The organism is Streptosporangium sp. NBC_01639, assembly GCF_045209755.1.
GTDB lineage: Bacteria > Actinomycetota > Actinomycetes > Streptosporangiales > Streptosporangiaceae > Streptosporangium.
The window spans coordinates 1,310,796-1,426,138 of the sequence record NZ_CP109272.1 but is presented as its reverse complement, the minus strand read 5'-3'; the positions used below and the strand labels follow the sequence as shown (position 1 = coordinate 1,426,138).

The window sequence follows — 115,343 nt, the reverse complement described above, 5'->3', positions numbered from 1 at the left end:
GCTGCGAGCGGCCTTGGGTGTCGAGGACCTCGCGGGGCGCACCTTCCTGGATGTGGGCTGTGGCAGTGGTCTGTTCTCCCTCGCCGCGCACCGCCTGGGAGCGCGGGTGCGTTCCTTCGACTTCGACGCCGAAGCGGTGGAGTCCGCTCTGCGGCTGCGGCGCGCCTTCGCTCCCGAGGCGTCATGGACGATCGAGCAGGGATCGATCCTGGACGGCGGTTACCTCGCCCGGCTGGGGACCTTCGACGTGGTCTACGCCTGGGGGGTCCTGCACCACACCGGTGCCATGTGGGACGCCTTCGACGCCGCCGTCGGACTCGTCGCCCCCGATGGGCTGCTGTTCGTCTCGCTCTACAACGACCAAGGCCGGGAAAGCCGGATCTGGACGGCCGTGAAGCGGCGCTACAACCGGTCGGGACCGGTGGTCCGCGGCGCCCTGATCGCCGGTAGTTCGGCGTACATCTACCGGGCGTGGCCCCTGATCAAGGTCATGGGGTTGCTCCCCGGCCGGAACCGTTCCGCGCCTGCCCGGCCCCGGGGCATGTCGCGCCGGCACGACATGCTCGACTGGGTGGGCGGCTACCCGTTCGAGGTCTCCAAGCCCGAGCAGGTCCTCGCCCGGGCACGCAGGCACGACCTCGGTCTGCTGTATCTCCAGACGTGCGGAGGCGGACTCGGTTGCAACCAGTACGTGCTCCGCAGGCCGGGCGGGTCAGCCGGCGCGCAGGAGCCCGCGGAGCCGGCAGATGATCTCGCGCACCTCGGCGGCGCCCGGGCGGAGCCGGCGCACGGGCACTCCCGTTGAGTGCACGAACCAGCCCACCTGGGCTGCCGCGAGCGCCGTATAGGCGACCGTGGACGCCAGAGCACACCCCGCGACACCCGAACACGGCCCTGCACGGGATGGAGGAAGTCGCAGGGGTCCGCTAATACTGGCCGTCTGCAGTCGGTTGTTCGGTTGGTTGCAGGGGCAGGTGGGTTCGGTGCCAGAGCTCGAACTGCATCAGGGCCCAGATGCGGTTGGCGTGGTCTCGGCCGCCGGCGTGTTCGGTGAGCAGACGGGCGACGATCCGGGGATCGAAGATTCCCCGTTCCCGGGCGGTGGCGTCGGTGAGCAGGTCATGGGCCAGGGGGCGCAGCCCGGTCCTGAGCCAGGAGGCCAGCGGCACCCCGAAGCCCATTTTCGGGCGGTGGAGCAGGTGGGCGGGCAGCCAGCCGGCCAGGGCGTGTTTGAGGAGGTATTTCGTCGTCTGGCCGCGGATTTTCAGGTCGCCGGGCAGGCCCGCGGCCCATTCCATCAGCACGTGGTCCAGGAAGGGGGAGCGGGCTTCGAGTGAGTAGGCCATCGTGCTGATGTCGGCTTTCACCAGCAGGTCGCCGGGCAGGTAGGTGTTGACGTCGACGTCCATGACCCGGGTGAGGTCGCAGCCGGCCGATGACGTCGTGAAGGCCCGCTCGATGATGGTCGCGCTGTGGATGCCCTCCACCCGGGTGCGCTGCTCTGGGGTGTAGAGCTCTCTTTTTTGTTTTTCGGTGAAGTAGGACATCAGGCGTGTGTATCGGTCGGGTGTCGCTAACCCGGCCAGTTCCATCGCCCATCCTGCTTTGCGTAGCAGGGTTCCCTGACGTGAGCGGGCCAGCAGGTTCCTGCCTGCGGCGCCCAGCAGCGGGCAGACCATCGGCGGGACCCGTAGCCGGGAGGCCTGCTGCATCAGCGCGTAGCGGCGGTAGCCGCCAAAGGACTCATCCCCGCCGTCTCCGTTGAGTGCCACCGTCACTTTCTGGCTGCTCATTTGGGCGAGCAGGAGGGTGGGGATCGCTGAGGAGTCGGCGAATGGTTCGTCGAAGTGCCAGGCCAGGGTGGGCAGTACGTCCAGCGGGGTGGCGGGGAGGAGGAGTTCGCAGTGGTCGGTGCCGTAGAGGGCGGCCACTTCTTTGGCGTGTTCTCGCTCGTCGAAGGCGGCTTCTTCGAAGCCGACGCAGAAGGTGCGGACGGGTTGGGAGGATTGCCGGGCCATCGCCGCGACGACCGCGGAGGAGTCGATTCCTCCTGACAGGAAGGCGCCGATGGGGCGTTCGCCGGTCATGCGTAGCCGGGTGGTCTCCAGTAGCAGTTCGCGTAGTCGTTCGGCTTCCTGTTCGGTGGTGGCGGCGGGGCGGGGGGTGGCGTCCAGTCGCCAGTAGCGGTCGATGCGCACCTGGCCGTGCTGCCATACCAGGGTCGAGGCCGGTGGGAGTTTGGCGATGCCCTCGAAGATCGACCAGGGGGCGGGTACGTATTGGAATGTCAGGTAGTGGTGCAGGGCCACCGGGTCGATCTCGCCGCGCCAGCGCGGGTCGCTGATCAGTGCCTTCAGTTCGGAGGCGAAGCGCAGTGAGCCGGAGCGTATCCCCCAGTAGAGCGGTTTTTTGCCGACCCGGTCGCGGGCCAGCAGTAGTCTGCGTTTGCGGCCGTCCCATAGGGCGAAGGCGAACATGCCGCGCAGGCGGTGGACGAGGTCGTCGCCGTGTTCTTCGTAGAGGTGGACCAGGCATTCGGAGTCGCCGTTGGTGCTCAGGCGGTGCCCTTTGGCCAGCAGGTCGGCGCGTAGTTCGGCGAAGTTGTAGATCTCGCCGTTGAACACTGCGACGATCATGCCGTCTTCGCTGTAGACGGGCTGGTCGCCGCCGGGCACATCGATGATGGCCAAGCGGCGTGTGCCGAGTACGGCTGAGGGTTCCACGTGCAGGCCGTCGCCGTCGGGGCCACGGTGGGCGATCGTGTCGCACATGTCGCGGACGGTTTGGGGATCGACTCCGGTCGAGCAGACGGCGCCGGCTATCGCGCACATCGCTCCTCCAGCAGTCGCCGGTACAGGTCCAGGTGCCGGTCGATCATGGAGTCGTGGGTGAGGTTGTCCAGTGCCCAGGTTCGTGCGGCGTTGCCGAGGAAGGCGCTCAGGTGGGGGTCGTGCAGTACGTGTTCCAGGGCGTCGGCCAGCGCTTGCGGGTTTTCCGGTGGGACCAGCAGGCCGCGTCCGTTCAGCAGCTCGCTGGTTCCGCCCACCGCGGTGGCGACGATCGGTTTGCCTGCCGCCATCGCCTCCATGATCGCATTGCTCATCCCTTCGTGGAGGGAGGCGAGGACGGTTACCGATGCCCGGTGCAGCAGGGCTTCGATGTCTCGGCGAAGGCCCAGGAGGCGTAGGTCTACGCCCAGGTTCGCCGCTTGGCGTGTCAGGGCGTCGCGTTCGGGTCCTTCGCCGGCGAGTACCAGGGTGCAGGGGGTGCCTCGGGTGGCCAGCAGGGCGATGGCCTCGATGAGGCAGCGGTGTCCTTTGTGTGTCTTCAGGTTGGCCACCGAGCACACGATCGGTAGGTCGGTGGCGATGGGGGCCGGGGTGGTGGGCAGGAACGCCGATTCGGGCAGCGCGTTGTAGATCACGCTGATTTTCTCTGGGGGGAGGTCTTCCACTCTTTTGGCGTCTTGGGCTACGGCTGCGGCGTTGGCCACGATGTGCCGGGTCAGCCGGGTGGAGAGGCGTTCCAGTGTGTAGCTGCCGTATCGGACCCGTTTGAAGACGCTCAGGCTGCGTCGTCCTGCTATGACGACGGGTACGCGGGCGAGCCAGGCGATCGGTGCGCCGACGACGTAGGCGTGGTAAAGGAAGGCGTGCAGGACGTCTGGTCTGAGGTGTCGTATGAGTCGTGTGAGGCGGGCGGCTGCGAGGAGGTTGCGGGGAAGGGCCAGTGGTCCTGTCGACAGGCCGGTGAATCTGGCGTTGTGGACGGGGATGCCGGCGAGTTCCAGGGCGTCGCGGTAGGGGCCGTCGGAGTGCAGGGTTACGACGTTGACGGTTACGCCGTTGCGGGCCAGGCCGGTGGCCAGGAGGAAGACCTGTTTTTCGGTGCCGCCTACTTTGAGTTGCCCGATCAGGAGCACGACGCGGCGGGGTCCGATAGGTGCCGGTTCAGTAGACAAGATCACCCTGCGACTACTCTTCACGTACGCGATCTTACTTTGGGTGATCAGTGCTGGCGTGGGAGGTATCGCCATGACCGGCAAGCGTGTCGCAAAAGGAATCCCACCCGCTCCACCCCAACCCACAGACGCACAGCCGCAGACGACGATGAGGTGCTCAACGACTCCCGACTGTCGGGAAGTCGTCAAGCACCTCATCGGTTCCGCCCAGCGTCGGCACGACCGCGACCTGACCTTCCTCATTTTGAAACGACCTGTTAGAGGGAACAGCGATGGGACAATAGTCAGAGATACCCCAGCCAGGTCGAACCGAGGTGGTGTCCATGCTGATCGGGAGAATTCTGCAAGGCAAGGGAACGGATGTGGCGACCGTCCGCCCCGACGCGACGGTGACCGAACTCCTGGCGATCCTGGCCGAGCGCAACATCGGTGCCGTGGTGGTCTCCGAGGACGGCGCGTCGATCGCGGGCATCGTCTCCGAACGCGACGTGGTGCGGCGGCTGAACGACCAGGGCGCCGACGTGTTGGCCGCCCCGGTGTCCTCCATCATGACGACCGAGGTCCGCACCTGCCCGCCCACTGCCGAAGTCGAACACCTGCGCCAGACCATGACCACCCACCGCATCCGGCACGTCCCCGTCATGGACGGTGAGCGGCTGGCCGGGATCGTGAGCATCGGCGACGTGGTCAAGAGCTCCATCGAGTCGCTGGAGAACGAGAAGGCCTACCTGGTCGACTACCTGCAGCGCTGAGACCCGCGTCGGGGCCGGCACTCCGGTGCCGGGCCCCGACGGGCCCGCTACTGCACCGTTATCTTGTCGACCTCGATCGTGATGCCCTTCACCTGGGGTGTCGACGTGCCCGTCGTCACCGTTCCGGTGCCCGAGCCGACTCCCTTGACCTTCAGCGTGTAGGTCAGGGTGCCACCGGGGGCTCCGGGGGTGCTGGCCACCCGCAGGTCCTGGGTCGGCGGGCCGGTGATCTGGCCGCCGGCCGTACCCTCGTCGTTCTCGGCGCCGACGGTCAGCCCGTAGCTCGCCGGCGGTGCGCCGGGCAGGTTGTCCGGGTCGTAGGTGTAAGTGATGTCCTCGGTCCCGTTCAGCCCGATCCACTGCTGGAAGACCTTGGTGTCGGTCGTGCCGAAGAGGTTGACCCGCCATTCCACCACGAGCCAGTCGCTCACGCCGTCGGTCAGGGTCCCGACATAGACGCCTGGCGCGCCGGTGCCGTCCAGGTCGGTCCAGTAGGAGGCGAGCACGTTGTTCGGGGTGGCCGGATCGGGCAGGGTCTGCGGGGCGAATTCGATGTCACCGGAGCCCGAGCTGCCTCCGGCGACCGTGTAGCCGTTGGAGACGATGCCGAGCCGGGTGTAGGTCTTCCCGGCGTAGGTGAACGCCGGGACGGTGAAGTTCAGCGCCTGCTCGTCACCGATCGGCGTCGGGGCGATGCCGAAGGCGTCGAGCGGCAGGTAGGGTGCCGGGCCGGTGCCCGGGGCGATGCCCGGCCGGTCGGGCTGCCTGGCGGTGAGGGTGGTCTTCGCCGTGGCGATCTGGGAACCGACCTTGGTGGCGCCGGTCACCGAGTTCAGCCGCAGCTTGCCGTTCAGCGTGCTGACCGCCGTCACCTCGGCGTCCTCCAGGGTGCCGTTCTGCACGCTCACCGTGCAGGTGGACTCGCCGGTGTCCCTGGCGATGGTGGCCGGCACACAGGTCTGGTCGACCGGGACGGCGCCCTCCTTGCGGACGAACGCGACAGGCAGGTGCAGGTCACGGCTGCCGCCCACCTGCTTGAGGTTCACCTGGCCGAAGTACTGCCCCTCGGGCAGGTCCGGAGCGGTGACCACCACGGTGATCTTGGCGCTCTTGCCCGGCTTGACGGTGAACAGGGGCGGCAGCACCGTGATGTTCGCCCCGCTCACGGTCGTGCCGGTGGCGGTGTAGGTGAGCGTCTTGTCGGTGACGTTGGTGACCGTCCGCTTGGCGGTGATGAGACCCGGCATGGTCGGGGCGTTCACCGACGGCAGGTTGAGGTCGATGCGGTTCAGTTCGTCGTTCGCGGAGGCGGCGAAGTTCTCCGCCGTCTCGTCGAGGGTCAGGCCGGGGTCGCCGGCCTTGGTCAGGTCGACACGGCCGCCGCCGAAGTCGAACGGGTCGGCGGGGGTGACCCGGTCCTGCTTGGTGACCGAGGTCTTGGCCGTCGTCTCCAGCGCGGACTTCACCTGGCCCGGGGTCCAGTCGGGGTGCAGCGCGAACACCAGCGCCGAGGCGCCCGCGACGTGCGGCGACGACATCGAGGTGCCCGCGATGACCTGGTACAGGTTGCCCTGCGGGCCGCCCTCCGGCCCCTCCAGCGTCGGGGTCTGCCCGGCCAGGATGTGCAGGCCGGGCGCGGTGACGTCCGGCTTGAGGAAGTCCCCACCCGGTCCACGGGAGGAGAACGTGGTCATCGCGTCGCCCTGCCAGGTGGCCTTGGTCCCCTGGGTGAACGTCGCGGTCGCCCCGGCGTTGGCCGACAGGAAGGCCCGCACGCTGTCGCCCTCGGGTTTGTCGAGGTGGACCGTCGGGATCCAGTGGTTGTCGGTCATCACGTCGAGAGGTGTGGCGTTGTAGAGGATCAGGCCGGCCGCGCCGCCCTGCAGGACGTTGTAGCTCTTCATGATCCGGCCGGGGCCGCGCTCACAGACGACGATCTTGCCGGTGAACAGGCCCGGCGGGGCGGGAGCCGTACACAGCGCGTTGGAGTACGGCGGCGCGGAGGCGAGCACCACCGGCAGCGGCGAGGTGATGCCGGCCGTGATGGAGGCGCCCTTGACCGTGGCCGTCGCACCGCCCGAGCCGGTCAGGGTGAGCGTGGACTGGAAGGTCCTGCTCTGCGTGGAGGCCGCCACGGTGGTCACCCATGGGCCGAGGTGGTCGGTGGTCGCCGCCTCGGGGCCGGAGTTGCCCGCCGAGGCGGAGACGAGCACGCCCGCCGCATAGGCGTCGAGGAAGGCCAGCTCCACCGGGTCGCTGTAGGGGGAGCTGCCGCCGGAGATCGAGAAGTTGATCACGCGGACGCCGTCGAGGATGGCCCGGCCCACCGCCTGCGCCGAGTCGGAGGGGAAGCAGCCCTCCACGCCGCAGACCTTGTAGACCGACACGTGCGCCGCCGGGGCGATGCCGTGGATCGGCCCGCGGCTGATGCCGAGCGGGTTGGCGTCCGCCACCGGGCCGCCGGCCGAGGTGGTCGCGGTGTGGGTGCCGTGACCGTTGGAGTCACGGGCGCTGTCGGGGTAGACCTCGCCGCCGAACACCTCGTTGTAGGTGTCGAGGAACGGCGCTCCGCCGATCAGTTTCCGGTTGCAGGCGAACGGGTCGGCGGCCGGCGTCAGCGGGTTGTCCCCGAAGTCGCAGACGCGCGGAGCGCCGTCCTTGGTCGCCGGTACGGCGGGCAGCGTGCCGGGGTCGGCGAACTGGGGGTGCTCCGGCCAGGCGCCGGAGTCGAGGATGCCGACGACGACGCCCTTGCCGGACGAGGAGCTGCCGCCCAGCTTGTTGTAGATCGTGGGAGCGCCCATGAAGGAGGCGCTGGAGTCGGTCAGCAGGTGCTCGGGCTTGTCCTCCTGGACGGCCGCCACCCCGGGCAGCTTCAGCAGTTCGGCCGCCTTGTTGGCGGGGACCCGCAGTGCGATGCCGCCGTAGACGGTGCGCAGCTTCTGCCCCGCCTTGGCGCCGGGCACGGCCTTGGTCAGGCCGGCGAGGAAGGCGTTCTCGACGTCCTCGATGTGCTTTCCGTATTTCTTGGCCTCGGCGCTTCTGACGTCGAGTGCTTTGCCGGTCCTGGCGGGACTTGTCGCAGGGAGTCCTTCGAGTCCGCCCTGGTAGGCGGCGTACGAGTCATAGTCGAGTTTGACCATCACGTTGACCGTGGCGCCCGAGGTGGACTTCAGGAGGGCCTGGTCGCTCTGGGCGAGCTTTCCTGTCGTGGACTTGGCGCCCTGAACCGGCTCGCCTCCGGTCAGCGGGGTCGCCGTCCACTTCCTGGCGCTCGGGGTGGGGGTCGGATCCGCGCTCGCCGGCGGCGTCATCGCCGCGACGAGTCCGACGCCGGCGGCGAGCACCGCCACGCGCCTGGTCCGTGATAACTGGGACTTCCTGGGCAACGAGACCTCCCTGTGGGGACCATGACAACGTCACGCCGCCAGGAGGTGTCAGGTCACCCGGGCACGCCTGTATCAGGGCATGGCTGAGGAGGACTCGACCCTCCCCGATGGGTGACGAGAGCGGCCACCGGTAAAGGCGGCCGATCATGACAGGGAGCCTAACTAGAGGCCATTTATTTGCCTAGATCCGGAATTTGCCACAATTGCCGTGCCGATTGGTCAAGTTTGCTTACAAGGTCGGCCCAGCGGCCCGTTGAGGCGGCATCGTGGCCGGTCGGCGGCCTGGTCGTGCCGGCCGTCATTGACGACGGATCCGTCCCGGATTTCCCTCGGACCTCATCCGCTAGTGGCCATATTTCGCGATATACATGATTTGATACTTCTTGTCTGGTTCGTTCCAACGAGGGTGGGCACACCCGGCGGCGCCGGAGGATGAGAGGCTTGGTCGCGTGAAGCTGAAGCTGGATCTGCACCCGATCTTCAACCGCGGCGGCGAGATCGACAAGGCGCTGCGGGGCATCATCGACGAGGCCATCAGGAAGAAGGCCACCGAGGTCGAGATCATCCCCGGGAAGGGGTCGGGTCAGCTCAAGAAGAAGGTGCTGCGCTTCCTGGAGCAGAAGGAGATCAAGGCCCTCTATCACCGCATCGACAAGGACTCCAAGAATCACGGCCGTCTTTTCGTCTACTTCCGCTACAAGTAGGGCGGCCGGGAAGGGTCACCGGGTCGCCGCTCGCGGTGGGAAGGCCGGGGCCGGTGCCGACCTGCATGGCGGACGTCCTCGTCAGGTCCCCTCCGGCCGCCAGGTCAGCCGGGTGATGCCAGGTTTGGCGGGAAGGGCGCTGCTCTTGCCCACGGGGCGGCCGAATTCGTAGACGACCCGGTGCATCCTCCAGGTGTCCTTGCCGGTCTCCAGAATCTCCGAGTAAACGGGCAGCCGGGTCTCGGGGTCGATGTAGCGGACGATGTCCAGAGCGGACCCGCCGTTGGCCAGCAAGGCGTACGGGTGGGTGAGCGAGTCGAGTTCGGTGTACTTGAACGCGTCGTGGTACAGGCCCGCGCCGACCGCCAACCCGCCACCCAACTGCAGCGGTTTCACGCTGATCTCAAGGCGCACGTACGGCTTGCCGTTCCGCTTGACGACGCTCATCCCACGGCCGTTGATCAACCCCTGGTAGCTGCCGAGCTGCCCGACGAAGATGTCGGCCTGCTCCTTGGTCAGCCCGCCGACGCCGAGACCGTCGTTGAGCCACACCTGGGAGGGGAGGCTCGGGCACCGGGTGGAGGACCTCTTCTCCCAGTCGCCCTCACCGGTCCAGAACCATTCCTCCTTACCGCGGCACCAGGTCGTCCACGCCGTCCAGGTCTTTCCACCTGCCACGGTCACCTGTGAATTCTCCATGCGCACGTTCTTGGTCCGGTAGTCGACCCCCGAGACCACGACGCTACGACTCCCGCCGGGATAGAACTTCTCCTGCCGGTAGTACTCCTGCACCAGGTTGACCGTGGGTTGCAGCGCCTGCTGCCGCAGCGACTCCAGGTAGAGATCGCGCGGGTTGGCGGGCTGCCGGGTGGGCTGCTGGGCCTCCTTCGGAGAGGGTGTGGCCACGGTGGTGCTCTCGGCCGCCGGTGGGCGCTCGCCCCAACCGGTCACCGCGCAACCGCACACCGTCGCCAGCAGAGCCAGCGCCAGCCCTCCTCGAAAAACCCGCACCGCGCACCTCTCAGATCTCGCCTCTGTCCGACCAGAGACTCTACGCCCAGGCGTCCGACCCGCTACGGCGCCCCATCTCCTGCACACGTGTCCTTCATCACGCCGCGAGCCCTGTGCTCGACTGCATACGTTCTCTGCACCGCGCAGCGAGCCCTGCGCTCGACTGCACGCGCTCTCTGCACCGTGCCACGAGCCCCGTGCTCGGCCGTTCTCGACTCCGGCGATACAGCGCGGGAAGCTGAAGGAGTCGATCCGCCTTGCGACGCCCGGCGGACGAGCGGCAGTCGTACAAAAGCTGAGAAAACAGCCACAGGATGCGAGCGCCATCCGCGACTCGGTGAACGGGCAGCCACGCGGGCGCCCAGCGAAGGCGTGCCGGTCTCTGATGAAAAGATGGCCATCACCCGGGTCGGCTGGGTGGTGGTTCCTTTTTGGAGGTCCTTGTGCTCGTGCTGGCGGTTGCTCAGCCGGACTGCGTGCCGTACGACGTAGAAAAGAACGCGGTACGGCACGCGGAGATGGTGCGAAGAGCGGAGGCCAGGGTGGTGATATTTCCGGAACTGTCACTCACGGGGTACCACCTGGACGCTCCGGCGATCACCGTGGAAGATCCGAGGCTGGGGCCGATCGTGGAGGCCTGCGCGGAGGCGGGGGCGGTGGCCCTGGTGGGGGCACCGGTCAAGGAAGAGGGGCGTGAGTACATCGCGACGCTGGCGGTGGACGGCGACGGGGCCGAAGTGGCCTATCGCAAGGTCCACGTGCATGCCAGCGAGCGACGGTTCGCCGACGGAGAGCGGTCCGAGGTGATCGAGGTGAACGGCCTGCGGCTGGGGCTGGCGATCTGCCGGGACATGGCGATCGCGCAGCATGCTGAAGACACCGCCGGGCTGGGGATCGACGTCTACGCGGCTGGGGTGGTCCATCAAGCGGCAGAGGTGGCGGTCCAGGAAGAGAGAGCGCGACGAATCGCCACCGATCACGGTGTCTGGGTGGCGGTGGCGAGCTTCGCGGGACCGACCGGCGGTGGCTTCGAGCACACGGCCGGGCGCTCGGGGTTCTGGAGGCCGGGTGGCGACCTGGTCGCTCAGGCAGGACCGGAGCCGGGGGAGGTCGTCCGGCTGATGATCGGCTAGCCTCGGGCTTTCACGGCGAATACCGCCAGCCTTGATCGTTTATATGAGAAAAGTGCCTCTGGCCGGGAATGATCGGACTTATCTAAGATCCCGTGTCATGCTCGCATCTTTGATACGGGACACGGTGACGCGGGACACCCCGATGATGACAACCGCAATGGTCAGAGGCGCACCCATCTGACCGGTGAAGACCAGCGCGAAAATGGCGATGAAGCACATCCACGACGCGGTCTTTGCGGCGATTTCTATGGTGTCGATGTGCTCTTCGAGCAGCGACATTCGCTACCTCGGCGTCGTCGGGTGAAGTAGTCGTGCTGGCGAGAGATGGAATAACCGAAATATCAGACCTGTCCGCTCGCATGGCTATGCCTTCGACGGCGGGAATGCGATACCGGTGGCGTCCGGGGCTTGTCGATGTGGACGATCTATACCTACTGTGGTATTAATTTTTCTCTTTCATCGCGGGGTCCTGGAGGGGGCGGGGGTGGCGTGGCCGAGCCGATGGTGCCCAATCCCCGGCACGCGGAGCTGAAACGCCTCCTCGCGGAGGCTGAGGAACGGGCTCAGGAGGTACGGCAGGCCTACCAGCGGGCCTCCTCGGCGATGCGGTCGGGGAAGGTCTGGACGGGGCCGACGGCCGCCACCTGGACCACCGAGCTGGAAGACCGTCATCAGCGGCTGGGACGGCTCGCGCAGCGCGTGGTGGACGCGATCGAGGAGGAGTTGCGCCGTCATCCCGCCATGGTGACCGAGTCCCAGGCGAACGCCGCGCGCCGGGAGATGGCCGGGCGCACCTGACCGTCGTGACCGCGAAGGGGGATGTTTCATGGCACCCACCGCCGAGTTCTGCGGCATCGATCCCGAGGAGATGGGCCGGCTCGCCACCTCCCTGAGCGGTGCGGCCGACCGACTGACCGCGTTCAGCAAGGAGTTCGAGGGGAAGCTCGGCCGGTATGGGGTCAGCACTTCCGCGCTGCGGGAGATTGCCGACATCGCCGACTGGGGCGGCACGCAGGTCTCCATGCTGCACGGCCGGATCGACCTGATCAACGCCCTGGGCAACGGTGCCCCCGAGCTGGGCGGCGGAGGCGACGGGCCGTCGCTCGTCCGGCTGCCCGACGAGTTGGCGGGCTTCGAGGCGGCCCAAGGGCTGGCGACCATGTACGGCAAGGACGTCTTCGTCAACTTCGAGGGGGAGTTCCAGGCCGCGCTCGTCCACGAGCACGCCGACGAGGTCGCCAAACTGGCGGAGAACCCCCAGGCCGCCGCAGCCTTCTTCGCCCTGCTGCCCGCGAAGATCCGCGACAGCCTGGCAACCCGCATAGCGCGCACCGGCAGCAAGACCGCCAAGCAGGACCTGGCCGCCTTCAGCGCGGCCCTCGGCGCGGCGCTGCGTGCCCCCGCCCTCGTCCCGGCGTTCGTCAAGGTCAGAAACGACCTGGTGAAGCCGGCCGACAAGGCCACCGCCTGGAACCGGCTCGCCCTGCTCAAGGATGCGAACGCCCCCTCTGACGTCCGCAGCGCGGCGGCCCGCTCCCTGGCCCTGAACGACTTCGCCAAAGACCCTCGCCAGGACCGCCGTGCCGCCGGACCCAGCGAGACGGAGACGTACGGATACTCCTCCGACCTGGTCGCCATGGGGCTGGAGGTGCTCGCCGGGGACGGCGCGGCCGTACGGGACGCGTTCGCCAAGATGGGCGGTACGGACGTCAAGCTGAGCCAGGTCGACAAGATGAAGCAGTTCCTCGACTACGCCAAGGTGGTCGACACCGGCGACGCGGTCGCCGACGCCTTCGGCCGGGCCATGGAGGCGGGCACCGAGGCCACGACCGAGAAGGCCGGGCAGCACAGCCCGGCCGCTGCCGCCTTCACACTGGACGCGATCAGGGCGGCGGGTTCTTTCGGTGATGATCTGCCCGATCCCGCCCGGAGCTCCATGGCCATCATCGCGAAGTCCTACATCCATGAGCTGACCTCGGGAGCCCGCTTCGATAAGGCCGTGGACCGGACCTCCGGAATGGGGGTTCCGGACAACTGGATCACCCTTCCCGGAGTGGCCCCGGCGTTCTATCTCAGCCCGGGGGATACGCATCGCTTCTTCAAGACCTTCGTTGGGGACAAGCGGCTCACCGACGACTTCGACGCGACCGCCGCGCAATTCCGCCATGACACGCTGACAGCGGCGGCCCGCCTGGATGCCCAGGGCGAGACCCGGCACTTCGAGAGAGCGGCGAGGGCGTTTGGCGACTTCGCCGGTCTGGAGTTCAAGGCGACGCTAGATGTGCGCGGCGAGCGGGACGCCACCGACGACCTGATCCGTGACATCACCAAGAACACCCTTGCCCTCGGGATCGACCAGATTCCCCTCGTGGGCCCCCTCGCGGACGAAGGTGTGAAAGCGGGATGGGAACTGGCCAAGGCGTATGGAATCAGCACCGCCCTCGACGGCTGGGCTGACAGCTTCGAGACACGGGTTGAGGAGGTCACCGGCGCTCGGTCGGACTTCGTCCTGCGCCAAAAATACGACATGGCTCACATCCTTCACGAGGCTGGATATCCCGCGAGCGAGACGCCTGCCGAGCTCATCAGCAAGAGCACCGGCGATCTCAAGACCTATGACGAGCTTTTGACCGAGGCGAAGCGAGAAGCCAGTGACGGCAAGAAATGGGAGCAGGTGCTGGGGGAGAAGCTGACACCCTACGAACGCTGGATGGACAGCAATGGAAAGTTTGACGACAAGGTCGAGGATGCCTCCAATTTCCAGACCAGCGAGCAAGCCAAGGAGCAGATAAGACTTTGGGGCTGAATCGACTTCCTCACCGTGGCAGGCAGGCGGTTACCGCATGCAGCCGCCAGGTAGGAGCCTCAGGTGTCACATATACGGTTACCTTTATCATTGGGTCACTTTTCGTGCCGTAAATGAATCGCCCTTCTTCGGCATCCATTTGGCTGAAGTCGAACTCCAGCTTATATCCGAGCGCTTGGGCGAGAGTGTTCTCCATCAGCGTTTGAGCTTGATCCAGATGGGCGTCTAATGGTTCGTTGACACGTGCATAATCGGCCGTAGCTCGCAGTACCCGTTTGAATTTTTCCTTGTCGCAGCGGATGTCCTTGTCTGGACGTTGCAGGATGCGCAGTTTCTTGAGCGGGTTCTTGAAGACGTCGTTGGCCTCCAGTCGCTGTGCATCCTTCTGCAATTCCGCCGCCGCATCCTTCAGTGAGGGTTCGGAAGCGCATCCTGATGCCACCATCACCAGGGCTGAACCGATGGCCAGTAGGCGGGTGGCGCGCATTCAGTACCTCCGGAGCAGCTGACGCTGAGACGTACCAATCTTCACCTACTCGGCCCGTATCCGCCACACCCTTCCCATGCTGTCTGTCAGCATCGGCCGTTTTCGCATCGATCGGCATGTCCTGTCTGCCGTCAGCAGTTGCAGGCCGGGTATGTCATCGTCGGCCAGAGCAGCGATCTGAACGGTCTGCGGCTTGCCTGTCGCCATAACCCACCTTTTTGAACGCTTTCCTATGTCCGCAACTAGAGTGTGTAAGACCTCTGTTGCATTCATGTGTGACCTGGCCTGTTTCTGGTGAAGGCAGTAATGAACTGCTTTCTTTCTCGTACTGTTGCGGGGAGAACTTCTGTGCCTAGAATGCCTTGTCAGTGGTTGATCGGCCACTGGATCCGCAATCCAGGGTAGGGCAGACAATGACACTCTCTGGTCTACCCGCGGATGGGTTCGGTATCGTCGGTCGGGCGATAGATCCGTTTTTTCTAATTCGGGAGGAAATGCGATGGATATGATTCCATCTCTCGACCCTGGATCCCCTCGCATTCGGTTCGGCGTGGAGATGCGCCGTCTGCGGGAAGCCGCGGAGCTCTCGCAGGTCGCCGTCGCCTCGCGCCTCGGCTGCACCCAGACCCAGGTCAGCCGCTTGGAGAAAGCCACCCGAACCCCGTCGAGATCCGACGCCGAGCGGCTGGACCGCCTCTTCAAGACCCCGAGCAACTCATTCTTCACCCGGCTCCATGAGAGCATCGTCTCGCAGTCTCGTAGCCCGGCCTGGTTCCGGGACTGGGCCGAGGAGATCGAACCCACCGCCCTCGTTCTGCGCTCTTGGGATCCCCTTTTGGTCCCCGGTCTTCTCCAGACAGAGGCTTACGCCCGCTATGTCCTCAGTCAGGAACCTCGAATGACCCCTCAAGATGTAGAGGAACACATTGAGGCCCGAATACAGCGGCGGCAAATCCTCGACCGGGAGGACCCGCCACTGGTCCTTGCCCTCATCGACGCCCACGTGCTACGTCGTCCAGTAGGGGAATCCGAAGTCATGCTCGGTCAGCTTGACAGCCTGCTGGAAGTTGCTCAGCGTCCCATGATCTCGATTCAGCTCGTCGACCCACGATGCATGCCAGGGCTTCTGGGAGCGTTCATGATCGCTGAGCTACCGCATGGTCAACCGCATGCTATCCACGCCGACTCCTCGGCAGAAGGAGAGATATCGACCGATTCCAGCCTTGTGGCATCAATATGGAATCGATATGAGGCGATACGTCGATGGGCTTATCCTGATCACATGTCACTCAAGATGATCGAGGATGCGAGGAAGGAATGGACCTGAGTACCGCTGTGTGGCGGAAGTCATCACGTTCCGGGTCGAACGGTGGCCAGTGCGTTGAGGTCGCTGCCAACCTGCCCGGCGTTGTTGCGGTCCGTGACAGCAAGGACCCCAACGGCCCCAAACTGCTCTTCACCCCTGCCGAATGGGGATCTTTCATCGGCAGCATCAAGATCGGCCAGTTCGACCGCTGACCTGTCCCGGTCTGGCCGGCCATCCTGGTCTGGATGGCCGGCCAGACCGGGCTCAGGAAAATGCCGTATCCTTCGCTGATATCGGCCGGTCGGAACAGAGCTCCGTCCGCGCGGGCAGCTTGTTCGATCGTGCCGGGCTCGATGTCGATGGCCCACGAGATGAGTTGATCGGCAGTAGCCGCCACTGGCGTTGCCGTCCTCGTCACGGTGTGATGGCCGGTGCCCCGCTTTGGGGCAGGGCACCCCGGCGCACCCAGCGTTCACGAAACGGCTTGTCAGACGATTATGCGGCCAGGTCTGAAGTCAAGCCGTCTCAACCAGCGTGGCTGGTCATCCCCTCAGTCAATGGCCTCAAAAAGCTGGAGTTGATCAGAGGAGTGTCGGTGCATCCTGAGAGTCAGCCGTGGGAGGTTTCCGTACGGCAGGTGCGATTGGGAAAACTCGACCCTGCTCCAAGTCGGTCACGGTGACGAGCGGCCCGTCACAGATACGATCGAGGAGATCGGCCTGGTCGGGCTCCAGTTCGACGCAGAAGGTGAGCACGTGGAGGAGTTCGAGGAGCTCAGTGGTGAACTCCGCCGTCCACTTCTCGGTGTTGACATAGTCGAGCGGTGAGGACTTGCGACCGGCCGGGTTCTTCTTGCGGTAACCGAACCACTTCTTGATGACCTTCATCCCGGACACCTCGTAGGCCCATACCTCAGGGCGGACCGGTGAGATCTGCCCTGCGCCGACATGCAGCGTGGCCGTGGCCGGGTCGTAGGTGATGTCGTCCGGCATGTCATCGACCGTACCGGGGATGGCAACCTGAGCCTTGGCCCGTTGGGCGGCGGGGGGTTTGGGTGGCCCGGCCGGGCGGCCATCGGTGGCATCGACGAAGCGTTCACCGTAGGTGTGCAGCCACAGCACGCGCTTACCCAGTTGCACGGCTTGTGCCCACAGCTCAGGGTCGGCGGTGAGTGGCACCCTCACTCCAGGAGTGTGCAACTCCTCCGCGAAGCGGACGGTGTAGCCACTGTGGGCGGTCGCGGCGGCGAGGTAAGCCAGCAGGTCGGCGGCGGTGACGGACTGGCCGAGTCGCTCGGTGAGCAGGCGGAGCAGGCCGGGGGCAAGGTTGGCCGCTCCGGCGGCACGGTCCCGGTAGAGCGGCAGCACCCGCCCGCCACGCCCGTTGAAATGATGCATATCAGGCACGAACGCGGTGAAGACCAGACCAGGGCCCGTCTCGATGGGGTGGGCGTGCTGTTCGACGGCGAACACCTGCGAGTCACCCGCCACTTGCCAGAGTTCGGGGCGGGGACGTTCCTGAACTCGGGTGTCGGGGATGACCCATTGCCGGTCGAAGGATCGGTAGGCCACCCGCACCGGGGGCGGGCACTGCCCTGCCTCGTCCTGGATCACTCCGTCATGATGGACGAAACCGGTGATGGGCTGAACGACGCTGTCGAGTTTCCGGGCATCGCTCTCCTTGAACAGGTTCGCCTTGTCATCGCGTGGGGCTTTGATCAGCCGCTCCCAACGGGTGCGAAGCACCCCTGGCGACGGGTCGTACACCCAGGTCCGGTTGGGTTTGACGCCCGGTGCCTGCCAGGGCATCAGGTCACCCACGAGGGGATAGCCGAGCCAGGCGTCCCCGCCGACGGGCTGGAGCCGGTCCTGCCAGCCGGTCGCGCAATCGGTCCACGCCGTCTCGTCGAGAGTGACCTCGCCGAGCTGGGTGAACTTCTCGGTACGACGTCCCGACACGCTGAGGTGATGGATCCGTGCGGGTGTTTCCCGGTTGCCTTCGCCGTACCGAGCGAAGATGCCGATACACAACGGCTGTTGCACACCGGGAAAGACCCGCGTCGACACATCAGGCTGGTGGCCCTCGGGAGACAGATCGATGATCCAGCCCTCGTCGGCGGTACGGCGGAGGTATTCGCGCATCCCGGCAAACCCGGGACCGGTGGTGTAGCCCGACGTGGTCACGAACGCGACGATGCCCGCGGGCTGCCCGGGATGGGCGTCGAAGACCTTCCAGGTGGCCCAGCGCCAGAAATACACGTACAGATTGGACAGCACGTATTCATACCGGCCGAGTCCATCGGCCTTGAAGTCGAGGATCGGTGTGGTGTGCCCGGAGTTCTCGGCGCCCTGTTCGATCCACCCACCCATGCCTTTGGCACGCTCGCGGTATGGCGGGTTGCCGATCACGACCTGGACTGGAGTCTCCCGCTTGAGCTTGTTGGCCTCCCGGCGGGAGCGCACGATCGGCTCATACATCGACCCAAGGTCAAGCTGGGTGCGCTCAAACGGGTTGCCGAGGGTGTCGGCGACGTAAAGCTTCTGATCTTTCTCAGCGATCTCGGCGCCATGCTCAGCCTTGAGTGCCTGGTTCAACCGCAGCTCAGCCACGGCGAACGGCCCGGCCTGCCGTTCCAGACCGATCAGACGGCCGAACAGTTTTTTGAGCCGGCCGGGGACAGCCCCCTTGCCCTCTTCCTCTTCCACGGTCTGAGCAACGCGATTGACGATGTTGAGCAGGTATGTGCCGGTGCCCATCGCCGGATCGACCACCATCACGTCGTCGGTGGCGAAGCCGTATTCCCGCCCGAACCGGGTGCGCAGGATGTCCTCGGTGAAGCGGACCATGAACGAGACGACTTCGTTCGGCGTGTAGTACGAGCCGCTCTGCTTGCGCAGGTCGGAGTCGTACACCTCCAGGAACCGCTCATACAAGTGGAGGTAGGAGTCAGCCGATCCGTCGCTGATCTTGTCCCAGTCGACGGCGCCGATGACCCGTTTGAGGGTCTCCACGACCACGCTGCGGCCTTCCACGGTGTCGTGGGTGAGGACAGCCAGTGCCTTACCCATCAAGGAATGGTTCTTGCCGAGTTGGGAGGCGATCTGGCCGAGCGTGCGGCCGTCGAAGGCGATGCCGTCGACGCGGGCCAGCAGCAGGGCGAAGGTGACCGTCTGGGCGTAGGAGTCGGCGAACTCCTCATGCGTCAGACCGGGAAACAGCAGCTTGCGCCAGTCGGCGGCGAGATCAGTGAAGACCTTCGTCTTCTCTTCACCGCGCCGTTCGCGGTCGATGGCCTCGATTACCTCGCTGCGCAGTAGCTTGCACAGCCCAGCGATAGCCCGCACGAGTTGGAGGATGCTGCGTGGCGGTGTCGGGCTCCACAGCAGGAAATCAGAGACAACTCGTACAAATTCCCCGTCGGCGGGTGTCAGCTTGGCGCCGACCTTGCGGATGTCACCGTCCAGGTGGGCGACCTGCCCGATCAGTTCGCCGTTGCGGTACAACGCCCACTGGCAGCCGTCGGTGTAGAGCACATTCGGCAGCAGTTGCAGTTTCTCCCACTGCTTCTTCTCATGCTTGTTCGGCGTCCAGGTGCTCGGCACACCGCGGCCCGGAGCCTTCAGCTCGATGTAACCCACCCGGGCGCCGGCCACGTCCACACCGTAGTCCGGGCGTACACCGAGCGTGGCCAGCGATGTCTCCCCGATCATCTCGACGGAGACGCCCAAGGCGGCGGCGATGTCCTCCCTGAATAAAGATTCAAGCGGGGAACGGAGCTGGTCCTCGGGCTGGCCGTCGCCACGGAGTTTGGCCGTGGCGGTTTTCCCGAAGCGGGAGATCGCTATGGCGGTCTGTTCCAACAACGACGGAGGGGGGTACGTCGCGGGCATCTGCACCTATCACATGGTGAGCTGTTCAGTGGTCCGGTCACCGATGTATCGCGATTTCCAATCTTCGTGTTTCACACGTTCCACAAGCCCGTAATAGATTTTTCTTGCTGTTTTCCCGTCAAAGCTAGGCTTATAGGGGCAAAGCGTCCCGACATGAAGCCGTAGACGATGCCGGTGGTCGGCAGATCCGCCGTCCGGTGCCCCCGTGATCCGGTCGGGCCGCCGTGCTCAGGCTAAACGCGGACAGCCCCATCGGGCTGCTGCGTATCGATAAGGCCACGTGCAATACGACGTATCGACGGGCTGCTCAATTGGCCGGTACTTGATGCAGTATCGATAAGGCCATGTGCAATACGACGTTTCGACGGGTTGCTCAATTGATCTGTACTTGATGTAAAGGTGTGTACCTCCAGGGAGGAGCGGTGGCGTTGGCCGCAGTGCGGGATGTCGTACGGGACGTGGTGGCGGAGCTTGCCCCCGAGGAGCTACCGCTGGTGGACGGGTTGGCGGCGTACGACGACTCCGTCGTCGTACCGAAACTGCGCCGTTCCGGGCGACGACGTGAGCCGCTCGGTTTCGGCTGGGGCGAGGTCGTCGGTCTGATGACGCCGGTAGTCTGGCTGGTGCTTGACCAGATGGCGGAACGGTTGGCGGACACCGCGGTCGACGGTGCCGTCAGGAAAGCCAGAGGGCTGCGCCGCTGGCTCCGGCGCGGCCGCCGACCGGCCGCCGCGACCATCCCGCCGCTGACCGAGGGTCAGCTCGCCACGCTCCGCCAAGACCTGCTTGACCAGCTGAAACAGCGGGGGCTGGAGGAACAGGCCGCGGAGCAGATCGTCGATGCGATCGTCCGCAGGCTGGCCCGAGGAGCTGATCCAGGCCCCGCCGGCGGCCCGGACGGGCCGAGTCCGGCGAGCTAGCCGATGGAGGGCACCTCGCCCCGTATCGACGAGCGGGCGTTGGGAGCGGGCACGACGGTGCGATTCGCGCTCCTGGTCGCCCTGCTGATGGCGAGCAGCAGCCTGATGGTGATCTACGTGGCCATCGCGCTGTCCTCGTACGACGGATTCGGCTGTTCGCTGGCGGCCGGGGTGGCCCCGGACAACGATCCGGCGTCGGCAGTGATGGCGAAACGCGCGCTTCAGTGGGAGGCATACTTCGCCTGCACCAAGCACTACGCCCCGCCACCGCCGTGGTGGGTGCCGGCCGGCTGGTGGGCGATCTTGGCTCTGTTCACGGCCGCGCTGTTCTGGGCGCTGCCGGCGTGGAAGGCCCGCCGTAGTCGGGTGGTGCCGCTGGCCACGATGGACTCCGACTGCGAGATCGCGGGCATGGTGGCCGAACTGTCCACGGTCGCGGGCCTGGCCCGTCCGCCCCGGGTGGTGGTCGATCCGGCCTCGGCGTCGGACGGGGCGGTCGTGTTCGGCCGATCCGGGCGGGCAACGGTGCGCCTGGACGGTGGCCTGATCGCCACGCGGAGGGCTGATCCGCACCGGTTCCGGGCGGTCCTGTTGCACGAATTCGCCCACATCGCCAACCGGGACGTGACCATCACCTACCTGACTGTGGCCATGTGGCGGGTGTACACCGTGGTCGCCCTTCCACTCTTCCTGGCCTGGTGCGCCTGGATGTTCTGGGGCGCCTCGGACTCGGTGGTGTGGTCCAGCGAGGCACCGATCGTCACTCGCGGCCTGTTGCTCACCGGTCTGCTCACCGGTCTGGTCTATCTGGCCCGGTGGGACGTGCTACGCAGCCGGGAAATCTACGCCGACCTCGCCGCCGTACGCTGGGGTGCCGATCCGGCGGGCTGGTCTGCGGGCAGCCCCGCGCCGGTCATCGGCCCCGGGCGGCGCGCTCTACGCTCGTTCGTCGAACTGTGGCGGCCGCACCCGCGATGGGACACCCGGCAGATCGCGCTGACCAACCCCGCCGTGCTGTTCGGCGTACGCGCGCTTCCGCTGCTGCTGACCGGCATGACCGCGGCGATCACGCACACCCACATGATGTACGCCATCACTCAGTACATCCTGTTGACCCTGTGGATGCAGCACTTGGCGGCGCTGGTCTCGGCCGGTCTGGTCGCGGGCGTGGTGGGCATCGCGCTGTGGCGCGCCGTGGTGTATGCGGCGCTGACCGGTCAGCCGACTCCGTCCAGCGCACGAGCGGGTCTGTGGCTCGGGCTCGGCATGGCGGCGGGCGGGGTGGCCGCAGGCCAGGGGACAGTCAATGATTGGCTGCCCGCCAGACCGTGGCTGCTGGTGCTCGTCGTGCTGGCCGGGATGGCGTTCACCTGGTGGCTGACCCGGTGCGCACAGTTGTGGGTGGCCGCCTGGCACGGCCGGTCGCTGCGACCGGTGGCGCTGTTGAACGCGTCCACCGCGGCCCTGGCACTGTCACTCTGGTTGCTCTGGTGGCAGACCCAGGGGGTCGCGTTCGCGGCGGGGTGGTCGATCGACATCGCCGATGTCCGGGACTACCTGGCGTCCTCCATGGTGGGCCGGGAATCGGACCCTCCGCCCGTGTCGTGGCTCGACGTCCTCCTCGTCGCAATCATGACCGTGATGAGCACCGTGACCACCGCACCGCTCGCCCTGGTGGCGGTCGCCGCCCTATGGGTCGTGCCGTTGCTGGCGTGGTTGCCGCGCCCGGGCACCGGCCCACCCCGCTGGCTGCGCGACGCGGCGTCCGGCGACGGCCACGCCCCGCTCGGCCCACCGCCCCCGGGCCTGCGCCGAGTGCTCGTCCCGGTGCTGATCGGCGGCGCGTCCGGTGGCGCTGCGGCGGTGGCGCTGTTCGCCTGGCTGCACGCTCGCAAGCAGGTCGAGTCCTCGCCCACCGCCTTCCTGGTGGCGACCCTGGCCGGGATGCTCCTGGTCTTGCTGGCCTCGGCTGCGCTGGCGGCGTACGCCAGTCGGACAGTGGTGCCCGCGCACCGACTGCCGGCCGCTCTGATCGGCGCGGGCGGCGCCACCCTGCTCAGCTTCGCGGCCATTGTCGCGTTGCGCGCCGCCGATGGATGTGTGCCCGCGCTGGCCATCGACGCGGGGCCATGCTCCTGGAACCTCGCCGTGGCGAAGCAACTGTTCGCCGACATCCTCCTTCCCGCCTCCCCGATCACGGTGTTGGTGGCGGGCGTGGTCGCCCTCCCCAAGGCGCGTACTGCGAGGCGGCCCGGACCGACGCAATCGACAGGACCGACGCGGCCGGGATCGCCGGTATCGACGGTGCTTGGCCGGGCCTGCGCGCTGGTCCTGGTCGCTGCCGCGCTGGCGGTGGCCACCGTGGCCGCCGTCCAGCGGTCGCCACAGGCCTCCCGCCTACCCGCACCTGCAGAGGTCCAGCAGGCTGCCCGCAATGGGGGAGCCATGGTGGACGAGGATGCCCCGGTGTCAGCCCAGTCGAGAGCGTTGCAAGTGGAGGCGTGGCGCGATCGTGGTGGTGGCCGGCTGATGGACAGCTTCTACCACCATCGCCGCGAACTGTTCGCGATGGGCACGGCCGAGATCAACGCCGGGAAGAGCATCGCCGGCCTGGACAGCGTCCGACCGCTGTGCCTCGACATCGCGAACGATGCCCGCGCCGCGTACCGCTTTTTCCGGGTCCCCGACCCCAAGGCCCAAGAACTGTGGGAAAGCTTCTACGAGGACGCCGTGCTGGGCGGGACGTACTGCCAGCGGTCCCTCGACGCGGACGACGCCGACAGGTTCAACGCCGCCATGCGCCGGCTAACCACCGCCCAGGACACCAGCCATGCCATCGATAACCGTATCGACGCTTTGATCCGTGCGGGCAGGCTGTGAGCCCCGACAACGTGATCTGTGTCTACCCGCACCAAGGGCCGGTCGCCGGAGGCGCGGAGTGTCACCGGAGCGACAGGTGGCGGGTGGCCCAGGTGGCGAGGGCCTGTGCACAGTCGGCCACCGACTCGCGCCAGCTTTTCGCCGCGCCTTCGCCCGCGTCGTCGCTGACGTGCTTGACGATGCGGAGCGGGACACCGGCTCGGGCCGCTGCCGTCGCCAGGGCATAGCCTTCCATGTCGACCAGGTGGGCCTGGATCGCGAGGCGCTCGCGTGCGGCCTCGTTGGCGATGAAAGCGTCGCCGGTCGCCAGGACCGGGCCGTCCTCCGCGTCCAGTGTCAGCGCCGCTCCGTAGGCCTCGCCGGTGAGGGTGCGCAGCAGGTCGGTGTCCAGGTCGTGCTGGATCACAGTGCCGACGACATGGGTGCCCGTCCACCCCGGGCGCAGCGCCCCAGCGGTGCCGAGGTTGACGATGTGGGCCGGACGGGGCCCGTGCGCGAGGGCAGTGGCCAGCGCGACCGCGGCGTTGACCTTGCCCATGCCGGTGAGCAGCACCGGCAGGTCCGTGTCGAGGAACTGCGCTTCCTCCTTGACCGCGAGCACGAGCAGCGGGCGGTCGGCGGTGATTTTCCCGACGAGTTCCATGGTCATACGGTAGGTCCTCGGTTCGAGTTCGCGAGCCTCACTGCTTGTGCTCCGGAGTCGGTTCGGCTCGGGGCTGGTCGATGAGCTCCGCCATGGCGGTGATCCGCTGGTGCATCGGGCGGCGGTGCAGGGCGTCGAGTGCCTCGTTGATGAGCCGGCTCAGGGGGTACGACAGTTCGGCCTCGAATTCGGTGGCCGCAGCGGTGGTGGCGGCCCATTCGATCTCCAGCACCGGTAGGAGGGACTCGGCCTTCGGTGTCAGGCTGACGATCCGCTGGCGCGCGTCGTCGCCCGGGGCGACGGTGACCAGTCCGTCTCGGGTCATCTGGGCCACGGTCTGGCTCGCCGCCGAGTGGGTCACGCCGAGCGCGCTTGCCAGGTCGCGGATGGAGCGGGGGCCGGAGGCGGCCAGGGTCCGGATGACCGGGGTGAACCGTGGCCGGAAGCCGTCCAGCCCGAGGCCCGGGTAGAGGCCGACGATGCCGGCGTCCAGCAGGTCGAGCAGATGGCGCAGGCGGGTGCCGAGCAGCTCCGGCCCAGGCGCGGAGGAATCCATTCGTCTAATGTAACAGCGCTGTCGTATTCTCGTCGCTTCTACCCGCGATCCCGAAGGGAACCACGCATGGCCACGTCCTACCCTCCGATCGAGCCGTACGACCACGGCATGCTCGACACCGGCGACGGCAACCTCGTCTACTGGGAGGTCTGCGGCAACCCGGACGGCAAGCCCGCCCTCGTCGTCCACGGCGGGCCCGGGTCGGGGTGCTCCACCAATGTCCGCCGGACCTTCGACCCCGCGCGTTACCGGATCGTCCTGTTCGACCAGCGTGGCTGCGGGCGGAGCACACCGCACGCGAGCGACCCTGCGACCGACATGAGCCTCAACACCACCGAGCACCTGCTGGCCGACATGGAGCGGCTCCGCGAGCACCTCGGCATCGACCGCTGGCTGCTGTACGGCGGTTCGTGGGGTTCCACGTTGATCCTCGCCTATGCCGAGCGCCACCCCGAGCGCGTCTCGGAGATCGTCATCCCCGCCGTCACCACGACCCGGCGATCGGAGGTCGACTGGCTCTACCGGGGGGTGGGCCGGTTCTTCCCCGAGGAATGGGACCGGTTCCGAGCCGGTGTCCCCGAGGCCGACCGCGACGGCGATCTGGTCGCGGCCTACGCCCGGCTCATGGAGGATCCCGATCCGGACGTGCGAGCGAACGCCGCGAACGCCTGGATGACCTGGGAGGACGCGGTGATCTCCCTGGAGCCGAACGGCAAGCCCAACGCCTACAGCGACCGTCCGCCCGCCGCGACGCTGGCGTTCGTCCGCATCTGCACGCACTACTTCTCCCATGGCGCGTGGCTGGAGGAGGGCGCTCTGCTCCGTGACGCGGACCGTCTGGCCGGGATCCCGGGTGTCCTGATCCATGGCCGCCTCGACATGGGCAGCCCGCCCCACACCGCCTGGCAGCTCTCCCGCGCCTGGCCCGACGCGCAACTGCACGTCATCACCGACTCCGGGCACACCGGCAGCGACACGATGCGTGACCGGATCCTCGACGCGATCGACCGGTTCGCCCAGCAGTGAGCCGACGCCGCCGCCCGCCCGCCGCCGGCTGCCGGTCGCCGGTCAGGCCTCGCCGAGTTCGTCGGCTCTCAGCGCGAGGATCACGTCGGGACGGAGCAACTGGGATGCGTCGTCCAACTCCAGGAGCTCCAGGATGCGGCGCAGGCGGTAACTGACGGTGTTCTCGTGGACCGACAGGTGGCGCGCGGTCAGCCGTACGGACAGTCCACAGGAGAGGTAGGCCCGCAGGGTCTCTATCAGGACGAGGTTCGGCCGCAGCGGAGTCAGCACTGTGTCCGCCAGGCGGCGGGCGTCGAGGGGATTGGAGATCAGGAGCACCTCGGGAATGACCCGCCTGAAGTGGACGACGGTGCGGTCGGTCCCCATCCGTAGCCCCGCCTCCAGCGCGGCCAGTGCCTCACGGCACGAGGCGCCCGCCTCTCCCAGCCTGGGTCGCGGCTCGCCGAGGCCCACGACGAGACCATGGGGGATGCCGGGCCGGCGGGTGGCGCGGGCCAGCGCCTCGTCGAGTCCCACGTCGTCGGCGAGGACGAGCAGCATCGTGGAACCCCTGCTCCCGGCGAGGATCCGGCTGCGCAGCCTGGGGCGCAACGAGTCGAGGACCGTTTTCTGCGCCTTGGCGAGCGCGAGCGGCCTGACCTCGCCGGCTACGCCGATGGCGGCGGCGCGGTGCGGCACCTGGGCGGGTACGCCGACGAGCCTGGCGCGCTCCTCGACGTCGGCGGGGTCGAGCGGTTCCCCTCCGGAGAGCCGGGACACCAGGTCGGTGGCGATCTGGTCAAGGTGGGCGGCGGCCTCGCTGCGAGTCTGGCGGTAGGCCTCGGTCGAGGCATCGATCATGGAGTCGGTCACCGCGGCGAGCCGCTGCACGATCTCGGCGAGGTCCTGTCCCTTCGGGGGAGGCCCCGCGACGACCAGCCGTTCGACCAGGGCGCGTTCGGCGGCGTGCCACGAGGCGACCAGGCTCTCGATGGGTACGCCCTGGATGGCCCGCCGCCGGCCGAGTTCCACGGCGGGCAGCAGCTCGCCCTCGGCGAGCCCCCGCCGCTGCGCCACCGCCGAGATCATGGCGGTGAGGTTGGGCGTCACCGTCTCGACGAGGTCCTCGACCTCCATCCGGGCCTGGTCGTATCCGGGCAGGCGTTCCCAGACCGTGTCGACCAGGACGGCCGCGATCTCCTCGATCTCCGCCAGAAGGACCTGCGCCTTTTGTGTCATGTCCACAAAAGCGATCTCCTCATCTTCCTTCGGGGCCACGTAGTTGGGCATACGCCACTTAATGGACTATTGACTATCACAAGGCGCAGTCCAGCCCAAGGAGGATGCATGACCACAGAAGTGGAGCCGGAGTCGCACCCCAGCGACCTCGATGACCACGCGCTGGAGGCTGTGCCCTCAAATCGGCGCCAATCCCTCACCCAGATGATCGTCGTCCAGATCGGCTGGAACATCAGCGTCAGCAGCTTCCTCGTCGGCGGAGTCGTCGGCGGCGGGACCTCCTTCGGCGAGGGCATGGCCGCGATCGTTGTCGGCAACCTGGTCCTGGTCGCGGTGGCCGCGCTGATCGGGCTGGTCGGCTACCGGACCGGTCTGTCGAGCTACCTCACCGCCAGGGTCGTCTTCGGCCGGCAGGGCGCGGTCGTGGTCTCGCTGCTGCTCGGCGTGGTGGCCATGGGGTTCATCGGGGTGCTGATGGACACCTGGAGCGGGGCGGTGCACAAGCTGATCCCCGCGGTCCCGCCATGGGCGTTCATCCTGGTGTTCGGCGCCGCCATCACCACGACGGCGATATTCGGCTTCAAGGGCATGGCGAAGTTCTCCGCGATCGCGGTGCCCATCGAGATCGCGATCGCGCTCCTCGCGCTCTTCAAGATCGGCGCGAGCGGCGGCGGGTTCGCCGAGGTGGTCACCCAGCAGCCCGTGGTGCCCATCGGGTTCGCGGCCGCGGTCGGAGCCGTCATCTCGACCTGGATCACCGGTGCCGCGCTCGTCGGGGACGTGACCCGCTTCGCGATCCGCGGCCGTGATGTGATCATCTCCTGTTTCGCCGGGTTCGTCGTGGGCGCGGGCATCTTCGAGACGATCGCCACCGTTTCGGCCATGTCCGTGGGCAACAGCAACTTCGTACTGGTCATGCAGGGACTCGGACTCCTGGCACCGGCCGCGGTGATGCTGGTGCTGGCTCTGTGGAACACCGCCGACAACAACCTGTACTCGGCCTCGCTGGCCTTCACCAACGCCTCCAACACGCTCAACGTGCGTATCGGGAAGCCGGTCTGGACCCTGGTCGCGATCGTCATCGCCGTGCTGGTCGCCTTCGCCGGCCTGGCCGCCCAGTTCCTGGTCTTCCTGAACATCATCGCGCTGATCGCGCCGCCGTTCGCCGGTGTGATCATCGCCCACTTCTGGATCCTGACGCGCGGCTCGATGCACGCCCGGCTGCTGGAGTCGGCACCGGCCGTGCGGGTCGAGGCGCTGGTGGCCTGGGTGGTGGCCGCGGTGCTGTCCAAGTACACCGACCTCCTGCTGACCGACGCGATCGAGGGCCTGGTCTACGGGATCGTCTGCTACGCCGTGCTCGGCTGGGTCGTGGCCGCCGTGAAACGCGGCACCCCGGCCACCGCGGCCGCAACAAGGGAAGGAGAGGCGTGATGAGGTTTGGGCTCGGAGTGCCCACCGGGACCGAGGGACTGATGTACCCGGTCCCCTACGCCGACATCGACGACGCGGTCGAACTCGCCGTCCAGGCCGAGAGCCTGGGCTTCGACTCGATCTGGGGCAACGACCACGTGACCACCCAGGGTTACGTCCGGCAGGAGTTCGACACCCCGCCCCGCTACTACGACCCGTTCTCCTACCTGAGCTACGTCGCCGCCATCACCAGCCGGATCCGGCTGGCCACGGCCATCATGGTGCTGCCGTTCCGCAACCCGGTCGTCGCCGCCAAGCAGGCCGCGACCCTGGACCGGCTGTCCGGCGGCAGAGCCGTACTCGGCGTGGGCATCGGCGCCTACCGCGAGGAGTACGAGGCGATGAACCCCGGCCACCGGATTCACCGGGGCGAGCACGCGGCCGAGGCGATCCAGGCACTCAACGCGCTGTTCACCGAGCGCCGGGCGTCCTTCAAGGGCGACTGGGTCGCGTTCGAGGACGTGGAGTCCTACCCCAAGCCGGTCCAGCCCATGCTGCCGATCCTGTCCGGCGGCAACGCGCCGGGTTCCCGCACCCGCGCGGCGCTCTACGCCGGGGGATGGCTGCCCGCCTGCCTCACCCCCGAGGAGGTAGCGAAGGGCATCGGCGACATCAAGGCGCAGGCCGCCGCGGCCGGTCGCGAACTGCCGGACCGGTTCGAGGTGGCACTGCAGCTGGCGGTGTGCGTCGCGCCCACCCACGAGGAGGCCTGGCGCAAATTCCGCTCCTCCCAGCTCTACAACCACATGGTCTCCCTGTCCGGGACGACGCTGAAGGACCAGGGAGTGTCCGACCTGGCCGCCCGCAACCTCATCGGCACCCCGGACAGCGTGGCCGAACAGGTGGCCGCCTACCAGGAGGCCGGTGTCGACACCCTCGCGGGGCTGCTGTTCGCGGCCAACACCGTCGAGGAGACGCTCGTGGGCATGCACGAGTTCAGCGAGACCGTCATCGCCAGGAACGGAGGAGCACAGCAGTGACCGGGATCCCCCCCGCGCCGGCGGTCGACCTGACGAAGCTGACCGCGGATCGGACCGCCCGGCTGCGCGACGCGCTGGCCGAGGCGCCGTTCGACGCCGTCGTGCTGACCACCCCCGAGAGCATCCTGTACGCCACGGGCTACCGGAGCGTCGCCGGAGCCCTCTTCCGCGCCCACCGGATGGCGGCCGTGGTGACCGCCGGAGACTGCTGGCTGGTGTGCCCCGCCGCCGACACCGCGCCCGCGGTGGACGGTGGCCTGCCCGCCGACCGGATGGTGCCGTTCGGCCGGTTCTACTTCGAGTCCGCCGAGCCCACCCCCCTCACCAGCGCCGCCGACCGCCACCCCGACCTGTACGCGGCGCTCGAAACCGCGATCAAGGCCGCGGGGACGGGCCTGCGCTACGGCGTCGAAGGGCTCGCGGCCGAGCCTGCGCTCGCCGCCGCCGCGGCCGGCGCAACCGTGGTCGACGCCACCGGCTGGTCCGGTCAGGTGCGCGGCGTGAAGCTCCCCGGCGAGGTGGAACTGCTGCGCTACGCCGCCGTGCTCGCCGAGGCCGGGGTCCGGGCCGCTCTGGAGATCGCGGAGGAGGGGGTGACCGAGCAGGCCCTCGCCGAGGCCGTGGCCGCGACGATGGTCGCCGGCGGAGGGGAGCCGCGCTTCGTGGTGGCGACCACCGGCCCGCGCTCGGCCCTGGCCGACGCCCACCCCACCGGCCGCAGCTGGAAGCCGGGGGAACTGGCCCGCTTCGACGTGGGCTGCCTGTACGCCGGCTACTGGTCCGACATCGGGCGCACCGCCGTTCTCGGCGACCCCGACGCACGCCAGGCCGGTCACTACGCCGCGATCCTCGCGGGCCTGGACGAGCAGCTCGCCATGACCCGCCCCGGGGTGGCCGCCGCCGAGGTCTTCGACGTCGCGGTGCGCACCGTGGAACGGGAGGGCATCGTGCCCTACCGGCGCCAGCACTGCGGGCACGGCATCGGGCTGGCCGTCTACGAGCCGCCGATCGTCTCCCCCGGGGTGGTGACGGCGCTGGAACCGGGCATGACATTCTGCTTCGAAACGCCGTACTACAACCTCGGATGGGGCGGGATGATGGTGGAGGACACCCTGGTGGTGACCGGCGAGGGTGTCGACCTGTTCACCCGTTCGCCCCGTGAGCTGCCGGTGGTCGCCGTATGACCGAGACCTCCCGCTACCTCGGGCGGCTGAGCTGCCCGCGCTGCTCGGCCACCTACCGGGACCCCGCGACGGAGCTGCTCGGACGCGGCTGCCCGGCCTGTGAGAAGGACGGCGCCCCCGCCAACGTGCTGCCCGACTACGACCTCGCCGGGGCGTCCCGGCTGCCCGACGACCCGGACCAGCCGGGGCTGTTCCGCCATCGCGCGCTCCTGCCGCTGCGGCAGGCCACACCCGCGGTGAGCCTGGGGGAGGGGGGCACACCGCTGGTGTCGCTCCCGCGCACCGCCGAACGGCTCGGGCTCGGCGCGCTCCTCGTCAAGGACGAGACCCGCAACCCCACCTGGTCCTACAAGGACAGGCTCGCGGCCGTGGCGATGACCAAGGCCGTGGAGCTGGGGGTCGAGGCGGTGGTCGTGGCGAGCACCGGCAACCACGGCGCGGCGGTCGCGGCCTACGCGGCCCGCGCGGACCTGCCCTGCGTGGTGCTGACCGTGGCGTCGGTGCCGTCCACCATGAAGACCCTCATGCAGGTGTACGGCGCACGGGTCGTCGCCCTGGAGCACGCGCCCGATCGGTGGCGCCTGATGCGGGAGCTGGTCGAGGACCGGGGCTGGCTGCCGATGTCGGGGCACGCCGCCCCTCCGGTGGGATCCATCTCCTACGGCGTCGACGGCTACAAGACGATCGCGTACGAGCTCCTTGCCGACCTCGGCCGGGTGCCGGACTACGTGGTCGTTCCGACGGCCTACGCCGACGGGCTGACCGGAATCTGGCGCGGCTTCGCGGACCTGGTGGCGCTCGGTCTGGCCGACCGCATGCCGGTCCTCGTGGCGGCCGAACCGTTCGGCCCGCACGGCACCGCCCTGGCGGCCGGCACGGACACCGTCGGACCGGTGCCGGCCGGCCCGTCGGTGGCGTTCTCCATCGCCTCGCCGTACGGCACCTTCCAGGGCCTGGCCGCGCTGCGGGCGACCGGCGGCAAGGCCGTACCCGTCCCCGACGACACGCGCATCCTCGACGCGCAGGGCCGGATCGGCCGGGAAGCCGGCCTGTACCTGGAGGCGTCCTCCGCCATCACGCTGGTCGCCGTGGAGGAACTGGCCGCGGCGGGCGGCCTGCCCGCCGATGCCACGGTGGTCATCATCGGCACCTCCACCGGCCTGAAGGACGTCGGAGCCACCGCGGCCACGCTCCCGCCGGTACCCGTCGTGGAACCGACGCTCGCCGCGCTCGACCGGGAGCTCGGCCGGTGAGGCTCGGCTTCTCCATCTCGGGCCACCGCGACGCCGCCTCCGCCGTCGCGGTGGCCAGGCTCGCCGAGGACGCCGGGTTCGACACCGTGTGGATCACCGAGGACTACTGTGAGCGCGGCGCGTTCGCACTGGCCGGTGCGATCGCCGCGGTCACCCGGCGGATCCGCGTCGGCATCGGGGTGGTCAATCCCTGGACCCGCCATCCGGCGCTGATCGCCATGGAGCTGGCGTCCCTGGAGGAGATCAGCGGCGGGCGCGCGGTTCTCGGCCTCGGGGCCAGCAACGCACGCTGGATGACCGATCAGCTGGGGCTGCCGTTCGATCGGCCGATCGGCCGGCTGGCCGAGGCCCTCGACGTGATCAGGGCGATGATGACCGGCGAGCACCTGGATTTCCAGGGTGAGCACTTCCGCGTGTCGGCGGGGCTGGCCTTCTCCCCGCCGCGCCGTACCCCGCCGATCGTGCTGGGGGTCAAGGGCCCCCGGGCGCTCACCCTGGCCGCCGAGCGGGCGGACGGCCTGCTGCTGTCGATCCTCTCCTCCGCGCCCTACATCGCCTCGGTCCGCGGGCGCGTCGGGCCCGAGGCGGAGCTGGCCGCCTACGTCGCGCTGTCGGTGGACCAGGACGCGCGCGCGGCCCGTGACCGGCTCCGGCCGATGGTGGCCACCTACCTCGGCGTCCACGGTGACCACGAGATCACCCGGACGGCGGGCCTCGACGCGGAGCTCTGCGCCGCGTTCCGCCAGGGGTGGCTCGACGACGCCCCGCGCACCGACCTTGTCGACGACACGCTGCTCGACCTCTTCACGGCGGCCGGCACGACGGCCGAGGCGGCCGCGTCGCTGAGCCGCCTGGCGGACTCCGGTCTCGACGTGGCGGTCATCCGCGACGATCCGGACGTCGATCCGGAACAGCTGATGAGCGTGGCCACACTCCTGCAGAAGGCGCCTCCGGTCTCGCCCCCGGATGATCGGCGTGGGGACCGCTGAGCGCCCCGTGCAGACCGGATGACCGGTGTGGGGACCGCTGAGCGCCCCCATGCGGACCGGACGACCGGCGCGGGGACCGCTGAGAACCTGCACGGACCGGATGACCGGCGGGGAGACCGCTGAGAATCCGGTGGGGATCGGATGACCGTGGGCGGGACGGTTGAGAACCCCGTACGGAGCCGCTTTCGGAAGGGGGTGCGCTGCGGTGCCCCCTTCCGAAAGCTTCCGGTGCCTTGACGTAGGACAGACCTCGAAGAGAGATGGGAACGCGTAGTTTTATGGCATAAAGGCGGTTCTGCGAGGTGGGAAGGCTGACATGACGGCAGCGGAGTCCGCTGATCGTCCGGGGACGGCGGGCGGCCTTCGATACCTGCCGATCGCCGACCACGGGTTGATCGGTGACATGCGGACCGTGGCGCTCGTGGACACCCGCGGCACGATCGGCTGGTACTGCTGTCCGTGTTTCGACGCGCCCAGCGTGTTCGCCTCGATTCTGGACGCCGACAGGGGCGGGTCGTTCGAGCTGACCGCCGACGTGCCGGCCAGGACCAAGCAGTTCTACTTTCCCGACACCAACGTGCTGATCACCCGGTTCTTCGCCCCGGACGGGGTGGGGGAGATCCAGGACTTCATGCCGATCGCCGGGGAGGACACGGACGAGGCCGACCGGCACCGGCTGATCCGGCGGGTGCTGTGCGTCCGCGGAGCACTGCCGTTCCGGGCGCGGATCGCGCCGCGCTTCGACTACGGAAGGCAGTCGCACCGCCTGACCATGCGGGACGGCCGGGCGGTCTTCGAATCGCCGTCGCTGTCCCTGGCGCTGACCGCCAGCATGCCCCTTGAGGCCGACGGCCCGGACGTGTGGTCGGAGTTCAAGCTCAGCGAGGGCGAGGTCGCGGTGTTCGCGCTCGACGTGCTCGGCGACGGCGTGCTGCCGAGGTCGTGCCCGATCGCCGAGGCCGAGAGGGAGTTCGCCGCGACGGTCGCGTTCTGGCGGCGCTGGCTGTCCGCGTCGCGCTATCGCGGCCGGTGGCGGGAGATGGTGCACCGTTCCGCGCTGACCCTGAAGCTGCTCACCTACGCGCCGACCGGCGGGATCGTGGCCGCCGCGACGACCAGCCTGCCCGAGCAGGTCGGCGGGGAGCGCAACTGGGACTACCGCTACGTCTGGATCCGCGACTCGGCGTTCTGCGTGTACGCGCTGCTCCGGCTGGGCTTCAGCGAGGAGGCGGCGGCGTTCATGGACTTTCTGTCCAAACATGTCAGCCGCCGGGGCGACGGCCCGTCGGGGCCGTTGCAGATCATGTACGGCATCGACGGGCGCACCGAACTACCCGAGATCGAACTGCCCCATCTTGAGGGCCACCGGGGCTCCTCGCCGGTGCGCATCGGGAACGCGGCCGCCCACCAACTCCAGCTGGACATCTACGGGGCGCTCATCGACTCCGTCTATCTCTACGACAAGATGGGCCGGCCCATCTCCAGCGACCACTGGGAGGAGATCCACACCCTGGTGGACTGGGTCTGCGACAACTGGGACCAGCCCGACGAGGGCGTCTGGGAGACGCGCGGCGGGCGCAAGGACTTCGTCTACTCGCGGCTGATGTGCTGGGTGGCGATCGAACGGGCCATGCGGATGGCCGCCCACCGCGGGCTGCCCGCCAACACGCCGCGCTGGCAGCGGGCCCGCGACGCGATCTACCGGCAGATCATGCGTCGCGGCTGGTCGGTCTCGCTGCAGGCGTTCGTCCAGCACTTCGACGACGACGTCCTCGACGCCTCCGTGCTGATGATGCCGCTGACCAAGTTCATCGCCCCCACCGATCCCAAGTGGCTGTCCACCCTCGACGCGCTCGGCAGGAACCTGGTGTCCGATTCGCTGGTCTACCGCTACGACCCCGCGGCCAGCCCGGACGGGGTGCTGGGACAGGACGGCACGTTCTCGATCTGCTCGTTCTGGTACGTCGAGGCGCTCACCAGAGCCGGGCGCCTCGACGAGGCGCGGCTCGCCTTCGAGAAGATGCTCACCTACGCCAACCACCTCGGCCTGTACGCCGAGGAGATCGGGCAGACCGGTGAGCAGCTCGGCAACTTCCCGCAGGCCTTCACCCATCTCGCACTGATCAGCGCCGCCTTCAACCTCGACCGTGCCCTCGGCTAGACGCCCGACCGGCCGCAGCGGGTCCCCTGACGGGCCGCCACCCGCCCTGGATGACCGCCATGCAAGCCCCCCGGCGACTGCCATGCAAGTGGCTCCTGTCGACGCCTTCGCCCGGGTGACCGCCATGCAAGCGCCCCGCCGCCGCCCCCACCCCCGGCGAGGGCGGGTTCGCTCCGCACTCGGTGGTCAGAGCTTGCGGAAGGTCCTCGACTCCTCGGCCGCCGCGAGCACGGCCTCCAGCGAGGCGCCCGAACCCGCCGTGACGACAGCTGAGATCGCGCCCTCCACGAAGGGCACGTCGGCGATGACCACCCCCGGCCCCTCCATCAGCCGGGCGGTCAGCACCGAACTGCCCAGGTCGGGGATGAGGATCACCCCGTCCCCCCGGTCGACCTCCTCGATCGCGGCCGCCACCAGGTCGGGGCTGGTGCCCAGGCCGCCCTCGTCGGTGCCCCCGGCCGCGGCCAGGGGGACGCCCGCTCCGCCGATCTGCGCGGCCAGGATCGCCACCTCGGCGGCCAGCGGCCCGCTGTGGGAGACGAGGACGATGCCTACCATCGGGAGGACCCCTTCCGCCTCACCCGGACACCGCCGTACGCAGGGCGCCGAGGACGAGCGCGGTGGACGCGGCGCCCGGATCCTCGTGGCCCACGCTGCGCGGGCCGAGATAGCTGGCCCGGCCCTTGCGGGCCTGCATCGGGACCGTGGCCTCCGCTCCGGCGGACGCCGCCGACGCCGCCGCGCCGATCGCCTCCCGAGGCGTCTTCCCCTCCTGTGCGGCCCGTGTCAGCGCCCGGACCGCCGGGGCGAGCGCGTCCACCATGGTCTTGTCGCCCTCGGCCGCGGAGCCCAGCTTCTGCACCCCGGCCAGGGCCGCCTCCAGAGCGGTGGACAGCTCCGCGACGGACACCTCGGAGGTGTCGCCCAGCGCCTTGCCCGCCTCCCGGAATGCCATGCCGTACAGCGGTCCGGAGGCTCCGCCGACCTTGCGGATCAACGTGCTTCCCACCAGGGCCAGCAGCGACCCGGGGGAGTCGTGCTCGATGCCGGCCAGTGCCTGGGTGACCGCGGTGAAGCCCCGGTCGAGGTTGGTCCCGTGGTCGGCGTCGCCGATCGCGGCGTCCAGCCGGGTCAGCCGGTCCTTCTCCGCCCGCACGGTCCGGGCGATCTCCTCGATCCACGCGGCGAAGAGCGCCGTGTCCAGTGCGGTGCCGGCCATGTCAGCGGCCCCAGCGCAGGGCGGGGGTCTCCACCGGAGCGTCCCAGAGGCGGGTGAACTCGTCGTTCAGCCGGCAGACCGTGACTGAGAAGCCCTGCATGTCGAGGCTGGTGACATAGTTGCCGACCAGGCTGCGCGTCACCCTCGCGCCCTTGCCCGTCAGGTAGTCCGCCACCTCGGCGAAGGCGATGTAGAGCTCGATCAGCGGCGTGCCGCCCATGCCGTTCACCATGACCAGGTTGTCGCCGGAGACGGGCATGTCCTCGTTGATCGCGTCCATCACGGCGCCGACCAGTTCGCGGGCCGCACGCATGGCCGAGCGGGCCCGGCCGGGCTCGCCGTGGATGCCGATGCCCAGCTCGATCTCGTCGTCGCCGAGGTCGAAGGTGGGCCTGCCCGCGGCCGGGGTGACGCAGGCGCTCAGTGCGACGCCGAAGGACCGGCTGGCGGAGTCGACCTCCCGGGCCACCCGTGCGACCTCCGCCAGCGGCGCGCCGGCCTCGGCGAGGGCTCCGGCGATCTTCTCCACGAAGAGCGTCGCGCCGGTCCCCCGGCGGCCCGCCGTGTAGAGGGAGTCCTGTACGGCCACGTCGTCGTCGACCAGCACGCTGGTCACCTCCACACCCTCCTCGGCGCAGAGCTCGGCGGCCATCTCGAAGTTCAGGACGTCGCCGGTGTAGTTCTTCACGATGTGCAGCACCCCCGCGCCGCCGTTCACCGCCTGACTCGCCGCGATCACCTGGTCGGGCACGGGGGAGGTGAAGATCTCCCCGGGACAGGCCGCGTCGAGCATGCCGTACCCGACGAAACCGGCGTGCAGCGGCTCGTGCCCGGAACCCCCGCCCGAGACCAGGCCGACCTTGCCCGGACGGGGTTCCGAGGCGCGCACCACGATCTGGTTCTCCGCGTCCACCCGCAGCCCCGGATGCGCCGCGGCGAGCCCGCGCAGCGCGTCGGTGACGACGGAGTCGACGCCGTTGATGAGTTTCTTCACGTTTCAAGGCTTTCCCTTCGACCGTGGCGGCAAGCGCGCTCGGGAAAACCTCTTCCCGGCCGTCATGAGACGCAGTCGAGGGCGACTTCGTACGGCGACCGCCTCTTCGCCGATACCCGGCCGTGCTGCCGCAGCCGGTGGGCGGGCAGGAGAGCCACCGCCTGACCGGACTTTCCGGCCGTGTGGTTGGGTTGCGGGTGTGATTTTCGCCGAAGCGCTGGGCCTGGCCGCGGTGGGAGCGCTGGCAGGCGTGGTCAGCACGGTGGTGAGCCTGGCGTCCGTCGTCTCCTACCCCGCGCTGCTCGCGTTCGGCCTGTCCCCGCTGAGCGCGAACGTCACGAACACGGTCGCGCTGCTGTTCACCGGCCTGGGGGCGGCGGCCGGGTCGCGGCCGGAGCTCGCCGGCCAGGGCAGGCGGGTCCTGCGGCTGGGATGGGTGACGGCGCTGGGCGGCGCCACGGGTGCGCTGCTGCTTCTGCTGACTCCGTCCCAGCTGTTCGAGGTCATCGCGCCGTGGCTGATCGCGGCCGCCTCGCTGCTGCTGATCCGCCCGCCGAGGCTGGGGGTGCTGGCCGGTGACCTGGAGGCCGAACGCGGCTGGCCGGTGCGTGCCGCGCTGTTCGCGGTCGCGATCTACATCGGATACTTCGGCGCGGCCGGCGGGGTCCTCATGTTCGCAGTGCTGACAGCCGTGCTGGACCAGTCGCCGGTCAGGGTCAACGCCGTCAAGAACGTCGTGTCCGCGCTGGCCAACGGGGTGGCCGCGGTCGGATTCGCGATCTTCGGACCGGTGCAGTGGTCGGCCGCGCTGCCGCTCGCGGCGGGATTCCTGGTGGGGGGCTGGCTCGGCCCGGCGATCGCACGGCGGCTTCCCGGGCAGTCGCTCCGCGTCGTCGCCGCCGTCTGCGGCCTGCTCGTCGCGCTCAAACTGGGCATCGACGCCTACCGGTGAAACCGCGTCCACCGGTGAGACCGCGTCCGGTGGCGGGTTCCGCCGCGGCGGGGGAGGGGTGACGGGGCGGTAAGGGTGTAGGAGGATCTGACCGGGTCTTTCTTCCGATGCTGGAGGCGTCATGTCGGTGTTGCGGAACCTGGTGGAGAGCATCCGGAACGGCGGGATCGAGGTGATCGACCTGACCGCGCCGCTGTCGTCGGAGACGCCGATCCTGCAGCTGCCCGAACCGTTCGGCAACACCGTCCCGTTCACACTGAAGGAGATCAGCCGCTACGACGACCGAGGGCCCGCCTGGTACTGGAACGACATCTCGACCGGCGAACACTCTGGGACGCACTTCGACGCGCCGGTGCACTGGGTCACCGGTAAGGACGGCGAGGACGTCTCGCAGGTGCCGGTGGACCGGCTGATCGCCCCGGCCGTGGTGCTCGACCTCACCGCCGAAGCGGGTGAGGACCCGGACTTCCTGCTGGAGATCGAGCACGTCAAAGCCTGGCAGGACGCCAACGGCCCGCTGCCCGAGGGCGGCTGGCTGCTCTACCGCACCGGCTGGGACACCCGCTCCCACGACCAGGAGCGCTTCCTCAACGCCGACGAGACCGGCCCGCACACCCCGGGCATCTCGGCGGAGTGCGCCAGATGGCTGGCCGAGGAGGCGCCGATCGCCGGACTCGGCGTGGAGACCGTGGGCACCGACGCGGGCGCCGCACACGGCTTCGACCCCGCCTTCCCCTGTCACTCGTTCCTGCTCGGTGCGGGAAAGTACGGCCTGACCCAGCTCCGCAACCTCGACCGGCTCCCGGCCACCGGCGCGGTCGTCGTCGCACCGCCGCTGCCCATCGTCGGCGGCTCGGGCAGCCCGGTGCGTGTCCTGGCCCTGGTCGAACGGTGAACGTCGCCGCAGCCGTGGGCCGCGCCCTCGCCTCGCTCGGCGTGGACACCGCCTTCGGGGTGGTCGGCAGCGGAAACTTCCACGTGACCAACGCGCTGGTCGAGCACGGCGTGCGGTTCGTCGCCGCGCGCCACGAGGGCGGCGCGGCGACCATGGCCGACGCCTACGCCCGCACCGGCGGCCGGGTCGGGGTGCTCAGCGTCCACCAGGGCCCCGGGCTCACCAACGCGATGACCGGCATCGCCGAGGCCGCCAAGAGCCGCACCCCACTCGTCGTGCTGGCAGCCGAGGCGACCGCGCCGCTGTCCAACTTCCACGTCGACCAGGCCGCCCTGGCCACGGCGGTCGGCGCCGTCCCCCTGCGGATCGACTCCGCCGGGACCGCCGTCGCGCGGACGGCCGAGGCGTTCCGGCTGGCCCGTGACGGGCGGCGCACGGTCTTGCTGAACCTCCCACTGGAGGTGCAGGACCAGGCCGTTCCGGCGGCTGCGGAACCCCCCGCGGCGCCGCCTCCGCTGCCGTCCGGACCGGAGGCGGGGCAGGCGGCGCGGCTGGCCGATCTCCTGTCGGCCGCGCGGCGGCCGGTGTTCGTGGCGGGGCGGGGAGCACGTACGGCCCGGCGGGAGCTGGAGGAGCTCGCCGAGCGGACGGGCGCGCTGCTGGCCACCTCCGCGGTGGCCAAGGGGCTGTTCCGGGGCAGTCCCTGGGATCTCGACGTGAGCGGTGGCTTCGCCTCGCCCCTCACCGCCGAACTCATCCGCGACGCGGACGTGATCGTCGGCTGGGGCTGCGCGCTCAACATGTGGACCACCCGCCACGGCACCCTCATCGGCCCGGACACCCGGGTCGTCCAGGTCGACCTGGACGCCGGGGCCCTCGGCGCCCACCGGCCGATCCACCTCGGGGTGACCGGTGACGTCGCCCTGACCGCGCGGGCGGTCACGGGCCTGCTCGGCGCCGGAGGAGACGGCCGGGAGGCGCCCGCCGTACCGGGTGGGGCGGATCCTTCGCCGGGTGCCGGCCCGCCCGGCGTGGCGGACGGGGACGGCCGCGGCGGGCGGGCCGGCGGGACCGGATACCGGTCGGCGGAGCTGGCCGGGCGGATCGCCGGAGAGGGTCGCTGGCGGGATGTCCCCTATGCCGACGCGGGGGGCGGCGGACGGATCGACCCGCGCACCCTCACGATCGGGCTGGACGACCTGCTCCCCGCCGGACGCGTCGTCTCCATCGACTCCGGGAATTTCATGGGATATCCCTCGATGTTCCTCGACGTCCCGGACGAGTGCGGCTTCGTCTTCACCCAGGCCTTCCAGTCCATCGGTCTCGGCCTGGCCACCGCGATCGGCGCCGCCCTGGCCCGGCCGGACAGACTGCCGGTGGCCGCGCTGGGCGACGGGGGCGCGCTGATGGGCATCGCCGAACTGGAGACGGTCGTACGGCTCGGCCTCCCGATGGTGATCGTGGTCTACGACGACGAGGCCTACGGCGCCGAGGTGCACCACTTCGGTCCGGACGGGCACCCCCTGGACACCGTCACCTTCCCTCCCGTCGACATCGCCGCCATCGGCCGGGGGTTCGGCTGCGAGGCGGTGACCGTACGGGACCGGGATGACCTCGCGGCGGTGGCCGGCTGGCTGGCCGGGCCGAGGAGCCGGCCGTTGCTGGTCCACGCCAAGGTCGGTGGCGCGCGGGGGGCGTGGTGGCTGGAGGAGGCGTTCCGAGGGCACTGAGCCGGCCGGAGGCGTGATCCGCCGCCCCGCCTCCACCCGGTTTCCACCGGGGTCGCGGCGGAGCCCCTCGGGCGGAACCGCCGTCTGCGCCATGGCCGGTCGAAGCCGGCAGGGCGGCTGAGGTACGGTTCAGCCATGGCTGAGATCGTGTACCCCCCGGTCATCGGGGCTGCGCGGACCCTGTTCCGCGCCCTGGACCTGAAGATCCGCGTTGAAGGCGCCGAGCGCATCCCGCGAACCGGTGGAGCGGTGCTGGTCAGTAATCACATCAGCTATCTGGACTTCATCTTCGCCGGCCTGACCGTGCTGCCGGCCAAGCGCCTTGTCCGTTTCATGGCCAAGAAGGAGGTCTTCGACCACAAGATCTCCGGCCCGTTGATGCGGGGCATGCACCACATCCCGGTGGATCGGGCGGCGGGCGCCGCGGCCTTCGGCGCGGCGCTGAAGTCGCTCAAGGCCGGCGAGATCGTGGGTGTGTTCGCCGAAGGCACGATCAGCCAGTCCTTCACCATCAAGGAGATCAAGAACGGTGCGGTCCGGATGGCCGTGGGCGCGAAGGTGCCGCTGATCCCGGTCGCCCTGTGGGGCACCCAGCGGCTGTGGACCAAGGGGCGCCCCAGAAGGCTCCTCCAGCGGCATGTGCCGATCACCATCCTGGTCGGCGAGCCGCTGTACGCCAAGCGGGGTGACGACTACGACGCCGTCAACGCCGACCTGCGCGAGCGCATGGCCGCGCTGCTCGACCGGGCCCAGCGGACCTACCCGGAGATCCCTCCGGGCGCCTGGTGGCAGCCCCACCACCTCGGAGGCACCGCCCCCACGCCGGAGCAGGCCGCCAAGCTGGACGCCGACGAGGCCGAGGCCCGGGCCGCCCGCCACGAGTCGTGAACGGCGGACAGGCCATCGGAGGTCCCGCCCGTCAGGGAATCAGGGTGGGAATGACGCCGCCGTCGACGCGCAGGGCGGCTCCGCTGGTCGCGGACGCCTGCTCGGAGCTGACGTAGAGCACGAGGTTGGCGATCTCTTCGGGGAGGATGAGCCGGCCGAGGAGGGATGTCGGGCGCTCCTGCGCGATGAACCGCTGCTCTGCCTCCTCGAAGGGCATGTCCCCACCGATCAGGTCGGTGATGAACTGCTCGACGCCCGGAGTGCGGGTCGGGCCGGGAAGTACGGAGTTGACGGTGACGCCGCTGCCCGCCACGGACTGGGCCATCCCCCGGGAGACCGCCAGCTGAGCGGTCTTGGTCATCCCGTAGTGCACCATCTCGGTCGGGGGCAGCACGGCGGAGTCGCTGCTGATGAAGATCACGCGCCCCCAGCCGCGGCCGACCATGCGCGGGATGTAGTGGCGGGCGAGGCGCACACCGCTGAGGACGTTCACCTCGAAGAAGCGCCGCCACTCGGAGTCGGGGATCTCGAACACCGGCGTCGCGGAGAAGACGCCGGTGTTGTTGATCAGGATGTCCACGTCCGGCTCCGCTGCGATGATCTTTTCCGCGCCCTCCGAGGTGGCGACGTCGGCGGCCACCGGGTGGACCTCGGTGCTGCCGGTCTCCTCGCGGATGCCGGCGGCGGCCTCCCGCGTACGTCTCTCGTCCCGCCCGTTGACCACCACCCGGGCACCCGCGCCGGCGAACGAGGCGGCGATGGCGTAGCCGATCCCCGAGGTGGATCCGGTGACGAGCGCGGTACGGCCGGTCAGGTCGATATGCATCTGAGCCCCCAGGCGTTGCTAGAACTTCGATGAAGCGTCGGCAGTGGTTGCCCGCGCGGTCCTGTCGTGGCGAACGCCGGTGTGCGGCGCTCGTCAGGTGAGGTGCGGAAAGACGCACGTCGCCATGGAGTCGGTCATACCCGGTCCCGTTCCGTGGTCACATCGCCTCGGGCTCCGGCGGCGGTGGCCGTCCGGCCGTCCGGGCTCCGCGCATCAACGCGCCGCGCCCGCCGGCATCGGGTAGCGCACGCCGGTGAGGTCCTCCGAGATCTCCCAGAGGCGGCGCGCGGTGGCCGTGTCGTGGAGGGCCCGGTGTCCGTGCCGGATCGCCGGCTCGCCGCGCAGCTCCAGGAGTCCGTCGGGGGCGACGTAGACGCCTCCCGGCAGGTCGGGGGCTGTCGCGGCGTACAGGGAGGTCTTGGCGCCCTCGGCGGTCGGTCGGAACAGGGACCGGACGAGTAGCGGCACGAGACTGCGGTACAGCGTGCCGCGGCCCGCGTTGGCGCCCCCGGTGAGGACGTTGGTGCGGGTGAGGCCGGGGGCCACGGCCATGCTCCGCAGCGGTGAGCCCGCGGCCCGGCGCTGCAGTTCGACGGCGAAGTAGAGGTTGGCCCTCTTGGAGCGGACGTAGGCGAAGGGGGCGCTGTAGCCACGTTCGGCGTTGAGATCGGCCAGGTCGAACCGGGCGAAGCGCTGGCCTTCGCTGCTGACGGTGACCACCCGGGGGGCCGGTGCGGCGAGCAGGTGGGGCAGAAGCCGTCCGGTGAGCGCGAACGTGCCCAGATGGTTCACGCCGAAGTGCGACTCGAACCCGTCGGCGGTCCTGGAGAAGGGGACCATCGCCACACCCGCGTTGTTGACCAGCAGGTCGAGCCGGTCGTGGCTCCATGCGGCGGCGAACTCGCGGACGGAGTCCAGGCTGGCGAGGTCGAGGCGGCGCAGTTCGGCTCGCGCGCCCGGCGTTTCGGTGAGAAGACGGTCGAGCGCGTCCTGCCCGCGTTCGGGGCTGCGGCAGGCCAGCACGACGTGGGCGCCGCGACGGGCGAGTTCGCGGGCCGTGATGTAGCCGATGCCGCTGTTGGCGCCGGTTACCACGGCCACTCGCCCGGACTGGTCGGGGATGGGGTGGAGTGTCGGCGCAGGGGTGATTCGCATGATGGTTCCTTCGTGGGGTACTTATCGCAACTCAAAGTTGCGTTACAATGATCGTGGCATCTGATCCCCGATAAAGCAACTTGGAGTTGCGATGAGTTCTGGTCCCCTGCGCCCCCAGCCGGTCGGACGCGGCGAGAAGGTGCGCGCCGCGGTCCACGCCGCGACGCTCGCCGAACTGGTCGACAGGGGCTACGCCGCGCTGACCGTCGACAACGTGGCGCAGCGGGCCGGGGTCCACAAGACGACGGTCTACCGGCGGTGGAAGGACCGCGAGAGCCTCGTCGTCGACGCGCTGGCCGACCGCGCCGCGATGGACGTCCCGATCCCCGACACCGGCGCGGTGGAGACCGACCTGCACGCGCTCGCGTGCTCACTCGTGCGGATGATGACCGGCTCGATCGGCCAGGCCATGCTGGCCGCGATGTTCTCCGGAGCCGCCCACGTGCCGGAGATCGCCGACGCCAGGCGCCACATCTTCGACGACCGGTTCCGGCGCGCGGAGCCGGTCGTCACCCGCGCCGTCGAACGGGGCGAACTGCCCGGCGGCACCGATCCGGCGGAGCTCCTCAGGGCGCTCGCCGCACCGATCTACTTCCGGCTGCTGATCACCGCCGAGCCGGTCGACGAGGTCGCGGCCGGACAGGCGGTGCGGATCGCGCTCGCCGCCGCGCGTGCCGGCGCGTTCCGTCCGCCCCTGGAACACGGCCGGACCGATGAGGTTGCGGAACAGCCCTTTTCCCTGTGAAAGTCTCCGTATCTGAAAAGTCCGGCAGCTCAGGAGCGAACACGTGTGGCGGCAGAGGCAACCCGAGAAGGCGGGGTTCGCGCCCGACCTGGCCGACCGGCTTGACGCCCTCATCCAGGAGGGGCGGGCACCGGGCCTGCACGGCGTCGTGGTGGCCCGCCACGGCGACCTGGTCCTGGAGCACTACGGCAGCGGCGCGGACTACATCTGGAGCACCCCCCTCGGCACGGTGGACTTCGGTCCGGATACGCCGCACGACGTCCGCTCGGTCACCAAGAGCGTCGTCGGGCTGCTGTACGGCATCGCGCTCGCCGACGATCTGGTGCCCGAGCCCGGCGAGCCGATCCTCCGGCACTTCCCCGAGTATCCCGACCTGGCCGCCGACCCCCGGCGGGCCCGGCTGACCGTCGAGCACGCGCTGACGATGACGCTCGGCCTGCAGTGGGACGAGAGCAAGCCGTACACCAGCCCGGAGAACGACGAGATCGGCATGGAGCTGGCCGCCGACCGCTACCGGTTCGTGCTGGAGCGCCCGGTGACCGAGGACCCGGGCCGGCGGTGGCACTACAGCGGGGGCGCCGCGGCCCTGATCGGCGGGCTCATAGCCCGGGGCACCGGGCGGCCGCTGGAGGACTTCGCGCGCACCGCGCTCTTCGAACCGCTCGGCATCGGCTCCTTCGAGTGGACGGCGGGTGACGACGGGGTGGCCGCGGCGGCCTCCGGGCTGCGGCTGGCCCCGCGTGACCTCGCCACGATCGGCCAGGCCGTGCTGGACCGCCGGGTGATCCCGGCGGGCTGGGTCGAGTCGACGCTGCGGCCGCGGGTGCCCCTCTGGAACGACCGCTCCTACGGTTACCTGTGGTACGTCACCCCGGACGGGCGGGCCACGGCCACGGGCAACGGCGGGCAGCGGCTCTTCCTCCTTCCCGGCCTCGACCTCGTCGTGGCCGTCACCGCGGGCAACTACAACGGATCCGACCAGGACGCCACGCCCAGGGCCGTCCTGGAGGACGTGGTCCTGCCGGCGCTGAGCTCCTGAGCCCGGAGTCCATGCCGACGGGGAGGAGGCCGCGCTGCGGGTGGTCACGGCTCTGGTCAGGATGGCGGCGGGCAAGCGGCGCCCGCCCATGACCGGGGTGGACGTCACCCACGCACTGGAACGTGCCGGGGTGCCGGTTTTTGCCCGGAGGGCGCGCAACCGCCTGCCCGCCGTACCCGAAGAACCTTGACCTGAGGGCCTGCTTGGTATGCGTGCTGAGTTTCCGGGCCTCAGCACGCAGGGGGCAGGCCTGCGTTGGCTTCTCGCCCGTTGGTTCAACGCAGCCCGGAGTGCGGTTGTTCAGGCTGGACCTGACGGTTCAGCACAGCCCGAGCGCCGCCCTTCGGTCGTCGGCAAGCCCGTCCTGGAGACGTCCTTCGACGACGGCGCGACCTGGCAGCCGATCAAGGTCAAGCACGGCAGCGCGAAGGTGAAAACCCCGCGCACGACCGGGTTCGTCTCGCTCCGGGTCACCGTGAGCGGCACCGCCGGCGACGCGGTACGGCAGACGATCATCCGCGCGTACGGCGTGCGGTCCTGAACCGGACCCGAGGGCTCGCCTCGATCACCCTCGGCAACTCCGCCACCCGGCTCGACGACGGCGATGAACCACCGTTTTGTACGACACCCGTCCGCTGACGTTGCCGTCAACCACTGCCGGCGGCTCCTCCCAGACGCCGCCGAGATCCTGCCGGAATGGATTCCGGTGGAGCCTCTGGGGGTGAGATAAAATCTCAGCGGAATGCAATTATGCGCGCGCTATTCAATTCTGGTCTTCGAACCAGAACCTTCGGACGCTTGCGCGTGTCGAACAAATTTGACCCTACCATTCAATGGTATTTAGATCATTTTCCGTGGGAATGTGTATTCCCATAATCTTATTCTCTTCGAATTCGATCACCCACATTTGATCTATATCATGCTTGCAATATTTGCAAGGCTCCTGATATCCCATGACTCCGAACTTTCCCTCACGAGGGGATCCGTGATCGTTCTTTCCCCACGTGATCGCGTCACCTATGCGATAGGACTTCATCACCAGGCTCCCATGGTGGAACTGGATCACAATGGAATCACCATCAGCGCAAGTGGCACAGGGGTGCTCGCGCGGGACAGCCAGGCGACTGTAGAGGCTCATCAGTAACCCTCCACGGGCAGGCCGAGCCGTGCGATGTTCTTTGCGAAGCGCTTGTCGTTCGTTATAAGGGATAGGTTGTCTTCAAGGGCGGAGTGTAATACAAGCGCATCGTCATCGTGCAGCACTGGCCTGAAGCCTCCCTTCCACATTTCATTTATCGACTCCTGCATGGACTGCGCCCCGTGTATGCTCCCCTCTGCGCCCATCCTGCCTCCACGCGCCGACATCCATTCGTTGATGCTCGTCGGCGAGTGGCCACCCTCAAGCAGTTCGTTATATGCGGTTGGCGATATGACGGGGGACCTCCCATTTAGCGCAGCATCAACATCCGCACTACGCCCGCCCGTCAAAGCATCGGAGATCGCATTCGTGTCCACAGCCACTTCATGGCAGTTATGGACCAAGATCGGCGTGGTGCCGGCGAGCACATAGTACGTGTGGTGGTCGGCGACGGTCAGGTCGTGGACGGTGGGGTGGTTCGGCTGGCGGGCGGTGGTGACGACGTCCAGGGTCTTGCCGTCGGGCGTCCGGAGGTTATCGGCGGAGGTCAGTTGGTCGGCGCGGACCCAGGTGCGGTCCTCGGTGTCCCAGAACAGATGGTGTTCGGTGGCGAGGATGACGCCGGTGGCGTCGCCCTTCCTGCCGTCGGTGTCGACCGTGATCTGGACGAGGCCGAGGTAGCCGACGCCGGAGAAGGCCGCGACGACCAGCTTCGGTTCCGTCTTGCCGGTAGCCGGGTCGGTGGCCAGGACCTTCTCGCCGGGCTTGATCTTCTCGATCGCCTTGTATGTGCCGTCGGCGAGCTTGACCTTGGTACCGGCGACGAAGCTGTTGCAGCCCGAGCGGGCTCCGGCAGACGCACGAGGCTTCCCTCCCGCCCTGGCCGCCGCGCCGCCTGCGGCTTCGGCCCCTTCGGTTGCCGCGCCGCCGCCACGTCCCAGGGCGGACTTGGCCTTGCCGGCCGCCTTGCCCACCGCGCCCGCGACGGCTCTGCCCGTCGCCGTGGTGGCGAGCTTGCCCAACGCCGCGCCCGCCGCCTTGCCCAGGCCGCCGCCTGCCGCGCCCGAAACGGCTCCGACGGCCATGGTTTTGAACGCGCCGCCGGCGCTCCACTCGTCGCGCGGTGTCGAGACCAGGTAGCCCGCCAGGTTGCCGGCGGCCCCGCCCGCGGCGGCGCAGCCGATGCTGCCGACGCCTCCCGTGGCCACCTCGCATCCGACGGTGACGACGATCGCGACGGTGACGTTGACGATGGTGGCCTTGTGCTCGTTCCAGAGGTTCTTCGCCTTGCAGCCGAAGCTCCAGCGGCCGCAGTGGGGCGGATTGCTCGGCGGGGGCGGTGGCGGGTACGCGATGCCTCCACCGCCTCCTCCACCACCGCTTCCTCCGCTGCAGGACCAACCGCAGGGCGGAGTGTCGAACATCAGGCCGGTGGGGTCCGAGCCGGTGATCGGGCGGTTGTCGGCGTAGGCGTAGCCGTTCCAGCTCTGGGGGTCGGTGGCGTCGAAGACCGGGTCGACGGAGATGAAGCGACCGGTCTCGGCGTCGTACTCGCGGGCGCCGAGGTGGGTGAGGGCCGTGGCCTCGTCGATGATGCCGCCGACGTAGCCTCTCTGGCCCGGCCAGTGCGGCGGAGGAGTGCCGCGCTGCTGCCCGAACGGGGTGAAGCGGCGGCGGGTCGCCGTCTGGGTGTCGGTGTCGTCGATTGAGGCGTCGGCGCTGCCGTGGTGGTCGGCGCCGAGCCAGGTGACGCCCTGGTTGGTACGGGTCGCGATGGCCTGACCGGCGTAGGTGTAGTAGCGGGTCGCGGTCTTGGCGCCGGACTTGACGTCGAGCCGGATCTCCATGTCCGCGACGTACAAGGTGGTGGAGGTGGGGTCGCGGCGGATGAGCCTGTCGCCGTTCGCGTCATAGAGGAACGTGCTGACGCCCGAGGGGTCGGTCGACTTCGCCAGGTGGCCTTCGACGTCCCACTCCAGGAGGCGGCCGGAGCCGCGTTCGGTGGTGTTGCCGGCCTTGTCGTAGGTGTAGGTGTCGATCTGGCCGTCGCGTGTGCCTCCCTTGTACTCGACGGAGGTCAGCGTGTGCGGCTGCGGCTTGCCCGGCCCGGCGTAGCCGAAGGTCTTGGTGACGTCACCCGCCGGGTCGTGGTCGATCTCCTTGGTGCGGTTGCCCACCGAGTCGTAGTCGAACGACTGCCAGTACGGAGCGGGACCGCCGATGATCGCCTGTGCCGGTCCGGCCGCGCAGCCGTCGGTGGCGGTCCAGGCTTCGGTCAGGCGCTGCAGGTAGTCCTGCTGGAAGCACTGCACGTCGGACGGCTGTCCGGACGGCGTGTCGGCGATCTTGGTGATGTTGCCGGCGGGGTCGTAGGTGTAGTTGGTGTCGGCCACCGAGATGGGGGCGGTCTCCCGCTCGTAGAGGGAGCGGGAGAGCCGGTTGGTGCCCTCCTCGTAGAAGTTGGTCCGCTTGACCCGTTTCAGACCGGTGCTCATCGTCAGGTCGAGGACCTGGCCGAGCTTGGAGTAGGTCGTCGAGGTGACGTAGTTGGTAAGGCCCCGCATCGTGGTCGGGTTGCCGAGAGCGTCGTAGCCGTACAGCAGCGTCTCGCCGAGCAGGCCTCCGGCGGCGGGCGACACGGTGCGGTGGACGGTGCCGTCGGAGTTGTAGTCGGTCGTGGTCTTGTACGTGCCTGCCAGGGCGCCCTCGGCGGCCGGGATGACGGTCCGCGTCCCGGTGGCCCGGTAGGCGTTGTCGTAGCCGGTCACCGCGCTGGTGTAGGCGTCCAGCGCGCCGCTGGTGGCGTTCTTGACGTACCGGGTCGAGGAGGTCGGCTGGCCCTTCACCACTGTGCCGTCGGCGAGCTTGTCGAACGTCCACTCGGCGAGCTTGGTGCCGCTCGCCGAGGTGCCCGCGTATTCGGCGGTCTTGCGGCCGAGGGCGTCGTAGGTGAAGAACAGGCTGGAGCCACGCGCGTCGGTCGCCGTCTTGAGCTGGTCGCTCTTGTCGTCGTAGGTGAGCTTCGCGGTGCCCTTGTCGGGATCGTCGACCTGGATCAGCCGGCCCCGCAGGTCGTAGTGGTAGAGCCAGGCGTTGCCCGCCGTGTCGGTGATGGTGGCGGGCTGCCCGGCGCGCGTGTAGGTGTACTTGGTGGCGTCGTAGTCGCCGGTCGGGCCGTCGCCCTTGTACTGCCGGACCTCAACGGTCTCGCCCTGCGCATTGACGATCTTGGTAGCCGGGGTGGCGCCGGCGGGCGGGTCGACGCTGATCCGGTCGCCGCCGTAGGTCGTGGTGGTGCGCCACTGCTCGGTGCCGCGCTTACGGAAGATCTGCGCGGTCGGCCACTCCATGCCGTTGAAGACCGTGACGTTCTGCCCTGGAACGTCGTCGTCGCTGGCCGGGACCCACAGCGTGCCACCCGGTGCGCCTTCGGTGTAGTAGTCCGCGTTGGTCTTGTAGACCAGGCCGCGGGTGTCGTAGAGCGTGTCGTTCACCAGCCGGCCGCCGCCGGGGGCGGGCTGCTGGGTCTGGCGGGCGCGCAGCAGACCGTCGTAGAGCGCGTAGCCGGTGGTGTAAGTGGTCCCGTCGTCGCGCAGTGTCGAGGTCGAGACGGTGGTCGGCCCGTCGGTGCGGATCTGGTAGCCGAACTTCATGTTCGGTGCGGACGGGTACGTCGCCTTGGCGTGGCCGGGCAGCCAGACACCGGTCAGCCTGCTGAGCGGGTCGTACGCCAGCTCGGCACGCTTTCCGTTGGTGTCGGTCGTCGCGCTGGGGAGCCCCCAGGCCGGCTCGATCTCGGTCTTGGTGACGTGGCCGAGCGCGTTGGTCTCCTGCTTGGCGGTGACGAGCCCGGTGGCCGGGGTGTAGGACGTCGTGGTCGTGGTGTCGTTGGGGTCGGTGACCACCAGCGGCCGGCCGTAGACGTCGTAGGTGGTGGAGCCGGCGGTGACGTACTGCGGGCCGCCGTTCCACGAGCCGAGCTTCTCGGTCCTGGTGACGTCGCCCTTGGACGGCGCCGCGCCGAACGCTTTGCCGTCGTAGTACTTGCGCACGTCGGAGACCACGTCGCCGGGACGGTCCGGCGTGGCGGTGCACGCCTTGGTGACCGTCTCCACCCGGGCGGCGTAGGAGACCATCCATCGAGCGGCGTCGCGGGCGTAGGTCGTGCGGACGCACTGGTCGTCGTCGGCGGTGGCGTTGTCACCGACGTCGCTGACCTGGGTGGGCAGGCCGTCGGCGTTGTAGTCGGTGTCGGTCGTGGTGTGCCGCCACCCGCCGGACGCCAGCGCGGTGCGGGTCCGTTCCTTGTCTCCCCGCACCATGGTCGCCGTGGTGGTTCCCCAGGCACGGACCCGCTCGGCGGTCTGCCTGGTCCAGTAGCCGCTGATCGTGCCCGTCATGGCGGCCCCGGTGGGGCCGTCGTAACGGATCTCCTCGCGAACCTGGCCCTGCAGGGGCTCGGCGTCGTCGACGGCCGTACCCTCGGAGTCGGTGACCTTGACATCGCGCTTGCCGCCGCCGGACAGCTCGTCGCCGTCCATCCCGCGGAAGTAGGTGAACTCGGCCTTGGAGCGCTGCTCCCCGGGAGCACCGCGGAGCACCCGCACCTTGCCATAGCCGCGCCACTGCGACCAGGTCTTGTACTTCTCCTTGGTCAGTCCGTCGTCGTCATCGTGGTGCCAGGCACCGCCGCCGAGGTACTCGTAGGTCTCCAGCACATCGGGAGCCCCGCCGGTGCGGTCGATCTGCTGGACCTGGGTGACCACGTACTTGTGGAACCAGTCGCGCTTGGGTGCGGTGGCGCCCTCCGGAGACCAGTACTGCGGGTAGCAGCGGCGGGTGTTGGAGTCCGGCTCGGGAGTGTCGCCGGCCTTGCAGTCCTCGTCCGAATAGGTGATGGACAGGGCACCGCCGGTCTCGTTGTCGATCGCGGAGATCCGCCATTTGGTGAGCGGGGGCCGCCCCTCCAGGGCGTCGACCCTGTTGGGCTTCTGCACTCCGGCGAACCTCACCTGCGGCAGGGACGCCGTCCCGCCGACCTTCCCGGTGTGCTGGATCCCGGCCAGCCACAGCGCCGCGGCCGTCCCGTCGCCTGGGGCGCGCATCTGCTGGTCGAGGGTCCAGGTGTCGACGTCCTTGTACGAGCTGCCCGACAGCACCTGCGTGGTGACGGCGGCGAGCCGCTTGCGCGTCCAGAAGGTCGGCGAGTACTTGTCGATGCACTTCTCGCCGGAGTCGCAGTTCTGGTCATAAGGGACATCTGGCCAGTACTTGGCGTTGTCCTTGGTGAACTTGCTCTCCGCGCAGTCGAAGCCCGAGGTCGGAATGCACCGCTCCTTGACGTCGAAGGCGACCCGGGCCGGGGCCGAGGAGGAGAAGATCGCGTCCGAGCGCTGCCCGTAGTCGATGCGCTTGAGGTAACCGCTTCGGTCGTACGCGGTGGGAGTGCCGTTCGGAACGCCGTCGGTCAGGGTGGTGACGTTCCGGCGGTAGTAGTTGGATTCCTGGCCGTACCAGAAGGTGCTCACCGTGCCGTGCGGGTCCACGACGTAGTCGAGATTCCACCGCCACGCCTGCTGACACCAGGAATCAGCGAAGGAATCCTGGTGACAGGGCTCCCCGTCGTCGTCGCCGAACACCGGGACCGTCCACGTCGACTGCGTCTCCGCCTTGCCGCTCACCCAGCCCGGCAGGCGGTTTCGGCCGAAGTAGTACTGCGTGCCATCGGGAGTGGTGACCCGCCAGTACTCGCCGTCGTCGTCACCGTTGTCGGCGCCGGAGAGCCTTTCGACCTTGGAGCCGTCGTCCTCCTTCGGCTGCCAGGTGTGGGTCGCGTCGTCCAGGACCAGTTCGGTCGCCTGGCCGTTCAGGGACAAGGTGGCGTTGAAGTTGCCCCAGCACTGGTCGCTGCGCTTGGGCGTGACGCCGTCGTCGGCGCACTGCTTGTACCTGCGTTCGATGAAACCGGGCCAGTAGTCGAAACCCTCGCCGATCCAGGACGCCTGGTTGTTGGTGGCGACGGTCCGGCCGTCGATGCTCCCCGAGGAGTAAGCGAACCCGATGTTGGGAGTCGGCCCGCCCGGAGTCGGCGGCAGGCGCAGCGGATAGGACCAGGAGAACGCGCCGCTCTGGTTGCTCACACTCCAGGTCGCCGACGGTGACAGGGACGTCGCCTCGTAGCTGCCCGCCGAACCGGACGGCGCGGCCTCGGCCGCCAAAGTGGTCGCGCCCGCCACGAGGTCGACGTCGGCGGCCAGGCGGCCCGTCTTGACGTCGTTGACCTGGGTGGGCAGCGGCGTCCGGGTCTGGCACTCGGCCCGCTCCGGCGTGGTGGCCGCGCACCCGGGCAGCCGGACCAGGCGCAACCGCGAGCCCCAGTCGCCGCCGAAAGCGTACCGGAAGCCCGAATAGTCCACCTCGACGGCCAGGCGAGCCGAGGCGGACGGCGGGGTCTGCGGCGTCAACCGGATGCCGAGCCCGTTGATCTGAGATCTGCCCGCGGTGCGCGCGTCCAGCGTCCGTACCTGGACCGCCGGGAGGGCGCCGGCCGGCCCCTCTGCGGCCGGCGCCCTGCCGTTCCCCCGGGAGGCGGTCGTCGCCGGTCCCAGTCGGATCGGCAGTTCCCCGGCCCGGACTTTCCCGGCGCCGCCCGGCCCGGTCACCGTCGCGTCCGGCGTCGCCCGCCGTGCGGCGTCCGGTGTCGTCTCGTTCGCGGCGCCCGAGGACATGCCGTCCGCCGGCGCCGGTAGCTTCACCACGGCCGTACCCGGTGCCGGCCAGGCGACCGAAGGCGCTCCCTTCAGGTCGTACGCGGCCCCCGGATCCGTCAAGGGCCCGCGGGCCTTGACGGCATGTCCGGGCACGGCATGCTGCTCCTGGGCCTTGTGCCACCCGGGGTCGTCGATCGCCTGGGCGGAGATCGGACTGATCAGCGTGGCGGGCACCACGATGGCCAGCATTCCGGCGATCTGGATCCAGCCTCGCCTTGAACCGAGCACGGCTTCCTCCGGGGGAGCGTAGGGAACGTCGGTGACCCGGGGGTCTAGCCGTCGATGGGGAGGTTCATCGCGATGTCGACGACCTGGCGGTCGGTCAGGGTGCCGGTGTAGGCGCGGACGTCGTCCACGTCGCCGCCGAAGTAGTCGACGGCGGCACCCCGGTACTTGGCCCGGCCGATCTGCAGCGCGCCGGCGGCCCAGCCGGTGAATGGACGCTGGTCGACGAGCTGGCCGTTGACGTACAGCCGGATCTCCTTGGCGGGCTCGTCGTACACCCCGGCGAGGTGCGTCCAGGTGTTGAGCACCGAGCAGTCGATCGGCTGGGCCGACGTGGCGTGCGTCATGGTCGAGGTGTCGGTGTCACCGCTGATCGTCGAGAACGCCCAGCGGGGCACCTTGGCGCCGTTCTCGGTGAAGATCCGGTAGCCGAGGTAGAAGCCGCTGTTCCTGGCGCCGTCCTGGCTGAGGGCGGTCATCACGTGGTCGGGCAGCGCGCAGGTGTCGTCGCCGGCCAGACGCGCCCACGCCGTCACGGCGTAGCTGCGGTCGGTCCGGATCGGCGCCGACGGAGTGGACGCGTAGCCGGTGGCGCCGTCGAGGCTCAGCACACCGCCGCCGTCGAAGCCGTCGTCGGACCAGGTGGCGGCGCCGCTGAGCGTCGCGGGCCAGCGTCCGTCGGAGGAGTCGGACGCGGCGCCGCCCGTGCCTTCCTCGAACTTCCACCAGCCGCGCTGCATGGGCGGCTGCTTGGCCAGTGCGGCGATCTCGTTGCCGAGAGCGGGGTCGTTGACCGTGCGCGGGTCGTCGGACAGCTCCCGGTTCCAGACCTTGAGCTCGTCGATGTCACCGGCGAAGTTCTCGATGAACGTGCCGCGCCACTTCATGCGTCCGAGCTGCAGCGGGCCGGTCGCGTCCCAGGGAGCGTAGGGGAAGGAGGCCGGGGCCGACTGGAGTATCCCGTTGACGTACAGACGGAGCTGCCGGTACGGCGCGTCCCATACGCCCACCAGGTGGGTCCATATGCCGGTCAGCGGTTCGGCGTCGCTCACCGTCCGGACGATGGTCTCGGTGTCGGTGTCGGCGTCGTACTTGTTGAAGATCCAGCGCTTGTAGCCGGAGGAGTAGTAGAGCTGGAAGCCCGACCCGTGGGTGGCGGACTGGCTGACCACGGTCGAGTTCTTGCTCTTGTCGGACAGCAGCACCCATGCGCCGACGGTCATGCTCCTGTCGGTGTGCACCACTGGGCCGTCCGTGCTTCCGTACCCGGTGCCGCCGTCCAGGCGGACCCCGCCGCCCACGCGGCCGCCGGCCCACGCGGTGCCTCCGGCGAGTGCCAGGGGGTGCGGCGTCGCCGCGGCGTCGGCCGCCACCGTTCCCGCGCTCTCGTCCAGCCGCCAGTGCCCCACCGGGTCGGATCCGGCCTTGACGTAGAAGCTGTAGACGGCAGGGACCTTGCCGACGTTGCCCGCCCGGTCGACCGGGTAGACGTACAGGGCGTTCAGCCAGTCGTGGCGGGGCGCGACCCGCACGTTGACGGAGGCCTGCCCTGCGGGGATCGTCACCTGGGTCGCGGGGGTGGCCGCGGCCGGGTCTTCGAGCGCGTACCTGAAGGCCGTCACGTCGGTCTCGCCGTCGCCGGGCGCCAGCGTGAAGCCGCCCGCCCGTCCCACGCCGCCCTGCCAGTCGTCGGGGGTGCCGGCCGGGTAGTCGGCCGAGGTCACCTTCGGCAGCTTCGCCGGATCCACGGTGTCGACCGTGAACTCGCACCACTTGCTCCACGCGCTGGAGTCGGTGCCGTCGTAGGCCTTCACCCGGTAGGAGTAGATCTGCCCGGTGGCGAGCTTGGCCAGCTTGACGGAGTGGTCGGTCGCCGAGGTGGTGTACTTGTAGGCGGTCTTCCCTCCGCCGGGCAGGGTCGAGGTGATGTCGTCCCACGCGCCGGTGGCCGTGTCGTAGTGGTGCATGACGAACTCGGCCCGCACTCCGTCGTTCGCCTTGTCCGGGTCGTAGATCCGGGCCTTCAGCTGGAGTGGGTTCTCCACGTCACCGGCGTTGACCGCCGGCCGGGCGGCTCCGGTGACGCAGGGCGTCGCCGGGTAGGTGCCGATGCCCGAGGGCGCCGACGGCGGGGTGTTGTAGTCGATGACGAGCTTCGGCGAGGCGCTGAAGCCCTTCCACCCCCACACGCTGCTGCCCGTGTCGTCGTAGTCCTTCAGGCCGAACGTCGTGTTCGACCAGCCCGACTTGGCGGCCTTGACGATCGCACCGGTCACGTCGAACTCGATGCCCTTGTCCGGGCAGGAGGAGCTGTAACCGGCATCGGCGGAGACGCTGTCCTGCCAGTCGATCCAGGACGGTTGATGGCTCCAGTTCGTCGACGTGGCGATGCCGCCGGTGAGCCAGAGCTGTACAGCCTGCGGGTCGGCGGTGCAGCCCCAGGACTTGGCCTGGGTGATGCGGAACGTCGCCTTGAGGATGTGCTTGCCGTTGACGTTGTCGGAGTCCATCCGGAAGAACGACCGTTTGACGCCGCCGCCGTAGTTGCCCGCCTCCGGCATGTGGCTGGAGTTCCAGTACTCCTGGGAGGGATAGGACTTGTCGACGTATGTCCAGGCCAGCTTTGATCCCGACCACTGCGGGTCGATGTACACCGGATAGGTGGTGTCGGGAGCGGTCAGCAGGTTCTTGTCCGGCGTGAGCGTGATGCGGTCCTGAGCCACCTCGACGCCCATGACCGCCTGTCTGCCCTCGCGTTGCGGCCCGGTCAGCAGAGACGACGACCCGAGCGCCACCCCTGAGGAGTCCCACATGCGTGGCGGGGGCGAGTGGAAGACCTCCGCTCCTCCTTCGGTCACGGCACTCAGGCCGCCGGTCGCCGTCTTGCGCACCGCCAGCCCGTTCGCGCGCATGCCGAAGGCGAGCCTGTCCAGCGCGGGGTCGGCGGCGGCGTCCCTGTTCTTGACCACGAGCACCTCGGAGAAGCCGAGCACCGACGCGGTCACTTTCAGGTCGACGCCCGGGAAGACCTCGCCGTATGTCGCGGTGTCTCCCTCCAGCACCGGCTTCGGCAGGCTCCCCGGCCAGGTCATCCCAATCGAACGCCCGCCCTCCCCGATGGCGGCCAGCGGAGCCGTCCCGCCGCCGGAGAAGGTCAGGTCCAGCGGGGTCGCCACGGTCCGCACGGTCCCGTCGGCCGCGAAGGCCAAGGTCGTGTCGACGTCGGCCCAGCCGCCGCCCCTCCGTACCCGCTCGGGCAGCGCCGAGGTCTCCGAGGTGAACGAGCCGTCGGGGTTGGCGAACACCTGGCGATTCTCCGTACGCAGCGACACCACCTCGATCTGCTGCTTCCTGCTCCGCGCCTGGTCCACGGCCTCCCGCTCGGTCTGTGCGGGCGTGTCCTCTGCCGCCGCCGCGGGAGTCCCGGGGTGCAGGACACCACCGGCGGCCAGGGAGCCGGCCAACAGCGACATGACCACGGCGAGGAGACCGCGGGGGGTGCGGCGGCGCATCAAGCCTCCAGAGATCCTGCGTGACTGCGTTTCCACGGATACTCAGCGGTTCCGACGCGCCGGAGGACGGATGCCGTCCCGATGCGTGCACGCCACATCCCGAGAGGGCCGACGCTCCGAACCGGAACCATTTATAGGAAAAATCGGAAATAAGAGCGTCAACCTGGCGGATGAAGATCGCTGAAACGTTCGCCGTACGGTTTCGCGGTCCTCGTTCCACTTTCGCGGTATACCGGACAGGCGAGGCTTCCCGGTCTTCCGGTGAGGTGCCGCGTACGTCCACGCCAGAGAGGTAAACCCCCGCGGTATGGTGCCGTGCGGATACCGCGGGGGTCGTAGCGGCGGTCAACCGCGCAGGTGATGAGGGACGGGCCCGATCGCGGCTACCATGCGCTGATGCGGCTAAAGGTGCTGTCGTCCCTCAGGCGGCTCGCCGTGATGAACCCTTTCATCGTCGACCTGGTCTTCAGCGTGGTGGTCGCCGGCACCACCGTGGCGTTCGGATTGGTGTTCTCCACGGGCGCCGGTGATCCGGGCTATGCGCAGCGCCCCCTGGACGTCGTCGGTGTGGCGTTGACGCTGCTGGTCAACCTCGTACTGGCCTGGCGGCGGCGCGCACCGCTCACCGTGCTGGCGATCTCCTGCACTGCGGAGGTCGTCTTCCACGCGGCCGGTTACGACTCCAGGCTCAACGCGGTGGCACCGCTGCTGGCGCTCTACACCGTGGCCGGCCGCCGCCCTGCGGCCGTGTCGCTCCCGTGCGCGCTGACCGTGGCGGTCTCCTGGTGGCACGCCGCGATCCTCGCCCCGGACGACTTCGCCTGGCTGAACATCATGCAGGTGAGCGTCATGGTCGCCGTCGCCTGGACGTTCGGCAACAGCACCCGGATGCTGGTGGAGCGCAACAGGCGGCTCGCCGACCTCACCGAACGGCTGCGCCAGGACCAGGAAGACAAGGCGCGGCGCGCCGTCACCGAGGAACGGGTGCGCATCGCCCGTGAGCTGCACGACGTGGTCGCCCACCACATGTCGGTCATCGTGATTCAGGCGGGGCTCGCGCGGTACGTCTTCGGCTCCGACCCTGCCACCGCGCGCGGCGCGCTCACCACCATCGCCGACACCGGCAGCGAGGTCATGGGCGAGATGAGACGGCTGCTGTCGGTCCTGCGCATCGACGTGGACGAGGACGCGGACAGCTACGACCCGGTGCCCGGTCTGCAACGGCTCGAACAGCTGGTGGAACGGGTGCGCTCGGCGGGTGCGCCGGTGGAAGTGGCGATCACCGGCTCGGCACGTCCGCTGGCCCCCGGAATCGACCTGTGCGCCTACCGGGTGGTTCAGGAATGCCTCACCAACGTGCTGAAACACGCGGGCCCGGCGACGGCGTGGGTCTCGCTCGACTACGGCGCCACCGAGCTGGAGCTTCGCGTCACCGACGACGGATGCGGGGTGGCGGTCACCCCCGAGGAGGACGGTCACGGCTTGATCGGTATGCGAGAACGCGTCAAGCTCTACAAGGGAACGGTCACGGCCGGATCGAAGCCGTCAGGCGGATTCGAGGTCGTGGTCACCCTGCCCCTGTCGTCCCCGGGCCCCGACGATCAGCCCCTCTAGCCACGCGGTGAGCCGAACGCATGATCAAGGTACTTGTCGTCGACGATCAGATCCTCATCCGGGCCGGCCTGGCGGCGCTGATCCGCGCCGTACCCGACCTCGACGTCGTCGGCGAGGCGGCGACCGGTGAGGAGGCCGTCGGCCTGGCGGCGGCCACCCGCCCCGACGTGATCCTGATGGACATCAGGATGCCGGGCATGAACGGCGTCACGGCGACCGAGCGCATCCTCGCCGCAGCGAACGACCACCGGCCCCGGGTGCTCATCCTGACCACCTTCGACCTCGACGAGTACGTCTACGACGCGCTACGCGTCGGCGCGTCGGGGTTCCTCCTCAAGGACACCCCGCCCGAACGGCTCATCGCCGCCATTCACACCATCGCGTCCGGCGACATGCTCTTCGCGCCCAGCATCACCCGGCGCCTGATCGAGGCCTACACCCGCCACCCCGGCCCGGCCGCCGCCCGGCCCTCTCCCGAGCTGGACGTCCTCACCGCCCGCGAGACCGAGGTGCTCAAGCTGGTCGGGCATGCGCTGTCCAATACCGAGATCGCCGCCCGCCTGTTCGTCAGCGAGGCCACCGTCAAGACCCATCTCAACCGTGCCATGACGAAACTCAACCTCGGAAGCCGTGCCCAGGTGGTGGCACTGGCGTACGAATTCGGCCTCGTCATCCCCGGCCAGGAGGCCCCGTCCCATGCGTGACCGCAACCGAGCCCCCACGGTGGCCGGCGAGGGGGCTCGATCGGCCGCCGCTCAGCTCTTCCGGCGGGCGTGCCAGTTGAGGTAGGCGACGCAGAGCAGCGTGGAGCCGTACTGCGCCTCGGCGGCGTGGTCGTCGTAGACCGCGCGGGCGTGGGTGAAGAGGGTCTCGTCCCACTGGGCCACCGGCATCCAGCGGGGAGCCTGGAGATACTGCCCGGCGGTGGCCAGGGCGCCGGTGCCGTCGACCCGGACGAGGGTGGTCGTCACGCCGTTGTCGGAGGTCGCGAGGTTCTTCGTGTAGGTGCGGGCGAAGCGCTCCATGTCGCGGCCCTGGTAGTGGATCTTCTGGCGGAAGGCCAGCGCGGCGAACTCGACGTCGATCGCGCCGTGGCTGAGGTCCTCGACCTGCTGGGCGCCCTTGCCCGGCGAGCCGTACGACGGGGTGTACTCGGAGACGTCGTCGGCCTTGGTGTAGCCGTTGTACATCTTGCCGAACGTCGGCCAGTACGGCCAGACGTAGGCGTCGTCCGCGTCGACCTTCAGGTCCCCGGCGAACGCGCGGGCCAGCCGGCGGGTGCGGTCCAGGTAGGTGGGGTCGCCGGTCGCCACGGCCAGCTCGGCGTAGGTCTGGCCCAGTCCGAGGCTCTGGTTGGTGGGCTGTTCCGTGCCGTCGTAGGGGACGGGCATCCCCTTGGGCCAGATGAAATGACCGAGCCCCGCGTCGTTCTGCACCCACTCGCGGTCGTGGACGGCCGCGGCGGCCCGGACGGCTGCGAGATACTCGTCGGCCTTGGCCTTGTAGCGCCGGTCCCGGCGCAGGTCCGGGGTGCGGTAGACGATCCGCACGAACGACGCCAGCGGATAGGTGATCATGCCGGTGTGCACGGAGAAGTGCGCCGACCCGGCGGCCAGCTTGGTCGCCCCCAGGGCGGGGATCGGCCCCGCGGCCGGCGAGTCCCTGAGGTCGCGGACGGTCACCATGGTCGCCGACGGGTAGGCGTCGAGGACGCGGCGCACCGCGTAGTCGGGGCTGGCCGGGTCCATGCTGAGGTCGGCGAAGGTGGACACCTTGGCCTTCGGGGTGTTGGCCACCTCAAGGGTGAACCGGTCCTCGCTCGTGCCCGCCCGGACGGTCGCGACGGCGTCGTCGACATTGGCCAGCGCGCTGCGCACCTCCAGCAGCGGCTGCCCGGCCGGATCGAGCAGGGTGCCGCCGCCGGCGGTGTAGCTCCGGTTGCGCCAGACGGGCAGCGAGAGGCCGCGGTAGTCGGTCACGCCCCGCTCCGAGTCGCGCATGCCCAGCATGAGGTCGGCGTTGTGGATGAGCCGGTCCAGGTAGGAGGTGTCCTTGTAGGCCTCGTACATCCGGATGAAGGCGGCGAGCGCGTAGGACTGCCCCCAGCCCAGGCCGCCCTGCTCGTTGTGGTCGGTCGGCTGGCCGACGGCGCCGCTCGCGTGGAAGACCTTGTCGAACAGGTCGAAGGTCTCCTTGGACGTGTAGTCGTAGCCCGCGGCGGCGCGAGCCGTACCTGTGGCGCCGAGAACTCCCAGAGCGAGGGCTCCCACTGTGAATTGCCTGCGTGACAGCATTGTTCAACCACCTCTCGCGCGACGTCAGCCCTTGACCGCGCCGCGCATGCCTTCGAGTACGTGACGTTGCATGATCATGAAGAAGATGACGACGGGCAGGATCGAGATGACGGTTCCGGCGGCGAGGCTGCGGACGTCGGTGCCGGTGACGCCCGCGAGGTAGGAGATCCCCAGCGCGATCGGGTACATCGCGGAGTCCTTCAGCACGACCATCGGCCAGATGAAGCTGTTCCAGACCGAGATGAAGCCGAAGATGCCGAGGATCGCCAGGGTGGGACGCGCGGCGGGCAGCATGACGTGCCAGAAGATCCTCAGCTCGTGACAGCCGTCGGTGCGGGCGGCGTCGATGACCTCGCGCGGCACGCCCGCGAAGGTCTGGCGGAGCAGGAAGATCCCGAAAGCGGACAGCAGTCCCGGCAGGATCACGCCCGCGTAGGTGTCGGCCATGCCGAGCTGCGAGACCACCAGGAAGCGGGGGAGGAGCATGACCTCGCCCGGCAGGAACATCGTCGACAGGATGGCGAAGAAGATGAGGTTCTTGCCGCGGAAGTTCGCCTGGGCGAGCGGGTAGGCGCACAGTGCGGAGACGATGATGTGCGCGGGCACCATCACGCCGACGTAGATGACCGAGTTGAGCAGGTAGCTCAGGTAGGGGATGGTCGTCCATGCCTCCTTCACCCAGGTCAGGACCGGGGGCCGGGGAATGATGTCGGGCGGGAAGGAGAACACGGCCTGACCGGCGGGTTTGAAGGCCGCCGAGAGCAGGATCAGGAACGGGCCGACGAAGACGAGGGCGATCGCGGTCAGCAGGACGTACATGCCCGCGCGCCGCAGCCAGAAGGCGAGCTTCGGCGTCATGGCGTGACCGTCCTTCCCTTGGTGATCCGGTAGTTGGCGAGCGCCATGAGGACCAGAAGGATCCATAGGACGAGGCCCATTGCGCTGGCGTAACCCATGTCGTACTTCTGGAAGGCCGCCGACCAGATGTAGTAGCCGAGCGTGAGGGTGGAGTCCTGGGGGCCGCCCTGGGTCATCACGTAGACGGACGTGAAGACCTGCATCGCCTCGAGCATCTCCATGGTCAGCGTGACCGCGATATAGGGGACGATCAGCGGGACCGTGATGTGGCGCAGCCGGTGCCAGGCCGAGGCGCCGTCGACCTTGGCGGCCTCGTAGAGGTTCGTGGGGATGGTCTGCAGCCCGGCGAGATAGACCATCATGAAGACGCCCATGCTCTTCCAGCCCTCGACGAGGACGAGGGCTGGAAGAGCCCACACGGGGTCGAGGAGATACTGGATCGGCTGGTCGAGGATGCCGAAGCCGGTGAGGATCCAGTTGAGCACGCCCTGCTGGTTGAAGACGTACTCCCAGGCGACGCCGACCGCGACCATCGAGGTAACGACGGGCAGGTAGTAGAGCATCCGGAACGTCTTGATGCCCGGCAGCTTCTGGTTGAGGAGTACGGCAAGCAGCAGCGGGATGACGACGAGCAGCGGGAACATCCCCACCAGGAACAGCAGCGAATTGCCCAGGCCGGTCCAGAACCTGTCGTCGCTCGCGAGCCGGGCGAAGTTGTCCAGGCCGACGAAGATCGGCTGGGAGATCGCATCCCACTTGAAGAACGACAGCTGGATCGCGGTGACCGCCGGCCATGCGAAGAAGACCCCGAACAGGATCAGAGCCGGCAGTGAGAACAGGTAAGGCGTATACCAGCGTTGCCCCGGCAGCCTGCCGGGCTGCGGCGCTCGGACATTGCGTTTGCGGCCACGCCGCATCGGGGCCGCCGAAGGCGCGTGGCTCTCTTGTACGTGTGTGGCCATCGGCGCTAACACCCTTCAGCGCGAATTTGTGAGGGCCGTAGATTAGATAACGGCAGGCCAGAATTCCGGGAGCGTATCTTTGCCGATTCCCGTTCGTCAAGGGTTGACGGGCTGACCGGATGAGTGATGAGGGAGCTGAAACCGGGGGCTTGACGGGTCCCGGTCGGACTGACATTGTGCCGAAAGAATGATTTAAGGACGGCCGCAATTCAGGAGGCTCGGAATGACTCCACCCAGGACGGCGTTAGCGGCAGGACTGCTGGCGCTGGCGGTGCTCACCACCGGTTGCGTGGCGGGCACCACCGAAGACACCCCCTCCTCCGCGGCCGACCAGCCGTTCGAGGGTGAGGTCGAATTCTGGACGATCAACCTGAAGAAGAACTTCAACGACTACGTCACCGGGCTGATCACCCAGTACCAGAAGGAACACCCCAAGGTCACCGTCAAGTGGGTGGACGTGCCCGGCCAGGACAGCGCGACCAAGCTGCTCGCGGCCATGGCCAGCGGCGACGTGCCTGACGCGGTCAACCTGGGCTCTCCCGACCTCGGCAGGTTCATCCCGTCGCTGGCGCCGATGGACGACTACTTCAAGCCGGCGGAGCTCGCCGACTTCCAGCCGAACCTGGTGGAGCCGCTGCGCCAGGACGGCAAGCTCTACGGAGTGCCCTGGTACAACGGCGGCGCCCCGGTGGCGATGTACCGCAAGTCGGTCGTGTCCAAGGCCGGCTTCGACGAGAAGGCGCCGCCGAAGACCTACGACGAGGCGCTGGCCCTGGCGGCCAAGGTCTACGACGACACCAAGGTCTACGGCATCAACGAGATCCCCGGGCCGTCCGTCGTCTCCGTGCTGCGCTACTACGGGGTCACGCTGCTGTCGGAGGACAAGAAGAAGGCGGCGTTCAACACCCCCGAGGTCGCCGAGATCATCGAGAAGTTCAAGAAGAGCTACGACGAGCACGGCATCGCGCCGGGCTCCGTCTCCAAGGACGTCCGCGCCCTCCCGCAGAGCCTCGACAACGGCCAGATCGCCTTCACGGCCAGCGCCAACGGCGCGACCCTGGTCAACATCCAGAAGAACGCCCCGGACATCTACAAGGACCTCGTCGTCACCGAGCCCGTCCAGACGGCCAGCGGCGGCTATCTGCTCAACGCCCAGCAGACGTTCACCATCCCCAAGGCCTCCAAGCACAAGAAGGCGGCGGCCGAGTTCATCAAGTTCTTCACCAACGGCGCCAACCAGCTCGCCTTCTGCAAGATCGTGCCGATCTACCCGTCGACGATCTCCTCGACGAAGGACGCCTTCTTCGCCGGCGCCGGTGGCACCGATCCGGTGGACGTCGCCCGCGAGGTGATCGTCAAGGGACTGCCGAAGCTGGAGTACACCCCGATGGGCACGGCCAAGGACACCGAGCTCGCCGAGTCCCTGGCGGAGGAGATCCGCGCCGTGTTCCAGGGACAGAAGAGCGTGAAGGACGCGCTCGACACAGCAGAGAAGAATTGGAATGACGCTCTTGTCTAAGCTGCGAGTCGGCATCGTAGGTGCCGGGATCATGGGTCGCGGGCATGCCGAGGTGCTGGCGGCCCATCCGCACGCCGAGATCACCGCCGTGGCCAGCCGTACCCGGGAGCACGCGGAGGAACTGGCCGGGCGGGTGGGAGCCGCCGTCTACCCCGACTACCAGGAGCTGCTGGCCTCGGGCACGGTCGACGCGGTGTCGATCACCACCCCCGACCACCTGCACGCCGATGTGATGGTGGCGGCGGCCGAGGCGGGCGTCCACATCCTGGTGGAGAAGCCGTTCACCACGACGGTGGCCGACGCCGACCGCGCGCTGGCCGCGATCCGGCGTGCGGGCGTGGTCGCGATGTGTCTGTTCAACCACCGCTGGGTGCCCGCCTACGCCCAGGCCAAGGACCAGATGTCCCTGCTGGGGGAGGCGGTCGTGGGCTACGCGAGGAAGAACGACACGATCTACGTGCCCACCGAGATGATCGGCTGGGCGGATCAGACGACCTGCGCCTGGTTCCTGTCCAGCCACGACATCGACCTGGTGACGTGGTTGTTCGACGACGAGGTGGTCGAGGTCTTCGCGACGGCCCGTTACGGCAAGCTCCGGGCGATGGGTGTCGACACCCCGGACGCCATGCAGATCCAGGCCCGGTTCAGCCGGGGCGCCACGGCCACGTTCGAGTCGGCCTGGATCTATCCCAACACCTTCCCGACCATGGTCGACAGCTACATCACGGTGGTCGGAGAGGACGGCGTGGTCCAGCTCGACCGGCAGCGGGAGAACATCCAGCTCGCCACCGACAAGGGCTACACCTACCCGCGGAACATGCTCCAGCGCGTCGTCCACGGCATCCCGGCCGGCGCCTACCGCGACGCCATCGAGCACTTCGTGCACTGCGCCCGGACGGGAAGCGAGCCGTTGATCACGGTGGAGAGCTCCCGCCACGTCACCGCGGTGCTCGCCGCCGCGCACGAGTCCGCGCGAACGGGCCTGCCGGTGAAGATCGTGGGGAGGGACTGACGTGCAGTCCGTGGAGAGACCGCCGCACATCGATCCCGTGCGGATGCGGCACATCACCGATGAGGACCTGCTCGCCGCGACCGGGACCGCGACAGTGGAGGAGCTGCGCCGCCATCTGTCCACCAGGACCGGGCCCCGGCCCGTGTTCGACGTCGTCCGCTGGGCCGCGGGCATGTCGGGGACGGAGACCGCCGCGCAGGCCGTCGCCGCCGCCGACGAGCTCCTCGGCACCGAGGTCGACTTCCTGGACAAGGGCCGCGGGCGGTCGAGGCTCTACGGGTTCCACTACCTGAGGTGGATGTCGCCCCTGGTCTCGGCCTACGCGCTGACCGGCGACCCGGCCTACGCCAAGGAGTGGGACCGGCTGTTCGGCCAGTGGTACGACAGCCGCGACCAGGTGGTCGGCGACTGGCCCGGTCTCGACGTCGTCTGGTACTCCCTCGGTGTCTGGTCGCGCTCCTCCCTGATCACCCAGGCCCTGGCGGTCTTCGGTGAGGAGCCCGCGCTCAGCCGCGAGGGCTGGCTGCGGATGGTGAAGACCGTCCTCGGCGGTGCCCGCTGGGCGGCCGAGGAGCACGACGAGTTCCGGCAGGGCAACTGGCAGTTCGCGTGCGCCTCCGAGCTCCTGCACGTCGCCGCGGTCTTCCCCGAGTTCGACGAGGCGAGCCGTTGGGCGGACATCGCCAAGGCGCGGATCCTCGACCACCTCGAACTCGACGTGCGGGCCGACGGCGGGCACCACGAGCGCTCTCCCGGCTATCACAGCATGTGCGTCGAGGCCGTCCAGCGGGCCGCCGTCATCGGCGAGCAGTACCTCGGCTGGGACCTCGCCGCCCACCCGCGCGTCCGGGCCATGCACGACTGGTACGTCGCGCTCGTCACCCCCGCCGGGTGGATTCCCCACCTGCAGGACAGCGGCCTGTACTGGCCCGCCTCGCACCTGCTGCGCGGCCACTACCTGCTCGGCGACCCCGGTTACGAGACGCTCGCCCGGCGCTGGCTCTCACCCGAGCAGGTGCGCAGTGAGCTGGCGTGGTTGCCGCCCCGCCCGGACGGCACGCCCGTGTCCGCGCCCGCGCCGGCGAGCGAGCCCGATGCCTCCTCCCGCACCCTGGACACCAGCCGATACGCGGTCTTCCGTACCGGCTGGGAGCCCGACGCGCTGCACACCGTGGTGAACTACGGGCCGTTCATCGGCCACGAGCTGGAGCCGCACAGCCACCACGCGGCGCTGGACTTCGTGCTGTCCGGCTGGGGCGTGCCGCTGGCCTGGGAGGCGGGCGGTCCTCCGTCCTACGACGATCCCGGCTACTACGACTGGTTCCAGGCGACCCGCGGGCACAACACGGTGCTTCTGCCGGGCGAGGAGTTCGTCGCCGACCGGGACGCCACCTGTGACACGTTCGCGGCCCTGCCGCACGTGGACGTGTTCGCCGGCCACCACCACGGCTACCCCAGGAGGCACGACCGGCGGATCGTCTTCGTCCGTGAATCCCCGTCGTACTGGCTGGTGACCGACGAGATCGAGGACGGCCCGGAGGCCGTCTGGCAGGTGCACGGCCGCTCGCCCTGGACGGAACACGCCGGGGGACACGCCAACGTTCAGGCACCCGGGCTCTACGTCGTGCCCGCCGATCCCGAGGCGGTCACCGGCGTCCTGCACGGCAGCGGGCCGAGCCGGATCCCCGACCCCGCGACCAGGACCGCCGAGTACGGCGAGATCCACACCCTCGGCCTGCGCCAGCGGGCCGGAACGTTCACGGTCGGCCTCTTCCCCTACGCCGAAGGCCCTCCGGTGGTCCGGCTGCACGGCGGCGAGATCTCCCTCGACGGCGTCGTCGACGCCTTCTCGGGTCACCAGTGGACGCGCTGCGACACCGAGGGCGTCCTGCTCGCCGCCGCCTGCTGGGGCCCCTCCCTCGTCCACGACGGGGTCGCCCTGGTCGAGGCCCGGGGACTGGTCGCGGCCGACGTCACCTACCGCGGGGGATTCGCCGCGGTGGTGGACACCGACCGGTGCACCGAGCTGACGGTCCACGCCCCCGGCGTGACCAGGCTGGCGCTCAACGGGGTACGGCTGCGCCCGGGCCTCACGGTCACCCTCCCGGCGTCCGGCCGCTGGCACCTGGAGGCATTGGCCGATGAGTAGCCGAGGACATGTGCTGATCGACGCCGACGCGATGCTGGGCCGCCATCCCGCGCGCGACGTCGGCGCGGGCACCGTCGCGGAGGCGCTGGCCGGGATGGACCGCTTCGGCATCTCCGAGGCGCTGGTCGGGCACATGCTGTCGTGGCTGCACGACCCCCGCACCGGCAACCGGGCACTGCTGGAGCTGGTCGCCGGCCAGCCCCGGCTGCACCCGTGCTGGGTGATGCTCCCCGACACCTGCGGAGAGATGGGCACCCCGGCGGAGTTCGTGACCGCAGCCCTGGAGGGCGGGGTCCGCGCGGTGCGCGCGTACCCCGTCGACCACGGCTACGACCTCGCGGGCGTGGACGCGGCGCCGGTGCTCGACGCGGTCGCCGAGGCCGGGCTCCCGCTGCTTCTCGACGCAGCCCAGACCACGTGGCCGCAGGTGGAGGCGATCTCCGCGGCTCGTCCGCACCTCGCGATCGTGGTCGGCGGGCTCGGCTACCGCGTCCTGCGCCAGGCGGCCGGTGTCCTGGCCCGCACCGAGAACGTCCACCTGGGGCTGGCCAACCTCTCCTCGCACTGCGGTCTGGAGTGGCTCGTCGAGCGGTTCGGCGAGAAACGGCTGGTCTTCGGCACCGGCGCACCCACCCGTGACCCGGCGGAGGCGGTCACCCGGCTGCTCTGGTCGGAGCTCGGCGACGGCGCGGTGGCGGCGATCGGCGCGGGCAACCTGCGGAGCCTGCTCCGCGAGAAGGCGAGAGTAGCTTGAACCCCCTCACGTCCGCCCTCTGGGAGCGCCGTCCCCAGCACGGTCTGCGGATCGTCGACGCGCACGCGCACGCCGGGCCGTACAGCCTGTTCTTCATTCCCGAGGCGGGGCCGGCGGGGATGGTCAGGGTGATGGACCGGTGCGGGGTGGCGCACGCCGTCCTCTCCAGCCACCTGGCGATCCAGCTCGACGCCGCGGCGGGCAACGCGGCGACCGCCGCGGTCGTCGACCACGCCCCGGACCGGTTCACCGGCTACCTGACCGTCAACCCGTGGCAGGACCCGGTGGGGGAGATCGAGAAGTGGGGTGACGACCCCCGTTTCGGGGGCATCAAGCTCCACCCGGACCTCCACATCTACCCGCTCACGGGACCGAGGTACGCGCCGGTGTGGGAGTTCGCGCAGCGCACCGGCTGCCCGGTGCTCACACATACCTACGACGGCTCGGCCTACAACGACCTGCCCATGGTGGAGGAGACGGCCATCCGGTATCCGGACGCGGTGATCCTCGCCGGGCACGCGGGCGCCACCCCGTTGGGGTTCGACACGGCCATCGAGGTGGCGCAGCGCCACCCGGGGGTGGTGCTGGAGGTGTGCGGTTCGTACAACACCGGTGCCGACCTCGCCCGCATGGTGCGTGAGGTCGGTCCGCGGCAGGTGGTGTTCGGCTCGGACTTCCCGTTCATCGATCTCCGGATGTCGCTCGGACGGGTAGTCTTCAGTGATCTTAGTGACGACGCCAGAGCCGCCGTGCTCGGTGGCACGATGACTGACCTGCTTCAGTGGCGAGACCGCACCAGACAAGCACGTTCCAGTCAGGTGATCGCACCCTGAGCGCGATTTATGATCCCGGTGGGGGCGACTCGGATAAGGAGTGACAACGGTCATGGAGCGGCTACGGTCCGAGACGCGGTCCAGGGTGACGATCGGCGTCGTGGGGCCGCACGACCTGGTCGAGCAGATCATGTCGATCGGGGCGGATCTGCCCGCGGCCGCAGACTGGCGGCTGGTCGGCGCGCCGCACGCGGAGGAGCACGAGACATACGAGAAGTTCTGCAAGATCGCTGACAGCATCGACGTCGTCCTCTTCACCGGGCCGCTCCAGCACGACCTGGCCCGGCAGTCGGGTGAGCTGCCGGTGCCCGCGACGTTCGTCCCGGTCAACGGCTCCGGCCTCTACTCCAGCCTGCTGCGGGGCGTGCTCAGCCACGGCATCGACCCGGCCAGGGTGAGCATCGACTCGATCTCCGCCGCGGACGTGCACGAGGCCTACGGCGAGATCGGCGTGAGCACCGACCACGTCCACCTGTCGGAGTACGACCAGCCGGAGTCGGCGCGCGGCTTCATCGGCTTCCACGAGAAGCTCTACCGGCAGGGGGCCACGACCGCAGCGCTGACCACGATCAGGACCGTGGCCAAGAAGCTGACCGCCGCCAAGGTGCCCGTGCTGCGGATGCTGCCGACCCCGCACACGTTGCGGCTCGCGCTCAACACCGCGGCGCTCCTCGGGGCGGGCAGTCGGCTGGAGGAGTCGCAGATCGCCATCGTCCTGGTGGAGCTGGCGGCCTCGGCCCGGCCCAGCTACTCGGGGCCGGGCAACTACTGGCAGCAGGAACTGAAGCTCTCGCTGCAACAGGCGTTGCTGGCCGACGCCAGGCTGATGGGCGCCACCGTGGTCCCGCGTGACGAGAACAGCTACGTGGTCACCGCCACCGTCGGCTCGCTCTCGCAGGCCACCGACGGCTTCCGGGTCGCGCCCTTCATGGACCGGATCCGCACCGACGTGGGGATCGCGGTCGAGGTCGGCATCGGCCTGGGCAACACGGCCCGGGACGCCGATTCCAACGCGATGCTCGCCGTGGAGAAGGCACGCAACGCCGAGGCCACCGCGGCCTTCCTCGTCGGCCTGGACGGAACGGTGCTGTCCCTGCCGCTGCGCCAGCGCCGCAGGGCCGAGCCGGCGAGCGAGCCCGCGGTGATCTCGAAGGCGGCGAAGGTCCTGGAGCGGCTGGTCGAGGGGCTCGGCGACGGACCCGAGGCGATGGTGGTGGACGCCGAGATCGTGGCGGACGTCCTGTCGATCGCCCCGCGCAGCGCGCGCCGGGTCCTGCAGGGCCTGGTGGAGGAGGGCCTGGCCTGGCCCATGCCGACCGTGCGCGCGGCGCAGGCCGGACGTCCGCGGCAGCCGTACCGGCTGGTGATGGAGCGGTCGCTCCGTTAGGTCCTCGTCGGCAAGGACCTGGTGGCACGGTTGCGGCTCACCCCCATATGCGTGGAGAGGACTCACCTTGACGGCCCGCCCGGAGTCCGGGCGGGCCGTCAGGCGTGCGGCCTAGTCGACGAAGATGCCACCGCACGCGCTCTCCGGGACCCACTTGTGGGAGGAGATGGCATCGTTCACGGTGAACGCCTTCCCCGTGTCCTCGCCCTTGGTCCTCTTGGAGAACTTGTTGTCGGTCAGGTCGTCGGCGTAGAACTCCGACCACTTCAGGCAGGTGAAGCCGTACTCCCAGGAGTAGGCGGTGTAGTCGTAGAACGCGACCGCGTCGTAGCCGCCGCGGATGCCGGAGTTGAGCACGGAGGAGGCCATGTTGGTGGCATTCTTGACGTCGCCGCTGCCATCGCCCCAGTCGCTGTCATTGTCGATGTCGTTGCCGATCTGGTTGGCGCAGTTGATGTCACGGTAGATATGGACCTTCCCATCTCCCTCGTAGCCGCCCTGGCCGTTGTATTCGTTATTGCAGCCGGCGAACCGAGCTGTGCCCGCCGAGGCTGACGGGGCGGTGGACAGCGGGACTGTCACGCTCAGAGCCGCCAGGCCGAAGGCGGCCAGGGTCGTCCTGATAGTGCGCATGGTGAACTCCTTCGGGCGCCTCACGTGAGGCATGGTGGTTCCACGGCCGGTCGCCGCGGACGTTTGGGGAAGGCGGGGGCTCAGGCCCCCGTGCCGGTGAGCTGACCGGCTCTGGCGAGCGCGGCGTGCTCGAGGCGGCTGTGCAGGGCGAGGTCCGCGGTGTACGGCTTGCTCGCTCGGTCGCGGTACTCGCGTTGGAGCGCACGACCGGTGTCGGCGAGGGCGGACGTCCTTGCGCAGGTGGCCTCGGCGACCGCCAGCCGTACCTCCACCGCATAGGCCTTCGCCGAGGTCAGGCCCTTGGTGAGCCGTGGCAGAGCCGAGCGGATCTCAGACGGGTTCGCATAGGTGTGGCCCTCGCGACCCATGCATCGCGACCATGCCCTCAGTGCCGTGCTGAAGCGCTCGTCCTCGACAAGGTCGGGGAGGTAGAGCGGAGACAGGTTGGTGGCGATCTTGTCGACCCGGAACCAGGTCTCGCGGTCGCCGTACAGCTCCTCCTGGGCCTTGGCCTGGCACCCGCCGAGCAGACTGCTGATCGTGCCGCCTGCGGGGAGAGCGACCGACAACACCGGGGCGCCTGGGCCGCCGCTGAGTGCGGCGGTGTACCTGGCGAGTCGGGCCTTGGTCAGGCTGCCTCGGTAGCGAAGATTGGCGTTGCTCTTCTTGGTATCGAGGACCCGTTGCTGGATCCGGCTGCCGTAGCCGTTCCTGGTGGCCCAACCGACGTCATCGAGCACGAAGCCGAACCCCTGCCGCTCCTCGACACTCAACGGCGCCTGGATCCAGTAGGGAAAGCCCTCGCGAGCCATACAGGCTCTGGTGAGCCGCTCCTCGGCCTGTTGGAGCTGGATCCGCTCCGCGACGGTCAGCTCGCGCTGGACCGTCAAGTCCCCCTGCGGGGCGCACGCCGTCAGAGCCCCTGTCGCGACCGTCACAGCCACGGCCGCGCGTTTGTGCCACGCCACAGTTCCCACCCCCTTGCCCGTGCAGTTCGCGAGTCGGTCTCGGCAGCGTTCCGGTTGCATGGCAGGCACCCTTGAGCATGCTGGGGCGTCCTTTCAGGCATCGGCCATCCGGCGTCAAGAACGAGTCGGACGGTGCGGCTCCGTCTCTCACCGCGCCGGCCGCCGGCGTTCCCGTGCCGGCGATCGGTTCCAGGCCAGTTCACCAGGCGACGGTCTCGCCCGTCACCGTGTTCCAGCCTGAGCCGGAACACCCAGGTCACAGCCGCGAGAAGGTCGTCAACAGGCCCAGGCAGGCCACGCAGCCGGTGATCGCACCGCCGACCGGCAAGGGTGGCCCATCCGAGGCGTTCCCGGTCGGCGACGGCCAGGCACCGGATTGCGAGGAGCAACGGCCCGCTCTGCAGACGAGCCGCAGATGGGAACCGCTGTTCACCATCCGGCGCGGCCGGCCCCGGTGCCGGCCCGGCTGCGGAGCATGCCTCCAGACGAGCCGCCGCTGACCGGGCCTGCCCGATGCTTGGTCGTCATCGGAATCGGCGCGCGGCCGAAAACGGCAGGACAGGGCGTCAGAGGTCGAGGATGAGGTCCTCACGAGGTTGCGAGCAGCAGATCAGCGCGTTGCCGTCGGCGGGGGCCTCCACCGGCTCCGGCGAATAGCCGATCGCGCCGGACAGCAGACCGCTCTCGCAGGTGTGGCAGACCCCGGTACGGCACGACCAGCGGGTCGGCACATCGCACGCCTCCGCGAGTTCGAGCAGGCTCTCGTAGGCGAGGTTCCAGGGGACGGTGAGGCCGCTGCGCGCGAACGTGACGGCGGGCCCGGTTCCCGGCGCGCCGACGGGTGGGTGCGGGGGGCGGGCGGCTACCGGGGTCACTCCCGGCGTCAGCGCCGCCTCCGCGCCGAAGACTTCCGTGTGGACGCTCGCGGGGGCGAGTTCGGAGGCGACGAGGGCGGGCGGCAGGTCGCGCATGAAGGCGGGAGGACCGCAAAGGTAGGCGTCGGCGGCGTGCGGGACGCCGAGGCGGCCGAGCAGTTCCACCGACAGTCGTCCCGCCGTGTCGTAGTCGACTCCCCGGCGGTCGCCGGGCGCGGGGCGGCTGTAGCAGACGTGCTCGTGCGCGTTGGGAAGCAGAGCGCGAAGGCCGCCGCTCTCCGCGGCGAACGGGTGTTCCGTGCCGTCGCGCGTGCCGTACAGCCACCACACTTCGCGGGTCGAGCGGGCGGCGGCGAGGGCGTGCAGCATGGCGAGGACAGGGGTCGCGCCGATGCCCGCCGAGAGCAGCAGGACCGGAGCGTCGCCATCTTCCAGGGTGAAGGTGCCGCGCGGCGCCGCCACGTCGAGAAGGTCGCCGGCACGCGGGTGGGTGCGGAGATAGGTGCTGGCGACGCCCCCGGGCTCCTGCTTGACGCTGATCCGGTAGCGACTCTCATCAGGAGGGCCGGACAGCGAGTAACTGCGGATGACCGGTGGGCCGCCGCTCTCGGGGCGCAGCCGTACGGTGAGGAACTGGCCTGGCCGGGCGGCGGGCAGCGGCTCCCCGTCGGTGGCCTCCAGGGTCAGTGAGAACACGCTGCGGCTCTCGGCGTCGATCCGGGTGATCCGCAGCGGCCGGAACCCCACCCAGGCGGGCGGCGGCCCGGCCGCGGCGGGTGTCAGCCCCGGGTTCCCCGCCGATCCCCTCTTCGTGCCCTTGTCGTCAGGCCGGTCGAGCAGGGCACGCAGGGACGCCCGCCAGCCTTCGCTCAGTGCGGGGATGCGCAGCGCCCGCTCCAGCCGGTCGCGGGGATGCCCCGGCAGGTAGAGCAGGGCGTCGATCTCCGCGACGGACATCGCCTCCGGGCCGGAGGCGACCTTGACGATCTCGTCGCCCGCCTCCACCCGCCCTTCGGTGATCACCCGGAAGTAGAACCCGGGACGCCGGTGGGACACCAGCAGAGCCGCCATCCGCGGCTCGTTCATCCGCAGGCCCACCCGGTAGCAGGTGACCCGGGGCTGGGTGACCTCGAACACCGCCTCCCCGACGCGGTAGCGGTCGCCGACGCACACCTCGTCGTCGGGCAGCCCGTCGACCGTGAAATTCTCCCCGAACTGCCCGTAGACGAAGTCGTCGCGGCCGAATTCCTGCTGCCAGTGGCGGTAGGAGTCGATCTGGTAGACCAACACCGCGCGATGCTCGCCGCCGTGCCCCTGAATGTCTCCCTGGCCGTCCCCGTCGATGTTCAGACGGCGTACCGTGCGCGGCCCGGTCACGGACCGCTTCCACACCCCGGTGTGCACCGTCGTGCCGTGCCACGGGACGTCCTCGGGTAGGCCGACGTTGATCGACAGGAGCGTCGCCACGTGTCTTCCCCCTCACCGCGAGCCACCCGGCTTCCTTGCACGATACCTCGTTCTCGCAGGTCAGCGATGATCTCACAGCGCGATTTAAGCGGCAGGAGAGCCCTGCCCCCCGGGACGCCCGGCGCCTCAGCCGACCGATGGTCTCCCGGCCCGCGATCAGTCGCCGGAGCGCGGGGTCGGCTCGGTGCGGTCCTAGGCCGCCGGGGAGCCGACCCAGACGTCGACGACCTCGAGCATCGTGATCGGCGGTTCCGGCGGGCGGAAGCCGAGTGCCTGGGTCACCACTCGGTCGATGATCGGGTGGAGGCGGTCGTCCACGAACTCGAGGTAGGCCTGCTTGGACTCCCACACCTCCAGATAGCGCAGTCCCCGCTCGGTGCGGTGGGCGAGGTGAAGGATCATGCCGGGCGGTGGCTCGGGGCCGAGCTCCTGCTTGATACGGGCGTAGACGTCGGGGCCGATCGGAACCTCGTAGGTGAACGCGTACGACATGGCGCCTCTCTCCAATTTGATCCGAGTATGAATCGGATGAATAATGTGAGCATGCACGCTGACGACGAAAGGGTCAAGAGGCGCTATGACACGACCCGGCGCCGTGCCACCGCCGACCGCACCAGACGGGCCATCATCGATGCCGCCACCACGCTCTTCGTCGAGCAGGGATACGTGGCCACCACCATGGCCTCCATCGCCCATCGCGCCGGGGTCAACACCGACACCGTCTACACCGCCGTCGGCGCCAAGCCGGCGCTCTTTCGTCTCCTCATCGAGACGGCGCTCTCCGGGGAAGACGACGCGGTGCCCGCCGCGGACCGCGACTATGTGCGGGACATGCAGGCCGAACCCGACGCGGCGAGCAAGCTCGCCGTCTACGCGGCGGCCATCAGCCGGATCCATGTCCGGCTGGGGCCGTTGTTCGGCGTCCTGCAGACGGCCGCACCGGCCTCGCCCGAACTCGCCGCGCTGTGGCAGCAGATCGCCGAACGGCGTGCCGCCAACATGCGCCTCCTGGCCGCCGACTTGGCGACGACGGGGCAACTGAGAATCGAGGTCCAGGAAGCGGCGGATGTCATCTGGGCGACCAATTCTCCGGAGTTCTACCTTCTTCTCGTCCGCGACCGCCAGTGGACGCACGAGCATTACGAGCGATGGCTCGCCGACTCCTGGTGCCGGCTCCTGCTCACCTGAGGCGGCGCTCTCCCGCGGCGGCGCCGATGGTGCCTGCCGATAGGCCGTACGCGGTCTTGAAATCCTCGGTGTGAGGCAGCACGGACCCTGGCGGGTGGGTGCCCGCTTCGATCGCCGCGCGGACGGCGCACGTGACGGGGGCGCGGTCGGCGGGCTCGCCCGGCACCCAGGTGGTGACGATCCAGGGGCGCGGGAACAGCGCGGAAGGCTCGCCGAGGCGCTGCGGGACGGGAACCGGCAGGGGAAGGCGCGGGGCTAGGGCGGGCAGCCAGGTGTGCTCCTTGAGGAGCAGCTCATCCGCGGTCTCTCCTACCCAGGGCAACCGGACGGCGAGATCGTCGCCGAGCCGCCAGAGCTGGTTGGCCCAGCCGCGCGCGCCGAGCCGTACAGGGCGATCGGCCAGGTCGGGGTGCTGGGCGCGCAGCAGATCCCGCACCAGTTCCGCGCTGATCTCGATCTCGGTGTGAGTCACGCGGAGCAACGGTAGCCGGATGGCGGCCTGCCCCTTTCCTCCCCGGTTGACGGCCCTCGCATGCGAAACCGGCGTACAGATGGCCTCCGGTCCTGTGGTGACGAAGCGTAGAGAACTCCATCATCCCAGGCCGGAGGCCATCGTCATGTCACCGGACGGGGCGCGCACGCCAGTGGACAGGCAGCCGAACAATGATCAACCAACTTTGAAAGACCATGGCCGACTCCGTGCCGACCGGACACCTCACTCGCCGACGCGCCGATCTCCCGGCACACCACACCGGCGAATGTGGGCCTCGTGCGACCGCCCGCCCACTCAGCCGCAGTGCGCCTCGTTCAGTTGCCGCACCCCGCCCGCGACCTGCGCCCGGAGGGCGATGCACCCCGGGGCATAGACGTACACCGGACCCGCGTATTGCGCGTACATTCCGTTGTCGGCGCCGGCCCACTTCGACGCTCCGCTGAGGCCGATCGCGACCGCCTTGCGGTTCACCCGGCCGGCGTAGGAACCGTAGCCGTAGGTGAGGGCACAGTTCTTGCGCGCACTGGAGTTGTAGTAGACCTCCAGAGTGCCCGTCCTGGCGCCGCTGGCGGGGACGGCGTAGACGCCGACGCGGCTGTAGCCGCTGCCGCAGGGACCGGCCGCACTGGCCGGAGTGGCACCGGCCACCAGCCAGGTGGAGACCAGCGCCGCACTCGCCAGAGTTGCGATCTTGCTCCGAGTTCTCATGGGGTTCGTTCCTTCTGTCGATCATCGCCGCCCCATGAGACCCGTGGGCCTTATGGGGACGAAGGGTCACATGATCTTATAGGGAAGGATTTATGGCATGTTAGGTAAGCGCCGAAACGGCTTCGCCGGGTGCGGGCGGCCTGCTCGATGGTGCCGGCTCGATGTCCGATGCCCATGAGATGAGACCGGGTGCTACCTGCGGGTCATATGGCCCGCGTGCAAAGGACGGTGAGGCGTCAGTACATCGACATCCCGCCGTTGACCGCGGCCGTGGTGCCGGTCATGAAGGCATTGTCCTCGCCGGCGTAGAAGGCGACCGCCTGGGCAACGTCGCCGGGGCGTGCCAGGCGGCCCAGGGGAGTGGCGGCCACCTGCCGCTGCTTGTGCTCCTCGTCGAGCACATTCACCATGCGGGTGTCCTCCACCGGGCCGGCCTCGACGACGTTGACCGTGATGCCACTCGGGCCCAGTTCCTGGGCGAGATACCGGGCGAACTGCACCAGTGCGGCCTTGGCCGTACCCAGTGCGATCATGCCTTCCCGAGGCTGGCGGCTGAGGCCGGTACTGATGTAGATGATGCGCCCCCAGCCCTGTCCGGTCATCGCGGGCAGGACGGCTTTGGTGACCGCGAACCCCGCGCGCATCTCGCCGTCGAGTTTGCCGCCCAGTTCGTCCCACGTCATGTCCTGGAACGGCTTGACCGCGAACGGGATGAGTGCGTTGTGCACGAGCACGTCGATGCCGCCCCATGCCGCCTGGACCTGCTCGACCATGCTCTCGACCGCCGCCGCCTCACGCACGTCGGCCTGCACGGCTATGGCCTGGCCGCCCGCGGCCTCGATGCCGGCCACGACCTCGTCGGCTGCCGCGACGCTATGGAGGTAGTTGACCACCACGCGCATCCCTCCTGCGGCCAGAAGGTGCGCGGTGGCGGCACCGATCCCGCTGCTGGCTCCTGTCACCAATGCCACCCTGCCGGTCGCTCCGGTCACGGCCCCACCTCCTGCTCATCATCACGGGCCATCGGGATGACCGCCCGGAGCCGCTCAAATACCTCATGAGATGTCGATAATGGTTATTGGCTCAAATGCCAAATGAATCAGCGAGAAAGGCTTTCAAGGTGTGGAGTATGCCATCTGATTCGTGGCATATTGTCAGCGCATTTGGCTGATGCATGATCGACTCTCCACTGGAACAACAGGCAGCCTGGTCGCGCACTGCTGTCGCTTTATCGCGATGTTGCCAGACAATGGGAAATTTCATGCTGACGATGCAGGCCGCAAGGCTTTTACATGTGGGATTCCTGGCCGTTTCGAATCCAGGGCTGAGGAACCGGCGGACAGCCGTTGGCATTAATAATGATCATGGGCTGCCTCTGTAACGGATCGATCGCCGTGGGTCGATTCAGGGGTCCCGGTAGCACCGACCGTAGAACCGATGAAGCCGCCTCTGACTTGCGACGTCTCCACAGCCGGCCGACCGGGCCGGCCTGGAGCATGCCGAGGCGGGGCCGCGTCCCGCCGCGACCTCAGCTGCGCGTGCGGATCAGCATGACCAGCCCGGCGATGAACGACCCGAGCAGGACCGGCGACAGGACCGCGAGGGCGCCCCACACGACGAGGCCGAGATAGCCGAACGCGGACGAACTGTGCGTCGGGTCGGCGTCGGCGGCCGCGAACAGCCCCAGGCCGAGGACGACACCGACAACCGTGAGCGCGATCGGCGTCCACAGGAGCACATGGGCCCACACACGGTACCTCCGACTGTAGACACGCCGGGCCAACCGCACGTTCGGCTGCGGGGGATACCCGGCGGATTCGCTCATGCCCCATTTGTACCAGCCCGCGTGGGCCCCGCACCGCAGGACCGGCCGTGGCGTACCGGTAGAGGTTCGGCGTGTGGCGATCCAGGCGGCAAGGAGGAGAAGGGGTTCACGCGGGAAGACATCCGCGACCTCCTCGACGGCGGCCGCCCCGGCGAGGAGATCGCCGACATCCTGATGAAGCACATGCACATGGGGTTCAGGGACCACCCCATGGTGCAGGAGATCCTCCGCCGCATCACGGGCGCGCCGCCCTGGCCCGTCAGTCCTTCCTGCGGTCCCAGGGGTCGCCGATCCAGCCGTCGAAGGAGGGGATCAGGGCCACAAGGGCGGCTCCGAGCCGCCAGTCCAGCTCCGGTGCGTACAGACGCACCGTGTCCCCGGACGACTTGAACTCCAGCGGGACCTGCCCGCCGGAGCGCCACTTGATGCGGCGGGGGCCGCGTGGGAATGGGAAGTCGCCGCCGCCGCTGAACAGGGCGGCCACGACGATGAGCGGCAGCAGGGGCGAGCAGAGCCACCACACGCACCACCAGAAGAGCCGGCCCTTGTATCCCACCGCGTCGGGGCTGCCGGCGCGGCTGACCGTCCAGCGTGTGCGCAGTCCCTGGCTAAACGCCTTGTCGCGCGTGAACATGCCGAGCAGTTCGCCCTGCGGGCCGAGCACCTGGAACTGTGCCCGCCCACTGCCCGCGGAGACGGTGACCAGGGTGGCGACCCGCGTCTGGCGGTGCTCGTCCGCCCACAGGACGAAGGAGCGGGCTCCGCTCTTCCGGGCCGCGAGGTAGGCGGATATGCCGTTGGGCAGCAACTCGCGTTCCACATAAGCGACCGGCCGCGGAGTTCCCGATCCGTCGGAGAAGCTGATCCGGCAGTCGAGCTGCCCGCCGGGGGTGGTCCTCAGCCGCCGCAACGCTTTCAGGGTCAGAGTACTGGTCACCCGACGGGCTCCTTCACGCGTGTCTGTGTCGAACGGTCAGCACGAAGATACGCGGGAGTCGAGAAACAGCGGAACGGCCATCGGCGGTGATAACGATCTTGCTTCTCGTAGTTGCCATGAGCCGGTCGAACGTGAAGCGCCAAGAAGCCGGGACCGTCTCAAACGAGGAGCACGACCACGAAAAAGCTGCTGCGACATCCTGCCTGACCTTCCGCTGACCTGCGACGGGATACCTCGGCGCCAACAGCTGTTCCGTAAGTAGAACCGTGTGACAAGAAACATCCCTTGAGCCACCGGCGCCATGCCGCCCGGCAAGAAGAAGACTGACCGCCCCCGCGTGATCGGCCCCGCCGAGCTGGCTACGCTGAGCCAGCTGGTCGACGACGGCGCCTCGGCCGCTGGGGCCGCCCGCACGCTCAAGATCGGTCGCTCTACCGCATATGACGTTGGGTCGGACTAGCTGGGGAGGTGTTCGAGGAGGGCGAACCGCTGGGCGAACGCGGACAACTCCTCGCGTTGCCGGTCTGGTTCGGTGGCGGTGGCACCGACGACGATGCGGGTCACGCCTTGCGCGGCGAATGCCTCCACCTGTTCGACGGTCATGTCGGTCGACCCCGATCGTGTGTACTCCAGCGTTTCTGGGCTACGGCCGGCTTCGATGGCGGTCGATCGGGCGAGGTCCATCTGGATGGCGCGCTCGTCCGGATCGAGCGCGCCGCCGGGGAAGTAGCCGTCGCCGCGTCGTCCGGCGCGGCGCGCGGCCGCCCGGCTCGATCCGCCGATATGGATCGGCAGGTGGGCGACCCCATAGGGCTTTGGGAATTGGCACAGGTCGTCGAAGGCGAAGAACTCCCCGGCGAAGCTGACACCGTCTTCGCCGCCGGCCCAGAGCAGCCGCATCACGTCGATCGCCTCGTCGGCACGACGGCCGCGGGTGCTGAAGTCAACCCCCACCGCCCGGGCCTCACCGGGCAGGGCGCCGAGCCCCACGGTCAGCAACCGCATCCGCCCCTTGGACAGCACATCGATGGTCGCCAGACGCTTGGCGAGGACCACCGGATGGTGGTACGGCAGTAGCAGCACACCTGTCCCGAGCAGGATTCGTCGCGTAGCCGCGGCGACGAAGCTCAGGCAATCGAGCGGATCGAAGTACGGCAGCGACGGCGGGAGCTCAAAGCGCCCGACCATCGCACCGGGATACAACACGATGTGCTCGGGCAGATACAGCGACTCGAAGCCGCAATCTTCGGCATGCTGGGCGTAGGCCATGAGCTTGTCAGGGTCGACGCCGTAGTAGGGCGTGCTGTAGCTGACTGCGAACTTCATCGTCGTCCCTTCGGTTGGTCAGCCGATGCGATGGAGGGGCAGTCGCCGGTCGGCGTGGCCGGTACTGCGGCGGCATCGTGGCCTCGCCGTGCGTCGACGACCTCCCCCACTCGCCTGTCGCAGCCACGCTAGAACCTTGTCATCAGCGTCAAGGCAACCTGCGCCCCGTCACGGCTGCGGGAAGCGGCCGATCTGGCCGCAGCGCGCAAGCTGAGGCCGATCCACCCGGCGAGGAGGGCCCACACGAGTCCGGATCCCGGGTAGGGGCCGGTATACGGGCCCCCACGTGATCGCTGAACTGTGAGCGCTACGGCCGGGTGGTGTGCCGGCGCAGCGTTTCGGCCAGGGAGACGTCCAGGTAGAAGAAGGAGTTCGGCCCGGTGTGGTCGCGGCGCAGCGCGGCCAGCATCGGCGCGTACCGGCTCGCGTGCAGGATGCCTTCGATCAGGACGTGGTAGCCGCGATCCAGGCAGTGGCGGGCGATGGTGTCGATGAGCTCGATGTTCGCGCCGCCCGGCGCGTCGCGCTCCCGGAGGATGTCGCGCCGGATGGCGTCCTGGCCGACCACGGCCAGGTCGCGGTCGCGGGTGGCCTGCAAAGCTCGTGCGGTGCTGGTCTTGCCCGAGCCGGAGTTGCCGCGCAGCACGATCAGGTGGGTGGAACCCGGGGACCTGTCAGCCATGCCGGAGCCTCTCACCGATCGTTCGGGGCGGACCCGTCCGAGTTCACACCCAGGAGATGATGAGCCGGGTCTGCGGGCGGTCGAACGTGAACCGGCCGGGAACCTGCTTGACCGGCTCTCGGGTGTCGGCGGGCTGGACCTCGAACTCGACGGACCGGGACCGGAAGTCCCGATCCCAGATACGGATCTGGTCGGCGACCTTGCCGGCCAGGTCCGCGCCGCCGGAGCCGTGGCCCATGACGCCGATGTCGTACATCTGTTCCGTGTCATCGGCATCCGTGTCACCCTCGATCGGGCGGAACGTTATGTAGGCGAAGTCGCCCTTGTCGAAGGTGGCCATGCTGCCCCAGCGGAACCGGGTTTTGACCAGGCCGCTGTCGATGGCTGAGCGCTCTACGGTCATCCGGCTGAGCACGTTGTCCATCGTGCAGGTCAGCCACAGGTACATCCACTCGAATGTCTCCATCTTTTTGAACGGCACCCCCGTCCATGCTTCGACGCAAGGTCGGCTGAGCACACCGGAGAGGGCAGTCGCGTCGACGGTCTGCTCCTGGTGGGCGGTGAAGGTCACGGCCTCATCCGCGGTCAGCGAGACGGTGCGCTGCGGGTCGTCGGCGACGCCATTGCGTAGCGGCATGAATCCGCACATCGCGCTGGTACGGCTACGCCACCGTCCGCCGTCGTACTCGAACATGACCGAGCGGGACACGCCACCGCGCAGCCGTAGCGGCACGACGAGTCGGCCGTCCGGGGCGAGCTGCTCCAGCCAGGGCAGGGGCAGGTCGTAGGCGCCGACCGTGGCGACGATCCGATCGTAGGGGGCGCCGTCCGGGTGGCCGAGCGCGCCGTCACCGAGAAGGACGTCCACGTTGTCGACGCCGGTGGCCGCCAGGTTCCGCCGGGCGTCGGCCACGAGGTCATCGTCGACGTCGATCGTGGTGACCCGTCCGCTGTCGCCGGTCAGGTGCGCGAGCAGGGCCGCGTTGTAGCCGGTGCCCGCACCGATCTCGAGGACCCGCTGGCCTGGTTCGACTTCGAGCTGCTCCAGCATCACCGCGACGACGCTCGGCTGGGAGGCGGCGCTGATCGACTCTCCTGCGTCGTCGTGCTTGGTGGGGACCACCTCGTCGGCGTACGCCTTCTGCACCGGCACCCTGGGCACGAACAGGTGGCGAGGCACGGCACGCAGCGCCGCCTCGACTCGCTCGCTGCGCACCGCGCCCTGCTCGCGCAGCTGGTCGACGAGCGCATCACGCAGCCGCTCGGCAGCGACCTCTCCGGTCGTCTCGGTGTCCGTCTCGCCGAAGGTGGTACGGCCGGCGCCTGCCCCAAGGGGGGATATGCCGTCTTCCTGCTCGGCCATGACTCCTCTTTCCGTCGTTCGGCTGAGGTGCTCTGCGTCGCGTGACGATCCCCGTCCGAAAGGCCGGACGGACGTGCAGGGCGAGCCCACTCCTTCGGCCGCCCGGAGGCGCGGCTTTCCGTTCGGGTACGCCGACCAGACTGCGGCATACGGAGAGCCCCGGCAATGGTTCTCGACCCCGGCCGCCGATCAGGCTCGGCCGCGCCGTTGGAGGCGGTCACCCCATGGATGGTCTCCGTATACCCGGCACCTCGGGCAGAGCCGCCGGCTCCCAGGGACCCCGGGGAGTCTCAGTGCGCTTCACGCTGGGAGGCTAACGTGGCTCCGCCCCATCACTACACGGCAAAGTCGCAGTAACGGTGCCAGAGGCGGCGATTGTCACAGCAGACCCTGGCGGTCACGCGTCGCCGAGCCGCACCCGCCGGCCGTACCCGGCCAGCAGCCGGTCATTGTGGACGTCGCCACCTGGGGTATTGGCCGACCTGAATACGGGCGGCGCTACGCCCTCGGCGACGTACCGGCCGGCCACCTCGGCGACCAGGAGCTGGGCGATCAGGACACCGGTGAGGTTGGAGACCGGGCAGACGGCGTCCCCGCCGGGCAGCTCCACGGTCGCGTCACCGTACGGCGCGCCGTTGTCGATGACGACGTGGGCCAGGTCGGCAAGCCTCTCTCGCCCGGTGATCCGGTTCGTGTGCGCGCGGGAGGTGATGGCGATCACGGTGTGCCCGCGGTCGGCGGCGAGGCGGGCCATCTCGACGACCGAGGCATTGCCGCCCGAGTTCGAGATGATCACGAAGACGTCCTCCGGCCGGATGTCGGCCAGCTCCCAGATCCGCTCCGCCAGGCCGGGCTCGCGCTCGATCTTCGGGTCGAGGATGGCCGCGGGGGCGGCGTCGCCGTAGTAGACGACGTCGCGGATGCCGAGCTGGTTGGCGGGGACCAGTCCGCCGGCCCGGCCCACCAGCTCCAGGGCGACCGACCTGGAGTGTCCGGTGCCGAACGCCTGGAGCACCCCGCCTGCACGCAGCGAACGGAAGATCATCTCTCCGGCGCGCGCGATCGCCTCGTGCTCTCCGGTGAGCAGCCGGTCGACCGCGGTCCGCGCGACCTCCGCATACGCTGTCTGGCCGTTCATGGTTCCTCCGGGGTGTCGAGGTCGTGCAGCAGGTCTGCGACGGTCGTGGCGAGGTGTTCGGCGCTGCCGGGCGCGACCCGGCCGGCCAGCACCTCGTACTCCTGGCCGGCGTAGGCGGCGGCTGTCGGCAGGTAGCCCGGATAGCCGTTGACGTATCCCAGGACGAACGTCGGGTCCGGTCGCGTCCGGCGGACGGCCTCGCCCGTGGCGACGAAGGGCTCACCCGGCAGGGCGGCCAGCGCGAGCCTGCCGAGGCGTACGGCGCTCACCTCGGCGGTGATGTGCGCGGGCTCCGGCGGATTTTCGGCCGGTGGATGGGCGGTGCCCGTCTCGGCGGTGCCGGGTGTGCGTTCCGGGGCCGCTTCGGTGAGGAGGCGGGCGCCTTCCAGGCGGCTCAGGGCCATACGCGTGGCGATCGCGTCGCCGGTGGCGCGGGACCGCTCGTGGGCGGCGCGCAGCTCGGCGAGGAGGGCCTGCGGGTCGGCGACCGAAGAGCCGCGGGCCAGGGAGCACCGTCTCGACGCCCAGCCGATCGCGTCGCCGGGGCCCCAGGCCTCGGCGGTGGGGGCGGCGTCGAGGAGTTCGGCGCACCGGTCGGCGACCAGGCCGCCGAGCCGGTCGAGTTCGGCGGCGTCCTGGCCCCGGCGGGTGTGGCGGGTGCTGACGTCGCCGGCCGTACCGGTCGCGACCAGGACCCAGACGTCCGGCCCCAGCCGTACCCGCACGGCCCCGCGCACCGCACCGACCAGGTCGGCGCTCACCAGGAGATTGCCGGCGGGCAGCACCGTGGGGTGAACGGGGAGCACGACCAGGACGCCCGCCGGGCGGCCCGCCGGATCCCGGACGGCCAGGACGTCCAGCGGCACCAGGGGCTCGGCCGACGGCACGCCGCGGGCGGCGCCCACGTCGCGTAGTCCGCCCTGGTGAGCCGAGCCCGCCGCGGGCCGTTCGGCGGCCATCGCGCGAGCGAGGGCGGTGCGGGTGGCTTCGACGATCCGGTCGCGCCAGGGCTGCGGCGTCGGCCCGCCGCCGGGCACGCACCCGGTCTCCGGACCCGCGTGGGTGTGCGTCGCGGCCAGCCACAGCTCGCAGGTCGCCGAGACCGCCTGCCTGGCCTGCCGGGCGAGGTCGTCGTTGACGCAGATCACGTCCGCGACCGCCAGGGCGAAGCGCCGGTGCCCGTCGAACCAGGTGATCACGCCCACCTGCAGCGGGTCGAGCTCGCCGGCCGAGTCACCGGGCCGGTCGAGGTAGCCGCCCATCGGCGTGCCGGGCGGGACGGGCAGGGGGGCCGCCCCGTACCCGACTCTCATCGCTCCACCGTCCGGATGAGCGTCCGGTAGTGGCCGAGCTCGGTGGTGGCGGCGAGGAGGGCGGCGCCCGCGAGGCCGTCGCCCTCCGGGGCCGTAGGCAGGGCCCGGGGCAGGCGGGCCGTCAGCTCGGCCTCGAAGGCCGCCCGCAGGGCCGGCGCGCGGAGCAGGCGGCCGGTCCAGGAGACGGGCACCGGCTCGTCACCGGGAAGGCAGTGGGCGGCGGCGGCGACGCTGGCCGCGAGCTCGCGGCCGGCCTCTTCGGCGATCGCCCGCGCGGTCGCGTCCTCGGCGGCCAGGTCGAGCACATGGACGGCGAAGCCCGCGACCTGGGCGACGGCATCGGAGGACAGGTAGAGCCGCTGGGGTGCGGTACCCAGGTCGCCGAACACCTGCCGGGCGCGGTCGGTGAGCGGGCCCGGGGCCGCGCGGCCGTCGAACCCCCGGTAGGCGGCGTCGAGGCCGCGCCGGCCGATCCAGAAGCCGCTGCCCGCGTCGCCGTACAGGTATCCCCAGCCGTCCACCTGCCGGGTACGGCCGTCCGGGGCCACTCCCAGGGCGATCGCGCCGGTGCCCGCGGCGAGGACGACGCCCGGGCGACCGGCGAAGGCGCCGGCGTGCGCGGTGATGACGTCGCCGGTGAGCAGGGCGCGCCGGGCGCCGATCCCGGCGAACAGGTGCTCGGCCAGCTCCCGGTCGGCGGCCGGCCCGCCCAGCAGCGTGGTGAGCCCGAGGCAGACCGTGCCGACCGGACCATCCGGACCGTCCGGCAGGACCGAGGCGTCAGGGGCGAGCGCCGGAGCCAGCGCCCGCCAGGCTGCCAGCACCTTGCGTGCGACGTCGGCGACCGTGGATCCGCTCGTGTAAGCCAGGCCCGGTTCCTCGTGGATCAGGAGCACCCGCCCCTCGGACGCGAGCGCGAGTCGCAGCCCGCTCTTGCCACCGTCGACCGCCAGTTCCATGCGAGGAAGCCTAATTTCGGTGCAGACCTTAATTCAATAGCTTGCGCGATTATTTCCAGATGTCTCGTTTATGGTCGCGACCGATATGTCTGGCGTCGATATTCGGTGGGCGAGCAGCCGACGTGGCGCCGGAACACGCTCCGCAGGGCCTTCGCGCTCAGGTAGCCCGACTCGGTGGCGACCACGTCGACCGGCAGGGCGGAGGTGCTGAGCAGGGTCCGCGCGTGGCGCAGGCGCAGCCCGGTGAGATGGCGCAGGAACGTGGTCCGGCGCTCCTCCGCGAACAGGTGCGAGATGTAGAAGGGGCTGGCGGAGATCGCCTCGGCGACCGTGGAGAGCCTGAGCCGGGGATCGGTGTAGTGCGCGGTCAGGTAGCTCTCGGCCATCGTGAGGATGTCCTTGGCGCTGTCGCTCGGCACCAGCCGCCTGATGGTCTCCTCCAGCCAGATGTGCAGGTAGGAGCGCTCGTGAATCTCGGTCACGGTGATCAGCCGTTCGACCGGCAGCCGGGCGCAGGCGTCCAGCCAGTCCGTGGAGCCGCCGGTGAGCCGGGAGCGGTTGACCACGTCGACGACGAACAGCAGCTCGCCCATGAGCCAGCTGCGCAGGGTCTTCGGGTCCAGGTCGCGTTCCTGCAGGCACCGGTCCACCCAGCTGGAGAGCAGCCCGGCCGCACCGCCGGCGTCGCCGATCTGGATCCGGCGGGCCAGTTCGGGCTCGATCCGCACCGGCGGCGGCGTGCCGGGCCGGTCCGGTGCGGGCGAGGTGATCACCTGGTCCCCGCCGAGCAGGAGCTTGTAGGAGTTCGTCCATCGAGCGCCCTGCTCGGCCGCCTCGACCCCGCCCGGCCCGTGGTGCGGGGTGCCCAGACTGACGGTCGCGGTGAGCTCGGTGTCACGCACGATGCGGGTGCGCAGCTCCTCTGCCAGTCCGCCCGCGTCGGTCATGAGCGTGTGGGGGTCGTCTCCGGTCAGGAGCACGAGCCACTCGTCGGGAGGCATCGAACGGCAGCTCGCCGCCGTCCGGCCGTACGTCACCGCCTGCACCGCCTGCTCGGCCCGGTCGAGCTGGCGGCGGGCCCACGGCTGCCCGCGCGACCGCCGCGAGGCGACGAAGTCATCGATGTCGACCAGCGCGGCGACCGTGAAGGGCGCGTTCATGCGCCGAATAATACTATTTAGGCGGTCCTAAATGTAACCCTGTTCACCAGTGTTCCGACACCGGCCACCGTGGCATGCATGACGTCTCCCTCCTGGAGCGGAGCGATCCCGGCGATGGTGCCGGTCGCGATGAGGTCGCCGGGCTCCAGCGTCATCCCGTCCGACAGGTCGGCGATCAGCTGGGGGATCCCGAACACCATCTGCTTGGTGTTCGCCCGCTGCCGCACCTGGCCGTCCACCTCCAGGCGGAGTTCGAGCGCCTGGGGATCGGGCACCTCGTCCACGGTGGCGAGATACGGCCCCGCGGGGGCGAAGGTGTCGAACCCCTTGGACTGGTCCCACGGCACGTTGCGGTCGATGTTCGCCAACTGCAGGTCGCGGGCCGTCATGTCGTTGATCACGGTGTAGCCGGCCACGGCCTCCCGCCAGCGCTCGGCCGGCAGGTCCCGGGTCACCGACCCGATGACGACGGCCAGCTCCACCTCGTGCTCCAGATGCCTCGTCCGGGCCGGCGCCACGACCGGACGGTTGTGACCGGTCAGCGAGGACGGCGGCTTGAAGAACAGCACCGGCGAGGGCGGCACCTCCAGTCCGCTCTCCTCGGCGTGCTCCACGTAGTTGAGTGCCAGGCAGCAGATCTTGGTGCAGGTGGCCACCGGCGGCTCGAACAGCACCGCCGACTCGTCGAGCAGCGAGGACGCGGTGCCCCAGAGCCGATCCACCTCCTCGGTGAGCCGGTCGAGCCCGAACCGGTTCAGCAGGGCCACCGGATCGGCGGGCCCGTCAAGGCCGGACAGGCTGAGCAGTTCGCCGCCCTCGCGCCAGGCCACGACTTCGACTTGGTCGGCGGGAGTCCGCCGGATACGCCCGAGAAACACGGCTATTCCTTCCTGAGGGTTGTGCCCAGCTCACCAGCTCGGTCTGGGTGTCACAAGAACCCATCCTTGCGATGACGACCCCTTCTTTGCGCTCTTCCTTGTCCGCGGTGGGCGATGCGCCCTTTGATGGTCCCCATGACCCGCAATCTGGACGTCAGCCGCGACCTCTACTCCACCGCGCAGCAGTACCTGGCTGGAGGGGTCTCCAGCGACGCTCGCCGCACCACCGGCGTCCCGCTCTACGTGGATCGCGCGCAGGGCGCGCATCTCTGGGACGTGGACGGCAACGCCTACATCGACTACGTCCTGGGCCAGGGGCCCGCGCTGCTCGGGCACTGCCCGCCCGAGGTGGTCGAGGCGATCTCCGCCCAGGCCGCACGGGGCATGGTCTACTCGGCTCAGCATGCCGCGGAGGTCCGGGTGGCCGAGCGGCTGTGCGCGATGGTGCCCTCGGCGGAACGGGTCCGTTTCAACACCGTCGGCTCCGAGGCGGTCCACGCCGCGCTCCGGCTGGCGCGCGGCTTCACCGGCCGTTCCAGGATCCTCAAGTTCGAGGGGCACTACCACGGCTGGCTGGACCCCGTCCTCTACAGCGTGCATCCCGCCCTGGACCTGGCCGGCCCGGCAGACACCCCCGTCGCCGTGCCCGGTACGGCGGGCCAGCAGGAGGGCCACGGCGAAGACCTGATCGTCTGCCCGTGGAACGACATCGAGGCCCTGACCCGCCTGATGGACCGGTACGGTGCCGAGATCGCCGCGGTGATCACCGAGCCGGTGCTCTGCAACACCGGGTCGATCCTGCCGGATCCCGGATACCTCGAAGCCGTACAGAAGCTCTGCGACCGGCACGGCAGCCTGCTGATCTTCGACGAGATCATCACCGGCTTCCGGCTCGCACCCGGCGGAGCACAGGAGTACCTCGGCGTCACCCCGGACCTGTCGGTGTTCGGCAAGGCCATGGCCGGGGGCATGCAGGTGTCGGCGCTCGTCGGCAAGGCCTCTGTCATGGACCACATCTCGACGGGGAAGGTCGCCCACGCGGGCACGTTCAACTCCCACCCCGTCGGCATCGCGGCGGCCGAGGCGACGCTGCGCATCCTCGACGAGCAGCGCGACGAGGTCTACGGCACGCTGTTCGCCCGTGGCACGGCCCTGATGGAGGGCATCAGGGCCGCGGCGGAGAAGGCGGGCGTGCCGCTGCTCGTGGACGGTCCCGGGCCGGTCTTCCAGACCTACTTCACCGGCGCGGGCGCAGTACGGAACTATCGCGACTTCGCCGCGACCGACCGGGCGATGATGGCCCGGTTGCACGCGGCGCTACTCGACCGCGGCGTCAACATGGTGCCGCGTGGCCTGTGGTTCCTGTCCACCGCGCACACCGAGGCCGACATCGACGCCACCGTCGACGCCTTCGCCGGGGCGCTCCAGGCTCTCTGACCGCCGGGTGCGGCATCGCCCCGATCAGGACAGGAAACCGGCCACGGCGTCGAGCCAGGCACGGGGCCGGTCGACGTGGGCCATGTGGCCCGCCTCCTCGATCACCACGGCCCTGGCGCTGGGGATCAGCTTCACGGTCTCCTCCGCCAGGGCCGCGGAGAAGGTCATGTCCTGCCGGCCGTGGAGCAATGGAATCCGGTCACCTGGCTTTCCGGAGCCGATCAGGGCGATGATCTACAGGGAGCGGTGATGTTCCCGTTCCTGAACGTGCTGGAGTGTGAAGATGACCTTTCACGACATCGACCCCCGCACGCCGGTGATCGTGGGTGTCGGTCAGTCATCCGAGCGGATCGGCGAGCCCGGCTACCGGCGCCTGTCACCGGTGGAGCTCGCCGCCGCGGCGGTCCGCGAGGCCATCGCCGACACCTGCGCGGAGGCCGCAGCGGTCGCCGCCGCCGTCGACACCGTGGCGGGAGTGCGCCAGTTCGAGATCTCCGGGCCCGGCGCCCCCGTCCCGCTGGGCAGGTCCACCAACTATCCCCGTTCCGTCGCCGCCCGGGTGGGGGCCGACCCCGGCCGGGCGATCCTCGAAGTGGTCGGCGGGCAGGGGCCCCAGCACCTGGTCAACGAACTCGCCGCGACGATCGCGGCGGGGTCCTCGCAGACGGCTCTCGTCTTCGGGTCCGAGGCGATCTCGACGGTGCGGCACCTGGCCGGGGCCGAGGACAGACCGGACTTCGGCGAAACCGTGGAGGGCGACCTGGAGGACCGCGGTTACGGCCTTGAGGGCCTGTTCTCCCCGTTCCAGGCCGCTCACGGGCTGAGGGGCGCGCCGAGCCAGTACGCGCTGTTCGACAACGCGCGCCGGGCCCGCCTCAAGCAGACGAGGGAGGAGTACGCCGCCGGGATGGGGGCGCTGTTCGCCCCGTTCACCAAGGTCGCCGCCGCCAACCCGCACGCCGCCGCCCCCATCGAGCGCAGTGCCGAGGAGCTGGTCACCCCGACCGAGAAGAACCGGCTCGTCGCCGAGCCGTACACCCGCTACGTCGTCGCCAGGGAGAAGGTCAACCAGGGAGCGGCCGTCCTGCTGATGTCCGTGGCCGCCGCCAGGCGCCTCGGTGTCCCCGCGGAGAAGTGGGTCTTCCTGCACGGCCACGCCGATCTGCGCGAGCGCGACCTGCTGGACCGGGGCGACCTCGGCACCAGCCCGGCCGCCGTGATGGCCGCCCGGCACGCCCTGGACCTGGCCGGCATCGGCGCGGAGGATCTGGCCGCCATCGACCTGTACAGCTGCTTCCCGATCGCCGTCTCCAACGTCTGCGACGGCCTCGGCCTGGCCGCCGACGACCCGCGCGGGCTGACGGTCACCGGTGGCCTGCCCTTCTTCGGCGGCGCGGGCAACAACTACTCGACGCACGCCATCGCCGAGATCGTCCAGCGGCTGCGCGCGCGGCCCGGCTCGTACGGGATGGTGGGGGCCAACGGCGGATCGCTGAGCAAGTACTCGGTCGGCGTCTACTCGACCACCCCCACCGAGTGGCGCCCGGACGGCAGCGCGGCGCTGCAGGCCGAGATCGATGCCTGGCCCGCCGTCGAGCAGGCCGTCCGGGCCGATGGATGGGGCACGATCGAGACCTACACCGTCAAGCACGGACGCGGCGGCGACCGCACCGGCATCGTGATCGGCCGGCTGGAGGCCGACGGCCGCCGCTTCCTGGCGATGACCGCCGAAGGCGACGAGGAGACGCTCGGCCTGCTCGGCGTCGGCGAGCCCGTCGGCCACCGCGTCTACGTCCGGTCCTTCGGCGCCGGTAACCGGGTGACCACCGACGACACCAGGATGGACGAGCTATTCCCGCTCTGACGGCGTGACGGAGACCCCGGACGTCGTCCCCTTCCGGCGGGCGTGCGGGACCACCATGGGGGTAAGCGTCTGAGGATCGGGCACGATGTCGCACGCCAGCCCGAAGACGTCTTCGACCAGCTGCGACGTCAGCACCTCCGGCGGAGGGCCCTGTGCGATCACCCGGCCTTCGTTCATCACGATCAGGTGGGAGGCGAAGCGTGCGGCCTGATTGAGGTCGTGCAGGACGGCGACGATGGTCTTGCCGTCCTCGTGCAGTTCACGGCAGAGCTCCAGCAGGTCGTACTGATGGGAGATGTCGAGGAAGGCGGTCGGCTCGTCGAGCAGCAGAAGGTCCGTCTGCTGCGCCAGCACCATGGCGATCCAGGCGCGTTGGCGCTGACCGCCGGACAACCGGCCTGCCTGCGCCTCGGTGAGGTCCCGAATGCCCGTCCGATCGAGGGCGAAGCCGATGGCGGCCTCGTCGTCGGGCGACCACTGGCGCAGCAGCGTGTGGTGGGGGTAGCGGCCACGCCGTACCAGGCCGCCCACGGTGATGCCGTCGGGTGCGATCGGGTTCTGCGGCAGCAGGGCCACCTGGCGGGCGGCCTCCCGGCCCCGGTAGGACCAGAGGTCGCGCCCGTGCAGCAGGATGGTGCCCTGAGCGGGCTTCAGCACCCGGGCGAACGCCTTGACCAGAGTCGACTTGCCGCACCCGTTCGGTCCGATGATCATGGTGAACTCGCCGTGCGGGATGTCGAGGCTGACGTCGTGGACCACGGGGGTGCCGTCGTAGGAGATCGTCACGCCCTGTGCGGCCAGTCCGGTCTCGCTGCTCACAGGCTCCCCTTCTTCCATTCGCGGGTCAGTAGGTATCCGAGGTAGAGGCCGCCGACGGCCAGCGTGTAGATGCCGACGGGCAGGTTGCCCGAGATGGGCAGCTGCTGTGCGGCGAGGTCCGCGAGCACCAGCAGCAGTGCGCCGACCAGGGCGGCCAGGGTCAGGTGCGGGCCGGGCAGGCGGGTGAGGCGTCTGGCGATCTGGGGGGCCGTCAGAGCGATGAACGCGATGGGTCCGGCGACCGCGACGGCGACCGCCGACAGGACGATCGACAGCGTGACGGCGACGGCTCTGGCCTGCCTGGGTTCGGCGCCGAGCGAGCCGGCGAGTTCGTCGCCCATCTCGGAGACGGCCAGGCGCCGGGCGAAAAGTGTGATCAGCGGCACCACGGCCAGCAGGACCGCCCAGATCGTGGCGGCGTGTTCCCAGGAGCGGGTGGCCAGGCTGCCGTTGACGTACGCGGTGAGGACGGTGGCCTTGTCCCGCTCCACGGCGTAGACGACATACTGCGTGAACGCCGTGGCGATCGCGTGGACGCCGATGCCCGCGACGATGAGCCGCCCGGGGTCGCGGAATCCGGAGCCGGTCGACACGTACACCAGCGCCATGGCGATCACCGCGCCGGCCAGGGCGCCGCCCGGGGCCGGGAGCACGTCAGGCAGGAGCAGCACGACGACCGCGGCGCCCGCTCCGGCGCCGGCGCTCAGCCCGATCACGTCCGGGCTGCCCAGCGGGTTGCGGGTCACCGTCTGGAACAGTGCGCCGGACAGGCCGAGTGCGGCGCCGGTGCCGACTGCCACGACCAGACGCGGGCCGCGGAGCCGTTCCAGCACGAACGCCTGCTTGCCGGTGGCGCCCTGCGTGAGCGCGCTCACCAGGTCGGACGGGGCGATGCCGAGCCGGCCGAGCGAGAGCGTGGCGACGGCGGCGACGACCGTGAGCGCGGCCACGACGATCGCGGCGACGACGGAGACACGGGCGACCGGAAGCGCCACCGAGCGCCCGATCGTGAGGTGGCCGCGCCGTGCCGGGGTCATCGGATCTCCTTGAGCGTGGCGGCGCCGGGCTGCGGCCGCGGGGAGGAGGTCACGCGGTGCCCTTCATCCGGCGTACGGCCAGCAGCAGGGCCGGCGCTCCGACGAAAGCGGTCACCACGCCGACCATCAGCTCCTGCGGACGCAGCACGATGCGGCCCGCGACATCCGCCAGGAGCAGCAGCGCGGGGCCGACGACGGCCGAGAACACGATCTGCAGGCGGACGTCGACGCCCACCAGCGCCCTGACGATGTGCGGTACGGCCAGGCCGACGAAGGCGATCGGCCCGACCGCCGCGGTCGCCGCCGTGCTCAGCAGGATCGCCGCCAGCAGCCCGCCCGAACGCAGCAGAGCCGGATGGGCGCCGAGTGCCGACGCCGACTCGTCGCCGAGCGCGAGCGTGTTCAAGCCTGGTGCGAGCAGTAGGGCGAGCGCCAGGCCCAGGGCGGCCAGCGGGAGGACCGACGTCAGCACGTCGAAGTTCCGTCCTCCCAGCGCGCCGACCACCCAGTAGCGGTAGCTGTCGAAGACCCGCGGCCTGCTCAGCGTCACCGCCTGGACGTAGGCCATCAGGACGGCCGAGACGACCGCTCCGGCCAGGACCAGCCGGGCCAGGCCCGCACCGGAGCCGGCTGAGCCGATGGCGTGGACGAGCAGCCCGGCCAGCAGCGCTCCAGGCAGTGCCCACCACACGGTGCCCGCCTGGCCGGACGCGCCGAGAAAGGCCGTCGCGGTGACGATGGCGGCCGCTGCTCCCGCGGTGATGCCGAGCAGCCCGGGGTCGGCGAGCGGGTTACGGGTGACGCCCTGCATGAGCGTTCCCGCGATGGCCAGGCAGAGCCCGGCGAGCAGGCCGAGCGCGGTGCGCGGATAGCGGCTCTGCACCACCGTGGTGATGTTCGGATCCGCGGTGCCGTACAGGACGTCCATGACGTCGGACGGCGAGGTGGGGTGACTGCCGAACGCGATGCTGGTGAGCACCGCGAGCACGAGCACCGCGAGCGCGGCGATCAGGAGGAGTATCCGCCGGGCGACGCGCACGCCGCTCGGCGGGGGGCCGGTGGTCGAGCTCACTTGTCGATGGTGGCGACGGCCTTGTCGATCAGCGGCAGGTAACGATCGATCACCCACGGCACGGTGAGCGGGTTGATGATCGACGACGCGGTGACGAACGGGGTGTCGTCACCGGCGACGATGCCGCCGCGCTTGACCGCGGGGATGGCGGCGTACAGCTTCTGCGCCTCGATCTCCTTGCGGGTCTTGTCATCCGTGTAGAAGGTGAAGATCAGGTCGCTGCCGGCGAGCTTCTGCGCGTTCTCCAGGCCGATGAGGGCGGAGTCGGTGCCCTCGGTCTCCTTGAAGGTGTTCACCACCGGGTCGGGGGTGAGGCCGAGCGAGGTGACCATCTCGGCCCGCTGCTCCTCGGGCTTGAAGACGCCGAGGGTGCCGGGTCCGGTGGTGTAGATGTAGGAGAAGGTGACGCCCTTGTACGCGGGCCGGGTCGCGGCCGCGTCGGCGAGCTGTTTCTTGATCGTCGAGATCAGCGTCCCAGCCTCGGCGGGCTTGCCCAACGCCTTGGAAACGATCTCGATCTGCTGGTCCCAGTTCGTGCTCCACGGCAGGTCCGGGTAGGCCACGGTCGGCGCGATGTCCGACAGGACGGAGTACTGGTCCTTGGTGATGCCGGACCAGGGTGCCAGGATCACATCGGGCTCAAGCTCGACGATGGTGTCGAAGTCGATGTCCTCGCCGCCGGCGAACTGCTTCGGCAGTGTGCCGCCCGCCTTGGTCACCGCTTCGTGGATCCACGGCAGGTAGCCGGTCTTGTCGCTGCCCCACGGGTAGCTTTCGATGCCCACCGGTGTGAAACCGAGCGCGATCGCGGTCTCGGCCGAGCCCTGTCCGAGGGTGACGACGCGCTTGGGCTGCTGGGTGATCTTCGCCTGGCCGAGTGCGCTGTCGATCGTGACGGGGAACACGGTGGAGCCGCCGCCGGTCTGCGCCGGTACGGCGGCCGGCTTCTCCGGGGGTGCGGAGGAGCAACCGGCGAGGGCGAGGGCGGCTGCGGTGACGACCGTGGAGAGAGTGAGCGCAGGGCGGCGCACGCGGGGGAACCTGAAACGCATGGATGATCCTTGTGCTTATGAGCTGCGCGGCCATGGGGCGGCCGTCGCGAGGCAGCCCAGATCGATACTTGGGCTCGGGAGTTAGGTAAGACTAACCTAAGTCACATCGGTTCTCAACGCGGGGTGCGCCGATGCGCCGGTCCGACCTGCACCGATGGCACCGGTGCGGATGGTGGGTATCCCGCTCGGACGCCGGCTCCTCGCTGCGGATGTCTTCGGGAAACGACCGGCGTGCCGGCATGAAGCCGCTCTGTGTCTCCCGTCGGCCGAGTGCACCGGGGCCGCGACGGCCCGAAGAAGATCCAGCACCGTCCGTACCTGATCGACGGCTGCCTGGCCGAGGCCGGTCTGCTCCTCAAGCCACCGTGACTTCATTCATCAAAGACCGGCGGTGCTCGCCGTACCTGCCGGAACCGCCTCATCGACCCGGCTCGAAGCGCCTTTCGTGTTGCGGGCAAATCCCTAGGCCATACCCGCCGTGCATCCCGAGGCCACACAAACAATCGGATATTTTTAGTGATCTAGGTCACAAAGCCCTTCATTGACAGTGACTCTTGACTTATATAATTTAATTTTGTCGATATCGTCACAAGCGAGAAAGGATTCGAAATGGAGAATTTCCTGTTCGAGAAGAAGCCCGCCTTCTTCCCTTCGGCGACCGCGGAACTCTTCTTCGAGTCGGAGAACGAGGGCGTGGCGCCGGGGATCTTCGACGCCGAGTTGGACGCCGAGCTGGATGACATCCTGAACGCCGTCTAGGAAATCCCAAAGGTCGTTTCTGCGGCCTTGCGAGGGAAGGGCAGTTCTGGTTGCTGTCCTTCCCATGTCTTTTTGACTGCACGGTTGAGTTGAAAATCCCCTCCCGATGCGAATGCCTCGGATCCCGGTCTGTCGTCCATGGTGGCTTGCCGACCCACGATCGGTGGACGGTGTCGCGGCGGTCGTCTCGGCATCCTCAAGTTGACTGCGCATCATCCACATCCGATCGGCAAGAAAGGCGATCCCATTCCCTTGGAAGCAACAAATCCGCCGGAGCAGGAAAGCCTTGACGCAACCGATGACGCGTTGAACGCGATGATGATTCGGCTGCGCGAGATCGTCGGTGAACCGGATCTCACGCAGGATGCGTTCGTCGAGGTCGCTTCGATATACAACAACGTCGCCTACGTTTTTCTGTATCTGGAGTCCAACGAGAAGAGCATCGACTACAGTCGGATCCTGCACTGGAAGGACGCCTTCCACCAGGATTCCGAGCTGGACGTGAGACTCGCCGTCATGCTGGAGAAACTGCGGTGCGCCGACCCGGCCGCCGAGGAATCCAGGGTGGCGTATGTAAAATATCTGCGGAACAAGGGAAAAGAGGATCCAGCCGGCAACGAGGAGATGGAAGCCCTCCACGCGGAGGCCAAATCCGTTGTCGACAAGACCCGGTTGGATCAGCTCCGGTTCCTGGACCGCCTCGGGGTGAAGGCCGGGAGAGGGAACCCCGCCACCACCTTCTACCGGTTGGCCGGCGCCACGGAGAACGAGGAGACCCGAACCAAGCTGACGCTGGCGATGACCAAGATCCGTGATCGTCGGATGGAGTCGTTGATCGGCGTCGTCGACCGGATGATCGCAGCACGTCGGGCGCAGAGCCGGAGTCGCGGGTACCCGAGCGTCCTCGCCCAGACTCTCGAACGCTGCGGTATCTCCGAAGCGACGGCGGACGCGCACCTGACCGGATACCTGGCGCGGGCGATGGAGAGCCACCAGGGCCTGGCGGCGGAGATCCGGGAGAAGGCCGGCGGGTGCGGCGATCCCATGGATCACTTCGGGTACTACGTACGCACACTTCAGGGCGGCAGGAAGGTGCCGCTTTTCCCGCTGGAGGAGTGCATGGAGTACATCTTCTCGGTGGCGCACCGGATCTTCGAGCTGACGATGGAACGTGTCGCTTCGATCAGCCCCCACGTGCTCACGGTGTCAGTCCGCAGAGACGAGGAAGTGGTCGGCCACATCAACTTCGACCTGTGGGACTCCGAGAACAAGAAGATTCGGGCGAACCACACGCGGGGCATCAGGAACCGGACCGATTGGAAGGGGTTGGTCCAGCGGCCTGTCGCCTATGTGTCCTGTCGTTTCCAGCGGGATTCCGGTGGGACCGAGCGCATCACCTTCCAGAACGTGCACAGCCTTTTCCATGAGTTCGGGCACGCGTTGAACCACCTGATGATCCGCAAGCATCTGCCCAACCAGTCCGGGCTGGAATACCTTCCGCTCGAACGGCTGGAGAACCTGAGCATGTGGTTCGAGAAGTGGGTGTACCATCCAGATTTCGCGGATCACCTCTCGCTGTCCGGCGACGAACGTGAAGGGCTCAAGCTCTGCCAGCACATCAAAATGCTTGAGTACCGCAGATCCCATGTGGACCGTGCGGTCACGTCGGCTTTGGACTTCGAGGTCCACCGGCGTTCCGGGGTCGGGGTCGCCGAAGCCTTCCACCGGCTCGACGAACGCTTCGGGATATCTCGCTTCTGCGGTCTCGGAGACTTTCCCGCGTATTTCACGTGGCCCATGTTCCAGGCGAACCCGGGAGCGAACTTCGCCTATCTCTGGGGCTCGGCGGACAGTGCGATGAAATTCGCGCCCTTCATGGATCTCCGGATCTCCGAGCTGCCAGGGAGCGCAGAGTTCCAAGATATGTTCTCCGGGTGCTTCGATTTCGACGAGCCGAGCACCGAACCCGACATCGCCACGGTGTTCAGGTTCTATGACGATCCCCATTTCGCCAGGGCGTGAGAGGTTCAGACGTGTCCACCGTCCGCACAGACTACATCCGATCACTGGCCGGACCCCGTGAAGAAATCCTGGACGAGATTCTGCGGGACGCGATCCTGCGCGAGGGAATGCCGTCCATCCAGGTCGACGACAACGAGGCACGCGTCCTCCAGTTGCTCACCATGCTCCTTCGGCCGCGACGTGTCATCGAGGTCGGCACGCTGTTCGGTTACTCCACGATCCACATCGCGCGCGGAATCCCCGAGGGCGGGAAGCTGATCAGCCTGGAGGTCGATCCGCACGCGGCCTCGCTGGCGCAGCGGTACGTGGAGAAGGCGGGGGTCGAGGACCGGGTTGAGATCATGGTGGGTGACGCCGCTGAGCTCCTGTCGGGAATGGAGCGGGACAGCGTCGACATGATCTTCATCGACGCGGACAAGAAGTCCTACCCGGACTACCTCAAAGCCTGCTTCCCCCTGCTCAGACCAGGCGGCCTCCTGGTCGCCGACGACGCCTTCGCCCAGGGTGATTTCAGCGCCGAGTCGGAGGCGGGTGCTCCTCCCGACCGGGAGTTCAGAGCCATAAACACCTACAACCGTGCCGTTATGAGGAGCAATCGCCTGTTCTCCGCGCTCGTGGGCACGAAAAACGGTCTGATGATCAGTTACAAGGGGTAGCCGATGCGCAGGATGATCGAAGTCGTGGACGACTTCTACCAGAATCCCCAGGCTGTTCGCGCGTTCGCACTGAACAATTGCGCGTGGACGGAGCAGGGCCTCGACCGGGGTCGTGCTGAGAGTGCCCGTACCCACGAGTCGTTCATCGGACAGGGCGCACTCGACCGGATCGCCGGCCTGCTGGGCGGGGAAGCCGAATCCGTCGCCCCTCGGAGCGGTTCCGGATACTTCGTCTTCGCGGGTGACCCGGCCGGTGAGCCGCCCGAACCGCGTGTGGAACATGCACTGTGGATGGCCGTTGTCTACCTGACGCCTGCCGAGCACTGTTCCGGTGGGATCTCCTTCTTCCGGTCCAGCGACCGGCGGTCGGGGGAGCAGGCCTGGGTTCCGGATCCCTGGACGGAGACCCTGCACGTTTCCATGCGGTTCAACCGCATGGTTCTGTACAGAGCGTCGGGCGTCTTCCACCGAGACGGTCCCGGTTTCGGCTCCCACCCCGCTTCCGGCAGGATCGCCCAGCTTTTCAGCTTCGACAAGGCCCCCGGGTAAAGGCGGAAGGCACGGACATGCGCAGCATGTTGATCATTGTCGACGACTTCTACCCCAAACCCGATGTGGTGCGACGGGGCGCGCTGAAGTCGGACTACGCCAACATCTCATCGACTGACTACCCCGGTTGGCAGAGCAGGGTCAGCCTCCAGGCGGACGCCATCAAACGGGCTTTCAGCGACCTCATCGGTGCTGACATCTACGTGGACAGCTCCAGGTTCACCTGGGGCGGGTTCCGGTTCATCACCGAGGAGTCCGGTCGCTCCATCAAGGTGCACGCGGACACCTCGATCGACTGGGCCGCCATGGTGTATCTGACACCCGACGCCGACATGGGCGCCGGCACGGCCTTCTTCCGGCACAGGAAGACCGGTCTGGAGGGGCCTCCGACCGACCGCGAAGCCCGTGCGCTCGGATACGTCGACGCGGCCGAGTTCGAGGACAAGGTGATCCGGCCGGACATGGCCGACCTGTCGAAATGGGAGATGACCGGCCACGTGGGGCCCGCGTACAACCGGCTCATCCTGTTCCGCGGATGCGCGTTCTACCACGCCCCGCTGGGCGGCTCCGGCGATGACAAAGAGAGCGCGCGGCTGACCCACAACTTCTTTTTCAACGAGATTCCCCACGAGGACCGCCCTGTTCGCCCTGTCGTCGCGGAGTAATCGAAGTTCCCGATCGTCGCGGTGGAAGGAGAGCACATGCGCACACTCGTGGACGTCGCGGTGGAGGCCTGTCTGGGGGACGAGCCCACGGACGCGTTCGGACTCGTCGTGGCCGATCCCGCCCGGCTGGGCGCGATCGGGGCACCGAGGTACGCACAGGAAGAGACCAGGTCCGGAAGGGTCTACCGCACCGCTCGTGAAATAGCCGAGGCCGGTGCCCCCCTCCAGACGCTCATCCTTGTCCGGCTTCCGGAAGAGGGGGACCCGGACAAGCTCTGGATGGTCGACGGTTGGAGCCTGCTGCGGGCACACGGTGCGGGTGCCGACCTTCGCGGGGCCTCCCTGCGAGGAGCCCGGTTGCTCGGCGCCCGATTGCACGGAGCCGACCTCAGCGACGCCGACCTGTCCGGTGCCGATCTGGAGAAGGCGGACCTGTCCGAAGCCAACCTGACGGGAGCCGTCCTGCGCGGGAGCACGCTCTACCGCGCCAGCCTGCGAGGAGCCGACCTCACCGAGGCCGAGCTGTGCAGGGCGGATCTGCAACACGCGGACCTGCAGAGGGCGGTGTGCGTCAGGACGGCGCTGCGCGGGGCCGACCTCTGGGAGGCATACCTGTGGAACGTCGATGTGTCCCAGGCGTTCGTGGACGGGGTGGACCTGGATCGGGCGAGCCACCTCGGGAGCCGGAGTGCGATGTAGGCCGGGCTCCGAGGTCCTCCGGCCCTTCCTGAACGCTCACGGTGTCCGACCAGCCGGGCGGCCGAGAGGCACTCGGGACCTGTTCTCTTCGAGGACGGACGACGGGACCGGTGACGGGAGACGACGGCCTTCGCCGTCCTGAGAATCGTGTCGAAGAAGAGGAATCGTATGTCCCAACATCTGACCTACAAGCGGAACGCCTTTCAGGAGACCCTGATCGGGCTGGAATACACGCCTTACCCGGGCGAGACGGCGGACATCTACTCGCGAGCCTGCGTCGAGGCGTTCGCCGATGTGGACTGGACGCAGTTCGGCTACCCCTTCACCCAGGTGTTCGAACCAGGGGTTCTTCACGAGGTCTCCTTCCTGGAAGGAGTTCCCTACGAAAACCTGGCGGACCTTTCGTATCGACCGACGTCCGCCATGAAACTACTGGGCGACCTGGTCGACAACGCGGCGGAGCTCGGTTCGATCGGCCGGATCAATCTCGCTTCGAGCCTGGTCAACACATCGCGCTTCAACCTCGCCGAGCGGGTGCTGAGCCCCCTGGCGGGAACGGAGGATCCCCGCGAGGCCTTCGAGGTCGCCTGGCTGGAATTCATGATCTCCAACCGCCGAGACGACGGACGCGACTCCCCGGCCGCGTTCACGAGAATGCGCGCGGCGGTCCTCTCCGGCGTGATCCCCCGTGCTCGGATCCTCGACGCCTGCACCCAGGCGGTGGTGTGGTACCTCAAACGCCGTGAGGTCACCGAGGACGACTTCCGGTGGTACGTGACCGTGGGGAACGCCCTGGCCAAGGAGCCCGATCGCCTGGCCCCGAGTGCGGTCTCCTCCTGGTACCGGGGACTGGCCATGCTGCCGGCGGCGAAGGGGATGCCCGCGAAGACACGGTCGTACATGAGGTCCGCACGGGTGGCCGCCGAGCAGGCGGTCGAACAGAATTCGGGCGCTCTCGAACTGAATTTCGTCAAGACCTACTACGAGTCGTCTCTGAAAGAGCACATGTACGTGAGCCGGGACTTCGAGCGGGCGGTGGAGTCCGGACGCGCGCTCATCGAGCTCGACCCCGTATGGGCGCCGAGCTACGGCGAGCTGGCTGACGCCTACGACAAGTTCGGCCAGGTGGAGAAGGCCGCCGGCCTGTTCATCCGGGCCGCGGAACTCGGCCCTCCCTACGTCGGTCACCACCTGCTGCGGGCCGCGGACTGCGAAGAGCGGATCGGGGACTACGGGAGTGCCCTCTCCTGCTACTCGGCACTCGCCGAGATGGCTCCGCGCAGTGCAGGCGTCCTCCGGGGCGGGCTGCGCTGTGCCCAGGAGATCGGGCACGAGTCGACGTCCCGGTTCGAGCGGGCGCTGAAGGAACTGAACGTATCGGCGGGCCCCTCCGAGGAATCGCAGAAGAATGACTGAAAGCACACCGGCGGATCACACCAAACTGACAGGGCGCAACTTCGCCGGTTTCGCCGGAATGATGCTCCTGATGGAGTTCATCATCGTCGGAATGGGCGCGGTCGACCTCCTCATGATCGCCCCTCTGGGCGTGCTGCACATCGCCGCACTGGGACTCGGCGACCTGGTCAGCATCGCCGTATTCTCGTTCTTCGTCGGCCTGGTGCACGCGTATGCGGGCCGGCTGGCCGTCGCCGAGGGAAAACAGGAGCTGGCGCAGCGCCTTCCTGTCCTGGCGGGCGCGGCGGTGCTGGTCCTGCTGCTGTTCCAGCTGCTCGGTTACCTCATCGGTCTGGGTATGGGACCCGGACTGGACGCGATCGGGCAGGACGCGGAGATCGTCCCGTTCGTCGACGGTTACCTCGACATCCGGCTCAACGGCATCATCCCGGCCATCCTGGTCTCCGCCATCGGGGTGACCCTGCGGACGTGCGGCGCGAAAACACAGGCCTCCGCCGTACTCGTGGTCGGCTTCGTCGCCAACATCGTGTTCAACTACGTCTTCCTCTACACGGAGGCCCTCGGGTTCTTCGCCTCGCCGGAGACCGGGGTCGCGACGGCCACGGTGCTGGCGCAGAGCCTGATGCTCCCGGTCGGCGCCGGGTTCCTGCTCCGACTCTTCCGGAAACGGCAGGAACGCTTCGCCCGCCCGCGGGGGAGCGAGGTGGTCGCGGAGTTCAGGTCGCTCGCCCCCACCTCCTGCGGCATCGGCGCCCGCCACATCAACGACTACATGAGCGCAACCCTGCCCATCCTGTTCATCGGGACGATGGGCGCCGGTGCGGTGGCGGCGACGGCCGTGGCGACGAAGGTCTACACGCTGTATTGCCGCATCCCCCAGTCCTGTTTCGAAGCCGCCTTCGTCTTCTACGGATATGTGGGAGGTGCCGCGAAGTCCGTGCTGGTCCGGAGGTGCCGCACGGTCATGGCTTACTCCGGGATCACCACCGCTGTCACGACGATGGTGGTCCTGCTGTGCTCCCCATGGCTGATCATGGCGTTCGCGGGGGAGGGCGTGGACCGGTCGATGGCGCAGATCATGTTCTTCGCCTACATGATCAGCATGCCGGCGTACTTCTTCGACCAACTCCTGGCCCGGTTCCTCGCAGTGCACCAGCGTGGAAACGTGCTGTTCTCCGTCTCCATCCTCACCTACGTGGTGGCGATCCCCCTGGCGTGGTACTCGGTCTTCGTGCTCGACTCGGCGTTCCTCGCCATCGCGAGCCGGGGGGTGGTGTTCGTGCTCTCCGCGCTCTACTTCCGGAAGATCCTGCGCAGGGACTACTGGGTGGAGAGGGAGCCGCAACTTGTCTAGGACTTCCGCCTTCCGCCACGACCCGGGGAAATCCGTGCTGACCCTCCCCGGAAAGGCAGGGCGCCCGTCGAGGTGGTCGAGCGAACCCGCCGTCTGCGGCCATCGCAGGCTGACCCACGTGCGCGAGGACCACGACCGGCCCATCCCCGTGCCGGTGTGCGCCACCCCCGCTGTCGTGGTGGGAGCCGGGGTCGTCGTGGCGGGTTACGACGGGTACGTCAGCTTCCACAGCCGGTTCCTGGACAAGGTGTACTGGAGCCGGCGACTGGACAGCCCGGTGTACGCGTCCCTGGTCGTCGACGCCGATCGCCGCAGAGTGGTGGCCGCAGCCACGAGCGGCCTGGTGGTCTGCTTCGACCTGCGGGGCCGGCGCGTGTGGTCGACGAACGTCGAGGTTCCCGTCTACGCGACCCCCACTCTCCTCCCGGAGGAGGACGTCCTGGTCATCGCCGCGTTCGGCGGCCGGTGCGTGGGCCTGGACCTGGACTCGGGCGCACTGCTGTTCAACCGCTCCCTGCGCGAGCCCTGGCACGCCGGACACGGCGGCTCGGCCGCAGGCCGGGACCCCTACGCGAGTCCGGCGGCCACCGCCGAGGGATCGGTGATCGTGTGCTGCGCGGAGCACGTGCTCTGCCTCGCTCCCGACGGGACCGAACTGTGGAGCCAGGACCTCGGCCACTCCGTCAGGGCCTCGCCCGTCGTCCTGAACTCCCAGGAACAGGTGGTGGCCTTCTCGGTCGACGGACGCTGCCACTTCCTGGCCGGCGGTGACGGTCGGTGGCGGGGCGAGGTCGAGTTGGGCGGCAAGATCATCGCCAGTCCCGCCGTGTCAGGGGACGTGCTGGCCGTCGGTACCCAGAACGACGTGGCGTTCGGAATCGACGTCCGCACGCGGGAGATCGTCTGGCGATCTCCCGGGTACGCCCCTCGCGAGTACACCTCCTTCACGGTCCTTCCGGACGGGAACTTCGCCGCGACGTCGGCACGCGGCAACGCCGTCGGCCTGAGCCGGAGTGACGGCCGTTTCCTCTGGGAGACCAGTCAGGTCCTCGGTCTTGCCGACCACGACCCCGCGATGGACATCACCCCCGTGGCCGGCTCCGACGGAAGCATGTACTGCGGTTCGTACTCCGGAATGCTTTACCACTTCCTGTTCCGTCCCGAAGGCGAGGTGGAGAACGCGTGAGCGAACCTCCGGACAGGCGTTCGCCGTCGGGGACCTGTGCGGTCGTCGCCGGAGAACTGACGTCCCTGTGGGCGAGGCTGCAGGTGCTCCTTGCGTCGGACCCGCTGGCTCCGGACGAATTCCTCGAAGTGATCACCATCCAGAGCAACGTCGCCCACATCTTCGTCTACCTCGAAGGAAACCAGCGGCATGTGGACCATGCCTCGCTCGTGCGGTGGTACGGCGAATTCCCCGAGAACGGCGACCTCGATGAGAGGCTCCTGAAGCGGTTCCGTGAAACGCGTTTCCTGGATCCGAGGACAGAGGAGACGCGGCGGAGCTACGTGTCCTGGTTGGCGGAGCGGACCCAGGACACCGACGCAGGCTTCGCGCGGGCGACGGCCGCTCTGCACGCCGAGGCGGAGCAGGCCACCGCCGGGCTCCGGGAGGACCGGCTCGACCTGCTGCGAAGGCTCGGAGCGAACCCCGGTGCGGCGAGTCCCGAAGCCGTGTTCCACCGCATGGCCAGCGAGGCCGAAAGCGGAGACATCCGGAGCAAGCTGGCCCGGGTGTGGCGGAAGCAGCGGGACCGGCGGATCGCACCGCAGGTCGCCGCCGTCGACCGCATCGTCGAACTGCGGCGCAGGCAGAGCGGGAACAGAGGTCATGAGAGCGCCCTGGGGCAGACCCTGCAGAAGTCCAGCCTGACCGAGGCGGTCGCCCGGGACTTCATCGAGGAATACCTCGTACAGGCCATGGACGGCTGCGCGGACCTGGCGGAAGGCATCCGGGGGCTCACCGGCTGCGCCGAGCGGCCGATGGACCACTTCGGGTACTACGTGCGCGCCCAGGTCGACGGGGCGAACCTGCCGCTGTTCCGCCTGGAACCCTGCCTGGAGTACGTGTTCGAGATAGCCGGAAGGGTTCTCGGTCTCACCGTGGCGCGGGTGCAGGACAGGAACCCCGACGTGATCACGGTCGCTGTCCGGCGGCAGGAGAGCGCAGTGGGGGAGGTCCGTTTCGACCTCCTACCTGCCCGGGGATCTCCGGGAAACGAGAACCACCCGGTCGCGGCACACGGTACGGCTCCGCGCGACGCGCGCCAGGGGCCGGTCGGCCGGGTGCTGTGCCGTTTCCAGCCGGGTGACGGGGACGCCCGTCTGGTCACCTTCGAGAGTCTGCACAGCGTCTTCCACGAGTTCGGGCACGCGCTCAACCACCTGCTGCTCAGCAAACGGGTGCCGAGCAGTTCGGGAATGGACTACCTGCCACTCGAACGGCTGGAGGACCTGAGCATGTGGTGGGAGAAGTGGGTGTACCACCCGGACCTGGCCGGCGTCCTCGGCCTGACGGCCGCAGAACGAACAGGTCTGGACCTGTGCCGAAGGGTCAAGATGCTGGAGTTCCGGCGATCCGACGTGGAGCGTTCGGTGATCGCGGCGTTGGACTTCGACGTCCACAGCCGGTCCGAAGGCGGGATCGTCGAGTCGTTCCGGCGACTTGACGAGAAGTTCGGAGTATCGCGCTACTGCGACTTCGGGGATCTCCCCAGGTATTTCTCCTGGCCCATGTTCCGGCTGAACCCCGGAATGGGGTTCATGTATCTGTGGGGATCCGCCGACAGCGCGCAGAAATTCGCACCGTTCATGAACCGCGGCCTGGAGACACTGAATTCGCCTGACGAGTTTCGTGAGCTGTTCAGAACATGCTTCGAGGTGGACGCTTCCAGCGTGCGACCGGATATCTCCTCGGTGCCCGTTCTCTATGACGTGAAGGGGGTCAGGTGAAGAACGTGCTGATCATCGGCGCGAGCAACGGCCTGGGCGCGCATCTGGCGACGAGGTTCGCGAAAGAGGGCTGTGCCGTGGTGGGAACCGGCAGGCGCCCGGCCGAGGACGTATCGGCCGAGGGCCTGGCCGACTACGTCCGACTGGACCTGGCCGATCCGGACGCCCCGGGCCGCCTGATGGAACACCTGAACGGAAGGAGCCCTGACCTCGTCGTCCACAATGCGGTCAGCTACGGCCCGCTCGGCAACAGCGATCTGACGCTTGAGGAACTGGAGGCCCTCTTCCGCGTCAACTCGCTCGTGCCGTACCGGCTGCTTCAGGACCTCCTCTTCGCCGTTCCGGAGGAGCGGTTCTGCTCCTGCGTGGTGGTGAATTCGGACGCCATATACAGCGCCAACCGGCAGTCGGGGGCCTACGCCGCCAGCAAGGCCGCACTACGCGTGCTCACCACGGCACTCGCGGACGCGTGCACCACACGGAACGCCAGCGTCTCCACCCTTCTCCTGGGCCCGCTCGCCGATCCCAGGAAAACGGCGGAGTTGCGCAAGGTCGCAGCGCGTCGCGGGGTCGCCGAGAAAGAGATCGTCCGTGCTTTCCTGCGCAAGTCCAGCCCCTCGTACGTGATCGATTCCCTGATCGACTTCGAGTCGTGTTTCCGGAGTGTCCAGTACCTCGCGGGTCTAGGGCGGTCCGCCAACGGGATGCTGTGCAAACTCGACGGTGGTTCGTCGGGCTCCCTGATCTGAAGTCCCCCTGATGGAGAGAGGTTTCCCCTGTTTCCCGAACCCGCCCGCACGGTGGTACGGCATGCCTGAGGACCCCAGCGGCACAACGGACTTCCATGACGTGTCCTCCTTCGCTTCGTGGACACGTGTCGTCGGGTTGACCCTCTCACCTGACGGCGGACGGCTGATCGCCACGGTGCAGAGCCCCGGCAGCGGGGGAAGAACGTTCGTCCCGGCGCTGTGGGAGATCGACCCGACCGGTGAGCACGAAGCGCGTCGGCTCACCTGGTCCGCCAGAGGCGAGAGCAGCCCCGCCTTCACGGCCGACGGGGAGCTGCTGTTCCTGTCAGGGCGCGACAGAACCGATCCGGGTCCGGAGTTGTGGCGCCTGCCCGAACACGGCGAAGCCCGGGTGGCCGTCCGGCACCCGGGTGGGATCAGGGGGTTCACAAGCGCGCGGAGCACCGGGACGATCGCCTACAGCGCGGGACTGCTGCCCGGGGCCCTCGACGCCGAGTCGTCCGCCAAGCTCCGCAAGGTGCGCAGCGCGGCCGGGGTCAACGCGATCCTCTACGAGTCCGGGGCGACCCGCTACCTGGGCCGCGACCTCGGCCCGGAGGAGCCGCACGTCTTCGTGCGCGAGATCGACCGCGACGCACCCGTCAATCTCGGGGGACTCGGCCTGGGCTGGGCGACCGGGGCCGACACGGCCCTGTCACCCGACGGCACCCGGATCGCCTACACCCGCAACATCGACGGGCGGATACCGGACGAGAACCGCGCGGTCGTCGTGGTGGCCGACACCGGGACCGGTGAGCGGCTGCACGTCGTCGACGGTCTCCGGCAGCTCCACTACCGGCCGGTGTTCACCGCCGACGGTGCCGGTCTCGTCTGCCATCGGGAGCTCCAGGGAACGTACGACCGCCCCCCGCACGAAACGCTGATCCGCACCGACCTGGTGACCGGGGAGGAGACCGACCTCCTGGCGGGTTTCGAGCACTGGCCCATGGAGGTGTCTCTGTCCCCGGTCCCGGGGGACGACACCCTGTGGTTCACCGCCGGCGAACAGGGCCGGTCACCCGTCTTTCGCCGCGATCCGGACGGGACCGTCACCCGGCTGACCGAATCGGGCGCCTACAGCGGACTGTGCGTGTCTCCCGACGGGCGGACCCTGTACGCACTGCGGTCCGGCCTCGACGCGCCGCCCCGGCCCGTGCGCCTGAACGCCGCCGGGGCCGGCCAGGAGCCGGCCGTCCTTCCGTCGCCGGGCGGGATCGGCGCGCTGCCCGGAACCCTGACCGAGGTGCACACGGAAGCGGAGGACGGCTTCCCGCTACGGGGGTGGCTGGCGCTGCCGGCGGGTGCCTGCGCCGAGAAGCGGGCGCCCCTGCTCGTCTGCGTCCACGGAGGCCCGCACATCAGCTGGAGCGCCTGGAGCTGGCAGTGGAACCCGTGGGTGTTCGCGGCCCGTGGCTACGCGGTGCTGCTGCCCGACCCGGCGCTGTCGACGGGCTACGGGCGGCGCATGCTTGAGCGCGGCTGGGGTCAGTGGGGCGGCCGGCCCTACCACGACGTCATGGCGCTGACGGACGCGGCCGTGGCGCGTTCCGACATCGACGCGACGCGTACCAGCCTGGCCGGTGCCTCGTACGGCGGCTACCTCGCCAACCGGGTCGCGACACGGACCGATCGTTTCAAGGCGATCGTCTCGTGTTCCGGTCAGTGGGATCTGCGGTCGTTCCAGAGCGAGACGGACTCTCCCTGGCAGTTCCAGCGGTTCCTCGGCGATCCGCTCACCCAGCCGGAACGCTACGAGGCCGACTCTCCCCACCTCGACGTGGCCAGGATCCGCACTCCGATGCTGGTGACCCACGGCGGGAAGGACTACCGGGTCCCCGTCACCCAGAGTGCGGCCCTCTTCCAGGACCTGCAGCGGTTCGAGGTGCCCGTCAAGTTCCTCTACTTCCCCAACGAGAACCACGGGATCACGGCGCCGGGCAATCTCGCCCTCCGCTACTCGGCGATCCTGAATTTCCTGGACCACCACGTCCTTGGCGCGCAGTGGCGGCTTCCAGAAGTGCTCTGACCGAAGAATTCCCCCTGCGAAGGTGGAGAACGATGAACCCGGGGCGTGACCATGTCTGACAGACCAGGGCCGCTGTGGCCTTTGATGCTCCCCTCCGACCATCGGGAGGACGACGGGCTCTGCGCCGTGTCGGCGCAGGGGGTCCGGGTGAGGTTCGCCGACGGAAGCGAACGGCTGTGCGGCACGAGCGGCCTGTGGAACTGCATCCTGGGCTACGGCAACCACGCCATCGCCCAGGCGGCGGCCGACGCCCTCCGCGACGCCTCGTACCTGAGCGTCTGGGGATACGAGAACTCCTACGCCCGGCGGGCGGCGGCCGCTCTGGTCGACCTCGCGGGGCCCCATCACTTCGGAAGAGTCCTGTTCTCCACCTCCGGCGGATCGGCCAACGACCTCGTCATGAAGCTCGCCCGGCACTACCAGGCACTCCGGGGCGAGCACCGGCGCAAGGGCGTGATCGGCCTGGAGGGCGGCTACCACGGGCTCACCTTCGGCGCCTTCGCGCTGACGACGGCGAGGCTCGGCCAGCAGATGTACGGAGTGGACCGGAGGATGGTCGCGCACGTACCCCCCAACGACCCGGAGAAGCTGGACGCCCTGCTCACCAAGCACACCGGCCAGATCGCCGCAGTGGTCGTCGAACCGGTCATCGGCACCGCCGCCGTGCCGCTCACCGAGTCCTACGTCGCCGAACTGCTGCGGCTGCGCGGGGAGCACGGGTTCCTGCTGGTCGCCGACGAGGTGTCCACCGGGTTCGCGCGGATCGGTCCCATGTTCGCCACGCACGACTGGCCCGAACCCCCCGACATCATGATCACGGCCAAGGGGCTCACCAACGGTACGAGCGCCGCGTCGGCTGTCATCGTCTCCCGCGCGGTGGCGGACACGTTCAGCGAGGCGGGAGCGGTCCTCGCGCATGCGGAGACACAGGCGGGAACACCCATCGTCGGGGCCTCGATCATGGCCATGATCGAGGAGATGCGGCGGCTGGACGCGATGGCCCTCAGCCGCAGGCTCTCCGTGCGTCTGGACGAGGGGCTGTCCCGACTCGTCGACCAGGAGCCGCTGGTGAGCGCGACGACCGGAAAAGGATGCCTGCGCTCGCTGCGGCTGCGCGGCCCGGACGGGGAACCGCTTTCGCCGACCGAGGTACCCGCCGTGGTCGCCGCGATCCGGGAGGCGGGTGCGCTGGTACATCCCGGACCGAGCTGCGTCCAACTGCTCCCCGCGCTGGTCTACGGCGACGACGACCTGGACGAACTGCTGGAGCGGGTGAGTGCCGGGCTCGCCGAGTACAAGCGGACCGCCGCGTAGGCCTCGCGCCGTGATCCGAGAGCAGGAGCTCATCCGCACGACCGATCCCAGGAGTGACATGCGCACACGAACCTCCCTCGACCAGCCGTTTCCCTGGCCCCGAACCGCCCCGCTCAGCCTCCCCTCGCACTACGCCGGCCTCCAGGAGAAGGGCCCCGTGGTCCAGGCCGTCTTCCCCTCGGGCCAGAAGGTGTGGCTCATCACGGACAACGAGCACTTCCGGCGGATCCTCGCCGATCCACGGATCAGCTCCGATCAGTCCCATCCGGGGTTTCCGCAGATCTTCCCGGTAGGCCAGCGCAGAACGAAGGACAACAAGCGGCCGAAGCTCTCCTACTCCGGAATGGACCGGCCGGAACACACCCACCACCGGCGCATGGTCGCACACGAGTTCACGGACGGCCGGATCGACGACCTGCGGCCCCGGATCCAACAGATCGTGGACGAGCATGTGGACGCCATGCTGTGCGGACCGCGGCCTGCGGACCTGGTGGAGGCGCTGGCGGAACCGATCCCTTCCTGGGTGGTCTGTGAGTTCCTGGGAATGCCGGGAGGCGACCGGGCCGGCCTCCGGGAGAAGTCCGCGGTCGTCCTGAACCGTCGAAGCAGCCCGGAAGAGGTGCGCCGTGCGTCGCTGGGGCTGCGGGCCGAGGTCATGGAACTTCTCGCGGCCCAGGAAACCGAACCCGGAGACAGCGTCCTCGGCAGGGTGATCGACAGATACCGGGCGTCGGGCACCTACGACCGTGTCCAGATGATGCTCCATACGGTCTCGCTCATCACCGCGGGGCACGAGACCACGGTCAACATGATCGCCCTGGGCGTCGTCACCCTGCTGGAACACCCCGAACAGCTCGACAGGATGATCCGCGACCCCCGTCTGGTCAGCCGGGCCGTCGAGGAACTGCTCCGGTTCCTCAGCGTCGGTGACCTCGTCACCGCCAGGGTCGCCCTGGCCGACATCGAGATCGGGGACATCGTGATCCGGGAGGGGGAGGGCGTCATCGCCCTGGGTGGCGCGGCGAACCATGACCCCGCGGTGTTCGACCGGCCCGAGGTGTTCGACCTGGACCGCGATCCCGGTGAGCACGTCGCCTTCGGCCACGGAATCCACAAGTGCCTGGGCAAGGCCCTCGCGCGGGTGGAACTGGAAGCGGTGTTCACCACCCTGTTCACCAGGATCCCCGGCCTGCGACTGGCCGCCGACGACATGCCGGTCAAACAGGGAAGCGTCATCCACGGCCTTGACAGGGTGCTTGTCACCTGGTGACCACCGCCCCGCCCTGGAATCCGCACGTTGCGGAGCGACATGAATCTCCCCTTCGAGAGTCCCGGGCGCCGGTTCCGCATGCGGGTCGTACCACGTGCCGGCGTCGAGCGTGGCAGGCCCGGCCAGGCCGTAGGTGTGATCACCTTGGCCTAGCCGCGTCGCAGAGGTGGGGATGGACGATCGCACCGCCCGCCGCCGAGCTGTCGTTCGGGGAAGAAAACGCCTATCAGTGCTGATCTGGTGGTGTTCGTACTGTCACCCACGCGGCTCTACACTCGGGTGATCAGCCACCGACCCTCCCGAGGATGGCGTCCATGTCGATGGAGCTGCGCGTATCGGATAACGATCGCGACAGGGCCGTTCAACGGCTCCAGCAGGCGTTCGCCGACGGGCGGCTCGACTCCGGTGAGATGGAGGCGCGACTCGAACGGGCGCTGACCGCGACGTCCCGCGGCGAGCTGCAAGCGGCGGTCGCCGGCCTGCCCGACGATGTCGTCCGGCTCGGGTCCAAGAGCGGGCGTGTCTTGCGGGTGGGCGACTGGCGGGTCCCGCGTGCGCTGCGCATCGAGTCCGTGTACGGCCGGGTCAGGCTCGACCTGTCCCGGGCCGTCATCGAGTATCCGGAGATCGACATCGAGTTCCAGCTCACGTACGGCTCCGCCGGGATCGTGCTGCCGCCCGGGGCGACGGCGGACGTCGACGAGGTGGTTACCGAATGGGGCGGCGTGACCTGCGAGGTGCCCGGACGTGCGCACCCGGGAAGCCTGCACGTCCGGGTGACCGGCAAGCTGACCTACGGCCGCCTGCGGGTCCGGAACCCGCGCTCATGGCTCGGCGCCCGCCGATGAGCGGCCGGGCGGCATCGCGCTGAAGCGCCGGCCGACGACGCCCGGGTCCCGAATTCGAGACCCGGGCGTCGTCGTTCACCCGCGAGCCGGCTTGAATCGCCGAGCTTTCCGAGGTCGGGCCGCCACCGGCCGGAGCGCGGGAGGTCAGCCCATGTGCGGGCAGCGGTGCTCGGCCGGCGGCACGATTCGACCCGGCTGTGTTCGGTGTCGCTCTACCTTCCGGCCATCTCGATGAGGGCATCGTCAAGCGGGGTCGCTCCGAAGCCGAACGCACCCTGGGTCAGGGTGGAGTCCAGGACGAACGGGCGCCGGTAGAGGTACTGCATCTCCGGGACCTCCGCCATGATCGAGTCGGTCCTGGCCAGGCGGTGGATCTCCTCCAGGGGCAGGCTCTCCAGCTTCGGTTCCGGCGCCCCGGTCAGGAGGATCAGACGCGTCGCCAGGTCTCGCGCGGAGATCACCGTGGACGGGACGTGCCAGGCCTTCCCCCATGAACGCTCCGCACGTGCCGCCGCAACCAGGGTGCGCGCGACATCACCGGTGTACGACCAGCTCTGCGGCACGTCCAGGTCATAGGGCAGGAACGCGGGGTCCCCGGCCAGCAGCGGTGTGGTCGCCATCAGATTGAACAGCGAGTAGACGCCCGCGCCGAGGAAGTCGGCGGCGCGCACCTCGGTGACCCGTGCCGAAGAGGCCAGGGCGTTCTCCCAGATCCGGGCCCGGACCGCGCCCTTGACCGTGGTCGGCGACATGGGCAGCTCTTCGGTGAACGACCCGTGGACCGGGCCGTAACCGTAGACGTTGCCCAGCATCACGTAGCCCACCCCGGTGCGTTCGGCGGCGGTCAGCTGCGCGGCGGCCAACGCCGGAAACTCCTCGGGCCACCGGTCGTACGGCGGCGCGGCGCAGTTGATCAGGGCGACCGCTCCCTCGGCCAGGGAGGTCAGCGAATCGGCGTCGGTGGCATCCACCGCCACTAGCTCGACCAGGGGATGCTCAAGGCCGCTGCCGCTTCTGGTGAGCTGGCGTACCCGCTCGCCCGAGTCGGCCAGCAGCCGGGTGGTCGCCATGCCGGTCGAGCCGGCTCCAAGAACAACGGTAAAAGTCATGGGACCACAGTGCTGTGAGGGACGAAGCTAGAGTAGTGGCCTGAATGCCATATATCCGGAGGTTTTGGCCATGCACCGAATAGCCGTCATCGCCACCCCTCCGGTGACCGTGTTCGATCTGTCCATCCCCGAGATGCTGTTCGGCGCCGCCGAGGTGGACGCCGCTCCCGGCTACGAGGTCGTTGTCTGCGCGGCCGATCCCGGAATCATCGCAGGCACCTACAGCATCGGGGTGACCGTCCGCCATGGCCTGGACGCCGTGGACGGCGCCGACACCGTGATGGTCACCGGCTCCGGGTCGCGGGACGGTGCCGATCCCCGGGTGCTGGCCGTCCTGCGCCACGCGGCGAGCGCGGGCAGGCGGATCGCCTCGATCTGCACCGGCGCGTTCACCCTGGCGCAGGCAGGACTGCTCGACGGCCGAGGCGCGACCACCTACTGGGTGTACTCCGAAGAGCTGAGCCGCCGCTTCCCCACCGTCGAGGTCCAGCCCGACGTGCTCTATGTCGAGGACGGCCGGATCCTCACCTCGGCTGGACTCAGTGCCGGAATCGATCTGTGTCTCCACATGATCCGGGCCGACTACGGCGCCGCCGTCGCCAACGCGGTCGCCCGACTGGCGGTCTTCGCTCCGGTACGGCCTGGCGGCCAGGCCCAGTTCATCGACTCGCCCCTGCCCGCCGAACGCGGCACTTCGCTGGCGGAAACCCGCGAGTGGGCGCTCAGCCGGCTGCACGAGCCACTGACCCTCTCCGACCTCGCCTCCCACGCCCGCATCAGTGTCCGGACCCTGACCCGCAGATTCCACGCCGAGACCGGCCTCAGCCCCCTGCAATGGCTGCTCCACCAGAGGCTCCAACGAGCCAGAGAGCTGCTGGAGACCACGATGCTGCCCATGGATCAGGTGGCCGGTCACAGTGGGCTCGGCAGCGCCGACTCACTCCGCCGGCACCTGGTCGGACGAGTCGGCCTCACCCCCAGCGCCTACCGCGCGACCTTCACCCGCTCTTCCGCTCCGTCGGCCGCTACGGGCGATAGGCGTCTCGACGGCGTTTGATCGTTTGGATCGTCACCGTGTGTTTGTCATCGTCGATGCGGTAGACAACGCGATAAGTGCCGCGTCGGGCGACATGCAGCCCTTCGTATGGCTCTTGAAGAGGTTTGCCTACGCGCCAGGGCTCGCGTGCGATGGCACCGGTAATCAGCTCCCAGGCTGCGGCCGCCACGGTCACGGGGAGGCCCGAGGTGAGTGCGCGGCGGGCGGGCGGGTCGAGGAGAACCGTATATCGGTCGCTCACGCGCTCGCCCTGCCGAGGCGGGCGGCCATGACGGCGGCCATCTCCTCCTCGGTGGTCACATCGCCGCGCGCCTCGGCGGCCGCAGCCTCGACCAGGTCGGCGCGCATCTCCGGATCAGCGAGGATCTCCAGCGTCTCCTGCAGAGACTCCCACTCGGCCACGGACACGATGACGGCATGCGGGCGCCCGTTCCGGGTGAGCGTGAAGTGATCGTGCTCGCGGGCGGCCCGAT

General features: G+C 69.0%; 97 protein-coding genes (2 of these 97 cut by a window edge). 52 read left to right on the top strand and 45 right to left on the bottom strand.

What is annotated here, in order from left to right; all coding sequences use genetic code 11:
• On the top strand, positions 1-805 hold the 3' portion of the coding sequence (locus OHA77_RS06375) for a methyltransferase domain-containing protein (protein ID WP_406316806.1). 113 nt of this gene lie to the left of the window's left edge; the window shows 805 of its 918 coding nt (coding positions 114-918); its start codon lies off the left edge, out of view; it ends in the stop codon at positions 803-805.
• A gap of 121 nt (positions 806-926) precedes the next feature.
• Here OHA77_RS06375 and asnB read toward each other — a convergent pair whose 3' ends face one another.
• Together asnB and OHA77_RS06365 are read right to left on the bottom strand one after the other, a co-directional pair.
• Positions 927-2,831, bottom strand: a complete 1,905-nt coding sequence (asnB, locus tag OHA77_RS06370; protein ID WP_406316805.1) for an asparagine synthase (glutamine-hydrolyzing) — start codon at positions 2,829-2,831, stop codon at positions 927-929.
• A complete protein-coding gene (locus OHA77_RS06365) occupies positions 2,819-3,961 on the bottom strand; it encodes a glycosyltransferase (protein ID WP_406316804.1) in 1,143 nt (380 codons plus the stop codon). Before OHA77_RS06365 ends, asnB begins: the two co-directional genes overlap by 13 nt.
• A 323-nt stretch (positions 3,962-4,284) precedes the next feature.
• On the opposite strand from OHA77_RS06365, the gene OHA77_RS06360 reads away from it, so the two are divergent.
• Positions 4,285-4,713 (top strand): CBS domain-containing protein, encoded by a 429-nt coding sequence (locus OHA77_RS06360; protein ID WP_406316803.1) that lies wholly within the window; start codon positions 4,285-4,287, stop codon positions 4,711-4,713.
• A gap of 47 nt (positions 4,714-4,760) precedes the next feature.
• On the opposite strand, the gene OHA77_RS06355 is transcribed toward OHA77_RS06360, so the two are convergent.
• On the bottom strand, positions 4,761-8,066 hold the full coding sequence (locus OHA77_RS06355) for a S8 family serine peptidase (protein ID WP_406316802.1): 3,306 nt from the start codon (positions 8,064-8,066) through the stop codon (positions 4,761-4,763).
• A gap of 485 nt (positions 8,067-8,551) precedes the next feature.
• Here OHA77_RS06355 and OHA77_RS06350 point away from each other — a divergent pair, with 485 nt between their 5' ends.
• On the top strand, positions 8,552-8,806 hold the full coding sequence (locus OHA77_RS06350; RefSeq protein WP_326821594.1) for a Smr/MutS family protein: 255 nt from the start codon (positions 8,552-8,554) through the stop codon (positions 8,804-8,806).
• An 81-nt stretch (positions 8,807-8,887) separates the two neighbouring features.
• On the opposite strand, the gene OHA77_RS06345 is transcribed toward OHA77_RS06350, so the two are convergent.
• On the bottom strand, positions 8,888-9,817 hold the full coding sequence (locus OHA77_RS06345; protein WP_406316801.1) for a hypothetical protein: 930 nt from the start codon (positions 9,815-9,817) through the stop codon (positions 8,888-8,890).
• A gap of 431 nt (positions 9,818-10,248) precedes the next feature.
• On the opposite strand from OHA77_RS06345, the gene OHA77_RS06340 reads away from it, so the two are divergent.
• Positions 10,249-10,950: a carbon-nitrogen hydrolase family protein gene (locus OHA77_RS06340; RefSeq protein WP_406316800.1), complete on the top strand. Its 702-nt coding sequence runs from the start codon at positions 10,249-10,251 to the stop codon at positions 10,948-10,950.
• A gap of 78 nt (positions 10,951-11,028) precedes the next feature.
• Here the strand turns inward: OHA77_RS06340 and OHA77_RS06335 are convergent, their stop codons facing one another.
• Positions 11,029-11,229 carry a hypothetical protein gene (locus tag OHA77_RS06335; protein ID WP_406316799.1) on the bottom strand — a complete coding sequence of 67 codons (201 nt, stop codon included), beginning with the start codon at positions 11,227-11,229 and terminating at the stop codon, positions 11,029-11,031.
• A 210-nt stretch (positions 11,230-11,439) separates the two neighbouring features.
• On the opposite strand from OHA77_RS06335, the gene OHA77_RS06330 reads away from it, so the two are divergent.
• Positions 11,440-11,748, top strand: coding sequence for a hypothetical protein (locus OHA77_RS06330; protein ID WP_326821601.1), 309 nt, complete (start codon positions 11,440-11,442; stop codon positions 11,746-11,748).
• A gap of 28 nt (positions 11,749-11,776) precedes the next feature.
• Positions 11,777-13,756, top strand: a complete 1,980-nt coding sequence (locus OHA77_RS06325) for a hypothetical protein (RefSeq protein ID WP_406316798.1) — start codon at positions 11,777-11,779, stop codon at positions 13,754-13,756.
• Positions 13,757-13,766: 10 nt separating this feature from the next.
• Here OHA77_RS06325 and OHA77_RS06320 read toward each other — a convergent pair whose 3' ends face one another.
• Positions 13,767-14,243: a hypothetical protein gene (locus tag OHA77_RS06320; RefSeq protein WP_406316797.1), complete on the bottom strand. Its 477-nt coding sequence runs from the start codon at positions 14,241-14,243 to the stop codon at positions 13,767-13,769.
• A gap of 499 nt (positions 14,244-14,742) precedes the next feature.
• On the opposite strand from OHA77_RS06320, the gene OHA77_RS06315 reads away from it, so the two are divergent.
• Together OHA77_RS06315 and OHA77_RS06310 are read left to right on the top strand one after the other, a co-directional pair.
• The gene (locus tag OHA77_RS06315; protein WP_406316796.1) at positions 14,743-15,570 is read left to right on the top strand and encodes a helix-turn-helix domain-containing protein; all 828 of its coding nucleotides are present in this window, start codon (positions 14,743-14,745) and stop codon (positions 15,568-15,570) included.
• Positions 15,561-15,761 carry a DUF397 domain-containing protein gene (locus OHA77_RS06310; protein WP_406316794.1) on the top strand — a complete coding sequence of 67 codons (201 nt, stop codon included), beginning with the start codon at positions 15,561-15,563 and terminating at the stop codon, positions 15,759-15,761. Before OHA77_RS06315 ends, OHA77_RS06310 begins: the two co-directional genes overlap by 10 nt.
• 369 nt (positions 15,762-16,130) lie before the next feature.
• Here the strand turns inward: OHA77_RS06310 and OHA77_RS06305 are convergent, their stop codons facing one another.
• Positions 16,131-19,412, bottom strand: a complete 3,282-nt coding sequence (locus OHA77_RS06305; RefSeq protein ID WP_406316792.1) for a type ISP restriction/modification enzyme — start codon at positions 19,410-19,412, stop codon at positions 16,131-16,133.
• Positions 19,413-19,861: 449 nt separating this feature from the next.
• Here OHA77_RS06305 and OHA77_RS06300 point away from each other — a divergent pair, with 449 nt between their 5' ends.
• The gene (locus tag OHA77_RS06300) at positions 19,862-20,359 is read left to right on the top strand and encodes a hypothetical protein (protein WP_406316791.1); all 498 of its coding nucleotides are present in this window, start codon (positions 19,862-19,864) and stop codon (positions 20,357-20,359) included.
• Positions 20,360-20,362: 3 nt separating this feature from the next.
• Positions 20,363-23,239 (top strand): M48 family metallopeptidase, encoded by a 2,877-nt coding sequence (locus OHA77_RS06295; protein ID WP_406316790.1) that lies wholly within the window; start codon positions 20,363-20,365, stop codon positions 23,237-23,239.
• Between the two features lie 61 nt (positions 23,240-23,300).
• Here the strand turns inward: OHA77_RS06295 and OHA77_RS06290 are convergent, their stop codons facing one another.
• The gene (locus OHA77_RS06290; protein WP_406316789.1) at positions 23,301-23,882 is read right to left on the bottom strand and encodes a nucleosidase; all 582 of its coding nucleotides are present in this window, start codon (positions 23,880-23,882) and stop codon (positions 23,301-23,303) included.
• Positions 23,883-23,919: 37 nt separating this feature from the next.
• Entirely contained in the window at positions 23,920-24,438 is a 519-nt protein-coding gene (locus OHA77_RS06285) for a MarR family winged helix-turn-helix transcriptional regulator (RefSeq protein ID WP_406316787.1), read from the bottom strand.
• Between the two features lie 66 nt (positions 24,439-24,504).
• On the opposite strand from OHA77_RS06285, the gene pip reads away from it, so the two are divergent.
• Positions 24,505-25,464 (top strand): prolyl aminopeptidase, encoded by a 960-nt coding sequence (gene pip, locus OHA77_RS06280; protein WP_406316785.1) that lies wholly within the window; start codon positions 24,505-24,507, stop codon positions 25,462-25,464.
• Positions 25,465-25,506: 42 nt separating this feature from the next.
• Here pip and OHA77_RS06275 read toward each other — a convergent pair whose 3' ends face one another.
• A complete protein-coding gene (locus OHA77_RS06275; RefSeq protein WP_406316783.1) occupies positions 25,507-26,733 on the bottom strand; it encodes a PucR family transcriptional regulator in 1,227 nt (408 codons plus the stop codon).
• 57 nt (positions 26,734-26,790) lie between these two features.
• Between OHA77_RS06275 and OHA77_RS06270 the strand changes: the two genes are divergently transcribed.
• The 6 genes from OHA77_RS06270 (at position 26,791) to OHA77_RS06245 (ending at position 34,722) form a co-directional block, all read left to right on the top strand.
• A complete protein-coding gene (locus OHA77_RS06270) occupies positions 26,791-28,116 on the top strand; it encodes a purine-cytosine permease family protein (RefSeq protein ID WP_406316782.1) in 1,326 nt (441 codons plus the stop codon).
• Complete coding sequence (locus OHA77_RS06265; RefSeq protein WP_326821613.1) at positions 28,116-29,135, top strand: TIGR03619 family F420-dependent LLM class oxidoreductase; 1,020 nt, start codon at positions 28,116-28,118, stop codon at positions 29,133-29,135. The genes OHA77_RS06270 and OHA77_RS06265 overlap by 1 nt, the downstream gene beginning before the upstream one ends.
• Positions 29,132-30,319, top strand: a complete 1,188-nt coding sequence (locus OHA77_RS06260) for a M24 family metallopeptidase (protein ID WP_406316780.1) — start codon at positions 29,132-29,134, stop codon at positions 30,317-30,319. Before OHA77_RS06265 ends, OHA77_RS06260 begins: the two co-directional genes overlap by 4 nt.
• On the top strand, positions 30,316-31,572 hold the full coding sequence (locus tag OHA77_RS06255) for a pyridoxal-phosphate dependent enzyme (RefSeq protein ID WP_406316779.1): 1,257 nt from the start codon (positions 30,316-30,318) through the stop codon (positions 31,570-31,572). Before OHA77_RS06260 ends, OHA77_RS06255 begins: the two co-directional genes overlap by 4 nt.
• A complete protein-coding gene (locus tag OHA77_RS06250; RefSeq protein WP_406316777.1) occupies positions 31,569-32,561 on the top strand; it encodes an LLM class flavin-dependent oxidoreductase in 993 nt (330 codons plus the stop codon). Before OHA77_RS06255 ends, OHA77_RS06250 begins: the two co-directional genes overlap by 4 nt.
• Before the next feature lie 316 nt (positions 32,562-32,877).
• Complete coding sequence (locus OHA77_RS06245) at positions 32,878-34,722, top strand: glycoside hydrolase family 15 protein (protein ID WP_406316775.1); 1,845 nt, start codon at positions 32,878-32,880, stop codon at positions 34,720-34,722.
• A gap of 186 nt (positions 34,723-34,908) precedes the next feature.
• Here OHA77_RS06245 and OHA77_RS06240 read toward each other — a convergent pair whose 3' ends face one another.
• From OHA77_RS06240 to dhaK, 3 genes are read right to left on the bottom strand one after another with little or no spacing between them, the layout of a single operon-like run.
• Positions 34,909-35,280, bottom strand: a complete 372-nt coding sequence (locus tag OHA77_RS06240; RefSeq protein ID WP_406316773.1) for a PTS-dependent dihydroxyacetone kinase phosphotransferase subunit DhaM — start codon at positions 35,278-35,280, stop codon at positions 34,909-34,911.
• Positions 35,281-35,299: 19 nt separating this feature from the next.
• Positions 35,300-35,941: a dihydroxyacetone kinase subunit DhaL gene (gene dhaL / locus OHA77_RS06235; RefSeq protein WP_406316772.1), complete on the bottom strand. Its 642-nt coding sequence runs from the start codon at positions 35,939-35,941 to the stop codon at positions 35,300-35,302.
• 1 nt (position 35,942) lies between these two features.
• Entirely contained in the window at positions 35,943-36,935 is a 993-nt protein-coding gene (gene dhaK / locus OHA77_RS06230; protein ID WP_326821623.1) for a dihydroxyacetone kinase subunit DhaK, read from the bottom strand.
• A gap of 199 nt (positions 36,936-37,134) precedes the next feature.
• On the opposite strand from dhaK, the gene OHA77_RS06225 reads away from it, so the two are divergent.
• The 4 genes from OHA77_RS06225 (at position 37,135) to OHA77_RS06210 (ending at position 41,400) form a co-directional block, all read left to right on the top strand.
• Positions 37,135-37,887, top strand: coding sequence for a sulfite exporter TauE/SafE family protein (locus OHA77_RS06225; RefSeq protein WP_406316770.1), 753 nt, complete (start codon positions 37,135-37,137; stop codon positions 37,885-37,887).
• Positions 37,888-38,008: 121 nt separating this feature from the next.
• Positions 38,009-38,782, top strand: coding sequence for a cyclase family protein (locus OHA77_RS06220; protein WP_406316768.1), 774 nt, complete (start codon positions 38,009-38,011; stop codon positions 38,780-38,782).
• A complete protein-coding gene (locus OHA77_RS06215) occupies positions 38,779-40,512 on the top strand; it encodes a thiamine pyrophosphate-binding protein (RefSeq protein ID WP_406316766.1) in 1,734 nt (577 codons plus the stop codon). Before OHA77_RS06220 ends, OHA77_RS06215 begins: the two co-directional genes overlap by 4 nt.
• A gap of 135 nt (positions 40,513-40,647) precedes the next feature.
• Entirely contained in the window at positions 40,648-41,400 is a 753-nt protein-coding gene (locus OHA77_RS06210) for a lysophospholipid acyltransferase family protein (protein ID WP_406316764.1), read from the top strand.
• Positions 41,401-41,431: 31 nt separating this feature from the next.
• On the opposite strand, the gene OHA77_RS06205 is transcribed toward OHA77_RS06210, so the two are convergent.
• Positions 41,432-42,226, bottom strand: coding sequence for an SDR family NAD(P)-dependent oxidoreductase (locus tag OHA77_RS06205; protein ID WP_406316762.1), 795 nt, complete (start codon positions 42,224-42,226; stop codon positions 41,432-41,434).
• Positions 42,227-42,439: 213 nt separating this feature from the next.
• Positions 42,440-43,381, bottom strand: coding sequence for an oxidoreductase (locus OHA77_RS06200; protein ID WP_406316760.1), 942 nt, complete (start codon positions 43,379-43,381; stop codon positions 42,440-42,442).
• 91 nt (positions 43,382-43,472) lie between these two features.
• On the opposite strand from OHA77_RS06200, the gene OHA77_RS06195 reads away from it, so the two are divergent.
• The 4 genes from OHA77_RS06195 to OHA77_RS06180 are packed head-to-tail and all read left to right on the top strand — an operon-like array spanning position 43,473 to position 45,706.
• On the top strand, positions 43,473-44,126 hold the full coding sequence (locus tag OHA77_RS06195) for a TetR/AcrR family transcriptional regulator (protein ID WP_406316758.1): 654 nt from the start codon (positions 43,473-43,475) through the stop codon (positions 44,124-44,126).
• Positions 44,127-44,169: 43 nt separating this feature from the next.
• A complete protein-coding gene (locus OHA77_RS06190) occupies positions 44,170-45,165 on the top strand; it encodes a serine hydrolase domain-containing protein (RefSeq protein WP_406316756.1) in 996 nt (331 codons plus the stop codon).
• A gap of 40 nt (positions 45,166-45,205) precedes the next feature.
• Positions 45,206-45,355, top strand: coding sequence for a hypothetical protein (locus tag OHA77_RS06185; protein ID WP_406316754.1), 150 nt, complete (start codon positions 45,206-45,208; stop codon positions 45,353-45,355).
• 18 nt (positions 45,356-45,373) lie between these two features.
• The gene (locus OHA77_RS06180; RefSeq protein ID WP_406316753.1) at positions 45,374-45,706 is read left to right on the top strand and encodes a hypothetical protein; all 333 of its coding nucleotides are present in this window, start codon (positions 45,374-45,376) and stop codon (positions 45,704-45,706) included.
• 596 nt (positions 45,707-46,302) lie between these two features.
• Here OHA77_RS06180 and OHA77_RS06175 read toward each other — a convergent pair.
• Positions 46,303-53,301, bottom strand: a complete 6,999-nt coding sequence (locus OHA77_RS06175; protein ID WP_406316751.1) for a polymorphic toxin-type HINT domain-containing protein — start codon at positions 53,299-53,301, stop codon at positions 46,303-46,305.
• 44 nt (positions 53,302-53,345) lie between these two features.
• Entirely contained in the window at positions 53,346-56,810 is a 3,465-nt protein-coding gene (locus tag OHA77_RS06170; RefSeq protein WP_406316749.1) for a LamG-like jellyroll fold domain-containing protein, read from the bottom strand.
• A gap of 396 nt (positions 56,811-57,206) precedes the next feature.
• Between OHA77_RS06170 and OHA77_RS06165 the strand changes: the two genes are divergently transcribed.
• Both OHA77_RS06165 and OHA77_RS06160 read left to right on the top strand, forming a co-directional pair.
• Positions 57,207-58,424 carry a sensor histidine kinase gene (locus OHA77_RS06165; RefSeq protein ID WP_406316747.1) on the top strand — a complete coding sequence of 406 codons (1,218 nt, stop codon included), beginning with the start codon at positions 57,207-57,209 and terminating at the stop codon, positions 58,422-58,424.
• Between the two features lie 20 nt (positions 58,425-58,444).
• Positions 58,445-59,128 (top strand): response regulator, encoded by a 684-nt coding sequence (locus OHA77_RS06160; RefSeq protein ID WP_406316745.1) that lies wholly within the window; start codon positions 58,445-58,447, stop codon positions 59,126-59,128.
• 51 nt (positions 59,129-59,179) lie between these two features.
• Here the strand turns inward: OHA77_RS06160 and OHA77_RS06155 are convergent, their stop codons facing one another.
• The 3 genes from OHA77_RS06155 to OHA77_RS06145 are packed head-to-tail and all read right to left on the bottom strand — an operon-like array spanning position 59,180 to position 62,538.
• Positions 59,180-60,694, bottom strand: coding sequence for a hypothetical protein (locus tag OHA77_RS06155; RefSeq protein ID WP_406316744.1), 1,515 nt, complete (start codon positions 60,692-60,694; stop codon positions 59,180-59,182).
• 48 nt (positions 60,695-60,742) lie between these two features.
• A complete protein-coding gene (locus tag OHA77_RS06150; RefSeq protein WP_326821633.1) occupies positions 60,743-61,576 on the bottom strand; it encodes a carbohydrate ABC transporter permease in 834 nt (277 codons plus the stop codon).
• Complete coding sequence (locus tag OHA77_RS06145) at positions 61,573-62,538, bottom strand: sugar ABC transporter permease (RefSeq protein WP_326821634.1); 966 nt, start codon at positions 62,536-62,538, stop codon at positions 61,573-61,575. Before OHA77_RS06145 ends, OHA77_RS06150 begins: the two co-directional genes overlap by 4 nt.
• Positions 62,539-62,761: 223 nt before the next feature.
• Here OHA77_RS06145 and OHA77_RS06140 point away from each other — a divergent pair, with 223 nt between their 5' ends.
• The 6 genes from OHA77_RS06140 to OHA77_RS06115 are packed head-to-tail and all read left to right on the top strand — an operon-like array spanning position 62,762 to position 70,192.
• Positions 62,762-64,057: an extracellular solute-binding protein gene (locus tag OHA77_RS06140; protein WP_326821635.1), complete on the top strand. Its 1,296-nt coding sequence runs from the start codon at positions 62,762-62,764 to the stop codon at positions 64,055-64,057.
• A 31-nt stretch (positions 64,058-64,088) separates the two neighbouring features.
• Positions 64,089-65,069 carry a Gfo/Idh/MocA family protein gene (locus tag OHA77_RS06135; protein WP_406316741.1) on the top strand — a complete coding sequence of 327 codons (981 nt, stop codon included), beginning with the start codon at positions 64,089-64,091 and terminating at the stop codon, positions 65,067-65,069.
• A 1-nt stretch (position 65,070) separates the two neighbouring features.
• Positions 65,071-67,218, top strand: coding sequence for a heparinase II/III family protein (locus OHA77_RS06130; protein ID WP_406316740.1), 2,148 nt, complete (start codon positions 65,071-65,073; stop codon positions 67,216-67,218).
• Positions 67,211-67,972: an amidohydrolase family protein gene (locus OHA77_RS06125; RefSeq protein ID WP_406316739.1), complete on the top strand. Its 762-nt coding sequence runs from the start codon at positions 67,211-67,213 to the stop codon at positions 67,970-67,972. The genes OHA77_RS06130 and OHA77_RS06125 overlap by 8 nt, the downstream gene beginning before the upstream one ends.
• Positions 67,969-68,805, top strand: a complete 837-nt coding sequence (locus tag OHA77_RS06120; RefSeq protein WP_406316738.1) for an amidohydrolase family protein — start codon at positions 67,969-67,971, stop codon at positions 68,803-68,805. Before OHA77_RS06125 ends, OHA77_RS06120 begins: the two co-directional genes overlap by 4 nt.
• 52 nt (positions 68,806-68,857) lie before the next feature.
• On the top strand, positions 68,858-70,192 hold the full coding sequence (locus OHA77_RS06115; RefSeq protein WP_326821640.1) for a GTP cyclohydrolase IIa: 1,335 nt from the start codon (positions 68,858-68,860) through the stop codon (positions 70,190-70,192).
• 111 nt (positions 70,193-70,303) lie between these two features.
• Here OHA77_RS06115 and OHA77_RS06110 read toward each other — a convergent pair whose 3' ends face one another.
• The 4 genes from OHA77_RS06110 to OHA77_RS06095 all read right to left on the bottom strand — a co-directional run bounded on the left by OHA77_RS06110 (position 70,304) and on the right by OHA77_RS06095 (position 74,627).
• Positions 70,304-70,825 carry a hypothetical protein gene (locus OHA77_RS06110; RefSeq protein ID WP_326821641.1) on the bottom strand — a complete coding sequence of 174 codons (522 nt, stop codon included), beginning with the start codon at positions 70,823-70,825 and terminating at the stop codon, positions 70,304-70,306.
• 80 nt (positions 70,826-70,905) lie between these two features.
• Complete coding sequence (locus OHA77_RS06105; RefSeq protein ID WP_406316736.1) at positions 70,906-71,769, bottom strand: hypothetical protein; 864 nt, start codon at positions 71,767-71,769, stop codon at positions 70,906-70,908.
• Between the two features lie 590 nt (positions 71,770-72,359).
• Positions 72,360-74,135, bottom strand: a complete 1,776-nt coding sequence (locus OHA77_RS06100; RefSeq protein ID WP_406316735.1) for an MOSC domain-containing protein — start codon at positions 74,133-74,135, stop codon at positions 72,360-72,362.
• Between the two features lie 192 nt (positions 74,136-74,327).
• On the bottom strand, positions 74,328-74,627 hold the full coding sequence (locus OHA77_RS06095) for a hypothetical protein (RefSeq protein ID WP_406316734.1): 300 nt from the start codon (positions 74,625-74,627) through the stop codon (positions 74,328-74,330).
• A gap of 51 nt (positions 74,628-74,678) precedes the next feature.
• Here OHA77_RS06095 and OHA77_RS06090 point away from each other — a divergent pair, with 51 nt between their 5' ends.
• The gene (locus tag OHA77_RS06090) at positions 74,679-75,323 is read left to right on the top strand and encodes a TetR/AcrR family transcriptional regulator (RefSeq protein WP_406316733.1); all 645 of its coding nucleotides are present in this window, start codon (positions 74,679-74,681) and stop codon (positions 75,321-75,323) included.
• On the opposite strand, the gene OHA77_RS06085 is transcribed toward OHA77_RS06090, so the two are convergent.
• The 13 genes from OHA77_RS06085 to OHA77_RS06025 form a co-directional block, all read right to left on the bottom strand.
• Entirely contained in the window at positions 75,316-75,795 is a 480-nt protein-coding gene (locus OHA77_RS06085; RefSeq protein WP_406316732.1) for a phosphotransferase, read from the bottom strand. The two genes, OHA77_RS06090 and OHA77_RS06085, sit on opposite strands and share 8 nt — an antisense overlap.
• A gap of 315 nt (positions 75,796-76,110) precedes the next feature.
• Positions 76,111-76,524, bottom strand: a complete 414-nt coding sequence (locus OHA77_RS06080; protein WP_406316731.1) for a hypothetical protein — start codon at positions 76,522-76,524, stop codon at positions 76,111-76,113.
• A 236-nt stretch (positions 76,525-76,760) separates the two neighbouring features.
• Positions 76,761-77,516: an SDR family NAD(P)-dependent oxidoreductase gene (locus OHA77_RS06075; RefSeq protein WP_406316730.1), complete on the bottom strand. Its 756-nt coding sequence runs from the start codon at positions 77,514-77,516 to the stop codon at positions 76,761-76,763.
• A gap of 536 nt (positions 77,517-78,052) precedes the next feature.
• A complete protein-coding gene (locus tag OHA77_RS06070; RefSeq protein ID WP_406316728.1) occupies positions 78,053-78,349 on the bottom strand; it encodes a hypothetical protein in 297 nt (98 codons plus the stop codon).
• Between the two features lie 259 nt (positions 78,350-78,608).
• Entirely contained in the window at positions 78,609-79,286 is a 678-nt protein-coding gene (locus OHA77_RS06065; protein WP_406316726.1) for a hypothetical protein, read from the bottom strand.
• A 456-nt stretch (positions 79,287-79,742) separates the two neighbouring features.
• A complete protein-coding gene (locus OHA77_RS06060; protein ID WP_406316725.1) occupies positions 79,743-80,612 on the bottom strand; it encodes a TIGR03619 family F420-dependent LLM class oxidoreductase in 870 nt (289 codons plus the stop codon).
• A 307-nt stretch (positions 80,613-80,919) separates the two neighbouring features.
• Positions 80,920-81,294, bottom strand: a complete 375-nt coding sequence (locus OHA77_RS06055; RefSeq protein WP_406316724.1) for an AAA family ATPase — start codon at positions 81,292-81,294, stop codon at positions 80,920-80,922.
• A 43-nt stretch (positions 81,295-81,337) separates the two neighbouring features.
• Positions 81,338-82,657: a methyltransferase, FxLD system gene (fxlM, locus tag OHA77_RS06050; RefSeq protein WP_406316722.1), complete on the bottom strand. Its 1,320-nt coding sequence runs from the start codon at positions 82,655-82,657 to the stop codon at positions 81,338-81,340.
• Between the two features lie 397 nt (positions 82,658-83,054).
• A complete protein-coding gene (locus OHA77_RS06045; protein WP_406316720.1) occupies positions 83,055-83,795 on the bottom strand; it encodes an SIS domain-containing protein in 741 nt (246 codons plus the stop codon).
• Positions 83,792-85,108 (bottom strand): hypothetical protein, encoded by a 1,317-nt coding sequence (locus tag OHA77_RS06040; RefSeq protein WP_406316718.1) that lies wholly within the window; start codon positions 85,106-85,108, stop codon positions 83,792-83,794. Before OHA77_RS06040 ends, OHA77_RS06045 begins: the two co-directional genes overlap by 4 nt.
• Positions 85,105-86,067 (bottom strand): N-acetylglucosamine kinase, encoded by a 963-nt coding sequence (locus OHA77_RS06035; RefSeq protein WP_406316717.1) that lies wholly within the window; start codon positions 86,065-86,067, stop codon positions 85,105-85,107. Before OHA77_RS06035 ends, OHA77_RS06040 begins: the two co-directional genes overlap by 4 nt.
• Before the next feature lie 68 nt (positions 86,068-86,135).
• On the bottom strand, positions 86,136-87,227 hold the full coding sequence (locus tag OHA77_RS06030; RefSeq protein WP_406316715.1) for a helix-turn-helix transcriptional regulator: 1,092 nt from the start codon (positions 87,225-87,227) through the stop codon (positions 86,136-86,138).
• Between the two features lie 17 nt (positions 87,228-87,244).
• The gene (locus tag OHA77_RS06025; RefSeq protein WP_406316713.1) at positions 87,245-88,105 is read right to left on the bottom strand and encodes a fumarylacetoacetate hydrolase family protein; all 861 of its coding nucleotides are present in this window, start codon (positions 88,103-88,105) and stop codon (positions 87,245-87,247) included.
• Positions 88,106-88,240: 135 nt separating this feature from the next.
• On the opposite strand from OHA77_RS06025, the gene OHA77_RS06020 reads away from it, so the two are divergent.
• A complete protein-coding gene (locus OHA77_RS06020) occupies positions 88,241-89,542 on the top strand; it encodes an aspartate aminotransferase family protein (RefSeq protein ID WP_406316712.1) in 1,302 nt (433 codons plus the stop codon).
• Positions 89,543-89,566: 24 nt separating this feature from the next.
• Here the strand turns inward: OHA77_RS06020 and OHA77_RS06015 are convergent, their stop codons facing one another.
• Positions 89,567-89,710 (bottom strand): alpha/beta fold hydrolase, encoded by a 144-nt coding sequence (locus OHA77_RS06015; protein WP_406316711.1) that lies wholly within the window; start codon positions 89,708-89,710, stop codon positions 89,567-89,569.
• 115 nt (positions 89,711-89,825) lie between these two features.
• Here OHA77_RS06015 and OHA77_RS06010 point away from each other — a divergent pair, with 115 nt between their 5' ends.
• The gene (locus OHA77_RS06010; RefSeq protein WP_406316710.1) at positions 89,826-91,406 is read left to right on the top strand and encodes an acetyl-CoA acetyltransferase; all 1,581 of its coding nucleotides are present in this window, start codon (positions 89,826-89,828) and stop codon (positions 91,404-91,406) included.
• Here OHA77_RS06010 and OHA77_RS06005 read toward each other — a convergent pair.
• From OHA77_RS06005 to OHA77_RS05990, 4 genes are read right to left on the bottom strand one after another with little or no spacing between them, the layout of a single operon-like run.
• Complete coding sequence (locus OHA77_RS06005; protein ID WP_406316709.1) at positions 91,392-92,243, bottom strand: ABC transporter ATP-binding protein; 852 nt, start codon at positions 92,241-92,243, stop codon at positions 91,392-91,394. The genes OHA77_RS06010 and OHA77_RS06005 overlap by 15 nt on opposite strands.
• Complete coding sequence (locus OHA77_RS06000; RefSeq protein WP_406316707.1) at positions 92,222-93,262, bottom strand: FecCD family ABC transporter permease; 1,041 nt, start codon at positions 93,260-93,262, stop codon at positions 92,222-92,224. Before OHA77_RS06000 ends, OHA77_RS06005 begins: the two co-directional genes overlap by 22 nt.
• Positions 93,263-93,311: 49 nt before the next feature.
• Entirely contained in the window at positions 93,312-94,334 is a 1,023-nt protein-coding gene (locus OHA77_RS05995; RefSeq protein WP_406316706.1) for a FecCD family ABC transporter permease, read from the bottom strand.
• A complete protein-coding gene (locus OHA77_RS05990) occupies positions 94,331-95,386 on the bottom strand; it encodes an iron-siderophore ABC transporter substrate-binding protein (protein WP_406316705.1) in 1,056 nt (351 codons plus the stop codon). The genes OHA77_RS05995 and OHA77_RS05990 overlap by 4 nt, the downstream gene beginning before the upstream one ends.
• 609 nt (positions 95,387-95,995) lie before the next feature.
• Here OHA77_RS05990 and OHA77_RS05985 point away from each other — a divergent pair.
• The 15 genes from OHA77_RS05985 (at position 95,996) to OHA77_RS05915 (ending at position 112,704) form a co-directional block, all read left to right on the top strand.
• Positions 95,996-96,145 carry a hypothetical protein gene (locus OHA77_RS05985; protein ID WP_326821663.1) on the top strand — a complete coding sequence of 50 codons (150 nt, stop codon included), beginning with the start codon at positions 95,996-95,998 and terminating at the stop codon, positions 96,143-96,145.
• A 201-nt stretch (positions 96,146-96,346) separates the two neighbouring features.
• On the top strand, positions 96,347-98,167 hold the full coding sequence (locus OHA77_RS05980) for a M3 family metallopeptidase (protein ID WP_406316703.1): 1,821 nt from the start codon (positions 96,347-96,349) through the stop codon (positions 98,165-98,167).
• Between the two features lie 11 nt (positions 98,168-98,178).
• Complete coding sequence (locus OHA77_RS05975) at positions 98,179-98,823, top strand: O-methyltransferase (protein WP_406316702.1); 645 nt, start codon at positions 98,179-98,181, stop codon at positions 98,821-98,823.
• Positions 98,824-98,826: 3 nt separating this feature from the next.
• Positions 98,827-99,372, top strand: a complete 546-nt coding sequence (locus OHA77_RS05970) for a hypothetical protein (RefSeq protein ID WP_326821666.1) — start codon at positions 98,827-98,829, stop codon at positions 99,370-99,372.
• Between the two features lie 17 nt (positions 99,373-99,389).
• Complete coding sequence (locus tag OHA77_RS05965) at positions 99,390-100,037, top strand: DUF6445 family protein (RefSeq protein ID WP_406316701.1); 648 nt, start codon at positions 99,390-99,392, stop codon at positions 100,035-100,037.
• A gap of 36 nt (positions 100,038-100,073) precedes the next feature.
• Positions 100,074-100,736: a pentapeptide repeat-containing protein gene (locus OHA77_RS05960; protein WP_406316699.1), complete on the top strand. Its 663-nt coding sequence runs from the start codon at positions 100,074-100,076 to the stop codon at positions 100,734-100,736.
• A 168-nt stretch (positions 100,737-100,904) separates the two neighbouring features.
• Positions 100,905-102,152, top strand: a complete 1,248-nt coding sequence (locus OHA77_RS05955; RefSeq protein ID WP_406316697.1) for a tetratricopeptide repeat protein — start codon at positions 100,905-100,907, stop codon at positions 102,150-102,152.
• Positions 102,145-103,506, top strand: a complete 1,362-nt coding sequence (locus tag OHA77_RS05950) for an MATE family efflux transporter (protein WP_406316695.1) — start codon at positions 102,145-102,147, stop codon at positions 103,504-103,506. The genes OHA77_RS05955 and OHA77_RS05950 overlap by 8 nt, the downstream gene beginning before the upstream one ends.
• Positions 103,499-104,692: a PQQ-binding-like beta-propeller repeat protein gene (locus OHA77_RS05945; protein WP_406316694.1), complete on the top strand. Its 1,194-nt coding sequence runs from the start codon at positions 103,499-103,501 to the stop codon at positions 104,690-104,692. The genes OHA77_RS05950 and OHA77_RS05945 overlap by 8 nt, the downstream gene beginning before the upstream one ends.
• Positions 104,689-106,458: a M3 family metallopeptidase gene (locus OHA77_RS05940; RefSeq protein WP_406316693.1), complete on the top strand. Its 1,770-nt coding sequence runs from the start codon at positions 104,689-104,691 to the stop codon at positions 106,456-106,458. Before OHA77_RS05945 ends, OHA77_RS05940 begins: the two co-directional genes overlap by 4 nt.
• Complete coding sequence (locus OHA77_RS05935; RefSeq protein WP_406316692.1) at positions 106,455-107,207, top strand: SDR family NAD(P)-dependent oxidoreductase; 753 nt, start codon at positions 106,455-106,457, stop codon at positions 107,205-107,207. Before OHA77_RS05940 ends, OHA77_RS05935 begins: the two co-directional genes overlap by 4 nt.
• A gap of 61 nt (positions 107,208-107,268) precedes the next feature.
• The gene (locus OHA77_RS05930; protein WP_406316691.1) at positions 107,269-109,272 is read left to right on the top strand and encodes an alpha/beta fold hydrolase; all 2,004 of its coding nucleotides are present in this window, start codon (positions 107,269-107,271) and stop codon (positions 109,270-109,272) included.
• 51 nt (positions 109,273-109,323) lie between these two features.
• Complete coding sequence (gene mpaD, locus OHA77_RS05925) at positions 109,324-110,586, top strand: daptide-type RiPP biosynthesis aminotransferase (protein WP_406316690.1); 1,263 nt, start codon at positions 109,324-109,326, stop codon at positions 110,584-110,586.
• A 58-nt stretch (positions 110,587-110,644) separates the two neighbouring features.
• Positions 110,645-111,856 (top strand): cytochrome P450, encoded by a 1,212-nt coding sequence (locus tag OHA77_RS05920; RefSeq protein ID WP_406316689.1) that lies wholly within the window; start codon positions 110,645-110,647, stop codon positions 111,854-111,856.
• Between the two features lie 305 nt (positions 111,857-112,161).
• Complete coding sequence (locus OHA77_RS05915) at positions 112,162-112,704, top strand: DUF1707 domain-containing protein (protein WP_406316688.1); 543 nt, start codon at positions 112,162-112,164, stop codon at positions 112,702-112,704.
• A 212-nt stretch (positions 112,705-112,916) separates the two neighbouring features.
• Here OHA77_RS05915 and OHA77_RS05910 read toward each other — a convergent pair whose 3' ends face one another.
• Complete coding sequence (locus OHA77_RS05910) at positions 112,917-113,813, bottom strand: NAD-dependent epimerase/dehydratase family protein (RefSeq protein ID WP_406316686.1); 897 nt, start codon at positions 113,811-113,813, stop codon at positions 112,917-112,919.
• 70 nt (positions 113,814-113,883) lie between these two features.
• Between OHA77_RS05910 and OHA77_RS05905 the strand changes: the two genes are divergently transcribed.
• A complete protein-coding gene (locus tag OHA77_RS05905) occupies positions 113,884-114,870 on the top strand; it encodes a GlxA family transcriptional regulator (RefSeq protein WP_406316684.1) in 987 nt (328 codons plus the stop codon).
• Here the strand turns inward: OHA77_RS05905 and OHA77_RS05900 are convergent.
• Complete coding sequence (locus tag OHA77_RS05900) at positions 114,839-115,039, bottom strand: type II toxin-antitoxin system RelE/ParE family toxin (RefSeq protein ID WP_406319769.1); 201 nt, start codon at positions 115,037-115,039, stop codon at positions 114,839-114,841. The two genes, OHA77_RS05905 and OHA77_RS05900, sit on opposite strands and share 32 nt — an antisense overlap.
• A 68-nt stretch (positions 115,040-115,107) precedes the next feature.
• Positions 115,108-115,343 carry the 3' portion of a type II toxin-antitoxin system Phd/YefM family antitoxin gene (locus OHA77_RS05895; RefSeq protein WP_406316682.1) on the bottom strand. It continues 52 nt past the right edge of the window, so 236 of the gene's 288 nt are visible here — the last part of the coding sequence; its start codon lies off the right edge, out of view; the stop codon is at positions 115,108-115,110.

Coding starts and splice junctions, on each gene's coding strand:
- OHA77_RS06060 (WP_406316725.1), bottom strand. CDS start 80,612: ATGAAGTTCGCAGTCAGCTACAGCACGCCCTACTACGGCGTCGACCCT.
- OHA77_RS06135 (WP_406316741.1), top strand. CDS start 64,089: ATGGGTCGCGGGCATGCCGAGGTGCTGGCGGCCCATCCGCACGCCGAG.
- OHA77_RS06210 (WP_406316764.1), top strand. CDS start 40,648: ATGGCTGAGATCGTGTACCCCCCGGTCATCGGGGCTGCGCGGACCCTG.
- pip (WP_406316785.1), top strand. CDS start 24,505: ATGGCCACGTCCTACCCTCCGATCGAGCCGTACGACCACGGCATGCTC.
- OHA77_RS06035 (WP_406316717.1), bottom strand. CDS start 86,067: ATGGAACTGGCGGTCGACGGTGGCAAGAGCGGGCTGCGACTCGCGCTC.
- OHA77_RS05965 (WP_406316701.1), top strand. CDS start 99,390: ATGCGCAGCATGTTGATCATTGTCGACGACTTCTACCCCAAACCCGAT.
- OHA77_RS05930 (WP_406316691.1), top strand. CDS start 107,269: ATGCCTGAGGACCCCAGCGGCACAACGGACTTCCATGACGTGTCCTCC.
- OHA77_RS06360 (WP_406316803.1), top strand. CDS start 4,285: ATGCTGATCGGGAGAATTCTGCAAGGCAAGGGAACGGATGTGGCGACC.
- OHA77_RS06145 (WP_326821634.1), bottom strand. CDS start 62,538: ATGGCCACACACGTACAAGAGAGCCACGCGCCTTCGGCGGCCCCGATG.
- OHA77_RS06165 (WP_406316747.1), top strand. CDS start 57,207: ATGCGGCTAAAGGTGCTGTCGTCCCTCAGGCGGCTCGCCGTGATGAAC.
- OHA77_RS06195 (WP_406316758.1), top strand. CDS start 43,473: ATGAGTTCTGGTCCCCTGCGCCCCCAGCCGGTCGGACGCGGCGAGAAG.
- OHA77_RS06045 (WP_406316720.1), bottom strand. CDS start 83,795: ATGAACGGCCAGACAGCGTATGCGGAGGTCGCGCGGACCGCGGTCGAC.
- OHA77_RS06335 (WP_406316799.1), bottom strand. CDS start 11,229: ATGTCGCTGCTCGAAGAGCACATCGACACCATAGAAATCGCCGCAAAG.
- OHA77_RS06200 (WP_406316760.1), bottom strand. CDS start 43,381: ATGCGAATCACCCCTGCGCCGACACTCCACCCCATCCCCGACCAGTCC.
- dhaL (WP_406316772.1), bottom strand. CDS start 35,941: ATGGCCGGCACCGCACTGGACACGGCGCTCTTCGCCGCGTGGATCGAG.
- OHA77_RS06255 (WP_406316779.1), top strand. CDS start 30,316: ATGACCGAGACCTCCCGCTACCTCGGGCGGCTGAGCTGCCCGCGCTGC.
- OHA77_RS05955 (WP_406316697.1), top strand. CDS start 100,905: ATGTCCCAACATCTGACCTACAAGCGGAACGCCTTTCAGGAGACCCTG.
- OHA77_RS06315 (WP_406316796.1), top strand. CDS start 14,743: ATGGATATGATTCCATCTCTCGACCCTGGATCCCCTCGCATTCGGTTC.
- OHA77_RS06080 (WP_406316731.1), bottom strand. CDS start 76,524: ATGAGAACTCGGAGCAAGATCGCAACTCTGGCGAGTGCGGCGCTGGTC.
- OHA77_RS06125 (WP_406316739.1), top strand. CDS start 67,211: ATGAGTAGCCGAGGACATGTGCTGATCGACGCCGACGCGATGCTGGGC.
- OHA77_RS05915 (WP_406316688.1), top strand. CDS start 112,162: ATGGCGTCCATGTCGATGGAGCTGCGCGTATCGGATAACGATCGCGAC.
- OHA77_RS06295 (WP_406316790.1), top strand. CDS start 20,363: ATGGAGGGCACCTCGCCCCGTATCGACGAGCGGGCGTTGGGAGCGGGC.
- OHA77_RS06015 (WP_406316711.1), bottom strand. CDS start 89,710: ATGACCTTCTCCGCGGCCCTGGCGGAGGAGACCGTGAAGCTGATCCCC.
- OHA77_RS06240 (WP_406316773.1), bottom strand. CDS start 35,280: ATGGTAGGCATCGTCCTCGTCTCCCACAGCGGGCCGCTGGCCGCCGAG.
- OHA77_RS06055 (WP_406316724.1), bottom strand. CDS start 81,294: ATGGCTGACAGGTCCCCGGGTTCCACCCACCTGATCGTGCTGCGCGGC.
- OHA77_RS06030 (WP_406316715.1), bottom strand. CDS start 87,227: ATGAACGCGCCCTTCACGGTCGCCGCGCTGGTCGACATCGATGACTTC.
- OHA77_RS06270 (WP_406316782.1), top strand. CDS start 26,791: ATGACCACAGAAGTGGAGCCGGAGTCGCACCCCAGCGACCTCGATGAC.
- OHA77_RS06275 (WP_406316783.1), bottom strand. CDS start 26,733: ATGCCCAACTACGTGGCCCCGAAGGAAGATGAGGAGATCGCTTTTGTG.
- OHA77_RS06110 (WP_326821641.1), bottom strand. CDS start 70,825: ATGCGCACTATCAGGACGACCCTGGCCGCCTTCGGCCTGGCGGCTCTG.
- OHA77_RS06140 (WP_326821635.1), top strand. CDS start 62,762: ATGACTCCACCCAGGACGGCGTTAGCGGCAGGACTGCTGGCGCTGGCG.
- OHA77_RS05960 (WP_406316699.1), top strand. CDS start 100,074: ATGCGCACACTCGTGGACGTCGCGGTGGAGGCCTGTCTGGGGGACGAG.
- OHA77_RS05970 (WP_326821666.1), top strand. CDS start 98,827: ATGCGCAGGATGATCGAAGTCGTGGACGACTTCTACCAGAATCCCCAG.
- OHA77_RS06000 (WP_406316707.1), bottom strand. CDS start 93,262: ATGACCCCGGCACGGCGCGGCCACCTCACGATCGGGCGCTCGGTGGCG.
- OHA77_RS05985 (WP_326821663.1), top strand. CDS start 95,996: ATGGAGAATTTCCTGTTCGAGAAGAAGCCCGCCTTCTTCCCTTCGGCG.
- OHA77_RS06010 (WP_406316710.1), top strand. CDS start 89,826: ATGACCTTTCACGACATCGACCCCCGCACGCCGGTGATCGTGGGTGTC.
- OHA77_RS06180 (WP_406316753.1), top strand. CDS start 45,374: ATGCGTGCTGAGTTTCCGGGCCTCAGCACGCAGGGGGCAGGCCTGCGT.
- OHA77_RS06290 (WP_406316789.1), bottom strand. CDS start 23,882: ATGGAACTCGTCGGGAAAATCACCGCCGACCGCCCGCTGCTCGTGCTC.
- OHA77_RS05950 (WP_406316695.1), top strand. CDS start 102,145: ATGACTGAAAGCACACCGGCGGATCACACCAAACTGACAGGGCGCAAC.
- OHA77_RS06285 (WP_406316787.1), bottom strand. CDS start 24,438: ATGGATTCCTCCGCGCCTGGGCCGGAGCTGCTCGGCACCCGCCTGCGC.
- OHA77_RS06170 (WP_406316749.1), bottom strand. CDS start 56,810: ATGCGCCGCCGCACCCCCCGCGGTCTCCTCGCCGTGGTCATGTCGCTG.
- OHA77_RS05905 (WP_406316684.1), top strand. CDS start 113,884: ATGCACCGAATAGCCGTCATCGCCACCCCTCCGGTGACCGTGTTCGAT.
- OHA77_RS06310 (WP_406316794.1), top strand. CDS start 15,561: ATGGACCTGAGTACCGCTGTGTGGCGGAAGTCATCACGTTCCGGGTCG.
- asnB (WP_406316805.1), bottom strand. CDS start 2,831: ATGTGCGCGATAGCCGGCGCCGTCTGCTCGACCGGAGTCGATCCCCAA.
- OHA77_RS06150 (WP_326821633.1), bottom strand. CDS start 61,576: ATGACGCCGAAGCTCGCCTTCTGGCTGCGGCGCGCGGGCATGTACGTC.
- mpaD (WP_406316690.1), top strand. CDS start 109,324: ATGTCTGACAGACCAGGGCCGCTGTGGCCTTTGATGCTCCCCTCCGAC.
- OHA77_RS06005 (WP_406316709.1), bottom strand. CDS start 92,243: ATGGAAGAAGGGGAGCCTGTGAGCAGCGAGACCGGACTGGCCGCACAG.
- OHA77_RS06205 (WP_406316762.1), bottom strand. CDS start 42,226: ATGCATATCGACCTGACCGGCCGTACCGCGCTCGTCACCGGATCCACC.
- OHA77_RS06265 (WP_326821613.1), top strand. CDS start 28,116: ATGAGGTTTGGGCTCGGAGTGCCCACCGGGACCGAGGGACTGATGTAC.
- OHA77_RS06320 (WP_406316797.1), bottom strand. CDS start 14,243: ATGCGCGCCACCCGCCTACTGGCCATCGGTTCAGCCCTGGTGATGGTG.
- OHA77_RS06040 (WP_406316718.1), bottom strand. CDS start 85,108: ATGAGAGTCGGGTACGGGGCGGCCCCCCTGCCCGTCCCGCCCGGCACG.
- OHA77_RS06160 (WP_406316745.1), top strand. CDS start 58,445: ATGATCAAGGTACTTGTCGTCGACGATCAGATCCTCATCCGGGCCGGC.
- OHA77_RS06220 (WP_406316768.1), top strand. CDS start 38,009: ATGTCGGTGTTGCGGAACCTGGTGGAGAGCATCCGGAACGGCGGGATC.
- OHA77_RS05990 (WP_406316705.1), bottom strand. CDS start 95,386: ATGCGTTTCAGGTTCCCCCGCGTGCGCCGCCCTGCGCTCACTCTCTCC.
- OHA77_RS06245 (WP_406316775.1), top strand. CDS start 32,878: ATGACGGCAGCGGAGTCCGCTGATCGTCCGGGGACGGCGGGCGGCCTT.
- fxlM (WP_406316722.1), bottom strand. CDS start 82,657: ATGGCCGAGCAGGAAGACGGCATATCCCCCCTTGGGGCAGGCGCCGGC.
- OHA77_RS05920 (WP_406316689.1), top strand. CDS start 110,645: ATGCGCACACGAACCTCCCTCGACCAGCCGTTTCCCTGGCCCCGAACC.
- OHA77_RS06020 (WP_406316712.1), top strand. CDS start 88,241: ATGACCCGCAATCTGGACGTCAGCCGCGACCTCTACTCCACCGCGCAG.
- OHA77_RS05910 (WP_406316686.1), bottom strand. CDS start 113,813: ATGACTTTTACCGTTGTTCTTGGAGCCGGCTCGACCGGCATGGCGACC.
- OHA77_RS06070 (WP_406316728.1), bottom strand. CDS start 78,349: ATGAGCGAATCCGCCGGGTATCCCCCGCAGCCGAACGTGCGGTTGGCC.
- OHA77_RS06115 (WP_326821640.1), top strand. CDS start 68,858: ATGGAGCGGCTACGGTCCGAGACGCGGTCCAGGGTGACGATCGGCGTC.
- OHA77_RS06090 (WP_406316733.1), top strand. CDS start 74,679: ATGCACGCTGACGACGAAAGGGTCAAGAGGCGCTATGACACGACCCGG.
- OHA77_RS06095 (WP_406316734.1), bottom strand. CDS start 74,627: ATGTCGTACGCGTTCACCTACGAGGTTCCGATCGGCCCCGACGTCTAC.
- OHA77_RS06325 (WP_406316798.1), top strand. CDS start 11,777: ATGGCACCCACCGCCGAGTTCTGCGGCATCGATCCCGAGGAGATGGGC.